The 81,908-nt window shown below is 71.5% G+C and carries 62 protein-coding genes and 3 pseudogenes; 32 read left to right on the top strand and 33 right to left on the bottom strand.

The genetic code is table 11. The annotated features are described in order from the left end of the window. From ACSBPG_RS26060 to ACSBPG_RS26040, 5 genes are all read left to right on the top strand, one after another. Positions 1-359, top strand: a 359-nt coding sequence (locus tag ACSBPG_RS26060; protein WP_435540157.1) for a hypothetical protein, incomplete at its 5' end; no start/stop codon positions are given. Between the two features lie 227 nt (positions 360-586). Next, positions 587-3,826 (top strand): helicase-related protein, encoded by a 3,240-nt coding sequence (locus ACSBPG_RS26055; RefSeq protein ID WP_435540156.1) that lies wholly within the window; start codon positions 587-589, stop codon positions 3,824-3,826. Between the two features lies 1 nt (position 3,827). Then, positions 3,828-8,372: an Eco57I restriction-modification methylase domain-containing protein gene (locus ACSBPG_RS26050; RefSeq protein ID WP_435540155.1), complete on the top strand. Its 4,545-nt coding sequence runs from the start codon at positions 3,828-3,830 to the stop codon at positions 8,370-8,372. A gap of 3 nt (positions 8,373-8,375) precedes the next feature. After that, complete coding sequence (locus ACSBPG_RS26045) at positions 8,376-13,715, top strand: DEAD/DEAH box helicase (RefSeq protein WP_435540154.1); 5,340 nt, start codon at positions 8,376-8,378, stop codon at positions 13,713-13,715. Between the two features lie 50 nt (positions 13,716-13,765). Next, positions 13,766-14,890 carry a hypothetical protein gene (locus ACSBPG_RS26040; protein ID WP_435540153.1) on the top strand — a complete coding sequence of 375 codons (1,125 nt, stop codon included), beginning with the start codon at positions 13,766-13,768 and terminating at the stop codon, positions 14,888-14,890. A gap of 500 nt (positions 14,891-15,390) precedes the next feature. On the opposite strand, the gene ACSBPG_RS26035 is transcribed toward ACSBPG_RS26040, so the two are convergent. The 3 genes and pseudogenes from ACSBPG_RS26035 to istA all read right to left on the bottom strand — a co-directional run. Continuing rightward, positions 15,391-15,906, bottom strand: a complete 516-nt coding sequence (locus ACSBPG_RS26035) for a tyrosine-type recombinase/integrase (protein ID WP_435540152.1) — start codon at positions 15,904-15,906, stop codon at positions 15,391-15,393. Between the two features lie 109 nt (positions 15,907-16,015). Continuing rightward, complete coding sequence (gene istB / locus ACSBPG_RS26030; protein ID WP_435540151.1) at positions 16,016-16,744, bottom strand: IS21-like element helper ATPase IstB; 729 nt, start codon at positions 16,742-16,744, stop codon at positions 16,016-16,018. An 8-nt stretch (positions 16,745-16,752) separates the two neighbouring features. Further along, positions 16,753-18,243: pseudogene (istA, locus tag ACSBPG_RS26025) on the bottom strand (IS21 family transposase); the annotation flags it as partial. A gap of 105 nt (positions 18,244-18,348) precedes the next feature. Here istA and ACSBPG_RS26020 point away from each other — a divergent pair. Then, a pseudogene (locus ACSBPG_RS26020) lies at positions 18,349-18,698 on the top strand (integrase core domain-containing protein); the annotation flags it as partial. On the opposite strand, the gene ACSBPG_RS26015 reads toward ACSBPG_RS26020, so the two are convergent. Next, positions 18,613-19,320 carry an IS1/IS1595 family N-terminal zinc-binding domain-containing protein gene (locus tag ACSBPG_RS26015; protein WP_435540150.1) on the bottom strand — a complete coding sequence of 236 codons (708 nt, stop codon included), beginning with the start codon at positions 19,318-19,320 and terminating at the stop codon, positions 18,613-18,615. The pseudogene ACSBPG_RS26020 and the gene ACSBPG_RS26015 overlap by 86 nt on opposite strands. A gap of 365 nt (positions 19,321-19,685) precedes the next feature. Between ACSBPG_RS26015 and ACSBPG_RS26010 the strand changes: the two are divergent. The 7 genes and pseudogenes from ACSBPG_RS26010 to ACSBPG_RS25980 all read left to right on the top strand — a co-directional run. Next, positions 19,686-19,736 (top strand): annotated as a pseudogene (locus ACSBPG_RS26010) (hypothetical protein); the annotation flags it as partial. A gap of 245 nt (positions 19,737-19,981) precedes the next feature. Then, positions 19,982-22,258 carry a TonB-dependent receptor gene (locus tag ACSBPG_RS26005; RefSeq protein WP_435540149.1) on the top strand — a complete coding sequence of 759 codons (2,277 nt, stop codon included), beginning with the start codon at positions 19,982-19,984 and terminating at the stop codon, positions 22,256-22,258. Next, entirely contained in the window at positions 22,248-22,454 is a 207-nt protein-coding gene (locus ACSBPG_RS26000) for a hypothetical protein (protein ID WP_435540148.1), read from the top strand. Before ACSBPG_RS26005 ends, ACSBPG_RS26000 begins: the two co-directional genes overlap by 11 nt. Then, positions 22,454-22,681, top strand: coding sequence for a hypothetical protein (locus ACSBPG_RS25995; RefSeq protein ID WP_435540147.1), 228 nt, complete (start codon positions 22,454-22,456; stop codon positions 22,679-22,681). Before ACSBPG_RS26000 ends, ACSBPG_RS25995 begins: the two co-directional genes overlap by 1 nt. A gap of 9 nt (positions 22,682-22,690) precedes the next feature. Next, the gene (locus ACSBPG_RS25990; protein WP_435540146.1) at positions 22,691-24,217 is read left to right on the top strand and encodes a PepSY-associated TM helix domain-containing protein; all 1,527 of its coding nucleotides are present in this window, start codon (positions 22,691-22,693) and stop codon (positions 24,215-24,217) included. Positions 24,218-24,656: 439 nt separating this feature from the next. After that, the gene (locus ACSBPG_RS25985; protein ID WP_435540145.1) at positions 24,657-24,854 is read left to right on the top strand and encodes a hypothetical protein; all 198 of its coding nucleotides are present in this window, start codon (positions 24,657-24,659) and stop codon (positions 24,852-24,854) included. Continuing rightward, on the top strand, positions 24,823-25,281 hold the full coding sequence (locus tag ACSBPG_RS25980) for a hypothetical protein (protein WP_435540144.1): 459 nt from the start codon (positions 24,823-24,825) through the stop codon (positions 25,279-25,281). The genes ACSBPG_RS25985 and ACSBPG_RS25980 overlap by 32 nt, the downstream gene beginning before the upstream one ends. Here ACSBPG_RS25980 and ACSBPG_RS25975 read toward each other — a convergent pair. From ACSBPG_RS25975 to ACSBPG_RS25965, 3 genes are all read right to left on the bottom strand, one after another. Further along, the gene (locus ACSBPG_RS25975) at positions 25,229-26,005 is read right to left on the bottom strand and encodes a universal stress protein (protein WP_435540143.1); all 777 of its coding nucleotides are present in this window, start codon (positions 26,003-26,005) and stop codon (positions 25,229-25,231) included. The two genes, ACSBPG_RS25980 and ACSBPG_RS25975, sit on opposite strands and share 53 nt — an antisense overlap. A gap of 66 nt (positions 26,006-26,071) precedes the next feature. Further along, positions 26,072-26,857, bottom strand: a complete 786-nt coding sequence (locus ACSBPG_RS25970; RefSeq protein ID WP_435540142.1) for a S1C family serine protease — start codon at positions 26,855-26,857, stop codon at positions 26,072-26,074. Between the two features lie 37 nt (positions 26,858-26,894). Next, positions 26,895-27,365 (bottom strand): DUF2267 domain-containing protein, encoded by a 471-nt coding sequence (locus ACSBPG_RS25965; protein WP_435540141.1) that lies wholly within the window; start codon positions 27,363-27,365, stop codon positions 26,895-26,897. A gap of 142 nt (positions 27,366-27,507) precedes the next feature. Here ACSBPG_RS25965 and ACSBPG_RS25960 point away from each other — a divergent pair, with 142 nt between their 5' ends. Together ACSBPG_RS25960 and groL are read left to right on the top strand one after the other, a co-directional pair. Further along, positions 27,508-28,509, top strand: a complete 1,002-nt coding sequence (locus ACSBPG_RS25960; protein WP_435540140.1) for a dienelactone hydrolase family protein — start codon at positions 27,508-27,510, stop codon at positions 28,507-28,509. 36 nt (positions 28,510-28,545) lie between these two features. Next, positions 28,546-30,183, top strand: coding sequence for a chaperonin GroEL (gene groL, locus ACSBPG_RS25955; RefSeq protein WP_435540139.1), 1,638 nt, complete (start codon positions 28,546-28,548; stop codon positions 30,181-30,183). Positions 30,184-30,328: 145 nt separating this feature from the next. Here groL and ACSBPG_RS25950 read toward each other — a convergent pair whose 3' ends face one another. Beyond that, positions 30,329-30,553: a hypothetical protein gene (locus ACSBPG_RS25950; RefSeq protein WP_435540138.1), complete on the bottom strand. Its 225-nt coding sequence runs from the start codon at positions 30,551-30,553 to the stop codon at positions 30,329-30,331. 197 nt (positions 30,554-30,750) lie between these two features. Between ACSBPG_RS25950 and ACSBPG_RS25945 the strand changes: the two genes are divergently transcribed. The 3 genes from ACSBPG_RS25945 (at position 30,751) to ACSBPG_RS25935 (ending at position 34,119) form a co-directional block, all read left to right on the top strand. Continuing rightward, positions 30,751-31,305 carry a hypothetical protein gene (locus tag ACSBPG_RS25945; protein WP_435540137.1) on the top strand — a complete coding sequence of 185 codons (555 nt, stop codon included), beginning with the start codon at positions 30,751-30,753 and terminating at the stop codon, positions 31,303-31,305. A gap of 192 nt (positions 31,306-31,497) precedes the next feature. After that, the gene (locus ACSBPG_RS25940) at positions 31,498-33,264 is read left to right on the top strand and encodes a ShlB/FhaC/HecB family hemolysin secretion/activation protein (protein ID WP_435540136.1); all 1,767 of its coding nucleotides are present in this window, start codon (positions 31,498-31,500) and stop codon (positions 33,262-33,264) included. Positions 33,265-33,366: 102 nt separating this feature from the next. After that, complete coding sequence (locus tag ACSBPG_RS25935; protein WP_435540158.1) at positions 33,367-34,119, top strand: transglutaminase-like cysteine peptidase; 753 nt, start codon at positions 33,367-33,369, stop codon at positions 34,117-34,119. 18 nt (positions 34,120-34,137) lie between these two features. Here the strand turns inward: ACSBPG_RS25935 and ACSBPG_RS25930 are convergent, their stop codons facing one another. Then, positions 34,138-41,403, bottom strand: a complete 7,266-nt coding sequence (locus ACSBPG_RS25930) for a YDG domain-containing protein (RefSeq protein WP_435540135.1) — start codon at positions 41,401-41,403, stop codon at positions 34,138-34,140. Between the two features lie 395 nt (positions 41,404-41,798). Here ACSBPG_RS25930 and ACSBPG_RS25925 point away from each other — a divergent pair, with 395 nt between their 5' ends. Genes ACSBPG_RS25925 through ACSBPG_RS25915 form a run of 3 tightly spaced genes read left to right on the top strand, consistent with a single transcriptional unit; the run spans position 41,799 to position 45,011 of the window. Then, complete coding sequence (locus ACSBPG_RS25925) at positions 41,799-43,079, top strand: efflux RND transporter periplasmic adaptor subunit (protein ID WP_435540134.1); 1,281 nt, start codon at positions 41,799-41,801, stop codon at positions 43,077-43,079. A gap of 10 nt (positions 43,080-43,089) precedes the next feature. Beyond that, on the top strand, positions 43,090-43,806 hold the full coding sequence (locus ACSBPG_RS25920; protein WP_435540133.1) for an ABC transporter ATP-binding protein: 717 nt from the start codon (positions 43,090-43,092) through the stop codon (positions 43,804-43,806). Further along, positions 43,806-45,011 carry an ABC transporter permease gene (locus ACSBPG_RS25915; protein WP_435540132.1) on the top strand — a complete coding sequence of 402 codons (1,206 nt, stop codon included), beginning with the start codon at positions 43,806-43,808 and terminating at the stop codon, positions 45,009-45,011. The genes ACSBPG_RS25920 and ACSBPG_RS25915 overlap by 1 nt, the downstream gene beginning before the upstream one ends. Positions 45,012-45,023: 12 nt before the next feature. Here ACSBPG_RS25915 and ACSBPG_RS25910 read toward each other — a convergent pair whose 3' ends face one another. After that, positions 45,024-45,704, bottom strand: coding sequence for a LuxR C-terminal-related transcriptional regulator (locus ACSBPG_RS25910; protein WP_435540131.1), 681 nt, complete (start codon positions 45,702-45,704; stop codon positions 45,024-45,026). A gap of 500 nt (positions 45,705-46,204) precedes the next feature. Here ACSBPG_RS25910 and ACSBPG_RS25905 point away from each other — a divergent pair, with 500 nt between their 5' ends. Together ACSBPG_RS25905 and ACSBPG_RS25900 are read left to right on the top strand one after the other, a co-directional pair. Next, complete coding sequence (locus ACSBPG_RS25905; RefSeq protein ID WP_435540130.1) at positions 46,205-46,639, top strand: MarR family transcriptional regulator; 435 nt, start codon at positions 46,205-46,207, stop codon at positions 46,637-46,639. Positions 46,640-46,694: 55 nt separating this feature from the next. Next, a complete protein-coding gene (locus ACSBPG_RS25900; RefSeq protein ID WP_435540129.1) occupies positions 46,695-48,152 on the top strand; it encodes a hypothetical protein in 1,458 nt (485 codons plus the stop codon). A gap of 24 nt (positions 48,153-48,176) precedes the next feature. On the opposite strand, the gene ACSBPG_RS25895 is transcribed toward ACSBPG_RS25900, so the two are convergent. Together ACSBPG_RS25895 and ACSBPG_RS25890 are read right to left on the bottom strand one after the other, a co-directional pair. Beyond that, positions 48,177-50,006 carry a PHA/PHB synthase family protein gene (locus tag ACSBPG_RS25895; RefSeq protein ID WP_435540128.1) on the bottom strand — a complete coding sequence of 610 codons (1,830 nt, stop codon included), beginning with the start codon at positions 50,004-50,006 and terminating at the stop codon, positions 48,177-48,179. Continuing rightward, positions 50,006-50,296 carry a hypothetical protein gene (locus tag ACSBPG_RS25890; RefSeq protein WP_435540127.1) on the bottom strand — a complete coding sequence of 97 codons (291 nt, stop codon included), beginning with the start codon at positions 50,294-50,296 and terminating at the stop codon, positions 50,006-50,008. Before ACSBPG_RS25890 ends, ACSBPG_RS25895 begins: the two co-directional genes overlap by 1 nt. A gap of 118 nt (positions 50,297-50,414) precedes the next feature. Here ACSBPG_RS25890 and ACSBPG_RS25885 point away from each other — a divergent pair, with 118 nt between their 5' ends. Further along, on the top strand, positions 50,415-51,029 hold the full coding sequence (locus ACSBPG_RS25885) for a hypothetical protein (protein WP_435540126.1): 615 nt from the start codon (positions 50,415-50,417) through the stop codon (positions 51,027-51,029). Between the two features lie 7 nt (positions 51,030-51,036). Here ACSBPG_RS25885 and ACSBPG_RS25880 read toward each other — a convergent pair whose 3' ends face one another. Genes ACSBPG_RS25880 through ACSBPG_RS25865 form a run of 4 tightly spaced genes read right to left on the bottom strand, consistent with a single transcriptional unit; the run spans position 51,037 to position 53,081 of the window. After that, positions 51,037-51,585, bottom strand: coding sequence for a pyruvoyl-dependent arginine decarboxylase (locus tag ACSBPG_RS25880; protein WP_435540125.1), 549 nt, complete (start codon positions 51,583-51,585; stop codon positions 51,037-51,039). Between the two features lie 38 nt (positions 51,586-51,623). After that, on the bottom strand, positions 51,624-51,875 hold the full coding sequence (locus ACSBPG_RS25875) for a hypothetical protein (RefSeq protein ID WP_435540124.1): 252 nt from the start codon (positions 51,873-51,875) through the stop codon (positions 51,624-51,626). Between the two features lie 31 nt (positions 51,876-51,906). Next, positions 51,907-52,398 (bottom strand): RT0821/Lpp0805 family surface protein, encoded by a 492-nt coding sequence (locus tag ACSBPG_RS25870; protein WP_435540123.1) that lies wholly within the window; start codon positions 52,396-52,398, stop codon positions 51,907-51,909. Next, complete coding sequence (locus ACSBPG_RS25865; protein ID WP_435540122.1) at positions 52,395-53,081, bottom strand: phosphoribosyltransferase; 687 nt, start codon at positions 53,079-53,081, stop codon at positions 52,395-52,397. Before ACSBPG_RS25865 ends, ACSBPG_RS25870 begins: the two co-directional genes overlap by 4 nt. A gap of 156 nt (positions 53,082-53,237) precedes the next feature. Between ACSBPG_RS25865 and ACSBPG_RS25860 the strand changes: the two genes are divergently transcribed. The 3 genes from ACSBPG_RS25860 (at position 53,238) to ACSBPG_RS25850 (ending at position 55,465) form a co-directional block, all read left to right on the top strand. Beyond that, complete coding sequence (locus ACSBPG_RS25860) at positions 53,238-54,209, top strand: ribose-phosphate diphosphokinase (protein ID WP_435540121.1); 972 nt, start codon at positions 53,238-53,240, stop codon at positions 54,207-54,209. 71 nt (positions 54,210-54,280) lie between these two features. Next, positions 54,281-54,832 (top strand): Hsp20/alpha crystallin family protein, encoded by a 552-nt coding sequence (locus ACSBPG_RS25855; RefSeq protein WP_435540120.1) that lies wholly within the window; start codon positions 54,281-54,283, stop codon positions 54,830-54,832. Positions 54,833-54,961: 129 nt separating this feature from the next. Continuing rightward, entirely contained in the window at positions 54,962-55,465 is a 504-nt protein-coding gene (locus tag ACSBPG_RS25850; protein WP_435540119.1) for a BCAM0308 family protein, read from the top strand. A gap of 4 nt (positions 55,466-55,469) precedes the next feature. Here ACSBPG_RS25850 and ACSBPG_RS25845 read toward each other — a convergent pair whose 3' ends face one another. Next, entirely contained in the window at positions 55,470-56,351 is an 882-nt protein-coding gene (locus ACSBPG_RS25845) for a Crp/Fnr family transcriptional regulator (RefSeq protein WP_435540118.1), read from the bottom strand. Between the two features lie 234 nt (positions 56,352-56,585). Further along, positions 56,586-57,032 carry a hypothetical protein gene (locus tag ACSBPG_RS25840; protein ID WP_435540117.1) on the bottom strand — a complete coding sequence of 149 codons (447 nt, stop codon included), beginning with the start codon at positions 57,030-57,032 and terminating at the stop codon, positions 56,586-56,588. Between the two features lie 157 nt (positions 57,033-57,189). On the opposite strand from ACSBPG_RS25840, the gene ACSBPG_RS25835 reads away from it, so the two are divergent. Together ACSBPG_RS25835 and ACSBPG_RS25830 are read left to right on the top strand one after the other, a co-directional pair. After that, positions 57,190-58,605 (top strand): nicotinate phosphoribosyltransferase, encoded by a 1,416-nt coding sequence (locus tag ACSBPG_RS25835; RefSeq protein WP_435540116.1) that lies wholly within the window; start codon positions 57,190-57,192, stop codon positions 58,603-58,605. Then, the gene (locus ACSBPG_RS25830) at positions 58,602-58,808 is read left to right on the top strand and encodes a hypothetical protein (protein ID WP_435540115.1); all 207 of its coding nucleotides are present in this window, start codon (positions 58,602-58,604) and stop codon (positions 58,806-58,808) included. Before ACSBPG_RS25835 ends, ACSBPG_RS25830 begins: the two co-directional genes overlap by 4 nt. Here the strand turns inward: ACSBPG_RS25830 and ACSBPG_RS25825 are convergent. The 3 genes from ACSBPG_RS25825 to ACSBPG_RS25815 all read right to left on the bottom strand — a co-directional run bounded on the left by ACSBPG_RS25825 (position 58,784) and on the right by ACSBPG_RS25815 (position 61,281). Then, on the bottom strand, positions 58,784-59,134 hold the full coding sequence (locus ACSBPG_RS25825; protein ID WP_435540114.1) for a c-type cytochrome: 351 nt from the start codon (positions 59,132-59,134) through the stop codon (positions 58,784-58,786). The genes ACSBPG_RS25830 and ACSBPG_RS25825 overlap by 25 nt on opposite strands. Positions 59,135-59,245: 111 nt before the next feature. Beyond that, a complete protein-coding gene (locus ACSBPG_RS25820; protein ID WP_435540113.1) occupies positions 59,246-60,295 on the bottom strand; it encodes a Gfo/Idh/MocA family protein in 1,050 nt (349 codons plus the stop codon). 32 nt (positions 60,296-60,327) lie between these two features. Continuing rightward, positions 60,328-61,281 (bottom strand): hypothetical protein, encoded by a 954-nt coding sequence (locus ACSBPG_RS25815; protein WP_435540112.1) that lies wholly within the window; start codon positions 61,279-61,281, stop codon positions 60,328-60,330. Between the two features lie 137 nt (positions 61,282-61,418). On the opposite strand from ACSBPG_RS25815, the gene ACSBPG_RS25810 reads away from it, so the two are divergent. Both ACSBPG_RS25810 and ACSBPG_RS25805 read left to right on the top strand, forming a co-directional pair. After that, entirely contained in the window at positions 61,419-62,231 is an 813-nt protein-coding gene (locus ACSBPG_RS25810; protein ID WP_435540111.1) for a fumarylacetoacetate hydrolase family protein, read from the top strand. Further along, positions 62,228-63,193: a phosphoglycerate dehydrogenase gene (locus ACSBPG_RS25805; RefSeq protein WP_435540110.1), complete on the top strand. Its 966-nt coding sequence runs from the start codon at positions 62,228-62,230 to the stop codon at positions 63,191-63,193. Before ACSBPG_RS25810 ends, ACSBPG_RS25805 begins: the two co-directional genes overlap by 4 nt. Here ACSBPG_RS25805 and ACSBPG_RS25800 read toward each other — a convergent pair. From ACSBPG_RS25800 to ACSBPG_RS25755, 10 genes are all read right to left on the bottom strand, one after another. Then, positions 63,190-64,692, bottom strand: a complete 1,503-nt coding sequence (locus ACSBPG_RS25800) for a DUF6473 family protein (RefSeq protein ID WP_435540109.1) — start codon at positions 64,690-64,692, stop codon at positions 63,190-63,192. The genes ACSBPG_RS25805 and ACSBPG_RS25800 overlap by 4 nt on opposite strands. A gap of 57 nt (positions 64,693-64,749) precedes the next feature. Next, positions 64,750-65,466, bottom strand: a complete 717-nt coding sequence (locus ACSBPG_RS25795) for a sulfotransferase domain-containing protein (protein WP_435540108.1) — start codon at positions 65,464-65,466, stop codon at positions 64,750-64,752. Positions 65,467-65,738: 272 nt separating this feature from the next. Then, positions 65,739-66,422, bottom strand: a complete 684-nt coding sequence (locus tag ACSBPG_RS25790; RefSeq protein ID WP_435540107.1) for a DUF1796 family putative cysteine peptidase — start codon at positions 66,420-66,422, stop codon at positions 65,739-65,741. Next, on the bottom strand, positions 66,419-67,225 hold the full coding sequence (locus ACSBPG_RS25785; RefSeq protein WP_435540106.1) for an FkbM family methyltransferase: 807 nt from the start codon (positions 67,223-67,225) through the stop codon (positions 66,419-66,421). Before ACSBPG_RS25785 ends, ACSBPG_RS25790 begins: the two co-directional genes overlap by 4 nt. Before the next feature lie 224 nt (positions 67,226-67,449). Continuing rightward, complete coding sequence (locus tag ACSBPG_RS25780) at positions 67,450-68,178, bottom strand: hypothetical protein (RefSeq protein ID WP_435540105.1); 729 nt, start codon at positions 68,176-68,178, stop codon at positions 67,450-67,452. A 4-nt stretch (positions 68,179-68,182) separates the two neighbouring features. After that, positions 68,183-68,503, bottom strand: coding sequence for an NAD/NADP transhydrogenase alpha subunit-like protein (locus ACSBPG_RS25775; RefSeq protein ID WP_435540104.1), 321 nt, complete (start codon positions 68,501-68,503; stop codon positions 68,183-68,185). A gap of 112 nt (positions 68,504-68,615) precedes the next feature. Then, positions 68,616-69,284, bottom strand: a complete 669-nt coding sequence (locus ACSBPG_RS25770) for a cytidylyltransferase domain-containing protein (RefSeq protein ID WP_435540103.1) — start codon at positions 69,282-69,284, stop codon at positions 68,616-68,618. 20 nt (positions 69,285-69,304) lie between these two features. Continuing rightward, positions 69,305-69,934: an SIS domain-containing protein gene (locus tag ACSBPG_RS25765; protein ID WP_435540102.1), complete on the bottom strand. Its 630-nt coding sequence runs from the start codon at positions 69,932-69,934 to the stop codon at positions 69,305-69,307. A 59-nt stretch (positions 69,935-69,993) separates the two neighbouring features. Further along, entirely contained in the window at positions 69,994-75,150 is a 5,157-nt protein-coding gene (locus tag ACSBPG_RS25760) for a glycosyltransferase (protein ID WP_435540101.1), read from the bottom strand. A 1-nt stretch (position 75,151) separates the two neighbouring features. Continuing rightward, positions 75,152-77,785, bottom strand: coding sequence for a glycosyltransferase (locus ACSBPG_RS25755; RefSeq protein ID WP_435540100.1), 2,634 nt, complete (start codon positions 77,783-77,785; stop codon positions 75,152-75,154). 643 nt (positions 77,786-78,428) lie between these two features. On the opposite strand from ACSBPG_RS25755, the gene ACSBPG_RS25750 reads away from it, so the two are divergent. Beyond that, positions 78,429-79,766: a nitrate- and nitrite sensing domain-containing protein gene (locus ACSBPG_RS25750; protein WP_435540099.1), complete on the top strand. Its 1,338-nt coding sequence runs from the start codon at positions 78,429-78,431 to the stop codon at positions 79,764-79,766. A gap of 87 nt (positions 79,767-79,853) precedes the next feature. Here ACSBPG_RS25750 and ACSBPG_RS25745 read toward each other — a convergent pair whose 3' ends face one another. Continuing rightward, positions 79,854-80,456: a response regulator transcription factor gene (locus tag ACSBPG_RS25745; RefSeq protein WP_435540098.1), complete on the bottom strand. Its 603-nt coding sequence runs from the start codon at positions 80,454-80,456 to the stop codon at positions 79,854-79,856. Then, positions 80,440-81,621 (bottom strand): sensor histidine kinase, encoded by a 1,182-nt coding sequence (locus ACSBPG_RS25740; protein ID WP_435540097.1) that lies wholly within the window; start codon positions 81,619-81,621, stop codon positions 80,440-80,442. The genes ACSBPG_RS25745 and ACSBPG_RS25740 overlap by 17 nt, the downstream gene beginning before the upstream one ends. Between the last annotated feature and the right edge of the window lie 287 nt (positions 81,622-81,908).

Below are 81,908 nucleotides of genomic sequence, written 5' to 3'. Positions count from 1 at the left end.
GAACGCGGCGACCCTCTCCCGGCCTTCAGGCCAACCATCCTATCAGGAGGTCGCCCGATGAGTGGAAGTCATACAAGCGGCCACAGGCAGCGGCGGCATTCCCCTTCATCGTCCAGGAGTTGCCAATGGGATTCGCGGGCTTTCTGGCCTTCATCGCTCTCGCCGTGCTTTTGGGGCGGAAGGCATGGCTTCTCGTCACGCTCGCCATCGCCGTGTTCCTGGCCTTCGCAGTTCCAGTCCAGTTCTTCCTGATCGTTGCAGGGAGCTTCGCCGTCACCCTGCTCGGAGCTGTCGTCTGGGCCGTTCTCGCCCGGCGGAACGGGGCACGCGCACGCTCCGGCGGCGATGGAGACGGCTAGGGCGGTGACAGACGGAAAACGCGCTTGCCATGCCTCCGCCGGCGCAGCAACACGCGCCCTACCATCCTCCCCCAGGTCTGCGACGGTCTCTACGCCGGGGAAGGGTCATCCCTGCACCGTGAAACTTGGCAATCGACGTCCATCGGTTGTAACCATTCCGTCTGGAGCATCCACCCAAATCGAGTGGGCGGCTTCCGCCGTCTTCACGCAAACCACCGAGAGCAACCGTGAGCGAAGCCTTTCTTCCCGGTACCCGCGTCAAGGCCCGTGGTCTCGCGTGGGAGGTGGTGGAATGTGAGCCAGCCGGCGAGCAGAGCCGGCTGCGCCTGCGCTGTCTCGACGGAGAGTTGCGCGGCGAGGAGATCGACCTTCTGGTTCCCATGGAGCGGGTGGAGCCGAGACGGCGCGACTTCGGCCCCGAGAGGGCGGGCCGGCTGTCGGATTGGCGTCTCTATCATCAAGCCTATCTCCTGGAGCAGGAACTGGGTCCACGTGCCCTCTTGGCCGCGGAGCCGGGCCGACTCGATCCACAACCCTACCAGCTCGTTCCGGTGATGCGAGCGTTGGAAATGGGACGGCCGAGACTGATGCTGGCGGATGGCGTGGGCCTGGGCAAGACGGTCCAGGCCGGCATCGTCATCACCGAACTGATCGCCCGCCGCCGGACCCACCGCGTGCTCATCGTCTCTCCCGCTGGAACTCTGCTGGCGCAATGGGATCGGGAGCTTCGCACCCGATTCGGCCTACGCTTCACCACCATCGCCGATTGGGGAAGCCTCCAGGAGGAGCGGCGGAAGCTGGAGCTCGGCGCCAATCCCTTCAACGCCACGGCCTTCTGTCTCACCTCGATCGACTTCGCCAAGCAGGAGAAGGTGCTCCAGGATCTGGAGCGGTCGACCTGGGACCTAATTATCATCGACGAGGCGCACCATTGCACGCGCGTGGCTGGCGAGGAGCGGGAAGACTCCCAGCGCCGTCGGCTCGCGGAAGCGCTCGCCCGTATCGCCGACGGGCTCCTTCTCCTGACGGCCACGCCCCACGACGGATACGACGCGCATTTCGCATCGCTGCTGGAGTTGCTGGACCCGAGCCTCGTGGACGGCCGCGGGGGCCTGCGTGGCGACGCCTACCGGCGGAACGTGATCCGCCGTCTGAAAAGCCACCTTCACAAGCCGGGCACCACCGACCCGATGTTCCCAACGCGGGAAGTCGCCCCTTGCCCGGTCGCCCCCAATCCCGACGAGCGCCCAGCCTTCGCGGCGTTTCAGCGGGCGCTTCTGGAGTTCGTTTCGCCGCGCCTCCGCCGGGCGTTGCGCGAGAAGCGATACGCGGAGGTCTTGGCCTTTGTGACGCTGCTGAAGCGCTCCGTGTCCACCGTGCGCGCGGTGCGCAACACCCTGGAGCGCGTGGGCGAGCGGTACGAGCGCCTGCGTGAGGAATCCGCCGGATTGGTGCAGGCGCGGCAGGATCGGCTGCGCACGCTGCGCGAATACCGCCGCCGTATGGAGCGTTTTGGCACTCTGACCTTCGAGGAGGAGGAGGACCAAGCCTCCCTGGAGGCGGAAGACATCGCTCAGGAGTTGCTGGAAGCCGGCGGCGAGGAATTGGACGCGGTGATCCAAGCCTCGGAGCGGGACCGCCGACGGGCCAGGGCCGACCACGGCCGGTTCGACAAGGCGTGGGACGCGGTGCAGGCGCTGATCGATCTGGCCGATCTGGCAATGCCGGAAGACCCGAAACTCCCCGCCCTCGTCGCGCGGATCGCCGAGATCCGCCAGAGCGAGCCTGACGCCAACGTGCTCGTCTACACCGAGTACACCGACAGCCAGGATGCGGTCGTCGATTTCCTGGCCCGCGCCGCCGCGGAAGGCGTCTTGTCCGGGCGCGTCGAGCGGATTAGCGGCCGCGACAGCGACGAGGCCCGCACGGCCATTACCGGACGCTTCACGGACGAGGATGGCATCGTGCTGGTCAGCACCGACGCGACGGCGGAGGGTCTGAACCTGCACGAGCGTTGCCATCACCTGATCCATCTGGAACTGCCTTACAACCCGAACCGCCTCGAGCAGCGCAACGGCCGCATCGACCGGTACGGCCAGACACACACGCCGCAGGTCCGATACCTCTACATGACCGGAACATTCGAAGAACGGCTGCTGCTGCGGCTGATCGCGAAGTACGAGCGCCAGCGCGCCAGCCTGACCTTCATGCCGAACACGCTGGGCGTGCTGGCCGACGAGAGCCAAACCGCCACCGTCCGTCTGCTGCAGGGGCTGGCGGAGGAACAGGGCTTGCTGTTTCAACACGCCAATACGGAGCTGAAACACCTGGAGCAGGTGGACGACGGTTCGACCACCGTGGCCTATCAGGAGATGCTGGCCGAGGTCGATCGCGCCATCGCCGGGTACGAGAGGGCCGGGAAGACCCACAACTGGTATCTGGAGTCCGGGCTGAACGCCGAACAGCGCACATTGGACGCCGCGGACGAGGCGTTGCGGCGGGGCGTGGCCGTGAACGGCACGCCCGACCTTGTCGCCTTCGTCCGCGATGCCATCGAATCCGAGGTTGGAACGGGCAACACGCTGGCGGACGGGGGGGACGGCGTGCTGACGCTGTCGGTCCCCAGCGATTGGGCGGCCGGGCTCGACGGCCTTCCCGGCTTCGAGCGTGAAACGCGCCAGCTGCGCTTCAGCCGCGACCGCACCCGCATGCATGATGCGCAGAAGCGGGCGCTCGGCTACATCGGGCGGGCGCACCCCCTGTTGCGCCGGGCCATCGATCGCGTACGGCGCATCGAATCCCTGGGCACGGCTGACCTGCTCGACCGCCGCGTCAGCGTCGCGCTGGCGGACCCCGGCGCGCCGGCGGCGCTTCTGCTGACCTTCGTGGGAACGGTGCGGAGCCCGCTTGGCGTCGAGTACCAGCGCGTGATCGCTGTCCGGGTGACAGCGGAAGGCGATCCCGAAGTGCTCGGCGAAAGCCCTGAGTGGATCCGCTTCGCCGACGACCGGAGGGCGCGTTCGGGGCGTGGTGTATGGGAGAAGCGCTTCGCCGGCTGGGTGCCCACGCGGCAGAATGCGGCCTTCGAGGCCGCAGCACTGGCCTTCCGGACGCTGACCGACGTATTTGTCGAGGAGCACCGGGCGCGTACGGAGCGTGACCGGCAGGATCTCGCCCTGTGGGTCCGTCTGCGGGCCAACGACCTGTGCGGGGCGGCGCAGCCAACCACAGGCGACCTGTTCGCCCCGGCAGACGGCCGTGGCGCATGGCAAAGCCTGACCGACCCGGTGCAGCGGCTCGCCGCGTTCGCAGTGGATCGGGAGCCTTCACCGCGCCAGCGGACCGAGGCGGAGGCGGTCGTCAAGCTCTACAAGCAGCGCCTGGACGAGATCGAACGGAGGGGACGCCTCACCATCGAGCGCCCGCAGGCAGTCGGTATGCTGATGCTGGTTCCCTCGGAGGCATGACGTGAACAAGACGGGTTTCCTTTCCGACTGCACGGTGTTCGGCCCGGCGCTGCCGGAACCTTTCGTCCGTTTCGAGTTGGAATCCTATCTCGGGCGGGCCGGACTGCTGCCGAAGACAACCGGGGACGAGGGCCGGGCGCTTCAGGCCCGGTGGGAGGCATACCGGCGCCGGATCAAGTCGCTCAGCGCCGGCGGCAAGGAGCGCGTGTACAACCAGATCGTGATGCCGCTGGTGGAGCCGCTGGGCTACACCCGGTTGCAGCGTCAGGACCCTGTCCGCACCCGCGAAGGGGACGAGGACGGCGGATCCACCTTGGTCACCGACGACGGTGCCACCCTTCTGCGCGTCTGGACGGTCGCGCTGGGCACCGATCTGGACGCGCCGTCGCGCCGGGGCACGGCCTACAGATTCAGCCCCAGCCGCAGCGCGCAGCGCGTCCTGCTGACCAAGGGCGAGCGGCTGGGGCTGCTGACCGACGGGGCCGAGCTGCGCCTGCTGCTCTGCGATCCGGCGCGGCCCGACAGCCACATCACGATCCCGCTCCAGGGGAACTCCGGCTGGGAGCGTCAGCGCAAGGCGCCGGATTCCTTCCGGGTGCTGCTGGCGCTCGCCTCGCCGCGCGGCGTGAGGGCGGTGCCGGAGCTGACCGAGGCCGCCCGGCAGGCCCAGACCCGCGTCACCGGCGAGTTGCGCAAACAGGCCAAGACCGCGGTCATCGAGTTCATCCAGGCCCTGTTGGACCACGAATCCAACCGCGCAGTGCTCGCCGCCGTGGAACCTGCGAAGCTGCCGGTGAAGCTGTGGGAGGAAGGGCTGACGCTGGTCTATCGGCTGCTGTTCATCCTGAAGATGGAAAGCTCGGCCGATCCGGCGCGCGCCTTCAGCTTCGCGACCTCCGGCCTTTGGCGGCGCACCTACTCGCCCACCGGCAGCGCGATGGAGGGGTGGGTGCGCCGGCGCCTCGACCGCGGCACCGACACGGGGCAGGCACTGGAATGTGGGCTGCGCACCCTTTTCCATATCTTCCGCAATGGCCTGCGCGTCGCCGAGATGAACGTCGCGCCGCTGGGCGGCATGCTCTTCGGCCGCCGCGCCACGCCGCTGCTCGACAGCCTGCACTGGGGCGAGGATGCGGTGGCCCACCTGCTGGACCGGCTGCTGTGGACGGACGGCGCATCGGGGCGGGAACGCGTGCATTACGGCCCGCTGGACGTCGAGGATCTCGGCCGTGTCTACGAGGCGTTGATCGAGCTGGATCCGGGCGTCACCACTGAGCCGATGGTCCGTCTGCGCCGAGCCAAGCTGGAGGTCGTGGTGCCGGAGGCGGCGGCGGAGCCCTACCGCGGGGCGGAGACGGCCGCCGAACCGCCAGGCGACGACGAGGATGCCATCGAGGAGGGGGCCGAGGACGAGGAGGACGGCGAGGAGGATGCGCCGGCCCCGCGCGCGGGCCGCGGCGGCGGGACCCGGGTGACGTGGATCGAGCGGATCCCCGCCGGCCGCTTCTACCTGCGTGTCGGGCTGGGGCGGAAGTCCAGCGGTTCCTACTACACGCCGCATCCCTTCGTCCGCTTCCTGGTGCAGGAAGCGCTGGAGCCGCAGGTCCGCCGCCTCAGCCTGGCGGACGACCCCGACCCCGCCGCCCTGCTGGCGCTGAAGGTGCTCGACCCCGCCATGGGCAGCGGGCATTTCCTGGTGGAGGCCTGCCGCTACCTGGGTGACAAACTGTACGAGTCCTGCCGTCTGTGCGACGAGCGCGCGGCCGACGCGGAGCGCGGAGCGGCCGACGCCACGGACGCGGAGGAGAAGGCGGCGCTGCTGCAACGGGCCGCGGAACTGCGTCGGCGGGTGGAGGCGCTGCCGGACCCGAAGGACGAGTTGGTCGCCTATCTGCCCAGCCGCTCGGTGGAGGGATCGGACAGCGGCCTGTCGCAGAAGCGGGCGGAGGCTCTGTGCCGCCGTCTGGTGGCCGTCCACTGCTTGTACGGCGTGGACCGCAACCCGCTGGCGGTGGAGCTGGCGAAGCTGGCGCTGTGGCTGGAATCCTACGCGGAGGGGCTGCCGCTCACCTTCATGAACCATCGGCTGGTGGTGGGCGACAGCCTGACCGGCCCGTTCTTCGAACATCTGCTGACCCAACCCGTGTCGGGCAAGGCGGTCAACACGCTCTTCGCCCAGACGCTGGAGCAGCGCATGCGCGCCGCGTTGGCCGACGCGCTGGTCCACGTGCGGCGGCTGAACGGCAGCATCGGCAAGGACATCGCCGACCTGGAGCAGAAGCAGGCGGCGTACGCCGCACTGCTCGCAGCGCTGGCCCCGCTGCGCAAGCTGGGCGAGCTGTGGAGCGGCGCCGTCATGCTGGGGGAGAAGGCGGCTGACCGGGTGTACGAGCGCGCCGTGCAGGCCTTCGCCGACACCGGGACGCTGCCGGCGGCGGAGCTGGCGACCGACGAGCTGGCGCTGCGGATGCTGGAGGCCGGGGGCGGCGGGGTGATGTTCGACTTGGCCTTCCCCGAGGTTTTCCACCCCGACGGCGGGCCGGAGCGTACCGGCGGGTTCGACGCGGTGCTGGGGAACCCGCCGTGGGACAAGATGCTGCCGGCCGCCAAGGAGTTCTTCGCCGGCTATGACCTTCGCGTGCTCGATGCGCCAACCAAGCGCGAGCGGAAGGAGGTGACGGAACGCCTGTCCGCCGATCCCGCCATCGCGGAGCGCCATGCCCGCTACATGGAAGGCTTCCGCCGGATGGAGCGGGTGATCAAGCGGCTCTACCGGTGGCAGACCGCGATTGTTGACGGGAAAAAGACGATCGGTCCGAAAGACGTCTACAAGCTTTTCCTCGAGCGTGACGCCGACATCGTTGCGTCCACCGGGCGCATCGGTCAGGTGGTGCCATCCGCCTTCCATGCCAACGAGGGGGCGACGGGAATCAGACACCTTTACCTCGAGCAACTGAGGATGCAGTGCTGCTATTCCTATGAAAATTCAAAAAAACTTTTTGAAATTCACCGTAGCTTCAAATTTGCCGTGGTTGTGGCAACCGCAGAACCGATTGGCAACGGATCTTTCCCTTGCGCTTTCTATGTCCATGACCTGGATTGGTTGTTCTCCGAGCGGACGACCTTGACTTATGACCGCAGGTTCATTTCGGCTGCGGGCGGAGCCTACCTGACATTCCCCGAATTGCGCAGCGAGCGGGATCTGCGCCCGACCCAGCAGCTCTACGCCAAGGGGCGCCATTTCGGCCATGTGGCCTCGACGGTAAGGCTCGACCTCGGTCGCGAACTCCACATGACCGATGACTCCGAACGGTTCGTGCCCACGCAGAATACGCTCGGCAACGCGATGGATCCGCGCCATCCGGAGATCGCGGCGGATCTGCTGGACGAAGGCTATCTGCCGCTGCACGAGGGAAAGACCTTCCATCAGTTCGACGACCGATGGGACGAGCCGCCACAGTACCTCATCCCCATCAAGAAGGTCAGCGACAAGCCCAACTGGCTGGCAGCCGCGAGTTACTATCGATTGACGTTTCGGGATATTGCTCGTTCAACCGACGAACGCACCGGCATATTCACTATCATTCCTCCCGGTTTCATCGTCGGGAACACGGCGCCATGCGAACGCTCGCCGTGGAACCGCCCAACGAGTGTGACGCTGTTCACCTGCGCCGTCGCCAACACGCATGCGTTCGACTGGCCCCTCCGCCAGAAGGCGGCGGCCCATGTCAATCTGTTTATCCTGAACCAGTGCCCGGTCCCTGACCTGGACGAATCCGGACGCCGGCTGGCGGTGCATGCCGCCCTCCGCCTCGTCTGCAACCACGCGGGCTACGAGGCCCTCTGGCGCGACCAGCTCGGCGCCCACTGGCGCGAGGGCTCGCCCCCGTTCACCTGGCCTGTGCTGGCGGGCGACGATGCGCGCTGGCACCTGCGCGCGGCGGTGGACGCGGTGGTGGCAAAGGCCTACGGGCTCGACCGCGACGACTACGCCCACATCCTGTCCAGCTTCAGTCACCGCTCCTATCCCGAAGCGCCCGGGCTCTGCCTCGCCGCCTTCGACGAGCTGGAGGCGAAGGGGCTGGACGCCTTCGTGCGCGATCATGATCCCTATTGGGACGTCCCGTTGAACGAGACCCTGCCCAAGCCGGCGATCGATCTCGTCTCCCGCATCCTGCCCCCCGCCCCGGCGGGCGCGCCGCCCGTCGACCGGGCCGGGCAATACAGCCTGCTGGCGCGCGACGACGGTCCGCTTTTCGCCGCACTCTCCAGCCTGCCCGCGGATGCGGGGGCATCGCCGGCGCCGAGGCCTCGCAAGCGGAACGGCGACGGCGGCGAGGCCTACGCCGCCATCCTGCGCCTGCTCGGCACGAAAAATCCCATCACCTCGGCCGATGCGCAGGCGGCCACCGGGCTCGATTCAAGACGGGTCGGCCCGCTCCTCAAGCGCCTCGTCGCCGAAGGGCACGCGCGCGTCGAAGGGCAGGCGCGCGGCACCACCTATCACCGGCTTTCAACCCCGCAAATCCCGCCTACGGAAGGCTGACCGATGACGCTCCATCCCATCGCCGTTGTCAACCACGTCATCGCCGAGTACCGCAACCACGTCAGCACCGAATTCCGGGCGCGGGACGAGCGGCTCCGGGCGGCCCTGCAGTCGGAGCTGGACCGGCCGCTGTTCCTGGCGCAGTATCCCTTCTTCCAGGCCCACCGCCCGTTCAAGGAAGGCCGCCCCTGGCGCGACCTGGGGCTCGACGCCCGCCTCGCCCGCGTGATGGAGGAGCGCAGCCAATCCCCCCACGCCTATTTGCACCAGAGCGAGGCCATCGAGCACCTGCTGGGGCCGTCCGCCGGCCCGCTGGCGGTCACCACCGGTACCGGCTCCGGCAAGACCGAATGCTTCCTGCTGCCGGTCATCCAGAACGCCATCGAGGATTCGAGCCGGTTCCAGGGCCGCCCCGGCATCACCGCGATCCTGGTCTATCCCATGAACGCCCTGGCCAACGACCAGGAGGAGCGGATCAACGACTATCTCGCGCGATCCGGCCATACCCACGTGAAGGTCAGGCGCTACGACCGCTCCACCAAACAGGACGAGCGCGAGGCGATGCGGCGCAACCCGCCGCACATCCTGCTGACCAACTACATGATGCTCGAATACCTGCTGGTCCGCGCCGCCGACCGGGAGGATCTGTTCGCCGACCACCGCTGCCACTTCGTGGTGCTGGACGAGGTGCACACCTACCGCGGCAGCCTGGGCGCCAACATCGCGCTGCTGCTGCGGCGCCTCCACGAACACCTCCGCCGCGCACGCCAGGAGTGGCGGACGGGGGACCGCACGGACAGCCGGCGCTTCCCGGAGCCGGTGACCGTCGCCACCTCGGCCACCATCAAGAGCGTTGATGAGGCTGGCCGCCGGCCGGATGAGGTCCGGCGCCTGCGTGACGAGGCGGTGCAGCAGTTCCTGTCCTCGCTCACCGGTCTGCCGCCGGACGGCATCCGCGTGCTGGGCGAAGAGTTGCAGGACCTGCATCTGCCCAACGGCACGCGCTGGCCCGCCGAGCCGGCTGCCATCACCATGCAGGATCCCCACGACCCGGCCCAACTGCGGTTGGCATTGGCCGCCCACGCAGGCGGCGACGATCCGGCCGTGGACCTCGCCGGACTGGCCGCACGCGCCGGAATCCTGTGGATGCTGGGCGACATGCTCGCGCGCAAGCCCATGTCGGTGGAGGAGATCGCCGAGCGCATCATCGCCGATGTGCCCGAGCGCCACGGCGCGCAGCCCGACGCCGTCCGCCGCGAGGTCGAGTCGGCGCTCGCCGTGGGCGCGGCCCTGCCCGACGAGGTGCATGGCGCGTTGCGCCTGCGCACCCACCGCTTCATCCGAGGGGGGTGGCGCTTCCACCGCTGCGTCGATCCCGCCTGCGGGCGGCTGCATCCGATGGGTGAGGAGGAATGCGCGAGCTGCGGCAGTCCGGCGGCCCCGCTGCTGGTGTGCCGCAACTGCGGCGCCGACACGCTGCGCTTCCGGCCCCGCCTGGCCGACACCACCGATCCGCAGGCGGGGCTTGCGCCCTACAACGAGCGGACCCGCTGGCAGGAATGGATCCTCTACGACCTCGCCCGTTACGACGATCTTCTGGACGACAACGACGCGCTGGTCGCCGGCACGCGACAGATGCGCGGGGAAACGGTCCGCAGCGGATCCTTCGAACCCACGACCTGCAGCTATTCGGACGACCCTGCCACCTATCCGATGCGGGTGGCGCTTGCGCCGGCACGAAACACCTGTCTGGTCTGCGGCGGCTCCGCGGGTCCGCGCGACGTGGTGACCCCGGTGTCGCTCGGCACCTCCGCGGCCGTGCGCGTGCTGAGCGAAAGCCTCGTCGAGAAGCTGGCGCAGGAGAATGCCGGACGGCCCGGCCATGACGGCAAGGAACGGCTGCTCGTCTTCGCCGACAGCCGCCAGGACGCCGCCCATCAGGCGCGCTTCATCACCTATGCCGGCCGCTACGACCGGATGCGCCGCCGACTTGTCGACCTGCTTGCCGAAAGGCCCCTGTCCATCAACGAGGCGGTGCGCGGCCTGATGGTGGAGGGTGTGAGGCACCGCGACAATCCCCACATGGGCAATCGTGACGACGCCGACCTGCTGCCACGGCCGGTCCAGGAACGGGCCCGCGCGTGGGAGGAGGCTCCGCTCCTCGACGACCTCGCGTTGGGCGCCGGTTACCGGGCCACCATCTTCAACCTTGGCCTGGTCGGCGTGCGCTACGACAAGCTCGATCGCCACGTCGCGCGGAATGGCCGCCCAATCGCAGTGGCGCTGGGCATCGACGACCGCCAGCTCCTTCATGTCTGTCAAGCGGTTCTGGACGAGATGCGGCGGCGCGGTGCGCTCTCGCGCCCCATGCTTCGCTACCACCCGGCAAGTCCAACCTGCCCGGACGACTTCCGCGAGCCCGCCGACTGGGAACGCCGGATCAAAGCGCCGAACGGCTACGCCTGCGACGAGCAAGGCAATCCGGTCGCGAATATCGATCTGGCGGAGCTGCCGGCCGGTATTCGCGGCAACAATTTCTGGCGTCGCGAGCGCACCGGCGGTCGCGGCCCCAGCCTAGAACGGCGACTGAAGCATCTGGTCGCGCGTTTGGCCGGCGTGCAGCGGCGTCCAGGGGATGATGAAAGCGGCGTGCAGCAGCACCACTTGCTCGAACTCATCGAGTTCCTGAAGGACGGTCCCGGCTTCATCACCGCCGTGCCGCTGTACGGATTCCGCGCCGTCCGGACGCTGCTCCAGGTGAACGAGGAGGCCATCCTGCTGGAGCGGCTGGATCCGACGAACCGGTTCCGCTGCAACGTGTGCAACGTGCGCATGCCATTCGCCGAAACCGGCCTGCCGTGCCCCGCCTGCCGCGGAACCCTGGAGCGGATCCCGGACGAGGAACTCGGTGAAAACCGGTACGTCCGCCGCATCCGCAACCACAGCTTCCGTCCCCTGATCGCGGGCGAGCACACGGCCCAGGTCACGAGCGACGGCCGCATCGATCTGGAGCAGAAGTTCAAGTCGGGTCCGAATGTTTCACCGGTTAACGTGCTGGCCTGCTCTCCGACCCTGGAGATGGGCATCGATGTCGGCGGTCTCGACGCGGTGGTGCTTCGCAATGTGCCGCCCCGCCCCGACAACTACGCCCAGCGCGGCGGGCGCGCCGGTCGCCGGACGCGGGTCGGGGTCGTGGTGGGGTATGCCCGCAGCACCCCGCACGATGCCTATTTCTTCGACAAGCCGCGGGAGATGATCGCCGGCGAGGTGCCGAGCCCAGGGATCGGCCTCGCCAACCGCGACGTCCTGCGCCGGCATCTGAACGCCATCCTGTTCGGCCTTGCCGATCCGCCACTGGCCGGCCGCATGTTCCGCTATCTCGACAACATGGGGGAACTGCGGCGAGAGGCGGTCGACGAGCTGCTCGCCGCCCTGGAGGCGCGTCGGCACCAAGCGGCCACCATTGCTTGGGAGGGGTTCGGCCCATTGGTGCTCGAAGAGGCCGGCTACCGGTCGGTGGAGGACATCGTCGCGGAATACCGGACCCTGCCGGAGCGGATCGGCGAGCTTCTGCAGCGCACGAGCCTTCAGATCAAGCGCCTGCGCGAGGCGACGAGCCGCTGGTACGAGAACCTGAACCAGGATCGCCGGGCCATGCATGCAGCACGGCTGATCAACCGCATCCTCGGCATCCCCGACGATGACCGCCGTGCCGGAGAGGAGGCCGACGACCGCAGTGCCGGCAATCCGATGCGGCGCTTCGCCGAATTCGGCATCCTGCCCGGCTATGAGTTTCCCAACGCGCCCTGCACGCTGCGCCTGCTCCGCGACGACGACGAGGCCGAGCCGATCGCCGTGGAACGCCGCTTCGGCATCTCTCAGTACCAGCCGGAGGCCCCGGTCCACGCCCGCGGCCACCGCTGGCGGGTGGACGGGTTGGACCTGTCGTCACCATGGAATCCGAAGGGGACCGAGCCGAGCTGGATCTACTTCCGCTGCGGGGACTGCGGCCTTCGCTACGACGCGCAGGAGCCGCTCTGTCCGCGGTGCCGATCCGGCAACCGCAGTTGCCCCGCCGACGGTGTCCGCGGATACGAGTTCGGCGGCTTCATCGCTAAGCGTGACGACAGCCCCGTGCTGGAGGAGGAGGACCGGTTCGCCAGCGCCGCCCTGGTCACCTGCCATCCGCAACGCAACGGCCGTGTCGTCGCCCGCTATGGCGTCGGAAGCGGCTGGCGCCTGGAAGTCAGGCGCGGGGAGGATGTGCACTGGGTCAACGAGGGACGCGGGCCGACCGACCGCGACCGGGAACTCGCGGTTCCCCTGCTGCTCGACGATGCCCGCGGCTACCATGTCTGCCCGAGTTGCGGGCGCATCCTGACCATCCCCGAAGGCGAGGCGCGTCCTGCCAGAGGCCGGCGGCGCCCCGCCCAAGCCGAGGGACGGGATCTGTACGGGCATGCCCAGGGCTGCGAGCGGGCCAACCAGCGGCCACAGCCGCTGGCCCTGGTCGCCCGTTCGGCAGCGACCACGCTCCGTCTGCTCGTCGACCTGCCGGACGAGGTGAACGACGCCGACTACAAGCAATGGGGCCATTCCCTGGCGGCGGCCCTGCGCGCCGGCCTTCGTCACCTCTACATGCTGGACGGTGCCGAGATCGACGCCGAACTCGAGCACCATTGGACGGAGCGGACCGATGGCGGCGCTCGCCGTCTCGGGGCGATCACCTTCATCGACGCCGCGGTCGGCGGGACGGGATTTCTCGAGCGGGCGGCGCGGGAGATGCATCTGGTCGCCGCCCGGGCGCTGGACCATCTCGACCACCCCAACTGCCAGTCGGCCTGCTACCGCTGCCTGAAGTCCTACCAAAACCAACGGTTCCACGAGCACCTGCACTGGCCGCGCATCGAAGCCGATGTCGCCGCCCTGGCCGCCGCCGCGCCGACCCCGGTTCCCTTGGCCGCGGCCGACACCGACGATCCCCGGCCCTGGCTGGATGCCTACGCCGAAGGGGTCGGGTCGCCGTTGGAACTGCGCTTCCTGGCGCTGTTCCGCAAGCATGGCTTGGCTGTGGACAAACAGGTGAGGCTCAGCGCCGACCCGGGTGGACCCTGCATCACGGTCGCCGACTTCGTGATTACCGGCACGCGGGTTGCGATCTACGTGGACGGCGCGTCCTTTCACACGGGGGAGAACTTGCGCCGCGATCGCTTCATCCGCGATCGCCTCCGCAACGGCTCCATCCGCTACATCGTCGAGGAATTGACGGCCAGGGACCTTCAGCGCGGCGGGACGCTGGTCGAAGCGCTCAGGCGTCTTGGGGAGGAGCACCCGGCTGCGTGATCCTCCCCGCATCCCTCGACAACCGCAAAGGCTCAGGAAGAAGGCCCGCAGTGAACCGCACGTTCTCATACTCGTTCGAACCCGCCGCCCAGGATCCGGTAAAGGCCGTGACCGTCGAGCTGGACGTGGCGGATATCGAGATGGCTGGCATCAAGGAGATACTCCAAACACCGGGCGCCACCATGTCCACGTGGTCGTTGCTCGACGCACTTCTCGAGCCGACCGGCCCCATGACTCCCTTCGTGTTCCGTGAGCCTCTGGGTCAGGCACGCGAAGTGAAGGTGGCCATGTCGGGTCTGTTCGGGCGGTTCGTAGCCCGCGCCTATCTGGAACGGTACTTTCACCTGTCGATCTTCACGCATCTCGGCCGCCGCGATATCACACTCGATGGACGTCGGCAGGTGACCATTGAACGGACGCAGACAGGCGACCTGCCGGACTGGATTGCATGCAGCGCCGGTCTTGCCGATATCACGATCGCCGAGGCCAAGGGATGCCATGACGGCAGGGGGCCTTACGAGGCATTGGATCGTGCGTGGAATCAGGTTCACCGCGTTGAAATTCAGTCCCAGGGCGGCCGCCTTCCTGTGAAGCGGATCGCGGTCGCTACACGTTGGGCCTCGGCTGTCGGCGGCAAGGCCGATCCCATCATGGCTGTAAGGGACCCGACGGACGACGGAGACATCGATGATCCGGACATCATCGCTGCGGCGTGCATCGGACTGGCACGGCGCCACGTGGCAAGCCTGATCAGGCCGCTCGGGTACGAACCGCTTGCCGATGTGCTGGTTGCCGCGTCTTCCCTTGCCTTGGAGAGTTCCCGGCAGGCAGCCCGCCATACTCTGGACCAATCCGATGTTCGCGGGCTCGATACCTTCGGTATTCCCGACCTGCAGGGAGACCTGCTCGGAGGTTTCGTCACGAAAGCCGGGCCGTTGAGGGACAAGGACCTGTCCCTCGTCGACCAGGATGTACTGCGCAGGCTGGATCTGAAGCCATTGTTCATCGGGGTTGAACGCGAACTCGTGGAAGCTCTGATCGACGACGATCCCGCGCCGGCCCGCAAACGGCTCAAGGAGGTTCGGGCGCCGCAAGCGGGATTGCGGACGGATGGCAGCGGAATCAACATCATCGATTTGACGCCTGTCGATCGAGGCCCGATCAGTGGGTCATGAGCCCCTTCGGTTGTCGGTTCCGTCAGGCCTCGCGCCAGGAACGGCGAGTGGGCGCGGCGAGGCCGTCCACCGGTGCAGTTGGTTTGGCGACGGCGAGCATGTCGCGCAGAGCAGTGTCAACGGAATCGAACGCTGGGCTCTGCAAAGTTTAATTTGGCTGATCAGAATTCGCACGTCGTGTGGTATGCAACCTTCAGTCCGCGGTTCACTCGGCGACCTCATCGGCTACCTGAACCGCCAATACCGCGAGGCGCTGGACCAGCGCTACCGGCGGCCGCAGCACGGCCCAGGGGCGGTTGGGCTCAAGGCGGGCCAGGGATAGACCGGCGGCGGCTGGCGCGAGACAACGCATCGCTCACGGAACCAAGGCGCCTCCAGCGTACGAACGGAAGCGAAAGAAAAAGCGGAATGCACATGTCCAATCATGCACACGCTCCGCCGTAGCCATCTGAATTAACACAAAAAATCCACCCCATCCATCAATGATGCAACAGTTACTGTCAAGCACTTGCCACTGCAATGGCTTCAGCGATGGTCGTGCAGACGTCTTCTGCCGCTGATAACAAAGCGGAGTCCGGCCGATGAACATACCGCGAGGTTACGCCGCGCCCCTTGTGCCCCAGAAGACCGGCAATCGTGGCGTCCGAATAACCGCGCTCCGACGCGATCGACGCGAACGTGTGCCGGAGAGCATGACGCCCAGCGTTGACGATGCTGGCAGTGGCCAGGATGCGGCGGATCTCGCGCTTGGTCCCTTGGTATGGACCTTCGCCCCTCGCCCCGGGGAAGACGTACGGCGAGGTGTCGACAAGCGGCTGTTGCTTCAGCACGTCGATGGCGCCGCAGCCAAGCGGGCGCAGGCTTTTGCCGGTCTTGCTGTCTTCCAGCCGCAGGCAGCGCTGTGCCAGGTCGACTTCTGACCAACGGAGATGTGTCAACCGGCATCGGAATGGGCCCTGGATCGGCTCCGAAAAGGGACCCCCTGAGTGCGTGAGCGGGTCGTCCAGGTCGTCCACAGGAGGGCCCCGCGCGCGCGGAGTGCTCTCCCTACAGCAACGGAGCGGCGCGCGCGGGAGGTGCCTGTGGGCCCACCTGGGCGCCCCGCGGCAGGGGAGGAGACGCTGTTCAGGCGCGGTTCTTGAAACGCCAGCTCTCGTTGCCGGTCTCCAGGATCTCGCAGTGGTGGGTCAGTCGGTCGAACAGCGCCGTCGTCATCTTGGCGTCGCCGAACACGCTGGGCCACTCGCCGAAGGCCAGGTTGGTGGTCACGATCACCGACGTCTGCTCGTAGAGCCGGCTGATCAGGTGGAACAGCAGCTGGCCGCCGGACTGGGCGAACGGCAGGTAGCCCAACTCGTCCAGGATGATGAAGTCCATCCGGCTCAGGTGATCGGCCAGGCGACCCTGCCGGCCGCCCCGGGTCTCCGCCTCCAGCTTGTTCACCAGGTCGACGACGTTGAAGAAGCGCCCGCGTGCCCCGCCGCGGATGCAGGCGCGGGCGAGCGCGATGGCGAGGTGGCTCTTGCCGGTTCCCGTGCCGCCGATCAGCACGACGTTGCGCTGGTGGGCCAGGAACCCGCCGCCGGCCAGCTCGTGCACCAGCGCCGGGTTGATCGGCGTGCCGTCGAACACGAAGTCCTCGAGGTCCTTGGCCAGCGGCAGCTTGGCGATGGTGATCTGGTAGCGGATCGAGCGCGCCTGCTTCTCGGTGATCTCCGCCGTCAGCAGGTCGCCCACGACGCGCTGCGGCTCGTGCTGGCGCTTCACCGCGGTGGCGATCAGTTCGTCGTAGGCCGCCTTCATGCCGTAGAGCTTCAGCTCGCCCATGGCGGCCAGGATCTCGCAGCGTTCCATCACACACCTCTTCTCAGGCTGTCGTAGCGCGCGCAGTCGGCCTGCGGCTCGTGCTGGAGCCGCAGCGCCTCGGGCGTCAGGATGGTGATCGGCGCCGCCGGCTCGCGCTGGCGGGCCAGGATGTTGAGCACCACGCCGGCGGAGTGGACGCCGTGGTGCAGCGCCTCGGCGCAGGCCGCCTCCACGGCGGGGAGGCCATCGCTCAGCACGGCGGTGAGGATCTCCACCATCTGCCGGTCGCCGTCGGGAGCGGCGGCGAGCTTGCGGCGGACCCGCTCCAGGCTGGCCGGCAGCACCCAGTCCTTGAAGGGGGCGCCGTTGCGCAGCGCGCCGGGCTTGCGCGCCAGCACCGGCACGTAGTGCCAGGGATCGTAGACCGTCTGCTCACGCCCGAAGCAGCGCGGATGCTCGCCGACGATCCGTCCGCCCTGGCGCACCTCGATGCGGTCGGCGTAGGCGCGGATCTCGACGGGACGGCCGACGGCGCTCGCCGCGACGGAGTAGCGGTTGGTGTCGAAGCGCACCAGGCAGGTCTTGGACACCGAGGCCGGAACCGCATGGAAGCCGTCGAAGCGGCCGGCATAGGGAACCAGGCTCGGCCGCTCCGCCTCGAAGACCTCCCAGACGGTCTGCTCGCGCCGCTCGGGATGGCGGTGCGCCTTGGCGTAGGCGACGCAGCGGTCCATCAGCCAGGCGTTCAGCTCGTCGTAGCTCTTCATCCGCAGCCGCGGCGTGAAGAAGCGTTCGCGCACCAGCCCGACCTGGTTCTCGACCTGCCCCTTCTCCCAGCCGGACGCCGGCGTGCAGGCGACCGGCTCGACCAGGTAATGGCCGCACATCTGCAGGAAGCGGCGGTTGTAGGCGCGTTCCTTGCCGACGAAGATCGCATCGACGGCAGTCTTCATGTTGTCGTAGATGCCGCGCGTGCACGCGCCCTTGAAGAAGGCGAAGGCACGGTCGTGGGCGTCGAAGACCATCTCCTGGCTCTCGCGCGGGTAGGCGCGCACGAACAGCATGCGGCTGTGGCAGAGCCGGACGTGGGCGACCTTGACGGTGACCGGCACGCCGCCCAGCAGCACGCTCTCGTGGCTCCAGTCGAACTGGTAGGCCTCGCCGGGGGCGAAGCTCAGCGGCACGTAGGCCTGCGCGAGCGCCGCGCTGTTGTCCTGGCGCCAGGTCCTGGCGTAGCGGCGCACCGCGTCGTAGCCGCCGCTGTAGCCGGCGGCGCGCAGCTCCTCGAAGACGCGGATCAGTGTCAGACGCTCGCGCGGCGGCTTGGCCTCGTTGGCCTGCAGCAGGGCGTCGAGGTGATCGCGCCAGGGGCCGATCTTGGGCTGCGGCTGCGTGGTGCGGGTGTAGCGAAACTCGGTGGCGTCGGAGCGCAGCACCTTGCGCACGACCTTGCGCGACAGCCCCAGCTCGCGGCAGATCGCCTTGATGGACTTCCGCTGGACGAAGTAGGCCCGGCGGATCTTCGCGATTGTCTCCACGATCAGCATCCCGAGGCTGGCTCCCATGTCCCCCATGGAAGCCAATGTGGACCCGCCGTCCCCGGGGTCCCGATTGGGCGCCGATCACCCCGAAAACGGGGTCCTTATTCCATGCTCATTCACAGACCGCTTGAATCCACTCAATACGTTGCCATCAAGTCCACCGAGCGTCTCACCGACGCCGGCGTCGACCCCTCCGTGGGCAGCGTCGGCGACAGCTACGAGCCCGAAGGGCCAGCGCAGCTACAACGCCTTGGCCGAGACGATCAACGGCCTCTAGAAGACCGAGGTGATCCGGCGCCGCGGACCGTGGCGCACCCTGGAAGCCGTCGAGTTCGCCACCCTAGGAATGGGTGGACTGGTTCAACCACCGGCGCCTCATCGAGCCCATCGGCAACATTCCTCCCGCCGAAGCCGAGGCGCGCTACCATGCTCAAGCCGAGGGCGTCGCCATGGCGGCGTGACCCAAGCAAAATCGCCTCCAACAAACCCGGCGCGGTTCACCTTGAACCGCGCCGGGTTTCTCGGAGGCCCCATTTCCTGAGAGGATGGGGCCATCATGACGAAGCAGACATCACCCAAGAACTCCACCACCTTGACGGACGTGACCTCGACCCCGCGGTGGTCCTGCTCCAAATGGCTGTTTTTGTACTTCGATGTGCGGTGCTCGACGCCGTCCCCGAAGACCTTCTCCAGGGCCGGCCGGTAGCCGGCGTGTTTGTCGGAGGTGACCGTCTCCGGGCGGCCGATCTTGCCGCGACGACGCTGGCGCAGGGTGGCGGGGAGCAAGGGGGCGGTGAGCAAGGGGGCGAGCTTGGCCTCCCACTCCCGCACCGCCTCGTGGGAGAAGACCAGCCCGCGCAGCAGCAGGATCTCGGCGGGATCGCGCAGGCTGAGCTTCCGGCGCAGGCGCCAGAGGACGATCAGGAAGACGACGTCCATGGGCAATTGCAACTGGTTCAGCGCCGTGCCCGTGCGCTCGTTGAACCGCCGCCCGCATCCCCGGCAGCGGAACCGCCGATCGCCGTGCGCGGTCCGGCCCGAGCGTTCGTCGGTCGCGCTCGAAGAGCAGTGTGGGCAGCGCATCAGTCACCTCGTGCAGGACGGTGACCCTCTACGACAGCCCCGCCGTCACCAGCACGCCGAGGCGAACGCTGCCGGAACCCTCGCCCAGGAGGTGCCGGTGCGCCGCCGGCCGCCGGAGTCACCTGGACCAGCCGGCCCGGGCCGATGGCGCGGACGGCGAGCCCACATCAAAAACGCGACTGATTCTCAGCTGCGCCGCACAGCCGGTATCGCGAATGCGAGTCATTTTCAATATTGTGATTTGTGCGGGCTTGAGTATGTTGCGTGCCAACTGCTGCATATGCCCTTCGGGCGGGAAACACGCGTTGGAGGCGTGAAATGGCTGGGACGACTCCGATCAGCACCTTCGGGTCGTTGTCACCGACGAGGAGCCATACTCGATCTGGCCGGTCGATAAGCCGATTCCCGCGGGGTGACGCGGCGAGGGAACGGAGGGACACTAAGGACGAGCGCTCGGCCCACATCGAGCGCGTGTCGACCGACATGCGGCCCTTGAGCCTGCGCAAGGCGCTCGACCTGGGTCGCTGAAGGCCTGCCGGCACGGCGGCCCCTGTGGATCGCCAATCGACGGGGCTGTTCCGGTCCAATATGCGCGAATAACTATCATTTGCAAGAAAACTTTCGCAACGGTGCCGTGTGCCGCGAGGGGGGCGGTGGGACGATGATGAATGAGAAGGGGGGCGCCGATGCGCCCGCGATCGCGTCGATGTGGGGCGGCCTGAAGCACGGCGTGTCCCACGCCGTGCTATTCTGGGCCGCACTTGCCGTGCCGGCGGCGCTAGCCGCCGACGCCACGGCCCAGACGGCCGACACCCCGGCCGGGACGACCGACCGCGCCCAAGCCGCCGCGCCGGGTGCGGACACGCCGCCCGGTGACGCCGAGGGCGCCGTCCCGGCCGCCGGGCAGGAGCCGCTGGTCCTCGACGTGCTGCGGGTCGGCGGTACGCCGCAGTCCCGCTACGACAGCCGCGAGACCGACGTGGCCGGCCGGCTCAACCGCGACATCACCGAGATTCCCCGCACCATCGATGTGGCGCCGGAGCAGTTGCTGCAGGACCAGCACGCCCGCGAGATGGAGGAGGTCTACCGCTACTTCCCCAACGTCGTGAACAACGACGGCTATGGCGGCACGCGCGAGGATTACATCATCCGCGGTTTCCGCCGCCGCGACGACATCTACCGCAACGGCGTGCGTCTGAAGACCAACAGCCGTATCGACCCCAGCACGGTGGAGAGCATCCAGGTCATCAAGGGGCCGGTCGCCGACATCGGCCAGATGACGCCGGGCGGGCTGGTCAACATCACCACCAAGAAGCCGAGCTGGACCGCGCGCAACCGCCTGGAGGCCAACGTCGATTCCCACGGCGAACGGCAGACGATGTTCGACAGCACCGGTCCGCTGTCGGAGAGCTTCGCCTACCGCATCGTGGGGAGCGCCGAGTCGAGCGAGACCTTCCGTGACGACACGCTGGTCCAGCGGCAGTTCCTTGCCCCGAGCCTGAGCTGGGTCGGCGAGAGCGGGGCCAGCGCGACCCTGGGGTACGAGTACAGCCACGACAAGCGGCCGGTCGACCGCGGCCTCATCACCTATCCGACCGCCGGCGGCCAGCGCAGCGTCGTCGACGTCGACCCCTCCACCCGGTACGACGCCAGCTTCACGAATCGCGACTCGACCTATCACCAGGGCGAGCTCGACGTTTCCGTCCCGCTGAGCTCCGACGGCTGGGCGTTGGAGGGCAAGCTGTTCTTCAACAACGAGCGCACCGACGAGATCCACACGGAGGTGCGCGGCATCCAGTCGAACGGGCTGCTGGTCCGCCGGGTCGAGGGCAACGACGACCGCGACCTGAAAACCTTCTTCGGCCGCCTCCAGGCCAGGGGGGAGTTCGACGCGCCGCTGCCGGTCAAGGTCGCCACGGGGTTCGAATACCGGCGGCAGACCGAAAGCTGGATCAACTACGTCGGCGCGAACCAGGTGGGCGGCACCGTGTCGGACCCGCAGAGCTGGCGGCTGGTCGACACCAGCGACGAGCCGACGGGGATGACGGCGCGGCGGGTCGAGCAGACCGATTTCGGGCCCTTCGTCCAGACGGAACTCACGCTGCTGCCGACCCTGACGTTGACGCTGGGCGCCCGCTACGAATTCACCAAGGGCAGCGCGCGCGTGGAGAACCTGCTGGGCTCCGGCACCACGGCCGGCAGCTATCCCGTCGACCGCAACCTGACCAAGTCGGCGGGCGTGATGTGGAAGGCGTTCGAAAACGTCTCCTTCTTCGCCAACTACGCCGACACCTTCCAGCCGCACAATTTCTACAACGGCGACACCGAGGTGTTCCCGGCCGAGGAGGGGCGGCAATACGAGGTCGGCACCAAGATCAATCTGATGGACGACCGTCTGTTCCTGACGGCGGCCGTGTTCGACATCAAGCAGAGCAACGTGGTCGAATCGGTCAACGGCGAGCCGGTGCTCACCGGCGGGCAGCGGTCCCGCGGGGCCGAACTGTCGGTGGTCGCCAACCCGGTGGAGGGCTGGAACATCCGCGCCGCCGTCGGTTACGTCGATGCCGAGATCGACAGCGCCGACGCCGCCATCGACGGCAACCGCCCGACCAACGTGCCCACCCACAACGCCAGCCTGTGGACCAGCTACGAGTTCAAGGACCCGTCGAGCCCACTCGTCGGCCTCGGCCTCGGCCTCGGCGTGACCCTGGTCGGCGACCGCTACGGCGACGCCCAGCACTCCTTCGAGCTGGGCAGCTACACGCTGCTCGACGTCGGCGCCTGGTACTACGTCCCCGTGGGCGACCGGCAGATCCGCCTGGACTTCGGCGTCAAGAACGTGACCGACGAGGAGTATCTGATCGCGTCGGGCGGAACCTACCGGGTGTCGGTCGGGGCACCGCGGACCGTCTACGGCGGCGTCAGCGTTGAGTTCTAGGCGCCACCCGCTGGGGCGGCGCGACCGCCTGCGGCTGTGGGGCGCCTTCTGGGCGCTCCAGGCCGTGCTGCTCGCCCTGGCAGTCGCTGGCCTCGGGACGGAGGCCGGCCTGTTGCTGGCGGTGATGGAGACGGGGTTGAGCGGCAGCGCGCTGACCGCCCATCTCCGCGAACCCCTGGGGACCGGGAGGCGGTGATGCGGCGGCAGGGCTGGCGGGTGTTCCTGATCTCCCTTGGCAACCTGCTGCTCGGGCTGCCGCTGTCGCTGGCCGTCGTCTCCGGCCTGTGCGCGCTGGCCGGGGTGGCCGGCGTCGCGCGTGTCCACATCGTGATGGTGGCCGGCCCGGTGGCCTGGACGTGCCTGTGGTTCGTCACGCTCTGGGTCGCCGGCCCGCTGCCGGACCGTCCGCGCAACAGCCGGTGAGACAAGGCCATGCCGAGTCAGTCGACCTCCGCCCGCCTGCTCTCGATCCACCGGCTGCTCAGCCTGGTGTTCTGCCTGCTGATCTCGTGGTCGCTGTGGACGGGGCTGTTGGCCTTCTACGCCGACTTTGTCCGCCCCTGGACGATGCCGGGCTTGGCGGAGGCCGCCGGACGGCCACCGCCCACGGTGGTGGAGGCGCTGGGCGCGGTGGCGGCCCGCCACGCCCTCGGCACCGAATGGACCATGATGGCGCCGACGCCGCTGCGCGACTTCTACATTTTCTCCGGCCGCTTCGGAGACGGGCGACCGCTGACCAACCTGATGGTGAACCCGGCGACCGACGTCATGGCGCCGTGGAACAGCGTGCTGACGGATTCCCTGTTCCGCCGCATCCACACCGACCTGCTGCTGCCGAAGCCCTTCGGCCGCTTCCTCATGGGGCTCGCCGGCATCCTGATCGTCCTGCTCGTCGGCACCGGCCTGTTCATCCACGGCAAGGTGATCGTCGAGGCATGGAGCTGGCGCCGGCGGTCCCGCCTGATCGACCTCAGCGACGCCCACAAGCGCTTCGGCTTTTGGCTGATTCCTTATCTGTTCCTGATGGGGGCGAGTGGCGGCATCCTCGGGCTCAAGGTGGCGAGCCAGCCTCTGGACGCGCTGCTGCAGGCGGGTGGCAGTGCCGAGGCGGCCCGGACCCTGCTCGGCGAGGATGGCGAGGACGGCGAGGACGGCGCCATCGGCCGGAGCGTCACCGCCACCGTGCCGGGCGGCTTGGCCCTGTGCGTCGACCGCTTCGCCCAGCGGTTCCCCGACAGCCGCATCGGCCGACTGCAGCGGCACGACGACCGGCTGACGGTCGAGGGCGTTCCCCGCGGCCGGCTGACCTGGGCCGGAGAGGGGGCCGGCAGCCTGCGGGCCGAGTGCGACCTTGCCGACGGCACGATCGGCACCGTGCGCGACTCCCGTGACGGCGGCTGGGGCGGCGTGGTGGAGAGCGCGCTGCGGCCTCTCCACTACGCCCGGTTCGGCGGCACCGGGACCGTGCTGGTCTATTGCCTCCTCGGCGTGCTCTGCCTGTGGATCGTCGATTCCGGCATGAAGCTCCTGTGGCTGCGCGCGGAGAAGGAGGAGCGGCGGGGGGCGGACCGGCTCCCCGTCTCCCGCCGGCTGTTTCAGGCCAACAACGCGCTTTACCTGCTGCTGCCGCTGTTGCTGCTGGCGGACAACCTGCTGAGCGGGACGACCCATGGCGGGGTGGCGTTCGCCCTGTCGGCGGTGGCCGTCCTGTTCTACCTGCTGCCCTGGCTGGACGGCATCCGGCCGGCGGTCGAGCGCGGGCTGTTGCTGGCCCTGGCCGCCGCCTACGCCGGGCTGCCGCTGCTGCGCCTGGCCATCCATCCCGGCGCACCCTGGCTGGGGGTGGCCTCGGTGATGGTGGTCGACGCGACAGCCCTTCTGATGGCGGGCTGGCTCGTCGCCGTCGCCGCCGGACGCGCCCGGCGGAGCGGGACCGTTCCCCAGGGTGAAGCGGCATGAACCGCGGCGCGATGTCCTTGGGCGGCATCCTGCGGGTTTCGTCGGCGTTCGCGCCGTCCTTGGGGGAGGCTGCGGAGGGCACAGGATGAGCGAGGCGGATGACACGGCGGCGAGCATGCCGCGCAGGGCGGCCCGGTCCCGGCAGCGGTTCAACGGCCACGGCCACGCTCGTTGACTCAGATCAAGGCCGGCCCCCCGTCGGCGCGCTACGGTTCGCAAGCGTTCCGTTCCGGTGCGCGAGCGTTCCGTCACCCCGCGCTGGCGCCCGGCCGGCGACGGGGCGTGCGGGCGGCGTCCGGGCGGAGGAAAGCCCGGCCCCCTGCCGCCGACGTTCCTTCCTGCGGAACGGCCGCCAGCCGCCTCGTCCGCGGGCGGGCGCGCCGGCGGCGCTTCACCGCGAAAAGGGCGACACATGACCGTAGCTCTTCGGGATCAGGACATGGCCACCTTCAGAAACGGCGACCGCGTCCATCACGTCGAGGTCTCCGTCCGGCCGTTCCGGTACCGGGTGGACACCAGCCGGATCTACACGGTGGAACGGGTGGCGACGGCGCCGGACGGCAACACGCTGCTGGTCTGCGGCCCACTGGTCATCCCCGCCCATTGTGCGGTCCGCTGCACCGAAAACGCGCGGTGACGCGGCCCGCCACCGCGGCGCCGGCGGTTTCGACTGGAACGGCGACCGCCGGCCACGCCACGGCCACGACACCGTCGTCTGCGAGTTGCACGTCCGCGGCGTCACCCGGCGCGCCAACTCCGGCGTGGCGGCGGAGCGGCGCGGCACCTTCGCCGGCCTGATCGACAAGATCCCCGACCTGCGGGACCTCGGCGTCGCCGTCGTCGAGCTGATGCCGGTCTTCCGTGCGCGGCGATGGCGGCGTCACCCGGCTGACGCGCGGCTCGCCGGCAGCGACGGCCTGTTCCCCGACACCCGCGAGGACGCCCACCACGCCTTCCCGGCGCCGTCCGCGACAGCCCCGCCGACGTCGTGCCGCCCGCGCCGCCGGCCGCTCAGCGCGACAGCAGCACCGGTCCGCCGGCGTTGGCGACGACGTGCTCGGTGACGCCGCCCAGCACCATCTCGCGCAGCCGGGCATGCCCGTAGGCGCCCATCACCAGCAGGTCGGCGCGATGCGCGCGCACCTGGGCGAGGATGGCGGCCGGCGCCTCGGCGGTCGCGGCGAAGTTGATCAGCGCCTCGGCGCGCACCCCGTGCCGGCCGAGATGGTCGAGAACGTGACGGTCGGGCGCCTCGTGCTGGCCGGGCGGCCGCACCTCCAGGACGATGACCCGGCCGGCGTGGACGAGCAGCGGCAGCGCGTCGCGCAGCGCCCCGGCGGCCTCCTTCCGGCCGTTCCAGGCGACCACCACCGTATCCAGGCCGAACGGCCGCCCCCAGCCCTCCGGCACCGCCAGCACCGGGGCGCCGGCCGCCAGCACCAGGGACGACAGCTCCGGGCGCGACAGCACGCCCGCCGCCGCCGCGGGATCGCCGGTGGCGACGGCGACGAGATCGGCGTAGGCGCTGTGGCGGGCCAGCCGCTCCGCCGCCGGCCCCCGCCCGCTGATCCAGTCGCAGGCGACGGCCTCGCCGCTGCAATGGGCGACGAACGCCGCCTCGCGCTCGTCGGCGGTGCGCCGCGCCGCCCCCGACGGGGCCGGCTCGGGCGGGACGTAGAGGCCGATCAGGCGGGCGGCCGACGGCCGCGCCACCGCGACGGCGGCGGCCAGCGCCGGTGACGCCGCGAGGTCGTCGCCGACCAGGACGAGAATCGAGGTGATGGTCATGATCGCACCTCCCCTGGCTTGGCCCCTGGTTTGGCCCCTGGTTTGGCCCCTGATTTGGCGCCGGCTTCAGCGCGCGGGCGGCGGCGCGTCGAGCGCCCGGACGGCGGCCCGCAGCGCCGCCTCGATGGGCATGGCGAGCCCCATGGTCGTGCCGAACCCGCGGGCCCGGACGACGGCGCGGTTGATGCCGACCACCTCGCCCCGCAGATTGACCAGCGCGCCGCCGGAACTGCCGGGCGCCGTCGCCGCGTCGGTGCGGATGAGAGGGCCCGTCCCGCCGTCCCCGTCCTCGTCCTCGCCGCCGCCGATCCCGCCGACCACGCCCAGCGTGACCGTCGTGCCGAGCCCGAAGGGGTTGCCGAAGGCGACGACGTAGTCGCCGGCGCGCAGGGAGTCCGACGTCCCGATCGCCGCGGCCGTCAGGCCGCCGGCCGGCACGCCGATCACCGCGACGTCGGCGGCCGCATCGGCGCCCAGCACCCGGCCGGCCACCGGCGCGCCGCCGTCGAGGACGACGGTGATCGCCTCGGCGCCCTCGACCACGTGGCGCGACGTCAGGACGAGGCCGCGCGCGGCGTCGAAGACGACGCCGGCCCCGGCCACCCGGACGGCGAACTCGTCGGGGTCCGGCTCGTCGGGCAGGCCGAGCAGACGACGGATGCGGGGATCGCGGAGCAGCTCCGCGTCCTCGTCCGGCAGGTGGCCGCGCACGACGATGTCGACCATCGCCGGCCGCACCCGGGCAACCATGGGGGCCAGGGTCGGCATGTCGCCGCCGGGCGCCGGTCCGCCGGCGCACGCACCCAGCCACCCCGCCGCCAGCAGCCCGAGGAACGTCGGCCGCCACGCCATGCTCCCCTCCCCCGCCGCGTTCGCCGCCGCGCCCGGCTCAGGCGGACACCCGCCACATCTCGCGGATCTCGCGGGGCAACGCCTGGACGACCTTGCGGATCTCGCCCTCGGACAGGTGGCCCGCCAGCAGGTCGAACACCGCGCCGGTCACCGCCTCGGGATCGGCCTCGGGGTAGCCGCGCAGTTCCGCCATGACGTGGTCGTAGAACTCGTCGAGATGGTGGAAGCGCAGCGGCGTGCGGGCCGGTTGCCATCCCTCGTAGTAGAAGCCGCGCACCAGCATCGGCAGTTCCGCCGCGACATGCACCGCCAGCTCCGGCTCCAGCCGGTCGCGCAGCGCGTGCAGCACGGCGCGCAGCGCCAGATAGGCGAAGCGGCGGTCGTCGCGGTCGAGCCGCCGCATCAGGTCCTTCAGCCAGCCGTTGGTCAGCTGGACGGTCTCGTCGAAGACGGGAAGGCCGTTGGCGCTCATGATCGCCTCCTCCTGGGCTTGGACTTCGACGGCCATCGTAGGCGTCGTCCGGCGGCGCGGCGTTGACCCAGGTTAAGCCGGGCGGGCGCGCCGGCCCGGCTTAACCTGGGTTAGTGCCGCCGCGCCGGCGTTCCCCGATCCTGACGGCAGGGCGGCAACGCAACGGAGGCACCCAGCCATGCCCGGTCGGAGGCCGAGACCCGATCCCTTCGACGAGCGGGGCCAGCTCCGCGGCGATTGGACGGCGCGCATCCGCAGACGGCTGGACGGTGGCGGCGGCGAGCCCCTCGAGGAGCAATGCCGCCGGCTGTCCGGAACGGTGGGGGTCCGCTGGGAGGCGCTGTGGGCGCTGCTGATGTGGAACACCGGGGTATCCGCCGGGGCGGCGGATCGGCTGCGCCGCTGGATCGTCCAGGGCATGCCGCTGGAGCCGCCCGTCGCCCGGCCCGGGCGCCGTGCCCGCCGCCCCGCGACGCCGCCACAGGACCGGGCCGCAGGACCGGGAGGAGATGCCATGCACCCGTCCAGAGGGGACCGCGAAACCGCGGGACTGATCGCCCTGCCGCTCGGCATGGAGGGGACGCTGAGCGTGCCGACGGACGCCGCCGGCATCGTGCTGTTCGCCCACGGCAGCGGGTCGAGCCGCTTCAGCCCGCGCAACCGCGTCGTCGCCGCCGGCCTCAACGCCGCCGGTTTCGGGACGCTGCTGTTCGACCTCCTCAGCCGTGACGAGGAGGAGAGCCGCGCCACCGTCTTCGACGTCGACCTCCTGGCCGAGCGGCTGGCGCTGATCACGGCGTGGCTGGCCCAGCGCGACGGCGCCGGCCGCCCGCTCGGCTATTTCGGGGCGAGCACCGGCGCCGCCGCGGCCCTGGTGGCGTCGACCATGGCCGGCCCCGACATCACCGCCATCGTGTCGCGCGGCGGCCGGCCGGACCTCGCCGGCGACGCCCTGCCGCTGGTGACCGCGCCGACGCTGCTGATCGTCGGCGGCGCCGACGAGGTCGTCCTCGACCTCAACGAGGACGCCGCCCGGCGGCTGCGCTGCCCCCACGAGCTGCGCGTCGTCCCCGGAGCCACGCACCTGTTCGAGGAGCCGGGCGCCCTCGACGCCGTCACCGCGCTCGCCGTCGCCTGGTACCGTCGCCATCTCGCGCCCCCCGCCGCCCGGCCCCGGTGAGCCGGCGACCCGCGCCCCCGACGAAGGAATTGAGCCATGGTTGCCAAGGACGTGCGTTTCTCCGCCTCCGCCCGCGCGCGGATGCTGCGCGGCATCGACATCCTGGCCGACGCGGTGAAGGTGACGCTCGGCCCGAGGGGTCGCAACGTGCTGGTCGAACGGCCGTTCGGCGCGCCCCGCACCACCAAGGACGGCGTCAGCGTCGCCAGGGAGATCGACCTGGCCGACCGGTTCGAGAACATGGGCGCGCAGATGGTGCGCGAGGTGGCGACGAGGACCAGCGCCGAGGCCGGCGACGGCACCACCACCGCGACCATCCTCGCCCAGGCCATGCTGCGCGAAGGGGAGAAGGCGGTGGCCGCCGGCATGAACCCGATGGACCTGAAGCGCGGCATCGACATGGCCGCCGCGGCGGTGGCCGCCGACCTGAAGGCCCGGGCGCGCACCCTGACCACCGCCGCGGAGATCGCCCAGGTCGCGACCATCTCGGCCAACGGCGAGGGGGAGATCGGCGACATCCTCGCCCGGGCCATGGCCCGGGTGGGCCACGAGGGCGTCATCACCGTCGAGGAGGCGCGCGGGCTGGCCACCGAACTGGACGTGGTCGAGGGGCTGCGGTTCGACCGCGGCTACGTCTCCCCCTACTTCGTCACCGACGCCCAGACGATGGTGGCCGAGCTGGAGGACGCCTACATCCTCGTCCACGAGCAGCGGCTCGGCGCGCTCCAGGCCCTGCTGCCGCTGCTCGAAGCCGTGGTGCAGGCCGACCGGCCGCTGCTGGTGGTCGCCGAGGAGGTCGAGGGCGAGGCGCTGGCCACCCTCGTCGTCAACAGGCTGCGCGGCGGCCTCAAGGTGGTGGCGGTGAAGGCGCCGGGCTTCGGCGACCGCCGCAAGGCCATGCTGCAGGACATCGCCACCGTCACCGGCGGCCAGCTGGTGGCGCAGGAGCTGGGAACCACGCTGGAGACCGTCACCCTGGACGCGCTGGGCCGTGCCCGGCGCGTCCGCGTCGACAAGGACAGCACGACCATCATCGACGGCGGCGGCAGCCCCGAGGCGATCCAGGCGCGCTGCGCGCAGATCCGCCAGCAGATCGCCGAGGCGACCTCCGACCACGACCGGGAGACGCTGCAGGAGCGGCTGGCCAAGCTGGGCGGCGGCGTGGCGGTGGTCCGTGTCGGCGGCGCCACCGAGGTCGAGGTCAAGGAGCGCAAGGACCGGGTCGAGGACGCCGTGCACGCCACCCGCGCGGCGGTCGAGGAAGGCATCCTGCCCGGCGGCGGCGTCGCCCTCCTCTATGCCGCCCCGGCCCTGGCGGCGCTGCGGCCGGCCAACCGCGAGCAGCGGGTCGGCATCGACATCGTGCGGCGCGCCCTGCAGGCGCCGGTGCGCCAGATCGCCGCCAACGCAGGGGTCGACGGATCGGTGGTGGTGGGCAGGCTGCTCGACCGCGGCGATCCCGCCTGGGGCTACGACGCGCAGAACGACGCCTACGGCGACATGTTCGCCATGGGCATCGTCGATCCCACCAAGGTGGTGCGGATCGCCCTGCAGGACGCCGCCTCGGTGGCCGGCATGCTGATCACCACCGAGGTCATGGTGGCGGAGCGGCCGGCGGACGGCACGGCAGCGCCGGACGACGCCGACGAGAGCGCCGGCCGGGCCGACGGCTGACGGGCGCATGCCGCCGCCGCGTCGGCACCGTGGGGACCGACGCCACCTTCCGCCGCCTCCGGCGCCCGGCCGTGTCCCGCGGCCGGGTGGAGGCGCCGGCGGGTCGTGAGCGGGACGGGGCGGAGCGTGCCCCGAGCGAGCGCCTTCAGTGCAGCGGCAACCCGCCGCCCGGCGATAACATGTCGAGTCCGGTCAGGGTGACGAGGACCGCCGCCTTCCGGATGGCGTCGGCCTTGGCCATCCCGGCGTGACGGGCGATCAACGCCTCCGCCATCAGGTCGAGCGCGACGGCGTCGCCGTAGCGCGTCGCCGACAGGCGGTAGGTGTCCATCGCCGCCCCGATGTCGTCCGTCGTCAGATCTTTCAGCATGAGGGCCAGTCCCTGAATTGCCGGCACCGTCAAATATAGGACGGCGGCGAACCCGACGTTCCCTGATCCAGGTCAGGAGTCCCGCGTCGTCCCAACTTTGGCACGGCTGCCGACAATGCCGGGGATCCAAGCGGCGGCGGGCGGCTGGATTGATCTGCTTCAATGACCGAGGGGCGGGAGCGGTGTTGGCTGGGCCGATGACCATCATCGCGGCGATCACCTCCCCGTCCCGCCAGTCGACCTGGATCGCCAGCGACACCCTGCTGATCGCCGGCAGCATGCGGCAGTTCGGACGCCCGAAATGGGTGGTCCGCCCGCCGTGGGCGGCCGGCGTGGCCGGGCATCTGCGCACCATCAACCTGATCGAGGATGCGGCCGACGAATTCTTCGGCGGGCTGGCCGACGGTCCCGCCGGGGTGTCGGAGTTCACGCGGCGCCTGCGCCAGAGGCTGAAGGCCGAGGAGTACCGCGGAACCGAGGAAGGACCGGGCCCCCTCGACTTCGGGCAGGCGATCCTCCTCGCCCGCCCCGACGGGGTGTGGGCGGTGGGCTGCGACTTCTCGATCATGCCGGTGCCGGCGGATCATCTCGCCGCCGAGGGCACCGGCCGGGAGTACGCGGTGGGCGCCGCCTTCGCGCTGGCGACCCACGCCGCATTGTCCCGGCGCGAACGCCTCGCCGTCGCGGTGGAGACCGCGATGGCCTTCGACATCGGCTGCGGTGGCGAGGTGTGGCTGCACGAGCTGGCGTGACACCGCGGCGGCGCCCCCGGTTCCCACGCCCCATCTTCCCACGCTCCACCTCCCCACGCACGGTCGCCGCAGCGGCTCGCGCGCGACGGGCAGCCGGCCGCACGGGCACCGCTCCCGGCCGATTTTCCCCGTGCGTTCGGCCCGCGACGGGATTAGTGGTTAGCACCGGATCGGGTGCATGGGGGATCGGGCATGCCGCGGGACCGACGACGGGGGCAGCGCTGCGCGGCGTGGTTGCTGGCGTGCCTGGCGGCCGCCGGCGCATCGCCGCCGGGGGCGGTGTCGGCGCAGCAGCGCCTTCCGGGTTCGGTCGAGCCGGGGCGCCTGCCGGAGCGCCTGCCGCCCCGGCCGGAGCCGCCGCCGCCTCCCGCCATCGTCGCACCGCCGATCCCCGAGTCCGTCCCCCCGGCACAGGCCCGGCAGATCACCTTCCGCCTCCAGGAGGTCGTGGTCGACGGCGCGACGGTCTACGCGGACGGCGAGCTCGCCGCTCTGTACGCCGACACCATCGGCAAGGTGGTGAGCCTGGCGGTCGTCTACCGCATCGCCGACACCATCACCGCGCGCTACCGCAGCGACGGCTACATCCTCTCGCGCGCCGTGGTGCCGGCGCAGCGGATCGCCGACGGGATCGTGCACATCCGCGTCGTCGAGGGCTTCGTCGACAGCGTGACGGTGCAGGGGAAGGACGATCCGACGATCCGCGCCTACGCGGAGCCGATCGCCCGATCCCGGCCGCTCACCGCCGGCGTCCTGGAACGCGCCCTCCTGCTCATCAACGACCTGCCGGGAGTGCGGGCCCGCGCCGTGCTGACGCCGGCGGCCGGCGTCCTCGGCGGGTCGGACCTCGCCATCATCACCAGCCACACCCCCGTCGACGCGGCGCTGGACGTCGACAACCGCGGATCGGAATTCGTCGGCCGTCTCCAGCTGTTCGCCCGGGCCGCCCTGAACGACGTCAGCGGCCGCTCCGACCGGATCGAGGCGCGCATCGTCACGACGCCGCTGGAGGGAAACGAGCTCCGCTACCTCGACGGCAGCTACACGCTGCCGGTCGGCGCCGCCGGCACGCGGGTGTCGCTCTTCTTCTCCGCCAACGAGTCCCGTCCCGGCGGTTCGCTCAACACCGATGTCCTGCGCACCGAGACCAGGGGCACCGCGGTGACGGCGCGGGTGAGCCACCCGCTGGTCCGCAGCCGCCGCGAGACCCTGACCGTCGACGCCTCGTTCGAGGTGCGGAACGCCCTGGTCGACCAGTACGCCCTGCCGTCGCGCACCCGGCTGGTCAGCTCCTACGAGGACCGCATCCGCGCCATCCGGGCCGGCGTCAGCTACGACCTGACCGACGCCTGGAACGGCACCAACCTCGTCCGGGTCGAACTCAGCCGCGGCCTGCCGATCCTCGGGGCGTCCGACGACGGAGCCGACATCGACACCTCGCGGCCGGGCGGCCGCACCGCCTTCACCAAGCTCACCGTCGACGCCTTCCGGCTGCAGGAACTGGACGGGCTGGCCGACGGGCTGCGGCTGCTCGCCGCCGCGTCCGCGGGATGGGCGTTCGGCGACCAGCTTCTCGCGTCCGAGCAGTTCGGCGTCGGCGGCAGTCCGTTCGGTCGCGGCTACGACCCGTCGGAACTCACCGGCGATTACGGAGCCGCCGCCAAGATCGAGCTGCAGTACGACTTCCGGATCGGCGCGGGGCCCGGCTGGCCGTCGCTGCAGGCCTACGGCTTCTACGACTTCGGCGTCGTCGCCGACGAGGATCCGGAAGCCCTGAACCAGAGCGACGGGACGCGCTCCCTGGCCTCCGCCGGCCTCGGCATCCGTTCGCGGATCACCGATTGGCTGCACGCCAACCTGGAGCTGGCAAAGCCGCTCACCCGCGGCGTGAGCGCCAACGCCGACTCGTCGGACGCCAAGGCGGCGCGGCTGTATTTCGGGCTGTCCGCCCGGATGTGACGGACCGCCCGATGCCGACGAAAGCCCGGGCTTTCATCAACCGCCGCGCGACCTCATATAGAACGGGGTCGTCGTGGCAGCGGAAGGAGAACGCCCGCCGTGATGCGCATCATCTGGTCGGGGCTGTGGCCCCCGCGCGCCGCCGCCGCCGCCGCCGTGGTCGCCGGATCGGCCGCTCTCGCCGGCTGCGCCACGCCCGCCACCTCCGTCGCCCCGGCCGCCCTGTCCGCCCCTGCCCGGCCGGGCGGCGGACCGGCCATCCGGCCAGCCGCATTCGCGGTGCCGGAAACCCGCCTCACCGGTCCCTCGCCGGCCCCGCAATGGACCCGCCTGCTCGCCCGCCACAACCACGCCCTGGACACGCCGGAAACGGTTCCGGCGGCATGGCGCCGCATGGTCGAGGATCTCCGCGGCCTCGAGCTGCCGGCCAAGCTCGAACGTGCCAACGCCCTGATCAACCGGCTTCCCTACGTGCCGTCGGAGCGCAAGTGGGGGCGGCGGGACTACTGGGAAACCCCGTTCGAGTTCATCGCCGGCAGCGGACAATGCCAGGACTTCGCCGCCACCAAATACCTGCTGCTGCGGGCCGCCGGCGTGCCGGAGGACCGCCTGCGCCTGGCCGTCGTCCAGGACCACCGGACCGGCGTGGCGCACGCCATCGTCGTCGCCCTCGTCGATGACCAGGCCCTCGTCCTCGACAACCAGATCGACGGCGTCGTCCCGACCGCCGCGGTCGGCCACTACGAACCGCTGTATGCCCTGGGCGAGACCGGCTGGTGGCTGTACGACTCCGGCCGGCATCAGGCGCGCGGCGCGGCCGCCTTCGACCGCACCGCGCTCGCCGACCTCTCCTGAGCGGGCCGCCGTCCCGCGTCAGTCTTCGAGATCCCGGCAGTCGTCCTCGTCCTCCGCCCTGTCCCGATCGCCGGCGCAGACCAGGGCCGCCGGCGCCTCGGGCACCGTCTCGCTGCCGTCGAGGACGGCATTGGCAAACCCGTTGGCCCGGTCGCCGGCATAGTCGGCGCCGAACGGGGAGATCCAGTCGGAGAGGCCGGGCACCAGCGTTTCGTCGCCGCCCGCCAGGGGAACCGCCCCCGCCCCAACGCCCAGCACCGGCGCGGACACGGACGCCGTGTCGATCCCCGCCGGCAGACCCGCGGGCGAGCCCGCCTGCAGGCTGGCCGGAACGGGATCGCTCACGACGGCCACCGGTTTCTCGGTGACCACGAGCCGCCCGTTGACGTAGCTGATGACATAGTTGAGCGCCGTGGCGCCGCCGGGAACGATGAGATAGGTGCCGGCCCGGGAATCGGTGCCGGCGGTCACCGTCAGCGTGAGGCCGGTCACCTCGGACGGGGTGTCGGCGCCGCGCAGCCCGACATAGATCGCCGTCAACGGCGGCATCGGATCGCCCGCCGTCTTGGCGGCGTCCGCGGCGATGATGGTCAGCGGCGCGGCGGCGACGTCGGCGGTGAGGCCGCTCGGCTGCACCAGGATGTAGTTGCCGGCGTCGGCACCACCCAGCACCAGCCCGGTCACCGTCACCGGCTTCGCCGTGCCGACGTTCTTGTCGGCCAGGGTCGCCCGGTAGCTGCGGTCGTCCAGCGCGATCCGGTCGGCGCCGAGCACGCCGGACAGCACCGCGCCGCCGGTCGACAGGGTCGCCGTCGTTGTGGCGTCGTAGACCTTGCCGTTCGCGGTGATGCCGGAGACGGTCACCGTGGCCGGCGTGATCGCCGCCCGCAGGCCGCTCGGCTGGGTCAGCACGTAGTTGCCGCCGTCGGGGCCGGTCAGCACCAGGCCGGCAACGGTCACCGTCTTGCCCGTCCCGACGGTCTTGTCGGCGAAGCGGGCCGTGGCGCCGCCGGCGTCCAGGCCCACCCGGTCGCCGCCGTAAACGCCCGACAGCGAGGCGCCGCCGGTCGCCAGCGTGGCGGCCGTGCCGGCATCGTAGACCTTGTCGTTGGCGACGATGCCGCCCACCGTCAGCGGCGCCGGCGTGATCGTCACCGTCAGGCCGCCGGGCTGCGCCAGCACGTAGTTGCCGCCGTCGGGGCCGGTCAGCACCAGGCCGGCAACGGTCACCCCCTTGCCCGTGCCGACGCCCTTGTCGGCGACACGCGCATCGGCACGGCCGGCGTCGAGCGTCACGCTGTCGCCGGGCAGCACCCCCAGCAGGGTCGCCCCGCCGGTGTCGAGGGTGACGGCGGTGGTGGCGTCGTAGGTGCGGTCGTTGGTGCGTACCCCGGTCACCGCCGCCGGCGCCGCGGTGATCGTCGCGGTCAGGCCGGACGGCTGGGTCAGCACGTAGTTGCCGCCGTCCGCCCCGGACAGCAGCAGGCCGGTGACCGTAACCCTCTTGCCCGCAGCCACGTCCTTGTCGGCGAACCGGGCGGCGGCGCCGCTGGTGTCGAGGGCCACGGCGTCGCCGGGGAGCACGCCGGACAGCGCCGCGCCGCCGGTCGCCAGAGTCGCCGCGGTGGTGCGGTCGTACACCTTGTCGTTCACCGTGACGCCGGTCACCGCCAGGGGCGCCGGGGTGATCGCGGCGGTCAGACCCGAGGGCTGAGCGACCAGCGCGTAGTTGGCGCCGTCGGCGCCGCCGGGGACGAGGCCGCTCACGGTGACGGGTTTGCCCGTGCCGACGGTCTTGTCCGCAAAGCTGGCGGTGGCGCCGCTGAGATCGAGGGACACGGCGTCGCCGGGGAGCACGCCGGACAGCGCCGCGCTGCCGGTCGACAGAGTCGCCGCGGTGGTGCGGTCGTAGACCTTGTCGTTGGCAGTCACGCCGCTCACCGTCAGCGGCGCCGGGGTGATCGTCGCGGTCAGGCCGGCCGGCTGGGCCAGCGCATAGTTGCCACCGTCGGCGCCGCCCAGGGCGAAGCCGGCGGCGGTCACGGGTTTGCCCGCACCCGCGTCCTTGTCGGTGAAGCTGGCGGTGGTGCCGCTGACGTCGAGGGACACGGCGTCGCCGGCGAAGACGCCCGACAGCGTTGCCGCACCCGTCGAGAGCGTCGCCGCGGTGGTGCGGTCGTACACCTTGTCGTTGGCGATGACGCCGGTGACGGTCACCGGCGCCGGAGTGATGTCCGCGGTCAGGCCGGACGGCTGGGCGACCAACGTGTAGTTGGCGCCGTCGGCGCCGCCGGGGACGAGGCCGCTCACGGTGACGGATTTGCCCGTGCCGACGGTCTTGTCCGCAAAGCTGGCGGTGACACCGCTGGTGTCGAGGGACACGGCGTCGCCGGCCAGCACGCCGGAGAGGGTGGCGCCGCCGGTCGACAGAGTCGCCGCGGTGCCGCGGTCGTAGACCTTGTCGTCGGCCGCCACCCCCGCCACCGTCAGCGGAGCGGGGGTGATCGTGGCGGTCAGTCCGGTCGGCTGGGACAGCGCGTAGTTGCCACCGTCGGCGCCGCTCAGGGCGAAGCCGGCGGCGGTCACGGGTTTGCCCGTACCCGCGTCCTTGTCGGCGAAGCTGGCGGCGGTGCCGCTGACGTCGAGGGACACGGTGTCGCCGGCGAAGACGCCCGACAGCGTTGCCGCACCCGTCGAGAGCGTCGCCGCGGTGGTGCGGTCATACACTTTGTCGATGGCCGTCACGCCACTCACCGTCACCGGGGCGGGCGTGATCGCGGCGGTCAGTCCGGTCGGCTGGGCCAGCGCGTAGTTGCCGCCGTCGGCGCCGCCCACGGCGAAGCCGGCGGCGGTGACAGGCTTGCTGACGCCAACTCGCTTGTCGGCGAAGCTGGCGGTGGTGCTGCTCACGTTGAGGGTGACGGCGTCCCCGGCCAGCACGCCGGACAGCGCGGCGCCGTCGGTCGCCAGGGTGGCCGTGGTGGTGCGGTCGTAGACCTTGTCGTTGACGGTCACGCCGCTCACCGTCAGCGGGGCGGGCGTGATCGTGGCGGTCAGTCCGGTCGGCTGGGCCAGCGCATAGTTGCCACCGTCGGTGCCGCCCAAGGCGAAGCCGGCGGCGGTCACAGGTTTGCCCACACCCGCGTTCTTGTCGGTGAAGCTGGCGGTGGTGCCGCTGACGTCGAGGGACACAGTGTCCCCGGCGAGCACGCCCGAGAGGGTGGCGCCGCCGGTCGCCAGAGTCGCCGCGGTGCTGCGGTCGTAGACCTTGTCGTTGGCGGTCACGCCGCTCACCGTCAGCGGCGCCGGGGTGATCGTCGCGGTCAGGCCGGCCGGCTGGGACAGCGCGTAGTTGCCGCCGTCGGCGCCGCCCAGGGCGAAGCCGGCGGCGGTCACGGGTTTGCCCGCACCCGCGTCCTTGTCGGCGAAGCTGGCGGCGGTGCCGCTGACGTCGAGGGACACGGCGTCGCCGGCGAGCACGCCCGACAGCGTTGCCGCACCCGTCGAGAGCGTCGCCACGGTGGTGCGGTCGTACACCTTGTCGTTGGCCGTCACCCCGCTCACGCTGAGCGGGGCCGGCGTGATCGCGGCGGTCAGGCCGGCCGGCTGGGCCAGCGTGTAGTTGCCGCCGTCGGCGCCTCCCAGGCCGAGGCCGCTGACGGTCACCGCCTTGCCGGCGCCCACCGTCCGGTCGGCGAAGGCCGCGGTGCTGCCGCCGGTGTCGAGGGTCACGACGTCGGTGCCGATCACGCCGGCGAACACGGCGCCACCGGTCGTCAGCGTCGCCGCGGTGGTGCGGTCGTACACCTTGTCGTTGGCGGTCACGCCGCTCACCGTCAGCGGCGCCGGCGTGATCGTGCCGACCGCCCCGCTGGCGGTGGCGCTGGAGAGCGTGTAGTTGCCGCTGTCCGCGCCGGAAATGACCAGGCCGTCGGCGCTGACGGTCTTGCCCGTACCGGCGGCCTTGCTGTCGTAGCGGCCGGCGGCGGGCGTGGCGAGGACCACCGTGTCGCCGGCCAGCACGCCGGGCAGCCCGTAGTTCGCGGCGGTCAGGCTGGCCGCGGTGCCGCCGTCGTAGACCTTGCTCACGGTGCCGACCAGCGACGCCGTCAGCGGCTTCGGCGTCACCGTCAGCCCGGCCGCGCTGGTGAAGGTGCCGACCGCATAGCCGTTGATCCCGGCGACGCTGCCCTGGGCGATGGCCACGGGGTACGGCGCTCCGGCCACGTCGGCCGTTGCCGCGGTGCCGGGGGAGGTCAGCAGCGGATTCCCGCTGAACGCCGTCGCCGCGGTGTCGCCGCGAAAAGCGCCGGGTATCCCCGGCTCCAGGCCGCTGAGGCCATACGACGCCTGGAGGGCCGCGGAGCCGTCGTCGCCATAGGTCTTGCTGGAGTCGGTCGCGACGAAGGAGACCGTCGGCTGGCTGCCGATCAGGTAGCGGTTGCCGCTCTGGCTCACCGCCGCCGGCGCGAGCGTGCCGTAGGTGGCGTTCCACACCGCGGAGTTGGCGCTGTCCAGACCGCCGAACACCGCCCCGGCCGTGTCGCGGGTGTAGACCAGCCAGCGGCCGGCGGGCGCCGACAGGGCGCCGGCGCCGGCATTGTTGACGAAATCCTCGGCCGGCGCGACGACGATGGCGGTGCCTGCAGCGGCGGCACGAACCGGCGCGTTCAGCGTCAGGTCTCCGGCCAGCGTGCGCAGGGTGCTGCTGCCACCGGTGATTCCGTCGACCCCGGCCACCGTGCCGACCGCCAGCGCGTCGGCGTTGGTGAGCTTGACGGCACCGGACGTGTCGCCGGCGACGGTGGTGACGCGATTGTTGACGTCCGTCGAGAAGTCGAAGCTGCCGGTGCCGCGCAGGAGCAGACCCGGCGCCGTGATCGCACCGCTCTGGGTGACCGCGCCGTCGCCCGACAGGGTCAGGCCGTCGAACGCGGTCAGGGCGGCGACGTCGTAGCCCCCACGGCCGTAGAAGGTGATGGCGCGGGCCGTGCCCGACAGATGCGCCACGGCGTTGCCGGTGTCGTCGAGGACGTAGGTCCCGGCGCCGCCGTTCAGGGTCAGGGTGTCGGCCGTCGCGCTGAGCGGGCCGCTCTGGGTCACCGTCCCGTCGGTGGTGAAGGTGATGCCGCCGGCGCCCGTCGCCGTCAGTCCGGCGACGTCGAACCCGGCGAGGCCGAGAAACCTGAGATCGGCCACGGTCCCGGTCAGGTGGGCGACGGCGTTGTCTTCCGAGGCCAGGTCGAACTTGGCGCCGGCGCCGTTCAGGGCCAGGGTGCCCGCGGTGATGGTGCCGTTGCCGGTCACGGTTCCGCCGGCGATGCCGGTGAGCGTGACGGTGTCGGTGGTCGTCAGGTCGCCGAGTTGAAGGTTGTGGCCGCTCAGCGCGATCGTGCCGCCGCCGGCCGTGACGTCCGGGTTTCCCTTCACGTCGCCCACCGCGTTGGCGATGGTGACCGCGCCGCCGCCGCTGTTGACGGTGCGGACGGAGAAGTCGCCGACATAGGCATCACCGCCGCCGCCGAATCCGCCGGTGGTGATGCTGACGGCACCGCCGCCGGTGGCGATGGTGCGGCCCGACGACATGGTGAAGCTGGCCTGGCCGGCGATCCGGTCCGCCGCCTCGGCTGCTCCGTCGTTCACCGTCGCCGTGAAGGAGCCGCCGTTGGTCGTGACGCTCTGGTTCAGGACGATGCTGCGCCCGGCGTTCATGGTCAGGTCGATGCCGGCGCTCGCGAAGAGGATGGGGGCATTGACCGTGATGTCGGTGTTGGCCTGCAGGGTGACGTTGGAGGTGGCGGCGTTGATCGTCGCGACGTCGATGGTCACGTCCGTGCTCGGCGTCGTCGCGAACGCAGCGACGTCGGACAGCGCGGCGGAACCGCTGAAGCCCACCGTGATGTTGCGCGGATCGAGCAGCCAGTCGCCGGTCCTGCCCCGCGGGGCGCGGGTGTCGACACGCGCTCCTTCGGCGACCCGCAGGCTCAGCTTGCCCGAGGTCTCGACGAAGCCGCCGTCGCCGCCCGCGGCACCGCCGCGCGCCGTGACGGCACCGGCGAACTCCGTCCGCCCGTCCGCCCAGACCACCGCCGTGCCACCGTCGCCGCGGACCGTCGCGTCCGCGGCGATGGCGGCGCCGGCGGACACGGTGGTCGTCCGCGCGTTGGGCTCCGGCCCGGCGCCGCGGGCGCCGCCGCCGACCAGGGCGGTGCCGCCGCCGGCGGCGCCGGAGACGTCGATGCGGCTGCCGCCGCCGAGCGCCACGACGCCGCCCAGCACCTTGACCGTCCCCCCGGTCGCGCCGGCAGCGGCACCGGAGGCGTCCAGCGTGCCGTCGACCTGGACGGCGCCGTCGCCGCCGCTGAGGACGATCTCGCCGCCGACCACGGCGGCGGCCCGCGCCTCGATCACCCCCGACATGTCGATGGCCCGGTCCACCAGGCCCTTGACGGTGTCGGCACGCAGCAGCACGACGCCGCCGTCGGCCAGGATGCGGCCGCCGTTGGCCACCGCCGCGGCGAGGGGCCGGCCGTCGGGGCCGAACGCTTGGGCCAGGACCTCGTCGCCGACCACCAGTTCGACCAGGCCGTCGCCGTTCAGGTCCAGGGTGAAGCGGCTGCCCGACGCCAGTTCGACCCGGCCGAGCCGGGCCGCGATCAGCCCGGAGTTGGCAACTCCCGGCGCCACCAGCGCGGCCAGCCCGTGCTCGGCCACCGTAATCGTGCCGTCGTTGACGACGGCGGCGCCGGGGCGCCCCGGCCGGTCGAAGTCGAGGCGCCCGCCGGCCATGAAGCGGTCGATGGCCTCCGGCGACAGGGTCGCCGTGGTCGCGGCGATCCCGGCGACGTCGACGTGGGCGCCCGGCCCGAACCAGACGCCGTTCGGGTTGGCCAGGACGACCCGGCCGTTGGAGGCGAGCGTGCCGAAGATCTCCGACGGCGCCGGCCCCACCACCTGCTGCACGGACACCGAACCGGTGCCGGGCTGACGGATGTCGGTGCGGTTGCCGGCGCCGATCGAGAAGCTGTCCCAGTTGATGACCGCGCGATCGCTGTGCTGGATGATCTCCAGCCCGGTCGCGTCCGGCTGGCCGATCGTGGCGCTGCCGGCGACGACGTTGCCGCCGCTGGGAAGGGTTTGTGCCACCACCTCCGGCACGACGGCCGCCGCCGAGCCGCCGACGGCCATCGCCGCCAGCAGGGCGAAGGTGCGTTGGCACGAAGCGGCGTGCGCCGGATGCCGCCGCCCGCTGCGGTCTCGTTCGGACCGGTTCCGGTGGATCATGGCGTTGCCTCCGTGGCCTGCCGGCGACCGGCGGGCGCCGCGCGGGGCGGCGGCCCACGCGCCCGGGATGCCGCGGCGGCCAGGAGCGCGCCTGACGCTCCGCCCGCGGCGCCGTCGTCGCACATTCACCCTGATACCATTCAAATGATATCGATCACCGACCCGGCTGGCATTGAGGTGCGTCAACCGCATCGGTACCGGCCCGGCATTTCGGCAATCTTCCCGATACGCGATGCCGGGCGCCTCGACCCGGAAGACGAGCGGGCCGGCCGGTCATGCACGCCATGGCCGATCGTTCGGGGCGTCCGGGCGATGGGAGTGGGGCCGGATGATCCACGTCATGGCGCTGCCGCGGCGGCGTGGCAGACTGGGCCGTCGTGACGGAGGAGGTGGTGATGACCACGCTCTTGCCACGGGAGCCGGCGGAGGACATCGACACCCTGCTCGGCCTCGGAACACCGTCGGGGCGGCCGCCCCGCGGCCTGCGCCGGCGCGGCGCGTGGCTCGCCGCCGGTTCGCTGGCGGCGGCGGTGGCCGTCCTGCTCTACGCCCTGCTCGGTCCCTCCGGCGCCACCGTCCGCTACGTGACGCAGCCGGCGACCCGGGGCGACCTGCACGTCGTCGTCGCCGCCACCGGCAGCGTGCAGCCGACCCGCCAGGTCGAGGTGTCGAGCGAGCTCTCCGGCACCGTCCGCACCGTCTTCGTCGACTACAACAGCGCGGTGCACGCCGGACAGGTCCTGGCCGAGCTGGACACCGACAAGTTCCGGGCGAGCGTCGACAGCTCCCGCGCCAAGCTGGCCGCCGCCCGCGCCAGGGTGGTGGAGGCCGACGCCACCGTCACCGAGACGGCCCGGGAGCTCGCCCGCCGGGCGGCGCTCGCCGCCCGCGAATTCGGTTCGCGCCAGGAGCTGGAGGCGGCGCAGGCCGCCCACGACCGGGCCGTGGCGGCGGCCGCCAGCGCCCGCGCCGACGTCGGCGTGGCCGAGGCGGAGCTGGCGCTCAACGACTCGAACCTGGCCAAGACGCGCATCGTCTCGCCGATCGACGGCATCGTCCTGAAGCGCGACGTCGACCCCGGCCAGACCGTCGCGGCATCGCTGCAGGCGCCGGTGCTGTTCACCATCGCCGAGGACCTGCGCCGGATGGAGGTGCAGGTCGACGTGGACGAGGCCGACGTCGGCCAGGTCCGCGAGGGGCAGAGCGCCCGCTTCACCGTCGACGCCTACCCGGAGCGGCGCTTCCCGGCGGCGATCCGCGACCTGCGCTACGCCTCGGAGACGGTGCAGGGCGTCGTCACCTACAAGGCGGTGCTGACCGTCGACAACCCCGAGATGCTGCTGCGCCCCGGCATGACCGCCACCGCCGAGATCGGCGTCCAGGACATCGACGGCGCCCTGCTCGTCCCCAACGCGGCGCTGCGCTTCACGCCGCCGGCGCCGAAGGCGGCGCCGAGCGGCGGGCTGCTGCGCCGCCTGATGCCGATGCCGCAGTTCCGGCCGGCCAGCCGCCAGGAGTCCGGCGGTCCGGCGCGCGTGGTCTGGCTGCTGCGCGACGGCGTCGCCACCGACGTCCCGGTGGTGGTCGGGGCGAGCGACGGCACGCGCACGCAGATCCTCGACGGCGCGCTGGCCGAGGGCGACCCGGTCATCGTCGACACCGCATCGAACCCCTGAGGAGGCCGCCGTGCCCAAGGACGCACCGTCGGCACCGCTGATCGCCTTCGAGAAGGTGGGCAAGGTGTTCGGCGCCGGCGACGCGGCGGTCACCGCGCTGGCCGGCGTCGACCTGCGCATCGGGGCCGGCGAGTTCGTGGCGATCATGGGCCCGTCGGGGTCCGGCAAGTCGACGGCCATGAACATCCTCGGCTGCCTCGATACGCCGTCGACCGGCACCTACCGCTTCATGGGGGTCGACGTCGGACGGCTCGACCGCCGGCGGCGCGCCCTGCTGCGCCGCCACCGCCTGGGTTTCGTGTTCCAGGGCTTCAATCTGCTGGCGCGCACGAGCGCCGCCGAGAACGTCGAGCTGCCGCTGGTCTACCGCGGCATCGCCGCCGCCGAGCGGCGCCGGCTGGCGCTCGAGTCGCTGGCCCGCGTCGGCCTCGCAGGGCGTGCCGGCCACACGCCGAGCGAGCTGTCGGGCGGCCAGCAGCAGCGGGTGGCGATCGCCCGGGCGATCGTCACCGACCCCGCGGTGCTGCTCGCCGACGAGCCGACCGGCAACCTCGACACGCGGACCAGCCGCGAGATCATGGACCTGCTGGTCCGGCTCAACCGCGAGCGCGGCATCACCGTCGTCATGGTCACCCACGAACCGGACATGGCCGCCTACGCGTCGCGCGTCGTCCGCTTCCTCGACGGCCGCATCGAGGCCGACGTTCCCGGCGAGAGGGCGGCGTGATGCTCGGCGCGCTCGTCAAGCTGGCCTTCCAGGCGATCCGCCGCAACGCCCTGCGCTCCGTCCTCACCGTGCTCGGCATCGTCATCGGCGTCGGCGCGGTGATCGCCATGGTGACCATCGGCAACGGCACGACGGCCAAGGTCACCGCCGATCTCGCCAAGCTGGGCACCAATCTGCTGTTCGTCTCGCCGGGACAGTTCGGGCCGGGGCGCGCCAGCGCCGACGCCAAGCCGTTCGATGCCCGCGACGTCGAGGCGATGCGCGCGCAGCTCGGCGGCGTGCGCGCGGTGGCGCCGGTGGCGCAGAGGACGGTGACCCTGGTGGCCGGCAGCGAAAGCCGCAACACGGTGGTGACCGGAACCGACAACGCCTTCTTCCTCACCCAGGACTGGGCGCTGGAGCGGGGCCGCACCTTCTTCGACGGCGAGGTGCGCGCCGGCCGCGCCGTCTGCGTGATCGGCCGGACGGTGCGCGACGAGCTGTTCGGCGGCGGCGATCCGGTGGGCCTGACCCTGCGGGCCGGCGCCGTGCCGTGCGAGGTGATCGGCCTTCTCGAGGCCAAGGGACAGTCGAGCTTCGGGACCGACATGGACGACACGGTGCTGATGCCGATCCGCACCTTCCAGCGCCGCATCGCCGGCAACACGGACGTCGCGCGCGTCTACCTGTCGGCCGCCGACGGGGTCGACACGGCCAAGGTGCAGGCGGACGTCGAGCGGCTGCTGCGGGAGCGGCGCAACATCGCCGCCGGCCGGGAGGACGACTTCTCCGTGCGCGACATGAAGCAGGTGGTGCAGACCACCGCCGCGGCGACGGCCATGCTGACCGGCCTTCTCGGCGCGGTGGCGGCGGTGAGCCTGCTGGTCGGCGGCATCGGCATCATGAACATCATGCTGGTGTCGGTGACCGAGCGCACCCGCGAGATCGGCATCCGCCTGGCGATCGGCGCGCTGGAGGAGCAGGTGCTGCTGCAGTTCCTGGTGGAGGCCGTCGTGCTCTCCCTGTTCGGCGGGCTGATGGGCATCCTGCTCGGCCTGGGTCTGGCCGCCCTGGCCACCGCCGGCCTCGGCGTGCCGTTCCTCGTCGAGCCGTCGATCATCCTGATCGCCTTCGGCTTCTCCGCCCTGGTCGGGATCGTCTTCGGCTACGTCCCGGCCCGCCGCGCCGCCCGTCTCGACCCGATCGAGGCGCTGCGGCACGAGTGACGGCGGCCCGGCTCAATGGGAGTGGATGATGTCCGTTCCGCAGCCGTGGCTGATCGCCCAGACCGCGATCTGCGTCCGGTTGGCGACGTTGAGCTTGCGCATGATGTTCTTGACGTAGAACTTGACGGTCGGCTCCCGCAGCCCGAGCTTCAGCCCGATCGACTTGTTGCCGTGGCCGCGGACGATCATCTCGAGGATCTGCCGCTCGCGCGGCGTGACGACACCGTCGAAATCCCCGGGCTCGAAAGAGCCGGGGCCGTGCGGGTCGTGGAGATCGTGCGGATCGTGCGGATCGTGGAGGTCGTGCAGAACCTCGACGACGACGCTCGGCACCACCACCTGGCCGGCCAGGACCAGTTGCAGGGACAGGACCAGCGCGTCGGCGGATAGGTTGGGGCCGAGGACTCCCTGCGCGCCGATCCTGAGGATCTCGACGGCCTGCTCGGCCGACGCCCGCTGCAGCAGGAACACGATGGCGGCGTCCGGATAGCTCGCGCGCAGAGCCGCGTAGGACGAGCGTTCGTACCCTTCGACGTGGTCCAGCAGGATGATGTCGGGCTCGACGCCCCAGGCAACGGCCTCGGCGATTCCACTGGCTTCCAGGCTGACGGTGAAGGCTTTTCCCAACAGCGCCTTGATCCCTTCGCGGAATATCCTGCTTTCCGCAACAAGGGCGGCAAACGTCTCGGACATGGCGACACCCCAGAGGGTAGTGCGAATCATCGACGGGCGGTGAATTGAAGTGGGGAAAGAGTGCTCCGGTGGTGAAAACATGTCAATGCACGAAATGAAATTTTTCGCGGCAATTGTTCAAATTGTGTCGCATGCTAATTTTGATAATAATGCACGCCCATGACTCGGCAATGGATAATTGAGTTTGACAATTTCAGCCCGATGAACCGCTGGTCAATAACAGTAATATTGTGATTCCGCCGATACTGAAGCGGGCCGGCGGATTCCTTGCCGGCCGTGCGACGTCTTCTCGCCGGAAGGCCGGCGGCGGCGGCCCGCCGTCCGAGAGGGCGCCGATGGGAGGGGGCGATCCCGCATCGGTATGCCCGCCGGCCGGCTCCTCCTTCGGAAGGAGGGTCCCGCCCTCCGGGCGGGCACCACTCTTCGGCAACCACCACGGGTGGTGGAAACGGGGCTACGCTGTCCTCGATGCCGCCGTCACAGACCAGATTCGATGCGCCATGACCCGATCGTCCCCACCGTCTTCCGTCACCCGGCTCGACCGGCGCACCGGGTGCCCGGACGCCGGCCTCGCGCTCGAGGAGCTGTGCCGCGCGCATGACCATCTCGACCGGGCGAACCGGACGGTCGTGGCCGCCCTGAAGCGGCAGGGGATCGCCGACGTCAAGCCGATGGCGCTGGTCATCCTCTACCGGCTCAGCCGACAGGCGCAGCAGCCGAGCCGCATCGGCAAGGCGCTCTTCCACCGGGAGAAGTCCCTCACGCACCATGTGCGGCTGCTCCTGCAGCGCGGCCTGGTGGAGCAGCGCCCCCATTCCCACGACGGCCGCGCCAAGGTGCTGCGGGTCACCGAACGCGGCCTGGCCGTCCTGCGCGCCTTCGGCATCGCCGACCGTCCGGTGCGGATCGGGCATCCGGGGCCGCCGCTCCCGTGAGCGCCGGCCATCGCGACGCGTCCCGCCGGGGACGGTTCTCAAGGAGGGATTGCCCGTGCGAACGCATCTTCCAAGCCCGGTGACGGGCACGCGGCGGTGGTCCTGGGTCGAGGCGATGCTCGGCGGCCGCCCGGACGTCCACGCCGCCGCGGCCGGCGCCGGCGACCGCCACGGCACCGGCGAGGACGACGACGACGCGGCCATGCGCCTGTGGCTGTCCTGGCTGAGGCCGGTCATCGTCGTGAACGCGGCGGCGCTCGGCCCGGACCTGCACCTGCCCGGGCTGCTGCACGCCGTCGACGCCGCGGCGTGGTGGGTCGCCCTGTCGCGGCGGGTGCCGGACCTGCGCCCGTCCCCGGGGGGCGGGACGGCCGGGGGTGGCGGGCCCGTCGATCCGGCGGCGTGGGCCGAGTTCCTGCGCCGGGAGTCGCTGCGCGTCCTGACGGCGGCGGAGCGCTGCCCCGGCAGCCGGGAGCGGCTGCTCGCGGAGGTGAACCGCGAGCGCGGCCGGCTGACCGGCGGCCGCCGGCTGGCGCCGCTGGGCGCCGCCGACCTGCGCGCCCTGACGGCCCTGCTGGGCGCGGCACCGCTGTGGCGGTCGCTCGGCGGTCCGGCCGGGCAGGTCGCGTCCGCGGAGCTGCTGGCGTTCCTCGAGGCGGCGCTGGCGTCCGGCCAGGCCGACACCGACGGCATCATGCTGCTGGGGCTGGCCCATCTCCACGCCCGGCCGGACCCCTCCTTCGCCGAGGCGCTGCACGGCCTGCACCCGTCCCCCCTGGTGGAGATGGCCTGCCTGGCGCATCTCTCCCTGGCCATGGGCCGGCTGCGCGACGCCATCGACCAGCGGCTTCTCGGCGTCCGGGTGTGCGCCGACGCCGCGCCGTCGCGCGATCCCACGGACCTCCTCGCCGAGGGGCTCGCCTGGTACGACCGGCTGAAGGCGCTGGCCTTCTTCCGCAGCCGGGAGGTCGCCGACGAGGCCGAAGGCCTGCTCGCCGCCGTCGCCGCCAAGGTGGAGCGGCGGCTCGAGCCGGCTCTGCTGCAGCAGCTCGAGCGCACCACCGTCACCGACCTGCCGATCCGCCTGCCCAAAGGCATCCGCTTCACCCAAGGCTTCGCCGCCGAGATGGCGCGGCGCCACCGGGCGTGGCCGCGCTCGGTGTGGCGGAGCAACGTCGGCGCCGAGCTGCTGCGCCTCTACCGGGAGGCGCTGCGCCTTCCCCCGGCGGCGTCCCTCGACCCGCTGAGCGAGCTGGCCGAGCTGGCCGACAGCGTCGAGCGCCCGATCCCCGTCAGCGTCCTGGACGACCGCCTGCTGGCCGCGGTGGAACACGCCCTGCGCCGCGGCGCGCCGCTGTCCGAGGCCGAACGCCGGCTCGTCCGGCGGACCATCCAGGCCGGCGCGGAGGAACGCCGGCGGCTGCGCTGGTGGATGCCCGACGGGGTCCGCCGCCTGCTCGACGCCGCCGCCCAGGCCGGTTCCGGCGACCCGCCGCTGCACGCCTGCCGCTGAGGGAGCCGGCCGGCCGGCGGCCGTTCAGCGGTCGAACACGTAGGTTCCCGGCGCCGGGTCCAGCGGCGGGTAGCCCCGCTCCGGCGCGCCGGCGGCGGCGCGCGCCGCCACCTCGGCCGAGGAGCGGCGGGCCAGCCAGTCGGTCCAGGCCGGCCACCAGGAGCCGCGCCGCGCCGGCGTCGTCGCCATCCAGGTGTCGGGATCGAGGTAGCGGGCGTCCGGCCCGCGCTCGGCGATGCGGTAGCTGCGGTCCGGCCGCTCCGGCCCGGCGGCGATCCCGGTGTTGTGGCCGCTGGAGGTGAGCAGGAAGGTCACCGCGGTGTCGCTGAGGATGTGGATCTTGTAGACCGAGCGCCAGGGGGCCACGTGGTCGCGCTCGGTGCCCACGGCGAAGATGGGGACGCGGATGTCGGTCAGGGCCACCGCCCGGCCGTCGACGCGGTAGCGGCCTTCCGCCAGGTCGTTGTCGAGCAGCAGCGAGCGCAGGTATTGCGAATGCATGCGGTAGGGCAGCCGCGTGCCGTCGGCGTTCCACGCCATCAGGTCGGTGACCGCCGGACGCTCGCCGCGCAGGTAGTGGCTCACCAGGCGCGACCAGATCAGGTCGTTGGAGCGCAGCATCTGGAAGGCCCCGGCCATCTGGTTGACGTCGAGATAGCCGCTCTCCCACATCGCGTCCTCGAGATAGGCCACCTGGCTTTCGTTGACGAACAGCATCAGCTCGCCGGCCTCGGTGAAGTCGGTCTGCGCGGCCAGCAGGGTCACCGTCGCCAGCCGGGCGTCGCCGTCGCGGGCCATCGCCGCCGCCGCGATCGCCAGCAGGGTGCCGCCCAGGCAGTAGCCGCAGGCGTGCACCGGCGCCGCGCCGCAGATCGCCTGCACCGCGTCGAGCGCCGCCATCACGCCCAGCCGCCGGTAGTCGTCGAGGCCGAGGTCGCGCTGCTCCGCGCCCGGGTTGCGCCAGGACATGGCGAAGACGGTGAAGCCGTTGCCCACGAGGAAGCGGACCAGCGAGTTCTCCGGCGACAGGTCGAGAATGTAGTACTTCATGATCCAGGCCGGGACGATCAGCACCGGCTCGGCATGGACCGTCCCGGTGAGCGGGGCGTACTGGATCAGCTCGAACAGCTCGTTGCGGAACACCACCTGCCCCGGCGTGACGGCGAGCTCGCGCCCGACGCGGAAGGCCTCGAAACCGGGCAGCGGCCGCCCCGACGCCAGGTGCGCCGCGTCGTCCAGCCAGTTGGCGGCGCCGCGGGCGAAGGTCTGACCGCCGCTGGTGATGGCGGCGCGCACCACCTCGGGATTGGTCAGGGGATGGTTGGAGGGGGCGAAGACGTCGAGGATCTGCCGCGCCACGAACGGCACGATCCGCGCGTTCGCCCGGCCGACGCCGGGCACCGCGGTGGTCGCGTTGTGCAGCCACTGCTGCATCAGCAGGAACGACTGGGCGTAGAGGCTGAACGGGAACAGCCGCCAGTCCTCGTGGACGAAGCGGCGGTCGCCGGGCAGCGGCTCGATGCACCACGGCGCCTCCGGCGCCGCCGCGGCGGTCGCCGCGTGGGCCAGCAGGCGCAGGGTCTTGCGCAGCGCCTTGTCGGCCAGCTCGGCCTGCTTGCCCGGCGCGTTGGCGAGGTGGACCGCCCAGTCGGCGAAGGCGAGCGCCACCGCCGCCGGCGAGATGGACGCCGTGAAGCGCGCCTGCCAGGCGTGCATCAGATGGTCGATCACGGCGCCGCGGACCGGCAGGAAGGAGACGCCGGCGACCGGGGCCTCGCCGTCCGGGCCGGCCGCCGGTGCCGGAGCGGGCGCCGCGGCGGGCGCCGTTTCGCCGCGGGACAGGGTGACGCCCATCAGCCGGCCCTCCGCGCGGCGGCGCCCTGCTTTTCGTGATGGCGGACGTAGTGCGCCAGCACGATCTTGAGGACGCCGGCGTGCTTGGCGTTGCCGGCGGCGGCGGCGGCGGCGATGTCGTCCTCGATCATGCGCCGGATGGTGCGCTGTCCCTGCGGCGTCTGCTCGAGGTAGCTGCCGAGCTCGGTCGCGACGATCTCCGGCAGGTGCTCGTGCTCGGCGATCGCGGCGATCTCCTCCTCCGTCAGGCCGCTCAGGCCGATGCAATCCTCGATGGTGATCAGCATCATGGCGGGTTCCCCCTTTTCCAGGCATACCCGGACGCTAGGCGGCGCGGCGCCGGGGCGCCTTAACCCAGGTTAGCGTCGCCGCGGGGGGCAACGGACACGGCGGGCGGGGAGGACGCGCATGGAGGACACGGACGGCACCGGCGGAGCCGGCATCGTGCGGCCGGACCTGCCCTACCGCCGCCACGGCGGGGCGGCGCTGATCGAGGTCCGCCTGAGCAGCCTGCCGCAGCTCTTCAACTCCCTCGATCCGACGCCCTTCCCGGACAAGGACCTCGACGACGAGGTCGAGCGCTACATCGTCGGCGCGATCCAGGATTTCCCGATCGCCCAGCCGCTGCGCCTGGTCATCCACCTGCCCGACGCCCAGGCGCGCGCCGCCCGGCCCGCCGAGGTCGGCGACGCGATCGGCCGCTATTTCGGCTATCGCGCCGCCATGGCGCGGCGCGACCTGCGCCTGCTGCTGCGCAACGGCCGGCTGTCGCTGGCCATCGGCCTGCTGTTCCTCGGCGCCTGCGTCGTCCTGCGCGCCGTGCTTCTGGAGATGTCGCAGGGCACCGCCGCGCAGGTCCTGGCCGAGGGGCTGCTCATTTCCGGCTGGGTGGCGATGTGGCGGCCGATCGAGATCTTCCTCTACGACTGGTGGCCGATCCGCCGGCTCGGCCGGGTCTACGCCAAGGCCGCCGCCATGCCGGTGGAGCTGCTCCCCACGCCGCCGCCGGCCGGACCGCGGTGACGGCATCTCACAGCAGGAACACCGCCGCCGCCACGGCGCAGGTCCAGCGCCCGCCCGGCGCGCCCTCGGCGGCGGCGGTGCAGGACAGGGCCTCGATGCTGGTGCCGCTGTGGGCGTAGAGCTGGCGGCGCTCGTCCCACGCCGCCTCGGGGTCGAGGTCGAACCCCATGGTCGAGGCCAGCATGGTGGCCGCCAGATCCTCGGCGCGGTCGCCGCACTCGCGCGCCGTCATGCCGTAGCCGAAATGCTCGGAGATGTAGCCGTACCGCCCCGGCTCGGCGGGGCGGGCGACGCCGATGGCGGCGGTGATGCGGCGGCCGGACTCGTCGCTGTCGCAGCGGGCGATGACGCCGTAGGTGATCTCCCCCGGCCGCAGCCGCGCCAGCCCCTCGTCGCGGGGCACCAGCCGGCAGCCCGGCGGCACGATCGACGACACGGCCACCAGGTTCTGCCGCTCGATGCGCGCCGCCCGCAGCGCCGCCTCGAAGGCGGCGAGCCGGTGGTGGTGGACGCCGACGCCGCTGGTCAGGAAGACCTCCGTGGGTATCGGGCCCATGGCTTCCTCCCGCGCCTCCTCCCGTGGCGGGGCCGCGGTCAACGCCGCCGCGGCGCTTGGGAGCCCACCCCGGCGCCCGGCGGCACGCGCCGCAGCGTCCCGTCGCGGCGGCACACCAGCACGTCCACCGGGTAGCCCAGCTCGCGCACGCGTATGGCGTCGCGGACGGCCGATTCCAGGGCCTCGCGGCGCGACTGGAACCAGCCGCTGTTGTCGCCGTTGCCGAAGCCGACGGTCCAGTGGCTCTCCTGCGGCTTGACCACGTAGACGAATTGCTCCTGCGGTCTCATGCCATCCTCCTGACGAAGATTCCGGGCGCCGTCACCGCCACGGCGGCGGGCCGTCGACGATCCGCCACGAGCCGTCGGCGTCGAGGCAGGCGGTGCCGTACGCCGTTTCCATCCGGCCGCCGACCACCACGGTCTGCTGGTACTCGCGGCAATACCGCCCGTCGCGGTCGTACCCCTGGCGGATCGGGCTGACCCAGCCGCTGTGCCCGCTCTCGGGGTTCTGCCACGCCGAGCGCTCGCCGATGCGGTTCCAGTGGGCCTGCTCGGCGGCTTCGCGGTGGTAGAGGCGGTCGGCGCGGTCGAGCGAGCGCCCCGCCTCGCTGCCGAGGACGGCGCCGATCAGGGTGCCGATGCCGGTGGCGACGAGCTGGCCGGTGCCGCCGCCGAAGCGCGACCCCGCCAAGCCGCCGACCACCGCCCCGCCGACGGCCCCGGCGGTCTCCTTGGGCCCGTAGGAATCGGCGGCGCAACCGGTCAGCGCCAGCAGGGCCAGCGCGGCCGCCGCGATGGAACGTCGTTTCATGACACACCTCCCGGGGCGGGCGGCGGCCCCGGCGTCGCCGGTCCGGCCGCCTCGTCCAGCAGACGGACGACCTCCGCGTCGTCGAGCTGGCGGAAATCGTCGTAGAAGTAGCCGATCGCCCCGAACGGCTCGGGCGTCGCCAGGCACACCACCTCGTCGACCTCGGCGGACAGCGCCGCCAGGGTGCTGCGGGGCGCCACCGGCACCGCCAGCACCAGCCGGCGCGGCCCGGCGCGCCGCACCGCGCGCAGCGCCACCCGCATGGTGGCGCCGGTGGCGATCCCGTCGTCGACGACGATGGCGGTGCGGTCCGCGATCGCCGCCCGCGGCCGGCCGCCGAGATAGGCGGCGCGGCGGCGCTCGATCTCCTGGAGCTGGCGGGCCTTCTCGGCCTCGAACCAGGCCGGCGGCACGAGGTCCGTGATCTCGGGATTGCGCACGACTTCGACGTGCCCGCCGTCGGCGACCGCGCCGGCCGCCAGCTCAGGCTGGAAGGGGGCGCCGATCTTGCGCACCAGCACGAGGTCGAGCGGCGCCTCCAGCGCCCGCGCCACCTCCCGCGCCACCGGCACGCCGCCGCGCGGCAGCGCCAGGACCACGGGATGCTGCTCCTTGAACCGGGTCAGGGCGGCGGCGAGTTGCCGGCCGGCGTCGGCGCGATCCCGGAAGACCAGATCGAGCATGGCGTCCTCCCCGAACGTGCCGCGGTCTCGATGCCCGCACTCTAGCCCGGCTCGGCGCCCCCCGCCCTTAACGCAGATCAAGGTGGGGGACGGCCGCCGACGATAGGGTGGCGCCGCGGCGCCGGCCGGGCGCCGGCGGCGCCGCGGGAGGCTCCCATGCCCGACGACATCCTGCTGTTCGACCTCGATCCGCGGAGCGGCCTGGGCGGGCGCGTGGCGCACCGGCTCGGCACGGCGCTCGCCGCCCATGAGGAGCGCACCTTCGCCGACGGCGAGCTCAAGCTGCGGCCCGTCGCCGACGTGCGCGGCCGCGACGTGTTCGTCCTGCAGTCCCTCGCCGGCGACGGGGCGTGCGGCCTGCACGACCGGCTGTGCCGGCTGCTGTTCTTCGCCGGTGCGGTGCGGGACGCCGGGGCGGCGCGCCTCACCGCCGTCGTCCCCTACCTCGCCTACGCCCGCCAGGACCGCCGCACCCGGGCGCAGGACCCGCTGACCCTGCGCTACCTCGCGGCGCTGGTCGAGAGCGTCGGCGTCGACGCCGTGGTGACGGTCGACGTGCACAACCCCGCCGCCTTCGAGAACGCCTTCCGCTGCCGCACCGAGATCCTGGAGGCGGGACCGCTGCTCCTCGACGGCGTCGCGCCGTGGCTGGGCGAGGGCACGCCGGTGGTGGTGTCGCCCGACGCCGGCGGCATCAAGCGGGCGGACCGCGTCCGCCAGAGGCTGGCGGCACGGCTCGGCACCGGCGTGGGCATGGCGTTCCTGGAGAAGACGCGCGGCGAGACGGCGCTGGACGTCGGCACCCTGTTCGGCGACGTCGGCGGCCGCACCGCCCTCATCCTCGACGACATGATCAGCACCGGGGCGACGATGGCCGCCGCCGCCGCGGCCTGCCGCGCCGCGGGGTGCCGGGACGTGGTGGCGGCCGCCACCCACGGCGTGTTCGCGCCGGGAGCCGCGGCACTGCTCGGCGACCCCGCGGTGTCGCGCCTCGTCGTCACCGACACGCTGGCGCCGGACCGCCTGCCGCCGGGCACGCCCGCCGGCCGGGTGGCCGTGCTGGAGACCGCACCGCTGCTGGCCGACGCCATCGCCCGCCGGCACGGCGGCCCGCTTAATCCAGGTTAAAGCGCCGGCGCGGCGCCGGGTGCGAAGAGAGTCGGCGCGTCGCAGGACGACGGCATTCCCAGGAGGACGCCATGGACGACACGACCCTGACGAAGGAACCCAGCCCGGAATCCAAGAGCACCGGCGCGGTGACCAAGCCGGCCGGCGAGGCCGGCCGCCACCCGTTCCTGACGCTGCGCGACGAGTTCGACCGCCTGTTCGACGAAGCGACCGCCATGTTCCACCTGCCGTGGAGCCGGCGTTCCCCCTTCGACCTGGAGCCCCTGTTCCGCACCGAGGCCAAGGTCGCCTTCCTGCCGCCGGCCGACGTCGACGAGCGCGACGGCGAGTACCTCGTCACCATGGAGCTTCCCGGCATGGACGAGAAGGCCGTGGAGGTGGCGGTGCAGGACGGCGTGCTGACGGTCAAGGCCGAGAAGAAGGAGGAGCGGGAGGAGAAGAGCAAGACCCGCACCTTCTCCGAGCGCCGCTACGGCCTGTGCGAACGCTCCTTCCGGCTGCCCGGCAACGTCGACCAGGAGCGCATCGCCGCCGCCATGAGGAACGGCGTGCTGACCGTCACCCTGCCCAAGACCGAACCGGCGGCGCCGCCCAAGCGGACGGTCGAGATCAAGACGAGCTGACGGCCCGTCCCGGGGGAGGACTCCCCGCACCGGCCGGCTGGTCCGGCCGGTGTCCTTTATCCAGGTTAATGCCGCCGGCCGCCGCCCCGGCGATGCTGGGGACCGGTTCGCTTCCGGTGGGAGGAAACCATGCAACGCGAACGCCACGACCATCGCCCCGACCCGGTGCGGCGCGACCGTCTGATCCAGGAATTCATCCACGATCCCTACAAGACCCAGCGCAAGATGGCCGACCCGGCGGTCTGCCCGCGCTGCGGCGCCGTCTACGAGACCGGCCGCTGGCACTGGGGCGCGCCGCCCGCCGCCGCGACGGAGGTCGTCTGCCAGGCCTGCCACCGCATCGCCGACCAGTGCCCCGCCGGCATCCTGGCGCTGCACGGCGGCTTCGTCCGGGCCCACCGCGACGAGCTGCTGGCCCACATCCGCCACGAGGCGGAGGCCGAGACCGCCGAGCATCCCCTGCACCGCCTCATGGAGATCCGCGACAGCGACGACGGGCTGGAGGTGACCACCACCGACGTCCACCTGCCGCGCCGCATCGGCGAGGCGCTGCGGCGCACCCACCAGGGGGACCTGGAGATCCACTTCGACGAAGGGGAATACTTCGCGCGGGTCCGCTGGCAGGCCGGGTGAGCGGTCACCCCGCCGGCCGGCCCGGCCCCGCCCCGACCACCGGAGCCACGCCGAGCTGGACCGCGCCGGCCCGGACCTCGCCCACCAGGGCGACGTCCGGGTCGAGTTGGGCGATGGCCTCCAGCCGGCGGCCGTCCAGCACGTGCAGCGAGCCCTTGGCGAAGTCGAGCAGGCCGGCCGCGCGCATCCGCTTCAGGGTGCGGCAGACGTGCACCGAGGTGAGGCCGGTGGCGTCGGCGATCAGCACCTGGTTGAGCGGCACGTGCACCGCCGCCTCGCGGTGGCCCTGCTGGACGCTCACCCGGCGGTGCAGGTCCAGCAGCAGGTTGGCGATCCGCTCCTGGGCGGTCTGCTGGCCGAGCGCGCCGAGATGGTTCCAGGCGGCGAGCGCCTCGTGGGCCAGCGCCCGGGCGACGTTGAGCGCCAGCAGCGGCGCCTCGCGGCAGGCGCGGCTGAAGGCGCCGCGGCGGACGGTGCACAGGGTGACCTCGGTCAGCGCCTCGGCGGTGTAGAGCATGCCGACCCGCTCGTCGCCCTCGAACCCCAGCAGGTCGCCGGGCATGGCGAAGCGGATCACCTGGCGCCGGCCGTCCTCGAACAGCTTATAGACCACCGCCCAACCGCTCTGGACGATGAGCACGTGGGCGAAGGGCCCGCCCTGCTCGAACAGGGTCGCCCCCGCCGGGCGGACGAGAATGCGCCGGGCCGGGCCGAACAGGCGGTCGAGCTCGTGGTCCGGCACGCCCTGGCACACCCCCTGCGCACGCACCGGACACGGCCCGCAGGGTCCGTCCCGGGCGGCCGACGCCCGGACCAGCAACGCGGTGTCGCCACCGGCCGCGGGTGGCGGCCGCGGGGACATGGAATGCTCGGCGGTCTCGCTCATGGGCGCACCTTGGCGCTACGGCAGCGAAATTGTACGGAGTCGTGGCCGCGCGGTCGACGCTTCGAAAGCATAGCCGGACCCGTGCGCTCGTTCGTACCCAGAGTATGGCCCTCGCCGGATGGATGCAAGGTCGCTCATACGAGGTCTGCGGCTGGAGCGCATCGCGTACAATCGAGATCGATGTGACGCGTGAATCCGCTCGTCGATCAAAGACACAGGCCGACACCGCTCTGCTCAGGGCGGGGGTGCCAGCAGCGGCCCGAGCCGCCGCAGCAGCTCGGCCTCGCCCAGGGGCAGCAGGTCCTCCGGCACCGTCGCCGCCAGACGGGCGAGCGCCGGCGCGTCGAGCCCTCCTTCGAGGCGCAGCAGGTTCGGCTGCGGCCCCGCCAGGACGAGCGTCTCGAACAGGCCGAGGGCGGCGGCGCGGTTGAGGATGCGGGCGGCGCAGCCTTCCGCCCAGCCGGCGGGCAGGTCGAAGGGCGCCGCCAGGAGGGAGCCGGCGGCGACCGGGCCGGCCGGCACGCCGATGAGCCCGCGCGGCAGCCCGGCCCCGTCGCGGCCGTCGAAGGCGGCGTCCCGATGGACGATCTCCTCGATCATCGTCGGTCTGCCGGACGCCTGGAGGATGCGGAACCGGCCCCGGCCGGCGAGCACCAGCCACGTTCTGTGTCGGCGTTCCATGGGCGCCTCCCTCACCCGAAAGAGTCACCGGAACGGCACGCCGCCGCCTTAACCTGGGTTAGCGAGGAATAGCCGGGGGAGGCGCAGCGTTGATTCCTGAGGGCGGGCCGAAGGCCTGAGGACGGGCCGAAGGGCGGGATGCCCAGGGACGGCGCGGATGGACGAGACGGACCCCGTGGCGGCAGGCAACCGGCTCCTGCTGACCGACTACTACCAGCTCACCATGTTCCAGGCGTACCACGCGCACGGCCTGACCGACACGGCCGTGTTCGAGCTGTTCGTGCGCAAGCTGCCGGCGCGGCGCGCCTTCCTGATGGCGGCCGGGCTGGAGCAGGCGGTGGCGTTCCTGGAGACCTTCCGCTGCCCCGAGGAGGATCTGGACTGGCTGGCGCGCGAGCGCGGCCTGCCGGCGGCGACCGTCGACCGGCTGCGCGGCCTGCGCTTCACCGGTGACGTCGACGCGATGCCGGAGGGCACCGTCTTCTTCGCCCACGAGCCGGTGCTGCGCGTCGCCGCGCCGCTGCCGCAGGCCCAGCTCGTCGAGACGCGCCTGGTCAACCTGATCCATTTCCAGACCGTCGTCGCCAGCAAGGCGGCGCGCATGGTGCTGGCCGCCGGCGGCCGGACGCTGGTCGATTTCGGGCTGCGCCGCGCCCACGGCGCCGAGGCCGGCCTGCTGGCGGCGCGGGCCAGCCATCTCGCCGGCTTCGCGGCGACCGCCACCACCCTGGCCGGGCGGTGCTACGGCATTCCCGTCGTCGGCACCATGGCCCATTCCTTCATCCAGGCCCACGACAGCGAGCGGACCGCCTTCGAGCATTTCGCCCGCGCCCGCCCGCAGGACCTCGTCCTGCTGCTCGACACCTACGACACCGAGGCGGCGGCGCGCACGGTGGTGGAGATGGCGCCGCGGCTGGCCGCCGACGGCATCGCGGTGGCCGGGGTGCGGCTCGACAGCGGCGACCTCGGCGCGCTGGCCGCCGCCGTGCGCCGCATCCTCGACGCCGGCGGCCTGGCGGCGACCCGCATCCTCGCCAGCGGCGGCCTCGACGAGGACGCCATCGCCGCCCTGGTGGCGGCCGGCGCGCCGATCGACGCCTTCGGCGTCGGCACCGCCCTGACCACGGCCGCCGACGCGCCGGCGCTGGACTGCGCCTACAAGCTGGTGGAGTACGCCGGGCGGCCGCGGCGCAAGCGCTCCCCCGGCAAGGCGACCTGGCCCGGCCGCAAGCAGGTGTTCCGCCACCACGACGCCGCCGGCCGCATCGCCGCCGACCGCGTCGCCCTAGCCGGAAGCGACGGGGCCGGAAGCGACGGGGCCGGAAGCGATGGGGCCGGAAGCGATGCGGCCGGCGGGCGGCCGCTGCTGGTGCCGGTGCTGCGCGGCGGCCGGCGGGTGGCGCCCCTGCCGGCGCTCGCCGCCCTGCGCGCCCATGCCGCGGCCGAGCTGGCGTCGCTGCCCAGGCCGCTGCGCGCGCTGGACGCCGCCGGCACCCTGGCCGCGGCGATCGACCCGGCGCTGGACCGGCTGGCCGAGGAGGCGGACCGGCTGGCGTCCGGAGGCCGGCCATGACGGCGATGTGGCTGGCGCCACCGCCCCGCCGTCCGGCGGAGGCCGACGGCCCGACGGCGCCGGCGCCGATCGCCCCGTGCGGGACGGCCACGCTGCTGTGCGTGGAGGAGCGGATGCTCGTCGCCTGCGCCGGCTTCGCCGCCGCCTGGATGGCGTTGCGCGACCGCCGGCGGGACGGTCAGCGCTTCAGCGTCAGCAGGTAGGCGACGAGGTCGTCGGTCTGCTCGCGGCTCAGCCGGATGTTCGGCATGACCGGGTGCGAGGTCTGCAGGTAGCTGCGCAGGGCCATCTCCGTCACGCCGGGATCGCCCATCCGCTCGATCAGGTCGGGGCCTTCCGGGAAGTCCCCGACGGGCTGGTCCGGCAGGACGACGTGGCAGTCGGCGCACAGCTCGGCGGCCAGCGCCCGCCCCGTCGCAGCACTCCCCGGCCCGTCCTCCGCCGCCAGGGCGCCGCCGCCGGCCAGCGCCGCCGTGCCGCCCACCGCCAGCGCCGCCACCATCCCCGCCATCGCCATGAGACGCAGCATGGTCGCCTCCCCATCGTCGGGGCCGGGGCCCCTCTCCCGCTCCGGGACAGGGCGGCCCGGGCACCCGTGGACCAGGATAGGCGGATCGCCGGCGGCGCGGCTTGATCTGGGTTAACCGGCCCCCCGGCCGCCGTTGCGGTAGATCGCCTCGACGAGCTGCATGGCCTTGAGCGCGTCGGCCGAGGTGCCGTCGGCGACGGGGCGGCCGGCGCGTGCGGCGGCGAGGAAGTCGTCGACCTCGAGCGCCCAGGAATCGTCGCGGTCGAAGAAGATGACCTCCTCGCGCGGCCGGCCCGCCGACTGCGGGTCGCCGGGGCCGGGACGGCGGGCGTAGGTCAGGCTCTCGTCGCCGTAGGAGCGGGTCGAGGAGAGGATGCCGTTCAGGTTGACGTAGCCCTGCTCCAGGCAGATCTCCAGGGTGAAGCGGTGCTTCCACTGGGTCGCCGAGGAGTGCAGCAGGGCGACCTGGCCGGCGGCGCTGGTGAGGATGGCGAAGGCGTTGTCCTCCAGCGGAATGTCCCAGAACATGGTGCGCACGACGCTGCGCACGTCGACGAAGTCGCCGCAGAACAGCCGGAACAGGTCCAGCATGTGGATGCCCTGGTCGAGCAGGATGCCGCCGCCGGCGAGCGTCGGGTCGGAGCGCCAGATCCGCGGGAAGTCGTCGCCGCCCGACTTGCCGTAGACGCCGCGCAGCCACAGCGGGCGGCCGAGATGGCCGCTGTCGACGATCGCCTTGGCCTCGACGACGCCGTAATGGTAGCGGTGGTTGAAGCCGAACTTCAGCACGCGGCCGGGGTTGCGCCGCTCGGCGGCGATCATCCGCTCGACGTCGGCGACGCTGCGGCCCGGCGGCTTCTCGCAGAACACGTGCTTGCCCGCGTCCAGCGCCGCCTCCACCACCTCGGCGGCGACGCTGTTGAAGGCGCAGACGAACACCGCGTCCACCGCGGGATCGGCGACGACGGCGCGGTGGTCGGCGGAGAAGCGCACGCCCGGCGGCGCCGCGGCGGCGTCGAGGTCGCTGACGTGGACGAGGCGGGCGTCGCCGCGCCCGGCCAGGCACTCCGCCCGCGTCCGCCCGACCTTGCCGTAGCCGACGATGCCGACGCCGAGCGGCCGGGAGTCCGCGGTCGCGGCCGGGGTCACGGGCGGGGTCACGGGCGGGGTCACGGGCGGCGTCACGGGCGGCGTCACGGGCGGCACGCCGTCACCACGAGGTGGGAGCTGAGCAGCGCCTCCTGGAGGAAGATCTGCAGCCGTTCGCGGGCGAAGGCGTCGCGCCGCTCGAAGAAGTAGGCGAGGACGCGGGGCAGGTCGCCGGCGGCGCCGGCGCGGTAGGCGCGTTCGATCATCTGCACGTCGAGCTGGCCGGGGGTGCTGAGGTCGAGGATGGTGAAGCCGTGCCGCTCCAGCGCCGCCTGGATGCCCTCGACGGTGGGCAGCGTCAGGTGCGACAGCGGCAGCAGGCGCGCCTTGTCCCACAGGGTGAGGACGTCGAAGCCGCTGCCCGAGCGCATGCCGAGCGTGAGGAAGCCGCCCGGCACCAGGGCGCGCCGCGCCGCCGCCAGCAGGCCCGGCAGGTCGGCGGTGTGCTCGACCACGTCGAAGCCGGCGACGACGGCGGCCGCCGCCTCCGGCAGCGCCGCCGGGTCGGCGACGCCGGGCACCGGCCCGAGGCCGAGGGCGGCCAGCGCCTCGGCGAGGTGCGGCCCGTCGGGGGCGAGCTCGACGACGGCGTGGGCGGCGGGGTGGCGCACCCGGGCGTGCAGCGCGGCGAGGCGGTCGGCCCGCCGGCCGGCGATGCGGCGGCGGTGCGTGTCGACCGCCGCGCGGTAGGCCGGCGAGGCGAGGAAGCGGGCCAGCGGCGACCGGGCGGCGTACCAGTCCAGCAGGTCGGGCGGCGGCCGCGGGCTGAGGTAGAGGGTGCCGCAGCCGGCGCAGCGCCGGTGGGTGAAGCCGCCGCGCGCCAAGGTCTCGGCGGCGTCGGCGCGGCCGCAGCACGGGCACGGCACGTCGGCGAAGCGCTCGCCGTCGGCGAGCACCGCCGCCTCCGCCGCGGCCGTCAGGCGGGCCAGCTCCGCCGCCGTCTCGGCGGGGTGGACGAGCGTCTCGTCGAGACCGTCGAGCACCGCCGTGCGCCTCATGCCGCCCCCCTCCCCGCCCGGCCGCTCGCGCCGCCGTCATGCCTCTTCCCATCGCGCAATTGTCCGCGCTATGCAAGAGGCGTTGTCGGCAACAGCCGTGGTGGCGGCGGGGGGACCGGATGCCGGATGCGAGCGCCTTGGCGGACCTCCTGCGGCGGGCGATGGACGCGGGCACGGTGGTGGCGGACCTGCCGGAGGCCCTGGCGCCGCGCACCCTGGCCGAGGCGGAGCGCGTCCAGGACGCGCTGCTGGCCCATCCCGGCACGGCGGTGGGCGCCTGGAAGCTGGGCGCCACCAACCGGCCGGCGCGCGACGCGCTCGGCCTCGACCGCCAGTTCATGGGCGCCGTCGCCGCCGACCGGGTGCTCGCCGCACCGGCGCGGATCGCCGCGGCGGCGCTGCGGCAGACGGTGATCGAGGGCGAGATCGCCTTCCGCTTCGGCCGCGACCTGCCGCCGCGGCCGGGCGGCCATGACGCCGCCGCGGTGCGCGCGGCCGTCGCCTCGGCGCACGCCGCCATCGAGGTGCCGGCCAGCCGCTTCCCGGCGCTGGGCGCCTTCGGCGGCTGCGCGCTGGTCGCCGACCACGGCGCCGCCGGCTGGCTGGTGGTGGGTCCGGGCGGCCCGCTGGGCGACCCGGCGGACTGGGACGACCGCGCCGTCGCCATGACGGTGGACGGGGCGCCGGCCGCCGCCGGCACCGCCGCGGCGATCCTCGGCACGCCGTTCGGCGTGCTGGTCGAGCATGTCCGCCAGGCGTCGGCGCGCGGCATCACCCTGCGCGCCGGCCAGTACGTGGCGACCGGCAACGTCGCCGGGGTGGGCGCCCTGGCGCCGGGCGGCACGGCGGTGGTCACCGTCGCCGGCCTGGAGCCGGCCGCCCTCACCCTCGTCCCGGCGGGGCCGGAAGGGCCCGCCCCGGCGGAGCCGGAAGGGGAGGCCCGCCGATGACCGCGACCGTCGCCGTCCTGTCCCGCTCGTTCTCCGCCCATCCGGTGCTGCGGGCCGAGCTGCTGGCCCGCCATCCCGGCGCCCGCTTCAACGACAGCGGCCGCACCCTGGCCGGTGCGGAGCTGCTGGCGTTCCTGCGCGGCAGCGAGCGGGCGGTGGTGGCGCTGGAGCGCATCGACGAGCCGCTGCTGGCGGCCCTGCCGGAGCTGCGGGTCATCAGCAAGTACGGCGTCGGCCTCGACAACGTCGACCTCGCCGCGGCGCAGCGCCACGGCAAGCGGGTGGGCTGGACGGCGGGCGTCAACCGCCGATCGGTGGCCGAGCTGGTGATCGCCTTCGCCATCGCCCTGCTGCGCCACGTGCCGCAGGCGCACCGCGGCGTGCTGGCCGGCACCTGGCGCCAGTGGACCGGCCGGCAGCTCAGCGACCGCACCGTCGGCATCGTCGGCTGCGGCCACGTCGGCAAGGACGTGGCTCTGCTGCTGCGCGCCTTCGGCTGCCGGGTGCTGGCCCACGACATCCGCGACTTCCCGTCCTTCTACGCCGCCCACGGCGTCGAGCCGCGGCCGCTGGAGGCGCTGCTGCGCGAGGCCGAGGTGGTGACCCTGCACCTGCCGCTGACCGAGCGCACCCGCGGCCTGTTCGACGCCGCGCGGCTGGCGCTGCTGCGGCCCGACGCCGTCCTGATCAACACCGCCCGCGGCGGCATCGTCGACGAGGCGGCGCTGGCCCGCGCCCTGGCCGAGGACCGGCTGGCCGGCGCCGCCTTCGACGTCTTCGGCGTCGAGCCGCCGCAGGACACGGCGCTGCTGCACCATCCCAACTTCCTGGTGACCCCGCACATCGGCGGCAGCGCCGCCGAGGCCATCCTCGCCATGGGCCGCGCCGCCATCGCGGGGCTGGACGACGCGCGGGAGGCGGAGGAGTTCTTGCCGGACCGGCTGATCGGCTCCTCCCATTAGGGAGTGGAGTTGCGCGTGCTCCCTCCTTTGACGGTCGCTGAAGCACTCAGAGAAAGGAATTCTGTCTCGTACTCAAGGAGGTTTCGAGTGCGATATCCTTCTATGCTTTTGCCTAGCGTCGAGATGGTGAGCGGAACGAACACTGGATCTACGCTTGGATCCAACCATTTTTTTAGCTCATTGATGATCGGCGCTGCCGACGCGTGACCAACCACCAGCCATGCGTCGATTGCAAGAAGCGGTTTCAAGCCTAGGTCATGTAATATTTCAGACCATTCTTGCCTTCTCTTGCTAAAGTTCGGCCTGAACCATTCAGTGAATATGGCAACCCCATCGTTTCTTAGGGATCGGAGATGATTGTGTGAATCAATAGGGGGTCTGTTCGTATCCCCCACAAATAAAAGAGACTTTGACTCGCGATCATGCCCACTGCCGCCAATCATGACAATGTCAGCTACAGCTCCCTCTGCCAGACAAGAAAGAATTGATTGATCCCGAGGTGTCAGGTTGCCTAGACAGCCGGCAATATGAGATTGCTTCCGAGTCAACAGTATTCCAGAAATCGCACCAGTGAGCTTAGCATCAGCTTCGGACAGTCGATCTGGTGCAGATGGTGGATACTTCACTTTTTGGCAAGCCAGGCAATGTGCGCTGGCCATTCTTTTCCCAAAAACATGTTCTGGGACTAATGTTTTCAAAGCCTCTGACACCGCAGCGGCAGCTTCTTGATGCATCTCGGGCGAGCCATAATAGTCCATTCGCCTCCTAAACGTAGTTCCATATCTTGCCTGCCCAGGCTCCCCAGTGAAACGATTGACGTGCAAAAGAGGAAGGCCAGATTTCGAAATGACTTCAACATATCGGTCAACAAATCCCATGATGTTATTTATCATATTGTCGTTGACCAACTGAGGAAAGCCCCCACAAAATCCATCATAAGAAGAAGAATCCTGGATATATTTTGGCTCCCTGCTCGCAAACCACAAAAGAATTTTCTTTGCACTTATTTTGCTAAGAAGGTCTTTCATTTCGGACACCCAGGTCCTCTGCATCTCGGAACACAATTTTATCGCTAAATCCCTGTCGCCATGCTGAAACATGCTCGGAAAAATGTCGTTCTCGTGTATTGTTGGCGAATCTTCTGGCGCACCAACCAACTGAAATACATTGTTTCCAAACATCCTGTTATGATACATAGAATTTCCGCAAGACCGCGCCGTAAAAGTATGAATGACGACGGCAGATGATTTATTGAGATACTCGATAATATGCGGTCTATCCAGGTAGTACCGGGGTCCAACAGCAGATGTAGAAAGATTAAATACGTTAACCTTCGCCATATCCGCGACTATATTTGCAAAGCAGTCGTCTGCATGACGACCAAATGTATGCGCAGGACCAATGAACGCTATATACTCTCCTTCTTTCAAAGGCCTTGGATCGGGGCCACGCAGAAATCCGACGCCTGGCAAGAAACAAATGTTGTATTGGTTCACCATCCAGTCAGATATCTGATATATCACAGCGATACCTCCTCTCAAACATACCTGGTTATACTATCCTTTATGCGCCCACAGCACCCGACCAATGCGCTCAAGATACTGCATTACTTCATTACGGTTCTGAAATCTTTCTATAGGAGCTTCCGGGTTTTGTTTCTTTAGGGCACTGCTAAGGGCAAACTCTGCGCTTAGACCAAGAAATTCTACTATATCCGTATTTGCCTTAGGAGTAAGCAGATCTTCATAAGAAAGAAAAAGAACGTTTGGACGACCAGCCAATCTAGTCCGCATCTCCTCTGTTAACCTGTCTACGTACGCTCGAAAAGATGAAAATTCTGTCTCATCAAAGAGCACTGATGTAGTTTTTCTATTCGGAGACGTAGTATGCCATATGTTCGTTGCCTTTCCTATTTCGACTGACGAATACATCGCAAGCCGATTTTCGCGCTCCAAGAATAATATATGTATATCTCTGCTGTCGACAATGTAATCTATCGCATCTTTGGCATGACCGAGGAAAATTTTAAATCCAACCACATCATGAATGGGAGTTTCACTGTATACCCATTCAATAAATCTAACATGTGATTGCTCTCTCCATTCCTTTACGTCGACACCAAGAGACTCTATAGAATGATCAGGAAGATTCACCCAAGCATTTTTTGGGTGAAATATCTCTCCATGGAAATGCGCGTCTGGATGACTATGGATCATTGTTTGGAGGAAATTTGTACCGCTTCTAGCCATCCCAAATATAACAGCCTTTTTCATAACCGTCCCCGCCCTATCCTCACCCAAACAATGCTTTTGTATAGCAAATTTTATCATTTACGTCCATATGCTCCACTCGGATCGAAGGCCGAGCTGCTAAAGCAAACCGAGCGGCAGATACATTGTACCGAAAATACCATAGGTGAAGCATCCTGCGGATGCGAACATGCTATACCAGCACTTAGTCAAAATAATCTCATGTTATCGCGCCCGTCACGTCGTTGGCACCCCCGAGCGTCGGACGGCTTACGATTGCTCTCCTCAATAAGGCGTCAAGAAGGAATGAAATTTCCAGGCGCCAACTCTCTTATGCGGCTACCGGCTGACCTATCGCAATCCGCCGCTGGGGCTATTCGGCTCAATACATCTGTCCAACCGGTAATAGTCACTCGGAAATCATTTTCTGACAAATCGCCGTGGTTTATCACGCGGTCCAAGAGCACATTATCAGGAACGTTGTCCTGCTTTGGAGGATCAACGAACAGCAAACTGACCAGCGCAGCGGGGAAACTCTGCTGGAGGATGTCGAGCAAGTCGATAGCATCTCCGGAGGCACGCTGGTCGGCAGCGTTAGGTGATATACTACCATGCTGCCTTACAAAAAGAATTTTATCACCCGCATCATGCTGAAAGAACCGGCTGCAAAGTTTTTGGTATTTTTCTTTCGCCTCAGAAATATAATTCCGCCAGTCGTCAGTAATGAGGCCGTCCTGGCCGCGTGGAAAATCATGATGGTGCCTGATGCCGTACCGCTTACACAGGACGGTTTTACGGTCCTCTGACCTTTCAATATCCTTGAAGAGTTCAGAAAATTCGGTACGGAGGCAACTCAGGACGGCCGAAAACGGCGTGACCCACCAGTCGAACGGATAGGCACGGTCAAACCCGAAATGACGCCGTAGATGCCATGCTACTGCGCAGTTGCCACCAAGGCTGACGATCCGGTCAAACATCATGCTGTAATCCGAGTCGCTGCTGCGTCGGCAACCTCCGCAGCCACGATGTGGCGATAGATCCGATCGAAAAAGTGACGCATCCGCTTGTCGTCGCGCTGGTATGCCCAGGAGTACCAAGGCAGCGATGGTTCGTTCCATTCCGCCGGGCCGCTCGGACGGCCGTAGAAATCGCGGATCTCGTACTGCACACTCGAAAAGAAGCCGAAGAAATCCTCCTTGGTGTACCCGTATGTAGCCGCGGCCGATGATCGGCCAACCTCGAAAACAAGGATCGGCTTAGATGTCGTAAGTATGCGCTGTGCACCGATGAGAGTATGGAACTCACCCCCTTCAAGATCCAGCTTCATAAAGCTGATATCTACATCGGGAGCAATCAGATCATCAAGCGTAGTCGTGGGAACAGTGACGCTGACGATGTCGTCTTCGTCCGTCAGTCCATGCCGCCTCCGGATGCCGCTCATGGCAGCCCGGCGGCGAGCGTGCTGAAACTCGACGGTCGGAGATGCCATGTGGATCTCGTTGGACGTCAGCGCCCGGTTAATGACCGCCACCTGTGGAAATGGGGCATAGCCGTTGCGTAGAGACTCCGCCATGTCTGGCAGCGCCTCGACCGCGAAGACCTTTCCAGCCAGCCCGACAGCATCCGCCATCGGTCGAGTATGCCTACCGGCGTTAGCGCCACAATCCACAACGGTGTCGCCGTTGCGCAGCAACGCCCGATAGGTCATCTCGATTATGGCTTCCATACGGTTCGGGGTGGCGGCCAGCACCTCAAACCACGCTTGCGGATTGAACTCGTACATCGCGCCGATCCTCGCGGTGAGAGCTCTCATACCGCCATGGTACTTCGTTGGCGTCAAGTCGCTCACCCCACTACGTCCGGAGAGACATGCTGTACGGGCCGAATCACGTTCTACATAAAGCCCATCACGCCATTGATATCGGCGAATCGCAGTTCGCCCAGCCTTCGCGCCGGCTGCTGTCCTGGGGCAATCGCTGTGGACTACCGTCCATCTCCGAAGGACCGTCAGAGTTCCGTGCCGTCGGAAATTAGACCTAGCGTTGCTAATGCCGTAAGTAGTGACTGCAACGCCGCGCTCCCTCCTCGGCTTCCAGTTACGTTCAGCTTCGGTTGCGGCGTTGCACCGTAGAAGCCAATGCGCCCCGATACAGTCTCCAGTCGCACACCACCGGTTCCCTTTCCGTACAGGGCAAGCGTTGCACTTCCAGAAGCGGCATTGGCGTAGAGCGCCGGACTGGTGATCGCAGAACCAACCGCTTCTATCCATGAGGTGGCGCCGGCGATGTGCGCGATGCGCATCTGCCGACCGCCGGCCGTGTCAAAAGAGATGCCTCCGTTCCCCTTGCCTTGCAGCCGCAGAGACACGTCGCTATCCCCGCCCTGGGCGGCCACGGTGACGAACCCGTTGCCGGTCACGCTCCCGGCCACCTGCACCCAGTTGGCGGCGTTGGCGATCGGCACGACGCGCAGGCTTTCCAAACCCGGGGCGCCGCCGAGGCTCACCGACCAGGACGCCACCCGGACCCGTTCGGTGCCGCCGACGGCGATCCCGACCACGTCCTCGGCCGGGCGGAAGGTGCCGGTGTCGGGATCGCCGGCGAAGGCGAGCGACGGGGCGGCGGCGCTGCCCGGCGGCACGCGGACGGTGCCGGCGAACTGCGGGTTGGCGAGCGGCGCCTTGGTCGGGTCCTCCAGGCGGTCCGGGCGCGGCGTGAAGCGGTACGCGGTCTGCATGGCGTCACCCGTAGAAGCCGAGGGAGACGAGGCAGTCCACCGGCGCCACCAGCCCCAGCGCGCTCACCGCCTCCAGGGTGCGGGCGCCCGGGTTCAGCTCCGGCGCGGCGCCGCCCAGCGCGTCGCCGGCGGGCAGCGCCGGCACGCCGTCGTACTGCACCCAGACATTGCCGGTGGCGGCCAGCAGGACCTGCCGGGCGCCGGCCGGCACCGGCACGCTCTTGGCGATCCCGGCGCTCAGCGCCACCACGCAGCGGTGGGGCGGCGGGTTGATGACGGCGGTCGGCCGGCCGGAGGCGTCGGCGGCCTGGCGAATTTCCTGCATCGGGCTCTCCGTCGTGGCAGGGCGCACACGAAAACGCCCGCCGCCGGCGGGAACCGGGGCGGGCGCACCTGTGCTGGGAACCCCACGAGGATAACAGGACATAAGTCCTATTTCAAGCCCCGTGCACGATCGCGAACAGCGCCTCGGCGATGCGCAGGTCCTCCTCGGTCTTGATGACGTGGCCGGCCATGCGGCCCACGGGATGGAAGCCGACCCGGCCGGCGTAGGTGGCGCAGCCGCCGGCCCGCGCCGCCGCCAGGTAGGGGTCGCGGCGCCACCCCGTGATCGACCAGACGATGCGCTGGATGGGATCGAGGTCCTGGGAGTTGGTCTTCTCGGCGTAGGTGAAGTTGACCGGCCGGCCGCGGTAGGCGCACTCCAACTGCTCCTCCACCACGCTCAGCAGCACGTCCCAGCCGCCCTCCTCCATCGCCCGGACGAAGCCGCGGACGTCCTCCACCGTCAGCAGCGGGGCGATGGAGTGGACCTGGAACAGCCGGTCGCAGTCGTGGTGCTCCAGGAACTCGGCGACGAACTGCTCGCTGGTCGCGCGGTTGTCGCCGAGGTGCTCCGGCCGGCGGTGGAAGCGCGCGCCCTCGGCCTCGGCGACGGCGCCGAAGTCCGGGTGCTCGGAGTTCACCCACACCTCGTCGAACACGCCGGCGGCGTGGCACTTGCGGATGGCGCGGACGATCAGCGGCACGCCGTGCAGCTCGCGCAGGTTCTTGCGGGCGAGGCGCTGGCTGCCCATGCGGGCGGGGATCATGGCGACGGTGGTCATCGGGGCGTCTCGCGTGGCTTTCAGAACGCCCGCTCGCCGACCAGGGCGGCGGGCATGTGGGCCTGGCGCAGGAACTGCGCCAGCACGTGCATCAGGGCATGGTGGGCGTCCTCGACGATCCCGTAATTGTGGCAGGGCACGTGCAGGCCGACGTCGGCCAGCCGGGCGGCGCGGCCGCCGCCGAAGCCGGTCATGGCGATGGTCGGCATCCCGTTCTCCATGGCCCAGGTCAGGGCGCGCACGACGTTCTCCGAATCGCCCGACGAGCTGACGGCGATCAGCGCGTCCTCCGGCCTGGCCAGGCTGCTGAGCTGATAGCGGAAGATCTCGGCGTAGTCGATGTCGTTGGCGATCGCGGTGATCAGCTCCACCTGCGTGCTCAGGCTGACGATGCGCGGGGTGAGCGCGGTGTCGCTCCGCAGGCCCTTCAGCACGTCGCAGGTCATGTGGTTGGCGATCGCCGCCGAGCCGCCGTTGCCGCAGACGTAGAGCGTGCCGCCCCGCGCCGCGACGTCGCGGATCAGCGCCGCCGCCCGGCCGAGCGCGGTGCGGTCCACCGCCAGGGCGGCGCGGTGCAGCCGCTCCATGTAGTCGGCGAAGAAGACGTCGATGTCGCTGTAGGGCGCTTCGGGAAATCGCGGGCTGGGCACGGGCGGAACCTCCGGCAGGGCAGCGGGCACGGGACGATGGGGCGGCGGGGGGCGGCGGCTCAGGCCGGCACGGCGACGCGGGTGCCGGTGCGGGCCGACGGCGCCGGCGCCGGCGCCTCGATGCGCAGCGCGCGCAGGCCGAGGCCGAGCGGCCGCGTGTCGTCCCCCAGCCCCAGCGCCGCCGGCGAACAGGGGGTCCGGATGCGGAAGGCGAGATGCAGGCGGCGCCGGCCGTCCAGCAGGGCGCGCGGGCACGGCGCGCGCCATTCGCCGTCCGCCGCGCCGAGGCGGAGCGTCCAGCGCGCCACCGCGGTGCCGTTGGCGAGCACCTCGACGGTGACGGCGGGGTGCCGCTCGGCGACGAAGCCCTGGCCCTCGACGATCACCTCCAGGTCGCCGGCCGGCGCCTCGGCCAGGTCGCCGGCCGGCGGCCCGGCGAGATCGAGGACGAGGCTCGCCTCGCCGTCGGCCGACCAGGTGCCCCACGCCTCCGGGTGCGACCAGCCGGCGCCCAGGCAGCCGACGCCGGTGCCGCCCTCGGCGAAGCGGAGCGTCTCGCCGAACCGGTAGGGACGGCCCAGGCGACGCCGGCACCAGTGGGCCTCCGCCTGGCGGCCCAGCCGGTCGCAGCACGCGGCCAGCGCCGCCAGGGCGCCGCGGTGGCCGGGGTCCAGGGCGACCGCCTGCCACAGCGCCTTGGCCGCCTCCTCGAGCTGGTTGCGGGCGACCAGCGCCTCGCCGCACAGCCGATAGCCCTCCGCCGACGCCACGTGGGGTCCGGCGGCGATGCGCGCCGCGTGCAACAGCGCCAGCCACGGGTCGGCGCCGGCGAGCGCGAGGCGCGCCGCGAGCCGGGCGTAGTGCGCCCGCTCGGGCGCCAGGCCGGCCGCCCGCTCGACGAGCTGGCGGCCGATCTCCGGCTCGCCGGCCTGCGCCATGGCGCTGCCGAGCGCCGCCAGCACCGCCGGGTCGTCGGGCGAGTCGCGCCGCGCCTGGAAGAGCCCGGCCGGGTCGGCGGCGAGGGCGCGGTCGCGCGGCGTCTCGTCCAGCGGGTCGTGATCGGGGGCGTCGTGATCCCCGACGCCGTGATCCGGGGCACCATCGCCCGGAGCCGGCGCAGGGTCGGCGGGGAGCGCCCGCCAGCCCATCGCCGCGTCGAGCGCCCGGTACACCGCGGCGCCGTGGAAGCGGGTGGTCGCCAGCTGCCGCGCCCCGCGGTGCAGGGCCCGCCAGCGCTTCTCGTCGCTGAGCAGGGTGACGCAGGCCGCGGCGAAGGCCGCCGGCCCGTCGGCGGTGATGGCGAAGCGGTCGGCGTCGTCGCGCAGCCCGTCGACGGCCGGCGGCAGGCAGACGCTCGGCAGGCCGAGGCAGACCGCCTCGACCGTCTTGATCTTCAGGCCGGTCCCGGCGACGCACGGGTTGACGGCGACGCTGGCGCCGCGGGCCAGCGCGTAGAGGTCCTCGCGCTCGACCTCGCCGTACAGCTCGACGCCGGGCAGGTCGGGGGTCACCGCCTGACAGACGCGGCCGCACACCAGCAGCCGGGCGTCCGGCACCGCGGCGGCGACGTCGAGCCAGCAATTGTCGATGAACCACAACAGCCCGGCGACGTTCATCGGGTTGGCGCTGGCGTGGTAGAGGAGCGTGCGCCGCGCGAAGGCGTCCTCGCCGACGGCGTGGCGCGCCATCTCCTCGCAGCCGTCGTACTCGCACAGGACGATGGGGTTGCGCACGCCGATGGCGCGGAAATGGCGCTCCTCGTCCTCGGAGATGGCGGCCACCACGGCGCCGGGAACGGCGTCCAGCGCCTCGCGCTCCAGCTCCGGCGGGCAGGCGCGGTACATGCTGTCGAACGCGACGTCGCCCAGCCGCAGCGGCAGGCGCGACAGGGCGTCGTGGGTGACGATGCAGACGGGCGGCAGGGCGACGAAGGGCTCCAGCTCCTTCACCACGCGCACCATGTGGTGGTAGTTGCAGACGACCGAGGCGTAGGTGTGCGTGCGCACCAGCGCCTTGGCCGCCTCCACCGTCTCGTCGCGGACGATGAAGAACGGGTGGTAGCGGTTCAGCCCCTCGGCGACGAAGGCGTTCACCGGGCTGAGGGCGCGCCCCAGCTCGCCGGCCGCCTTGGCGCGGGCGCGCACCTCGGCCGAGCCCTCCCAGTTCGGGAAGGGGACCTGGACGATGCGCACGCGGCCGCCGAAGGCGTCGACGGTCTCGCGCACGTCCGCCTGGCCCTGCAGCACGCAGTCGACGTCGTAGCCCAGCCCCACCAGGTGGGCGATCAGGTTGCGGGTCACCACGCGGTTGCCCTGGGTGGCCGGAAAGGGCGGGACGAGGGTGAGGAACAGCACGCGCGGCCGGTCGCCCCGCGGCGCGGGCGGGGCCGCCGGCAGGGCCCGCGCCGCGCCGCGGGCCTGGCGGACCAGCGCCAGGTAGAGCGGGTCCGCCGCCGGGAAGGCCGGCACCGGGAACAGCGGGCGCACCGGCACGCCGTCCTCCTCGCCGAGCAGACGGGCCCAGCCGGGATGGCCGTCGCGGGCCGGGTCGAGGGCGCCGTCGACCAGCACGGCGGTCGCCGCCCCCGCCCGCTCGACCGCGACGACCCGGCGCGGCCCGCTGCCGGGGAAGTCGATGCAGGCGCCGGGCGCCAGGCGGTCCGGACAGGCGGCGGTCGCCACCAGCAGGCCGTGGCGCCGGCCGGCCGGGTCGCGCAGGATGCCGCGGCGCCAGCCGCCGCCGTCGCGCGCCTCCGGGAACAGCAGCGCCTCGTCGGCCGCCGGCACCCGGACGATCTCGACCGGCCGCGGGGCGCCGTCGCCGACCGGCCCGATCGGGCCGTCGAGCCAGAGGACCCGGCCGCCCTCGGCCTCCTCCGCCGCGACCACCGTGCGCTCGCCGCTCGCCGCGAAGCGCAGCACCGTGCCCGGCCGGAGCGCGGCCGACGCCGGCTCGCCGGCCGGCAGGAAGAAGCCGCGGCGGTGGCGGTCGCCGCGTTCCAGCGTGACGCCGCGCAGCCAGCCGTCGCCGCTGCGCTCGGCCATGGCGAAGCGCGACGGTAGGTCGCCGCCGGCCCGCGGCGGCACCACCTCGACCGCCGCCGGCGCGCCGTCGAGAAAGGGGTTGAGCGGGCGGTCCACGTAGACGTTGACCACCGGCGCCCGGCGCTCGGTCTTGACCACCCGCCGCAGGCCGCTGTGCGGGAAGCGCAGCACGGTGCCGGGGGCGAGGCCCAGGCACGCCTCGCCGCCCTCGGTGACGAACGCCGACGGCGTCTGCACCGAGCCGAAGCGCGAGATCCCCCGCGTCCAGTAGGCGTCGTTGAGGTTCTTCACCTCGAGGCGGACCGGCGGGGGCGGCGGCTCGGCGGCGGCGGGGGTGACGGTCGCGCCGGCGGCCGCGGCGGCGGGGGCGGCCGCCTCGCCGAGCCAGCCGTCGATGCCGCCGACGACGTGGCCGTTGGCGAGCAGCAGCAGGGCGAGGCCGCCGGCCGGCACCTCCGCCGTCGGCAGGCGCAGGCGGAACTCCGCCCGGTAGCCGCCGTAGCCCGGGTGCCGCCCGGCGAGGTCCCGGCGTTCGCCGGTGACGGCGGCGATGGACCAGCGGCGGCCGTCGGCGCTCGCCGCCACCTCGTCGGGCTGGCGGTGCGCCAGCACCCAGCCGCGCACCGCCGCCCCCTCGCCGTCGCGCTCGCGCTGGCTGGTGCCGTGCACCGTCGGCAGCGGGGCGGGCGTCTCCTCCGGCACGGTCAGCCGGAACGCCTGCTCCAGCACCGGCGCGTCGCCGGCCAGCACGCGGCAGGTCACCTCGGCGACGCCCGGCGCCAGGGGCAGCAGGGCGTGGAAACGGTAGGTGCCGCCCTGCGGGCCGGCGTCCACCGGGCGCAGCAGGCCGCCGACGACGCGGTCCCCGGGCAGCCGCACCTCGACGGCATCGGCGGCCGCCACGGTCGCCACCATCCCCGACAGGGCGACCCGCCCCTCGGCCGTCGGGCCGAGCGCGGTGACGTGGCAGGGAAACTCCGGCAGCGGCCCGCGGTCGGCCGGCCCGGCCAGGCGCGGCGGGGTGCCGGCGAACGGCCCGGCGACGCAGCGCAGGGGCCGGGCGGCGCGCGGGCGGACCACCGCGCCGTGGCGCAGCAGCAGCTCGGCCAGGGCCTCGGCCCGCTGGCCGAAATGGGCGAAGCGCCGCACCGCGGCGCGCAGCGCGGCGGGGAGCGGCGGCTCGGCCAGCAGCCGCGCCGCCTCGCGCGACAGCGCCGCCGTGTCGCCCACCGGCGCCAGCCCGGCGACCGCCCCCACCGTCTCGCGCAGCACCGGCAGGTCGTAGCCGGCGGTCGGCGTGCCGCAGTAGGCCGCCTCGATGGGCGGATAGCCGTAGCCCTCGAAATGGGTGGGGAACAGCAGCAGCCTGGCCCGGGTCAGCAGGCGCAGCTTCTCGGCGTCGCTGATCCGCGTCATCACCTCGGGGCGGCAGCCGGGCACGGCGCCGAAATGCTTGCGGACCTGCAGGAGATAGGCGGGGTCGACGTCGCGCCCGGCCACCAGCACCAGCCGCTGCCCGGCCAGCACGGCGGGGTCGAGGCCCAGCAGGTCGCGCCCGCCCTTGTGGGCGTCGCCCGGCCGCACGAAGGCGACGACCAGGTCCTGCTTCTCCAGGCCGTCGAAGCTCTCGGCGAGCGGCGAGTTGATCGGCGGATACCAGACGTCGTGGCGGACCGAGGCGTACGGCGAACGGTAGAAGGCCCGGGCGTGCGCCAGCGACTCCCGCGTGCTCGACAGGACCAGCGCCCCGTCCAGGCAGCTCCGGCGCCACGCGTCCCACAGCCGGGCGTCCCGCGGACAGGGCGACAGGGCGTTGAACCAGTTGGCCGATTCGAAGTTCAGCAGGACCATCCGGGCGCCCGCCGCGGCGCAGTGGTCGGCGGCGGCGGCGTAGAAGTCGGGCAGGAAGATGCCGGTGGGCACCAGCACCACCCAGTCCTGCGGCTCCGCCTCGACGCCGGAGCGGAAGTCCGGCGCGACCACGTAGCGCACGCCCGACGGGGCGAGCGGCGCCAGGTCGCGGTCGAAGGCCGGGACGTGGTCGGTGACGACGGTGACGCGGCAGCCAGCGGCGGCCAGCGCGTAGGCCATGATCAGCGCGTGGTAGCGCCCGCCCGAATAGGCCTTCGGGTCGTTGGTGGCGAAGACGGTGACGGAGGTCGGGCTGCCCATCTCAAGCCTCCACGTTCGCGGGTTGCCGGCGCGCCGGGCGCGCCGGGGTCGGCGCCGCGCCGCCGGCGCGCCCGCCCGGCGCCACGGCGTCGAAGTCGGCGCGCTCGAAGATCTCCAGCAGGCCGCCGCGGGTGGCGTTGCGGATCCAGCCGCCGCCGCTCTCCATCAGCACCCGGGCGGCGAGGAAGGCGGGGCAGATGTCGCGGAAGCTGGGCGGGCACCAGGGGCGGTTGCTGCGGTAGTTGGGGATGAAGTGGTTGTTGTCGCCGGTGGCGGTGCGGAACTTGTCGCCGCTGCCGGAACGCTCGTAGACGAACCGGAAATCGGCGCCGTAGACGTGGAAGGTGCGGATTCCCATGAAGTAGGCGAGCTGCATCGCCACGAACAGCGAGGAGCCGCCGGGGCTGACGAACTCCGCCGGATCGAACGAGAACAGCGGCGGGTGGTGGGCGATCTGGCGCAGCCAGACGAAGTCGCCGACGAGCTCGGGCGGCTCGGCGTCGGCGACGAAGACGGTGCCGCCGGAGCGGTCGACGATCTCCTGGCCGAAATCCTCGATCATCTGGCGGTCGCCGGTGACCGTGTAGGTCGGCCGCAGCGCCGTCATCCCGTGCGCCAGATGGAAGCGGTTGAAGCCGAAGGTGATCTCGCCGCGCAGCCGGTCGAGGTCCTCGGGCCGCACGCTCGGCCCGTTGCCGATCAGCCAAGCGGTGCGGCCGGCGTGGACGTCCCGCAGCCCGGCCAGCCGGCGGGAGCTGGGAGGACGCGGCTCCCACAGCGGCGCCAGCGGCCCGAAGGACTGGCCGGCCGCGGCGGCGGCGCCGGGCCGGAGGTGCAGGCGCCGGCCGCCGTCCGCCGCCGGCTCGTAGGGCTGGTAGAAGCCGGCCAGGCGCAGCGCCGGCCGCGCCGTCGGCACGGTGCCGGCGAGCGCCGCCGCACCGCCGCCGCCGTCCAGGCCGGCCGTGGGCTGGCCGTCGGCCGCGGCGAACCAGCCGAGGCCGCCGAGGCGGCGCTGCCCGGCGTCGCGCGTCAGGGCGATCAGGCCGGCCCGCTCCTCGACCGGCTCCCAGGCGTCGCCGCGCTCGTCCAGCACGGGAGCGCCGTAGGCCTGCATGCGGACGCGGACGTCGGCCGGCGCCACGTCGGGCGGCAGCACCGCGACCGCCTCCACGAGCTGGGTCGGGCGGCCGCGCCCCGGCGTCCAGCCCACCGTCGCCGCCGCGTTGGCCAGCTCCGCCGGCGGGTCGCCGGCCATCACCACCGCGCCGTCCAGCGGCACGGCGGCGCGCACCTGCAGCCGCACCGACAGCAGGCGGCTGAACGGGTTGAAGGTGGCGGAGCGGGCGACCACCGCCGCCCCGCCGCCGGCCCGCGGCGCCGGCCGGGCCGGGGCCAGCCCGAGCTCGCGCAGGCGCTCGCCGACGAGGCGGACCACCGCCTCCTGGGAATAGGCCTCGCGCACCAGCCGGAAACCGGCCAGCCCGATGGCCTCGGCCCTGGCCGGGTCGCGCAGCAGCCCCTCCACCGCCGCCTCGAAGGCGCCGGGGTCGTCGGCCACCACGCAGTCCACCCCCGGGGTCGCGGCGATCCCCTCGATGCCGACGGCGGTGCTGACGACCGGGCGGCCGGCGGCCATCGCCTCGAGGATCTTGATGCGGGTGCCGCCGCCCACCGCCAAGGCGACCGGCACCACCGAGGCCATGGCGAGATAGGGGCCGACGTCGGGCACCGGCCCCACCACCCGCACGCCGGGCAGGCCGGCGGCGGCGGCGCGGATGCGGTCGGTCGAGCGGCCGACGAGGTGCAGCGTGTGGGCGACGCCGCGCGCCGCCAGGCGTCGCGACAGGGCGATGAGGGCCAGCGCCGCCTGCTCGTTGGGCCGGTAGCCCATCTGCCCGACATAGACCAGGTTGCCGTCGCCGTTGGGCGCCAGGGGCGCGGTGACGTCGACCGCGTTGGGCACGGTCCGCGCCTGGGCCAGCCCGAGCGCGTCGCGGAAACGCGCGGCGTCGATCTCGGAGCAGGCCCAGAGCTGGTCGGCCAGCGGCAGGTAGGTGCGCTCCAGGAAGGCGAAGCGGTCGGCCACCAGGGTCGCCCAGCGCCGCTCGGCCGGATCGGCGGCGGTCGCGGCGATGGCGCGGTACAGCGCCGAATCCAGGTTGTGCGGCCCGAGGACCGCCCGGTAGCCGAGCGCCTTCATCCACGGCAGCAGCCCGGCCAGGCTGGTGTCGCACAGCACCACCAGGTCGGGGCCGAACGCCCGCACCGCCGCGGCGAGGCGGGCCGCCCGGCGCTCGTTGAGCTGGTGCCGGTCGAAGGCGTCGGCGCGCGCGAGGGACCGCCACAGCTCGGGCCACGGCTCGGCATCCTCCGCCCGCCCGTTCAGCAGCGGGCCGGCCTCCCACAGGCCGGCCACCGCCGCACGCTGCGGATCGGCACGGAAGCGGCGGCGGGGAAACAGGGCGCCGCCGCCGGCGCGCAGCAACTCCCGCTCGCGGTAGGGCGGGGTGTCGCCGACCACGAAGGCCTTGACCTCGGCGTGCGCCGACAGCGCCCGCCAAAGATGATGCGCCCGCAAGCGCCCGCCACGATCAGCCGGAAGGGGTGAATTCGGCGTGACGTACGCGATGCGCATGGGCGCTCCAGCCACAAAATTATCGATCCGCTCTCCCTTTATTATGCCGTGTACGTGGGCAATCGCCCGTTGTCTAGGAAAATCTTTCCTGGTTCGCCCTCAGCCTCTGGCTGATCTCTTGCCGTGGACTTGTCGTTTGCAAGTCACTCTCCCTGTATTTGCAACTGTACTTCGAGAATGCCACGGTATGCACGGCCCCGGGCAAAGATAGTTTGCGTCAAAAGCCGGACGATCTTGAAGAACAGAGCGGCGCGGTCCGGCACGAACGCTGGCCGGAGCACATGGCGCCGGCGGCCGCCGCGGCGGTTTCATGAATGGAACCGGCGCCGAGGATTTCCGCAACACCGGTTCCGGTTCCGCACTCCGCCGCCCCGCCGCGGCGATCTTGTCGGCGCGTGTTTGGGCATCGCGACGGCCGCCCAAGCGCGCGCCGCCTCCTGCCCAATTTCCGTGCAGGTTCCCCGGCGGGTCACGGCGGCGGGCCACGGCGGCGGCCCGCCGCGCCGCCGCGCCGCGGTGGCATGCCGCTTGCTGCGGTGGCGGAGGGCTCCGCGGCCCCGCCGCCCGGCCGCGGCCGGCACCCGCCAGCGCAGGAGTCCCGCCGATGACCACCGTGGCCTTACGCGTCCCGACGGGGAGAGCGATGGGAAACGCCCGCCGTTCCACGGAACCGCCCGAGCCCCTGCCCGCCGCCGCCCGCTTCCGGCGCTCGGCGCGGCTCTGCCGCATCCGCGACCTGGAGCAGCTCTCGGCGCTCAGCGACCTGGTCCGCGACATCGGCGCGCTGATCCACGCCCTCCAGAAGGAGCGCGGCGCCTCCTCGATCTTCCTCGGCTCCAACGGCGGCCGGTTCGCCGAGCGGCTGGGCCGGCGCATCGCCGAATGCCGCAGCCTGGAGGAGGTGGTGCGGGCACGGCTGGAGCACGTCGACGAGCGGCTCGACCGCATGGGCTCGGGCGCGCGCTTCTACGGTCGGGTTGCCGACGCGCTGCAGGCGCTCGACGGCCTGGCGGCGCTGCGCGGCCGGATCGCGGCGCTGGCGCCGGCGCCGCTGGACGCGGTGGCCGCCTTCACCGGGCTGGTCGGCCGGCTGCTGGCGGTGGTCTTCGAGGCGGCCGACATCGCCGCCGACCCCGCCATGTCGCGCGCCCTGGTCGCCCTGGTCCATTTCATCCAGGGCAAGGAGTACGCCGGGCAGGAGCGCGCCAACGCCGGGGCCGCCTTCTCCCGCGGCGTCTTCGACGACGCCGACCGGCGCTGCCTGCTGCACCTGATGGCGGCGCAGGAGCGGGCGTTCGGCGTGTTCGCCGAGTTCGCCGAGCCGGGCCAGGCCGCCCGCCACCGCGCCGCCCTCGCCATCCCAGCGGCGGCCGACGTCGAGCGCATGCGCCGGGCGGCGCTGGCGGGCGCCGGCGCCGCCGTCGCCGCCGAGGCGTGGTACGAGCGGGCCACCCTGCGCATCGACGCCATGAAGGCGGTGGAGGACGCGCTGGTCGAGGACCTGCGGCGCCTCTGCGCGACCACCCTGGCGGCGGCGCGGCGGGAGCTGGAGCGGGCCGACGCCGGGGCGGGCGGCGGCGCCGACGCCGCGGCGGCCGCGCCGGTCGCCATGCTGGTGATGGACGCCGACCCGGCCCTGGCGGGGAGCGGGGCCGACGACGGCGCCGGCCTCTACACCCTCGACGGCGTCCGCCCGCGGCTGATGCGCTCGGTGGCCGACCTCATGCACGCCCAGTCCCGGCTGCTCCAGGACATGAGCAGCCAGCTCGAGTCCGCGCGCACCGCCCTGCACGAGCGCAAGGTCGTCGAGCGCGCCAAGGGCCTGCTGATGAGCAGCCGCGGCCTCTCGGAAAAGGACGCCTACGCCCTGATCCGCCGCACCGCCATGAACCAGAACAAGCGCATCCTCCAGGTCGCCGAGGCCATCGTCAGCATGGCCGACATCCTGGGCACCGCCGGCGGCGGCCCGGACGCCGGCTAAGCAGGTTTTCCGACCTCCGCCCACCTTTGGGCGGGCTCGGAAAACCTGCAAAACCATAGAGTCCGCAGCTTTGCCTGGCCGGCGCCGTCACGGCGCCACCAGGCCGAGCAGCGCCCCCTTCACCGCCGCCTGGATGCGCGTCGCCACGCCCAGCTTGCGGATGGCGTTGTCGATGTGGAAGTTGACCGTGCGTTCCGACACCGCCATCAGCACGGCGATGTCGGCCGACGACTTGCCGCGCGCCGACCAGGTCAGCGCCTCCGCCTCGCGCTCGGTGAGGCGGACCTCCTCGCCGGGGCGCGGCGCGCCGCCGGTGCGGGCGAGGCGGCCGCGGACGATCTCCACCAGCAGCTCGAAGTCGATCGGCTTGGTGACGTAGTCGTCGCACCCCAGGCGGCGGCCGCGGATCTGGTTGTCGCGGGCGCCATAGGCGGTGAGGAACACGAAGGGCACGTTGCGCACCGCGGCGCTGCCGCCGCGCACCCGCTCCAGCACGGCGAAGCCGTCGAGACGGGGCATGTCAATGTCGCACAGCACGAGGTCCGGCTTCACCGCCTCCACGGCCCCCAGCCCGGTCTCGCCGTCGGCGGCGGCGTGGACGGCGAAGCCGGCCTCGGCCAGCTCCTCCTCCAGCAGCTCGCGGGTGCCGGGGTCGTCCTCGATGCAGAGGATCCTACTGCGGTGCGTCATGGTGGACCGGGTCCGTCGTCTTGGGAATCAGGGGAAGGCGCACGGTGAAGGCGGTGCCGCCGCCCGGCCGGGACTCCACGGCGACGCGGCCGCCGTGCAGGGCGACGTAGCGCTCCACCAGATAGAGGCCGATGCCGGCGCCGCCGACGCCGCCGCTGTTGCGGCCGCGGAAATAGGGCTTGAACAGGCAGGCGATCTCGTTGGGCTCGACGCCGACGCCCTCGTCGGCGACCCGCACCACCGCCTCCACCCCCTCGGTCCAGCCGGCGACCCGCACGGTGCCGCCGCAGGGCGAGTACTTCACCGCGTTGGACACCAGATTGTCGAAGACCTGGAGCAGCAGGCTGGCGTCGCCCGGCGCCGCCGGCGGCAGGCGGTCGAGGTCGAGGTCGAAGGCCGGGGCGCCGGGGCGCTCGGCGTAGGGCTGGGCCGCCTCCACCAGCAGCGCGGCGAGGTCGGTGGGGCCGGCGTGGGCCATCGCCTCGCCGCTGCCGGCGGCCGACGACAGCTCGATGCGCTCGACGATGGCGCTGATGCGGTGCACCGCGGCGCGGATCTTGCCGGTGCGGGCCACCACGTCCGCCGGCTCCAGGGTGTCGGCGAGCTTGCCGAGCCGGTAGGCCTGGCCGTCGATGGTGGTCAGCGGCGTCTTCACCTCGTGGGACAGGATGGCGATCAGGCGGCGCTGCATGTCGGCCTTGCCGCGCTCCACCTCCAGGCTGCGGCGCAGCGCCGCCTCGGCGCGGTGGCGGGAGTGCAGGAGCTGGGCGAGCAGCCACAGGCCGACCACGGCGATGGCGCGGTTGACGACGAACGCCGCGGTGGTGGCGTCGCCGGGCTGGACGGCCAGGCCGGCGACCGCCAGCAGCGACGCCGACGCCGCATAGAGGAACGGGGTCCGCGCGTCGATCAGGGTGGCGAGCAGCACGGGGGCCGCGTAGGCGAAGCAGATCGACACGCTCTCGGCGTGGGTGAGGAGGTCGGCGGCGAACACCGCGGCGGTCAGGGCGAGCGCCCCGGCGTGGAGACGGCGGCGCCGGCGGGCCGCCTCGCCGCCGCCCGGCACGGCGTCGGGCGGGGGGATGGCGGCGGCGCGGACGGAGGGCGGCGCGCCCGTCCACGCCGCAGCCCCGTCCCGCACCGCCGCCCCGCCGTCCACCGTCATCGCCGTCCTCCACCACCGCAGCCATCCCGGGCGCCGCCCGCTTCCCTGATATGGGGGCTGCGGCGGGCGCGTCGGGGGGTGGGAGGCGGCCCGGTGGAGGTGCCACCACCAGACCCCGGCCCCTCCCCCCCGGTGACCGGGGGAGAGGGAGGGGACGGCCCCCGGCACCGGCCGCCCGGTGGGCGGGAGGTCGGCCACCGGTCAGGTCGTGAACCAGTCGCCGGCGACGTCGGCGGCGCGGATGCCGGTGAGGGTCACCTGGTCGCCGGTGTCGAAGGTGACGACCG

The sequence above is a fragment of the Azospirillum sp. ST 5-10 genome, from assembly GCF_051225715.1.
Classification (GTDB): Bacteria; Pseudomonadota; Alphaproteobacteria; order Azospirillales; family Azospirillaceae; genus Azospirillum.
Note: the sequence above shows the minus strand (reverse complement) of the source record. Positions and strands in the feature narration are given on the sequence as shown.

Coding starts and splice junctions, on each gene's coding strand:
- ACSBPG_RS25935 (WP_435540158.1), top strand. CDS start 33,367: ATGCGCATCATCTGGTCGGGGCTGTGGCCCCCGCGCGCCGCCGCCGCC.
- ACSBPG_RS25970 (WP_435540142.1), bottom strand. CDS start 26,857: ATGGCGTGGCGGCCGACGTTCCTCGGGCTGCTGGCGGCGGGGTGGCTG.
- ACSBPG_RS25745 (WP_435540098.1), bottom strand. CDS start 80,456: ATGACGCACCGCAGTAGGATCCTCTGCATCGAGGACGACCCCGGCACC.
- ACSBPG_RS25960 (WP_435540140.1), top strand. CDS start 27,508: ATGCCCGGTCGGAGGCCGAGACCCGATCCCTTCGACGAGCGGGGCCAG.
- ACSBPG_RS25770 (WP_435540103.1), bottom strand. CDS start 69,284: ATGACCACCGTCGCCATGATCCCCGCCCGCATGGGCAGCCAGCGCCTC.
- ACSBPG_RS25780 (WP_435540105.1), bottom strand. CDS start 68,178: ATGCAGACCGCGTACCGCTTCACGCCGCGCCCGGACCGCCTGGAGGAC.
- ACSBPG_RS26045 (WP_435540154.1), top strand. CDS start 8,376: ATGACGCTCCATCCCATCGCCGTTGTCAACCACGTCATCGCCGAGTAC.
- ACSBPG_RS25985 (WP_435540145.1), top strand. CDS start 24,657: ATGGCCACCTTCAGAAACGGCGACCGCGTCCATCACGTCGAGGTCTCC.
- ACSBPG_RS25925 (WP_435540134.1), top strand. CDS start 41,799: ATGACCACGCTCTTGCCACGGGAGCCGGCGGAGGACATCGACACCCTG.
- istB (WP_435540151.1), bottom strand. CDS start 16,744: ATGGAACGCTGCGAGATCCTGGCCGCCATGGGCGAGCTGAAGCTCTAC.
- ACSBPG_RS25950 (WP_435540138.1), bottom strand. CDS start 30,553: ATGCTGAAAGATCTGACGACGGACGACATCGGGGCGGCGATGGACACC.
- ACSBPG_RS25885 (WP_435540126.1), top strand. CDS start 50,415: ATGGAGGACACGGACGGCACCGGCGGAGCCGGCATCGTGCGGCCGGAC.
- ACSBPG_RS25855 (WP_435540120.1), top strand. CDS start 54,281: ATGGACGACACGACCCTGACGAAGGAACCCAGCCCGGAATCCAAGAGC.
- ACSBPG_RS25990 (WP_435540146.1), top strand. CDS start 22,691: ATGCCGAGTCAGTCGACCTCCGCCCGCCTGCTCTCGATCCACCGGCTG.
- ACSBPG_RS25905 (WP_435540130.1), top strand. CDS start 46,205: ATGACCCGATCGTCCCCACCGTCTTCCGTCACCCGGCTCGACCGGCGC.
- ACSBPG_RS25930 (WP_435540135.1), bottom strand. CDS start 41,403: ATGATCCACCGGAACCGGTCCGAACGAGACCGCAGCGGGCGGCGGCAT.
- ACSBPG_RS25910 (WP_435540131.1), bottom strand. CDS start 45,704: ATGTCCGAGACGTTTGCCGCCCTTGTTGCGGAAAGCAGGATATTCCGC.
- groL (WP_435540139.1), top strand. CDS start 28,546: ATGGTTGCCAAGGACGTGCGTTTCTCCGCCTCCGCCCGCGCGCGGATG.
- ACSBPG_RS25815 (WP_435540112.1), bottom strand. CDS start 61,281: ATGAGGCGCACGGCGGTGCTCGACGGTCTCGACGAGACGCTCGTCCAC.
- ACSBPG_RS25965 (WP_435540141.1), bottom strand. CDS start 27,365: ATGGCCGTCGAAGTCCAAGCCCAGGAGGAGGCGATCATGAGCGCCAAC.
- ACSBPG_RS25805 (WP_435540110.1), top strand. CDS start 62,228: ATGACCGCGACCGTCGCCGTCCTGTCCCGCTCGTTCTCCGCCCATCCG.
- ACSBPG_RS25870 (WP_435540123.1), bottom strand. CDS start 52,398: ATGAAACGACGTTCCATCGCGGCGGCCGCGCTGGCCCTGCTGGCGCTG.
- ACSBPG_RS25975 (WP_435540143.1), bottom strand. CDS start 26,005: ATGACCATCACCTCGATTCTCGTCCTGGTCGGCGACGACCTCGCGGCG.
- ACSBPG_RS25890 (WP_435540127.1), bottom strand. CDS start 50,296: ATGATGCTGATCACCATCGAGGATTGCATCGGCCTGAGCGGCCTGACG.
- ACSBPG_RS25775 (WP_435540104.1), bottom strand. CDS start 68,503: ATGCAGGAAATTCGCCAGGCCGCCGACGCCTCCGGCCGGCCGACCGCC.
- ACSBPG_RS25995 (WP_435540147.1), top strand. CDS start 22,454: ATGCGGCGGCAGGGCTGGCGGGTGTTCCTGATCTCCCTTGGCAACCTG.
- ACSBPG_RS25940 (WP_435540136.1), top strand. CDS start 31,498: ATGCCGCGGGACCGACGACGGGGGCAGCGCTGCGCGGCGTGGTTGCTG.
- ACSBPG_RS25845 (WP_435540118.1), bottom strand. CDS start 56,351: ATGAGCGAGACCGCCGAGCATTCCATGTCCCCGCGGCCGCCACCCGCG.
- ACSBPG_RS25860 (WP_435540121.1), top strand. CDS start 53,238: ATGCCCGACGACATCCTGCTGTTCGACCTCGATCCGCGGAGCGGCCTG.
- ACSBPG_RS25760 (WP_435540101.1), bottom strand. CDS start 75,150: ATGGGCAGCCCGACCTCCGTCACCGTCTTCGCCACCAACGACCCGAAG.
- ACSBPG_RS25755 (WP_435540100.1), bottom strand. CDS start 77,785: ATGCGCATCGCGTACGTCACGCCGAATTCACCCCTTCCGGCTGATCGT.
- ACSBPG_RS25915 (WP_435540132.1), top strand. CDS start 43,806: ATGCTCGGCGCGCTCGTCAAGCTGGCCTTCCAGGCGATCCGCCGCAAC.
- ACSBPG_RS25790 (WP_435540107.1), bottom strand. CDS start 66,422: ATGATGTTTGACCGGATCGTCAGCCTTGGTGGCAACTGCGCAGTAGCA.
- ACSBPG_RS25850 (WP_435540119.1), top strand. CDS start 54,962: ATGCAACGCGAACGCCACGACCATCGCCCCGACCCGGTGCGGCGCGAC.
- ACSBPG_RS25825 (WP_435540114.1), bottom strand. CDS start 59,134: ATGCTGCGTCTCATGGCGATGGCGGGGATGGTGGCGGCGCTGGCGGTG.
- ACSBPG_RS25840 (WP_435540117.1), bottom strand. CDS start 57,032: ATGGAACGCCGACACAGAACGTGGCTGGTGCTCGCCGGCCGGGGCCGG.
- ACSBPG_RS26015 (WP_435540150.1), bottom strand. CDS start 19,320: ATGCGCTGCCCACACTGCTCTTCGAGCGCGACCGACGAACGCTCGGGC.
- ACSBPG_RS25835 (WP_435540116.1), top strand. CDS start 57,190: ATGGACGAGACGGACCCCGTGGCGGCAGGCAACCGGCTCCTGCTGACC.
- ACSBPG_RS25895 (WP_435540128.1), bottom strand. CDS start 50,006: ATGGGCGTCACCCTGTCCCGCGGCGAAACGGCGCCCGCCGCGGCGCCC.
- ACSBPG_RS26005 (WP_435540149.1), top strand. CDS start 19,982: ATGATGAATGAGAAGGGGGGCGCCGATGCGCCCGCGATCGCGTCGATG.
- ACSBPG_RS25865 (WP_435540122.1), bottom strand. CDS start 53,081: ATGCTCGATCTGGTCTTCCGGGATCGCGCCGACGCCGGCCGGCAACTC.
- ACSBPG_RS25830 (WP_435540115.1), top strand. CDS start 58,602: ATGACGGCGATGTGGCTGGCGCCACCGCCCCGCCGTCCGGCGGAGGCC.
- ACSBPG_RS25795 (WP_435540108.1), bottom strand. CDS start 65,466: ATGAAAAAGGCTGTTATATTTGGGATGGCTAGAAGCGGTACAAATTTC.
- ACSBPG_RS25785 (WP_435540106.1), bottom strand. CDS start 67,225: ATGTACGAGTTCAATCCGCAAGCGTGGTTTGAGGTGCTGGCCGCCACC.
- ACSBPG_RS25875 (WP_435540124.1), bottom strand. CDS start 51,875: ATGAGACCGCAGGAGCAATTCGTCTACGTGGTCAAGCCGCAGGAGAGC.
- ACSBPG_RS25750 (WP_435540099.1), top strand. CDS start 78,429: ATGGGAAACGCCCGCCGTTCCACGGAACCGCCCGAGCCCCTGCCCGCC.
- ACSBPG_RS25880 (WP_435540125.1), bottom strand. CDS start 51,585: ATGGGCCCGATACCCACGGAGGTCTTCCTGACCAGCGGCGTCGGCGTC.
- ACSBPG_RS25945 (WP_435540137.1), top strand. CDS start 30,751: ATGACCATCATCGCGGCGATCACCTCCCCGTCCCGCCAGTCGACCTGG.
- ACSBPG_RS25740 (WP_435540097.1), bottom strand. CDS start 81,621: ATGACGGTGGACGGCGGGGCGGCGGTGCGGGACGGGGCTGCGGCGTGG.
- ACSBPG_RS25800 (WP_435540109.1), bottom strand. CDS start 64,692: ATGGTGAACCAATACAACATTTGTTTCTTGCCAGGCGTCGGATTTCTG.